The organism is Streptomyces sp. CC208A, assembly GCF_030010625.1.
In the GTDB taxonomy this organism is placed as follows: domain Bacteria; phylum Actinomycetota; class Actinomycetes; order Streptomycetales; family Streptomycetaceae; genus Streptomyces.
On record NZ_JASCXN010000023.1, the window covers coordinates 1 to 115,343 of the forward strand.

General features: G+C 72.9%; 96 protein-coding genes, 1 pseudogene and 1 riboswitch (1 of these 98 running past the window's edge). Of the genes and pseudogenes, 31 read left to right on the forward strand and 66 right to left on the reverse strand.

Going from position 1 to position 115,343, the window contains the following annotated elements; all coding sequences use genetic code 11:
- Positions 1-1,373 (forward strand): hypothetical protein (locus QK442_RS23255; protein WP_282695978.1); only part of this gene is annotated, 1,373 nt, incomplete at its 5' end.
- 1 nt (position 1,374) lies between these two features.
- Here QK442_RS23255 and QK442_RS23260 read toward each other — a convergent pair.
- A complete protein-coding gene (locus tag QK442_RS23260; RefSeq protein ID WP_282695979.1) occupies positions 1,375-3,507 on the reverse strand; it encodes a tetratricopeptide repeat protein in 2,133 nt (710 codons plus the stop codon).
- A gap of 179 nt (positions 3,508-3,686) precedes the next feature.
- Positions 3,687-5,198 (reverse strand): SulP family inorganic anion transporter, encoded by a 1,512-nt coding sequence (locus QK442_RS23265; RefSeq protein WP_282695980.1) that lies wholly within the window; start codon positions 5,196-5,198, stop codon positions 3,687-3,689.
- A 423-nt stretch (positions 5,199-5,621) separates the two neighbouring features.
- On the opposite strand from QK442_RS23265, the gene QK442_RS23270 reads away from it, so the two are divergent.
- Both QK442_RS23270 and QK442_RS23275 read left to right on the forward strand, forming a co-directional pair.
- The gene (locus QK442_RS23270; protein WP_282695981.1) at positions 5,622-6,032 is read left to right on the forward strand and encodes a MerR family transcriptional regulator; all 411 of its coding nucleotides are present in this window, start codon (positions 5,622-5,624) and stop codon (positions 6,030-6,032) included.
- A gap of 115 nt (positions 6,033-6,147) precedes the next feature.
- A complete protein-coding gene (locus QK442_RS23275) occupies positions 6,148-6,468 on the forward strand; it encodes a DUF427 domain-containing protein (RefSeq protein WP_282695982.1) in 321 nt (106 codons plus the stop codon).
- A 267-nt stretch (positions 6,469-6,735) separates the two neighbouring features.
- Here the strand turns inward: QK442_RS23275 and QK442_RS36400 are convergent.
- A pseudogene (locus QK442_RS36400) lies at positions 6,736-7,161 on the reverse strand (hypothetical protein); the annotation flags it as partial.
- Between the two features lie 132 nt (positions 7,162-7,293).
- Here QK442_RS36400 and QK442_RS23285 point away from each other — a divergent pair.
- Positions 7,294-7,866, forward strand: a complete 573-nt coding sequence (locus QK442_RS23285; RefSeq protein WP_282695983.1) for an SRPBCC family protein — start codon at positions 7,294-7,296, stop codon at positions 7,864-7,866.
- Positions 7,867-7,886: 20 nt separating this feature from the next.
- Here the strand turns inward: QK442_RS23285 and QK442_RS23290 are convergent, their stop codons facing one another.
- Complete coding sequence (locus tag QK442_RS23290; RefSeq protein ID WP_282695984.1) at positions 7,887-9,260, reverse strand: NAD(P)/FAD-dependent oxidoreductase; 1,374 nt, start codon at positions 9,258-9,260, stop codon at positions 7,887-7,889.
- 251 nt (positions 9,261-9,511) lie between these two features.
- Here QK442_RS23290 and QK442_RS23295 point away from each other — a divergent pair, with 251 nt between their 5' ends.
- From QK442_RS23295 to QK442_RS23310, 4 genes are all read left to right on the forward strand, one after another.
- Positions 9,512-11,104, forward strand: a complete 1,593-nt coding sequence (locus tag QK442_RS23295; protein WP_282695985.1) for a radical SAM protein — start codon at positions 9,512-9,514, stop codon at positions 11,102-11,104.
- Positions 11,094-11,927 carry a methyltransferase domain-containing protein gene (locus tag QK442_RS23300; protein WP_282695986.1) on the forward strand — a complete coding sequence of 278 codons (834 nt, stop codon included), beginning with the start codon at positions 11,094-11,096 and terminating at the stop codon, positions 11,925-11,927. Before QK442_RS23295 ends, QK442_RS23300 begins: the two co-directional genes overlap by 11 nt.
- Positions 11,928-12,040: 113 nt before the next feature.
- The gene (locus QK442_RS23305; RefSeq protein WP_282695987.1) at positions 12,041-12,526 is read left to right on the forward strand and encodes a hypothetical protein; all 486 of its coding nucleotides are present in this window, start codon (positions 12,041-12,043) and stop codon (positions 12,524-12,526) included.
- A 143-nt stretch (positions 12,527-12,669) separates the two neighbouring features.
- Positions 12,670-13,380, forward strand: coding sequence for a Crp/Fnr family transcriptional regulator (locus QK442_RS23310; protein WP_282695988.1), 711 nt, complete (start codon positions 12,670-12,672; stop codon positions 13,378-13,380).
- A gap of 567 nt (positions 13,381-13,947) precedes the next feature.
- Here QK442_RS23310 and QK442_RS23315 read toward each other — a convergent pair.
- Positions 13,948-15,276, reverse strand: coding sequence for a TRAM domain-containing protein (locus QK442_RS23315; RefSeq protein ID WP_282695989.1), 1,329 nt, complete (start codon positions 15,274-15,276; stop codon positions 13,948-13,950).
- Positions 15,277-15,360: 84 nt separating this feature from the next.
- Positions 15,361-17,412, reverse strand: coding sequence for an APC family permease (locus tag QK442_RS23320; RefSeq protein ID WP_282695990.1), 2,052 nt, complete (start codon positions 17,410-17,412; stop codon positions 15,361-15,363).
- Positions 17,413-17,759: 347 nt separating this feature from the next.
- On the opposite strand from QK442_RS23320, the gene QK442_RS23325 reads away from it, so the two are divergent.
- Positions 17,760-18,428: a TrkA family potassium uptake protein gene (locus QK442_RS23325; protein ID WP_282695991.1), complete on the forward strand. Its 669-nt coding sequence runs from the start codon at positions 17,760-17,762 to the stop codon at positions 18,426-18,428.
- Complete coding sequence (locus QK442_RS23330) at positions 18,428-19,105, forward strand: TrkA family potassium uptake protein (RefSeq protein WP_282695992.1); 678 nt, start codon at positions 18,428-18,430, stop codon at positions 19,103-19,105. The genes QK442_RS23325 and QK442_RS23330 overlap by 1 nt, the downstream gene beginning before the upstream one ends.
- Positions 19,106-19,203: 98 nt before the next feature.
- Here QK442_RS23330 and QK442_RS23335 read toward each other — a convergent pair whose 3' ends face one another.
- The 8 genes from QK442_RS23335 to QK442_RS23370 all read right to left on the reverse strand — a co-directional run bounded on the left by QK442_RS23335 (position 19,204) and on the right by QK442_RS23370 (position 24,475).
- Positions 19,204-19,977 (reverse strand): DUF3159 domain-containing protein, encoded by a 774-nt coding sequence (locus QK442_RS23335; protein ID WP_282695993.1) that lies wholly within the window; start codon positions 19,975-19,977, stop codon positions 19,204-19,206.
- 3 nt (positions 19,978-19,980) lie between these two features.
- Entirely contained in the window at positions 19,981-20,379 is a 399-nt protein-coding gene (locus QK442_RS23340; RefSeq protein ID WP_282695994.1) for an OB-fold nucleic acid binding domain-containing protein, read from the reverse strand.
- A gap of 69 nt (positions 20,380-20,448) precedes the next feature.
- Entirely contained in the window at positions 20,449-21,135 is a 687-nt protein-coding gene (locus QK442_RS23345) for a response regulator (protein WP_282695995.1), read from the reverse strand.
- 84 nt (positions 21,136-21,219) lie between these two features.
- Positions 21,220-21,402, reverse strand: a complete 183-nt coding sequence (locus QK442_RS23350) for a hypothetical protein (RefSeq protein ID WP_282696079.1) — start codon at positions 21,400-21,402, stop codon at positions 21,220-21,222.
- A gap of 134 nt (positions 21,403-21,536) precedes the next feature.
- Positions 21,537-22,214 (reverse strand): ABC transporter ATP-binding protein, encoded by a 678-nt coding sequence (locus QK442_RS23355; protein WP_282696073.1) that lies wholly within the window; start codon positions 22,212-22,214, stop codon positions 21,537-21,539.
- A gap of 395 nt (positions 22,215-22,609) precedes the next feature.
- Positions 22,610-23,377, reverse strand: coding sequence for a DUF3710 domain-containing protein (locus QK442_RS23360; RefSeq protein WP_282695996.1), 768 nt, complete (start codon positions 23,375-23,377; stop codon positions 22,610-22,612).
- A 1-nt stretch (position 23,378) separates the two neighbouring features.
- Positions 23,379-23,891, reverse strand: coding sequence for a dUTP diphosphatase (gene dut / locus QK442_RS23365; RefSeq protein WP_043230240.1), 513 nt, complete (start codon positions 23,889-23,891; stop codon positions 23,379-23,381).
- The gene (locus tag QK442_RS23370) at positions 23,891-24,475 is read right to left on the reverse strand and encodes a PaaI family thioesterase (protein WP_282695997.1); all 585 of its coding nucleotides are present in this window, start codon (positions 24,473-24,475) and stop codon (positions 23,891-23,893) included. The genes dut and QK442_RS23370 overlap by 1 nt, the downstream gene beginning before the upstream one ends.
- A 58-nt stretch (positions 24,476-24,533) precedes the next feature.
- Between QK442_RS23370 and QK442_RS23375 the strand changes: the two genes are divergently transcribed.
- Complete coding sequence (locus tag QK442_RS23375) at positions 24,534-25,040, forward strand: DUF3093 domain-containing protein (protein ID WP_282695998.1); 507 nt, start codon at positions 24,534-24,536, stop codon at positions 25,038-25,040.
- A 53-nt stretch (positions 25,041-25,093) separates the two neighbouring features.
- On the opposite strand, the gene QK442_RS23380 is transcribed toward QK442_RS23375, so the two are convergent.
- The 4 genes from QK442_RS23380 to QK442_RS23395 all read right to left on the reverse strand — a co-directional run bounded on the left by QK442_RS23380 (position 25,094) and on the right by QK442_RS23395 (position 28,761).
- Positions 25,094-26,158 carry a hypothetical protein gene (locus tag QK442_RS23380; protein ID WP_282695999.1) on the reverse strand — a complete coding sequence of 355 codons (1,065 nt, stop codon included), beginning with the start codon at positions 26,156-26,158 and terminating at the stop codon, positions 25,094-25,096.
- Positions 26,159-26,171: 13 nt separating this feature from the next.
- The gene (locus QK442_RS23385; protein ID WP_003955561.1) at positions 26,172-26,468 is read right to left on the reverse strand and encodes a DUF4193 domain-containing protein; all 297 of its coding nucleotides are present in this window, start codon (positions 26,466-26,468) and stop codon (positions 26,172-26,174) included.
- A gap of 396 nt (positions 26,469-26,864) precedes the next feature.
- Positions 26,865-28,103: an ATP-binding protein gene (locus tag QK442_RS23390; protein WP_282696000.1), complete on the reverse strand. Its 1,239-nt coding sequence runs from the start codon at positions 28,101-28,103 to the stop codon at positions 26,865-26,867.
- A gap of 4 nt (positions 28,104-28,107) precedes the next feature.
- Complete coding sequence (locus tag QK442_RS23395; protein ID WP_282696001.1) at positions 28,108-28,761, reverse strand: response regulator transcription factor; 654 nt, start codon at positions 28,759-28,761, stop codon at positions 28,108-28,110.
- A gap of 357 nt (positions 28,762-29,118) precedes the next feature.
- Here QK442_RS23395 and QK442_RS23400 point away from each other — a divergent pair, with 357 nt between their 5' ends.
- On the forward strand, positions 29,119-29,301 hold the full coding sequence (locus tag QK442_RS23400; protein ID WP_043230249.1) for a hypothetical protein: 183 nt from the start codon (positions 29,119-29,121) through the stop codon (positions 29,299-29,301).
- A gap of 81 nt (positions 29,302-29,382) precedes the next feature.
- On the opposite strand, the gene QK442_RS23405 is transcribed toward QK442_RS23400, so the two are convergent.
- Together QK442_RS23405 and QK442_RS23410 are read right to left on the reverse strand one after the other, a co-directional pair.
- A complete protein-coding gene (locus QK442_RS23405) occupies positions 29,383-30,192 on the reverse strand; it encodes an inositol monophosphatase family protein (RefSeq protein WP_282696002.1) in 810 nt (269 codons plus the stop codon).
- 11 nt (positions 30,193-30,203) lie between these two features.
- A complete protein-coding gene (locus QK442_RS23410) occupies positions 30,204-31,331 on the reverse strand; it encodes a ferrochelatase (RefSeq protein ID WP_282696003.1) in 1,128 nt (375 codons plus the stop codon).
- 169 nt (positions 31,332-31,500) lie between these two features.
- Here QK442_RS23410 and QK442_RS23415 point away from each other — a divergent pair, with 169 nt between their 5' ends.
- Together QK442_RS23415 and QK442_RS23420 are read left to right on the forward strand one after the other, a co-directional pair.
- Positions 31,501-32,760 (forward strand): MFS transporter, encoded by a 1,260-nt coding sequence (locus QK442_RS23415; protein WP_282696004.1) that lies wholly within the window; start codon positions 31,501-31,503, stop codon positions 32,758-32,760.
- Positions 32,702-34,039, forward strand: coding sequence for a D-arabinono-1,4-lactone oxidase (locus QK442_RS23420; protein ID WP_282696005.1), 1,338 nt, complete (start codon positions 32,702-32,704; stop codon positions 34,037-34,039). The genes QK442_RS23415 and QK442_RS23420 overlap by 59 nt, the downstream gene beginning before the upstream one ends.
- A 19-nt stretch (positions 34,040-34,058) precedes the next feature.
- Here QK442_RS23420 and QK442_RS23425 read toward each other — a convergent pair whose 3' ends face one another.
- Positions 34,059-34,916, reverse strand: coding sequence for a hypothetical protein (locus QK442_RS23425; protein WP_282696006.1), 858 nt, complete (start codon positions 34,914-34,916; stop codon positions 34,059-34,061).
- A 544-nt stretch (positions 34,917-35,460) separates the two neighbouring features.
- Between QK442_RS23425 and sepH the strand changes: the two genes are divergently transcribed.
- Positions 35,461-36,519 (forward strand): septation protein SepH, encoded by a 1,059-nt coding sequence (gene sepH / locus QK442_RS23430; RefSeq protein WP_282696007.1) that lies wholly within the window; start codon positions 35,461-35,463, stop codon positions 36,517-36,519.
- Between the two features lie 98 nt (positions 36,520-36,617).
- On the opposite strand, the gene QK442_RS23435 is transcribed toward sepH, so the two are convergent.
- The gene (locus QK442_RS23435) at positions 36,618-37,445 is read right to left on the reverse strand and encodes a sulfurtransferase (protein WP_282696008.1); all 828 of its coding nucleotides are present in this window, start codon (positions 37,443-37,445) and stop codon (positions 36,618-36,620) included.
- 163 nt (positions 37,446-37,608) lie between these two features.
- Between QK442_RS23435 and QK442_RS23440 the strand changes: the two genes are divergently transcribed.
- Positions 37,609-38,382 carry a VOC family protein gene (locus QK442_RS23440; protein ID WP_282696074.1) on the forward strand — a complete coding sequence of 258 codons (774 nt, stop codon included), beginning with the start codon at positions 37,609-37,611 and terminating at the stop codon, positions 38,380-38,382.
- A gap of 57 nt (positions 38,383-38,439) precedes the next feature.
- On the opposite strand, the gene QK442_RS23445 is transcribed toward QK442_RS23440, so the two are convergent.
- The 6 genes from QK442_RS23445 to QK442_RS23470 all read right to left on the reverse strand — a co-directional run bounded on the left by QK442_RS23445 (position 38,440) and on the right by QK442_RS23470 (position 46,852).
- A complete protein-coding gene (locus tag QK442_RS23445) occupies positions 38,440-39,819 on the reverse strand; it encodes a polysialyltransferase family glycosyltransferase (protein ID WP_282696009.1) in 1,380 nt (459 codons plus the stop codon).
- A 2-nt stretch (positions 39,820-39,821) separates the two neighbouring features.
- Positions 39,822-40,787 carry a glycosyltransferase family 2 protein gene (locus QK442_RS23450; protein WP_282696010.1) on the reverse strand — a complete coding sequence of 322 codons (966 nt, stop codon included), beginning with the start codon at positions 40,785-40,787 and terminating at the stop codon, positions 39,822-39,824.
- A 580-nt stretch (positions 40,788-41,367) separates the two neighbouring features.
- Complete coding sequence (locus tag QK442_RS23455) at positions 41,368-42,018, reverse strand: thymidine kinase (RefSeq protein WP_282696011.1); 651 nt, start codon at positions 42,016-42,018, stop codon at positions 41,368-41,370.
- A 52-nt stretch (positions 42,019-42,070) separates the two neighbouring features.
- The gene (locus QK442_RS23460; RefSeq protein WP_282696012.1) at positions 42,071-43,276 is read right to left on the reverse strand and encodes an alkaline phosphatase family protein; all 1,206 of its coding nucleotides are present in this window, start codon (positions 43,274-43,276) and stop codon (positions 42,071-42,073) included.
- Positions 43,276-43,875, reverse strand: coding sequence for a DUF5998 family protein (locus QK442_RS23465; protein ID WP_282696013.1), 600 nt, complete (start codon positions 43,873-43,875; stop codon positions 43,276-43,278). The genes QK442_RS23460 and QK442_RS23465 overlap by 1 nt, the downstream gene beginning before the upstream one ends.
- Positions 43,876-43,930: 55 nt before the next feature.
- Complete coding sequence (locus QK442_RS23470) at positions 43,931-46,852, reverse strand: bifunctional GNAT family N-acetyltransferase/acetate--CoA ligase family protein (RefSeq protein ID WP_282696014.1); 2,922 nt, start codon at positions 46,850-46,852, stop codon at positions 43,931-43,933.
- 274 nt (positions 46,853-47,126) lie between these two features.
- On the opposite strand from QK442_RS23470, the gene QK442_RS23475 reads away from it, so the two are divergent.
- Positions 47,127-47,408, forward strand: coding sequence for an HPr family phosphocarrier protein (locus QK442_RS23475; protein ID WP_282696015.1), 282 nt, complete (start codon positions 47,127-47,129; stop codon positions 47,406-47,408).
- 200 nt (positions 47,409-47,608) lie between these two features.
- On the opposite strand, the gene QK442_RS23480 is transcribed toward QK442_RS23475, so the two are convergent.
- The 4 genes from QK442_RS23480 to QK442_RS23495 form a co-directional block, all read right to left on the reverse strand.
- Positions 47,609-48,292 carry a GntR family transcriptional regulator gene (locus tag QK442_RS23480; RefSeq protein WP_282696016.1) on the reverse strand — a complete coding sequence of 228 codons (684 nt, stop codon included), beginning with the start codon at positions 48,290-48,292 and terminating at the stop codon, positions 47,609-47,611.
- A 179-nt stretch (positions 48,293-48,471) separates the two neighbouring features.
- On the reverse strand, positions 48,472-49,242 hold the full coding sequence (locus QK442_RS23485) for a M23 family metallopeptidase (protein ID WP_282696017.1): 771 nt from the start codon (positions 49,240-49,242) through the stop codon (positions 48,472-48,474).
- Positions 49,243-49,250: 8 nt separating this feature from the next.
- Positions 49,251-49,444, reverse strand: a riboswitch (cyclic di-AMP (ydaO/yuaA leader).
- A 199-nt stretch (positions 49,445-49,643) separates the two neighbouring features.
- Positions 49,644-51,008, reverse strand: coding sequence for a pitrilysin family protein (locus tag QK442_RS23490; RefSeq protein ID WP_282696075.1), 1,365 nt, complete (start codon positions 51,006-51,008; stop codon positions 49,644-49,646).
- A gap of 26 nt (positions 51,009-51,034) precedes the next feature.
- A complete protein-coding gene (locus QK442_RS23495) occupies positions 51,035-52,381 on the reverse strand; it encodes a pitrilysin family protein (RefSeq protein ID WP_282696018.1) in 1,347 nt (448 codons plus the stop codon).
- Between the two features lie 182 nt (positions 52,382-52,563).
- Here QK442_RS23495 and QK442_RS23500 point away from each other — a divergent pair, with 182 nt between their 5' ends.
- Positions 52,564-55,023, forward strand: a complete 2,460-nt coding sequence (locus QK442_RS23500) for a DNA topoisomerase IV subunit A (RefSeq protein WP_282696019.1) — start codon at positions 52,564-52,566, stop codon at positions 55,021-55,023.
- Between the two features lie 139 nt (positions 55,024-55,162).
- Here the strand turns inward: QK442_RS23500 and QK442_RS23505 are convergent, their stop codons facing one another.
- From QK442_RS23505 to QK442_RS23520, 4 genes are all read right to left on the reverse strand, one after another.
- A complete protein-coding gene (locus QK442_RS23505; RefSeq protein WP_282696020.1) occupies positions 55,163-56,212 on the reverse strand; it encodes a GTP-binding protein in 1,050 nt (349 codons plus the stop codon).
- 124 nt (positions 56,213-56,336) lie between these two features.
- Complete coding sequence (locus QK442_RS23510; protein ID WP_282696021.1) at positions 56,337-57,929, reverse strand: cation acetate symporter; 1,593 nt, start codon at positions 57,927-57,929, stop codon at positions 56,337-56,339.
- On the reverse strand, positions 57,926-58,309 hold the full coding sequence (locus QK442_RS23515; RefSeq protein ID WP_282696076.1) for a DUF485 domain-containing protein: 384 nt from the start codon (positions 58,307-58,309) through the stop codon (positions 57,926-57,928). The genes QK442_RS23510 and QK442_RS23515 overlap by 4 nt, the downstream gene beginning before the upstream one ends.
- A 268-nt stretch (positions 58,310-58,577) precedes the next feature.
- Positions 58,578-60,695 (reverse strand): DNA topoisomerase IV subunit B, encoded by a 2,118-nt coding sequence (locus tag QK442_RS23520; protein WP_282696022.1) that lies wholly within the window; start codon positions 60,693-60,695, stop codon positions 58,578-58,580.
- Between the two features lie 435 nt (positions 60,696-61,130).
- Here QK442_RS23520 and QK442_RS23525 point away from each other — a divergent pair, with 435 nt between their 5' ends.
- A complete protein-coding gene (locus QK442_RS23525; RefSeq protein ID WP_030495106.1) occupies positions 61,131-61,361 on the forward strand; it encodes a hypothetical protein in 231 nt (76 codons plus the stop codon).
- A 151-nt stretch (positions 61,362-61,512) separates the two neighbouring features.
- On the opposite strand, the gene QK442_RS23530 is transcribed toward QK442_RS23525, so the two are convergent.
- The 7 genes from QK442_RS23530 to QK442_RS23560 form a co-directional block, all read right to left on the reverse strand.
- On the reverse strand, positions 61,513-62,334 hold the full coding sequence (locus QK442_RS23530) for a serine protease (RefSeq protein WP_282696023.1): 822 nt from the start codon (positions 62,332-62,334) through the stop codon (positions 61,513-61,515).
- Positions 62,335-62,474: 140 nt separating this feature from the next.
- Positions 62,475-64,028: an RNA polymerase sigma factor gene (locus QK442_RS23535; RefSeq protein WP_282696024.1), complete on the reverse strand. Its 1,554-nt coding sequence runs from the start codon at positions 64,026-64,028 to the stop codon at positions 62,475-62,477.
- Positions 64,029-64,419: 391 nt separating this feature from the next.
- Positions 64,420-65,310 carry a FadR/GntR family transcriptional regulator gene (locus QK442_RS23540; protein ID WP_282696025.1) on the reverse strand — a complete coding sequence of 297 codons (891 nt, stop codon included), beginning with the start codon at positions 65,308-65,310 and terminating at the stop codon, positions 64,420-64,422.
- 160 nt (positions 65,311-65,470) lie between these two features.
- Positions 65,471-67,195: an ATP-binding cassette domain-containing protein gene (locus QK442_RS23545; RefSeq protein ID WP_282696026.1), complete on the reverse strand. Its 1,725-nt coding sequence runs from the start codon at positions 67,193-67,195 to the stop codon at positions 65,471-65,473.
- A 123-nt stretch (positions 67,196-67,318) separates the two neighbouring features.
- The gene (locus QK442_RS23550) at positions 67,319-68,083 is read right to left on the reverse strand and encodes an NUDIX domain-containing protein (RefSeq protein ID WP_282696027.1); all 765 of its coding nucleotides are present in this window, start codon (positions 68,081-68,083) and stop codon (positions 67,319-67,321) included.
- Between the two features lie 108 nt (positions 68,084-68,191).
- Entirely contained in the window at positions 68,192-70,249 is a 2,058-nt protein-coding gene (locus QK442_RS23555; protein WP_282696028.1) for a glycogen debranching N-terminal domain-containing protein, read from the reverse strand.
- Between the two features lie 115 nt (positions 70,250-70,364).
- A complete protein-coding gene (locus QK442_RS23560; RefSeq protein WP_282696029.1) occupies positions 70,365-71,753 on the reverse strand; it encodes a DUF4192 domain-containing protein in 1,389 nt (462 codons plus the stop codon).
- A gap of 141 nt (positions 71,754-71,894) precedes the next feature.
- Here QK442_RS23560 and QK442_RS23565 point away from each other — a divergent pair, with 141 nt between their 5' ends.
- Both QK442_RS23565 and QK442_RS23570 read left to right on the forward strand, forming a co-directional pair.
- Entirely contained in the window at positions 71,895-74,078 is a 2,184-nt protein-coding gene (locus tag QK442_RS23565) for a RecQ family ATP-dependent DNA helicase (protein ID WP_282696030.1), read from the forward strand.
- Positions 74,079-74,306: 228 nt separating this feature from the next.
- Complete coding sequence (locus QK442_RS23570) at positions 74,307-74,933, forward strand: hypothetical protein (protein ID WP_282696031.1); 627 nt, start codon at positions 74,307-74,309, stop codon at positions 74,931-74,933.
- A gap of 52 nt (positions 74,934-74,985) precedes the next feature.
- On the opposite strand, the gene QK442_RS23575 is transcribed toward QK442_RS23570, so the two are convergent.
- The 5 genes from QK442_RS23575 to QK442_RS23595 all read right to left on the reverse strand — a co-directional run bounded on the left by QK442_RS23575 (position 74,986) and on the right by QK442_RS23595 (position 80,076).
- Positions 74,986-75,609, reverse strand: coding sequence for a hypothetical protein (locus QK442_RS23575; RefSeq protein ID WP_282696032.1), 624 nt, complete (start codon positions 75,607-75,609; stop codon positions 74,986-74,988).
- Positions 75,610-75,717: 108 nt separating this feature from the next.
- Positions 75,718-76,425, reverse strand: coding sequence for a ribonuclease HII (locus QK442_RS23580; protein ID WP_282696033.1), 708 nt, complete (start codon positions 76,423-76,425; stop codon positions 75,718-75,720).
- 414 nt (positions 76,426-76,839) lie between these two features.
- Positions 76,840-77,754 (reverse strand): ADP-ribosylglycohydrolase family protein, encoded by a 915-nt coding sequence (locus QK442_RS23585; protein ID WP_282696034.1) that lies wholly within the window; start codon positions 77,752-77,754, stop codon positions 76,840-76,842.
- A 12-nt stretch (positions 77,755-77,766) separates the two neighbouring features.
- On the reverse strand, positions 77,767-78,426 hold the full coding sequence (locus QK442_RS23590; RefSeq protein WP_282696035.1) for a histidine phosphatase family protein: 660 nt from the start codon (positions 78,424-78,426) through the stop codon (positions 77,767-77,769).
- 33 nt (positions 78,427-78,459) lie between these two features.
- Positions 78,460-80,076, reverse strand: a complete 1,617-nt coding sequence (locus QK442_RS23595; protein WP_282696036.1) for an ABC-F family ATP-binding cassette domain-containing protein — start codon at positions 80,074-80,076, stop codon at positions 78,460-78,462.
- A 91-nt stretch (positions 80,077-80,167) separates the two neighbouring features.
- On the opposite strand from QK442_RS23595, the gene QK442_RS23600 reads away from it, so the two are divergent.
- Positions 80,168-80,842 carry a TetR/AcrR family transcriptional regulator gene (locus tag QK442_RS23600; RefSeq protein ID WP_282696037.1) on the forward strand — a complete coding sequence of 225 codons (675 nt, stop codon included), beginning with the start codon at positions 80,168-80,170 and terminating at the stop codon, positions 80,840-80,842.
- A 4-nt stretch (positions 80,843-80,846) separates the two neighbouring features.
- Here QK442_RS23600 and QK442_RS23605 read toward each other — a convergent pair whose 3' ends face one another.
- On the reverse strand, positions 80,847-81,452 hold the full coding sequence (locus QK442_RS23605) for a YdbC family protein (protein WP_282696038.1): 606 nt from the start codon (positions 81,450-81,452) through the stop codon (positions 80,847-80,849).
- Between the two features lie 241 nt (positions 81,453-81,693).
- Between QK442_RS23605 and QK442_RS23610 the strand changes: the two genes are divergently transcribed.
- Entirely contained in the window at positions 81,694-82,224 is a 531-nt protein-coding gene (locus QK442_RS23610) for a TerD family protein (RefSeq protein WP_282696039.1), read from the forward strand.
- Positions 82,225-82,340: 116 nt separating this feature from the next.
- On the opposite strand, the gene QK442_RS23615 is transcribed toward QK442_RS23610, so the two are convergent.
- Together QK442_RS23615 and nrdR are read right to left on the reverse strand one after the other, a co-directional pair.
- Positions 82,341-85,247 (reverse strand): vitamin B12-dependent ribonucleotide reductase, encoded by a 2,907-nt coding sequence (locus QK442_RS23615; protein WP_282696040.1) that lies wholly within the window; start codon positions 85,245-85,247, stop codon positions 82,341-82,343.
- Between the two features lie 177 nt (positions 85,248-85,424).
- The gene (gene nrdR, locus QK442_RS23620; RefSeq protein ID WP_282696041.1) at positions 85,425-85,937 is read right to left on the reverse strand and encodes a transcriptional regulator NrdR; all 513 of its coding nucleotides are present in this window, start codon (positions 85,935-85,937) and stop codon (positions 85,425-85,427) included.
- 448 nt (positions 85,938-86,385) lie between these two features.
- Here nrdR and lexA point away from each other — a divergent pair, with 448 nt between their 5' ends.
- Entirely contained in the window at positions 86,386-87,174 is a 789-nt protein-coding gene (gene lexA, locus QK442_RS23625; protein ID WP_282696042.1) for a transcriptional repressor LexA, read from the forward strand.
- Between the two features lie 177 nt (positions 87,175-87,351).
- On the opposite strand, the gene QK442_RS23630 is transcribed toward lexA, so the two are convergent.
- The 5 genes from QK442_RS23630 to QK442_RS23650 all read right to left on the reverse strand — a co-directional run bounded on the left by QK442_RS23630 (position 87,352) and on the right by QK442_RS23650 (position 95,529).
- The gene (locus QK442_RS23630; protein ID WP_282696043.1) at positions 87,352-89,325 is read right to left on the reverse strand and encodes an ATP-dependent DNA helicase; all 1,974 of its coding nucleotides are present in this window, start codon (positions 89,323-89,325) and stop codon (positions 87,352-87,354) included.
- 50 nt (positions 89,326-89,375) lie between these two features.
- Positions 89,376-91,208 carry an IucA/IucC family siderophore biosynthesis protein gene (locus tag QK442_RS23635; protein ID WP_282696044.1) on the reverse strand — a complete coding sequence of 611 codons (1,833 nt, stop codon included), beginning with the start codon at positions 91,206-91,208 and terminating at the stop codon, positions 89,376-89,378.
- Positions 91,209-91,270: 62 nt separating this feature from the next.
- Positions 91,271-92,113, reverse strand: a complete 843-nt coding sequence (locus QK442_RS23640; protein WP_282696045.1) for a GNAT family N-acetyltransferase — start codon at positions 92,111-92,113, stop codon at positions 91,271-91,273.
- 101 nt (positions 92,114-92,214) lie between these two features.
- Complete coding sequence (locus tag QK442_RS23645) at positions 92,215-94,092, reverse strand: IucA/IucC family protein (protein ID WP_282696046.1); 1,878 nt, start codon at positions 94,090-94,092, stop codon at positions 92,215-92,217.
- Positions 94,093-94,131: 39 nt separating this feature from the next.
- Positions 94,132-95,529 (reverse strand): diaminobutyrate--2-oxoglutarate transaminase family protein, encoded by a 1,398-nt coding sequence (locus QK442_RS23650; RefSeq protein ID WP_282696047.1) that lies wholly within the window; start codon positions 95,527-95,529, stop codon positions 94,132-94,134.
- Between the two features lie 673 nt (positions 95,530-96,202).
- Between QK442_RS23650 and QK442_RS23655 the strand changes: the two genes are divergently transcribed.
- The gene (locus tag QK442_RS23655; RefSeq protein WP_282696048.1) at positions 96,203-97,393 is read left to right on the forward strand and encodes a hypothetical protein; all 1,191 of its coding nucleotides are present in this window, start codon (positions 96,203-96,205) and stop codon (positions 97,391-97,393) included.
- 151 nt (positions 97,394-97,544) lie between these two features.
- Positions 97,545-98,720 (forward strand): trypsin-like peptidase domain-containing protein, encoded by a 1,176-nt coding sequence (locus QK442_RS23660; RefSeq protein WP_282696049.1) that lies wholly within the window; start codon positions 97,545-97,547, stop codon positions 98,718-98,720.
- 126 nt (positions 98,721-98,846) lie between these two features.
- Here the strand turns inward: QK442_RS23660 and hflX are convergent, their stop codons facing one another.
- The 6 genes from hflX to miaA all read right to left on the reverse strand — a co-directional run bounded on the left by hflX (position 98,847) and on the right by miaA (position 106,950).
- A complete protein-coding gene (hflX, locus tag QK442_RS23665; RefSeq protein WP_282696050.1) occupies positions 98,847-100,340 on the reverse strand; it encodes a GTPase HflX in 1,494 nt (497 codons plus the stop codon).
- Positions 100,341-100,489: 149 nt separating this feature from the next.
- Positions 100,490-102,025, reverse strand: coding sequence for a M1 family metallopeptidase (locus QK442_RS23670; protein ID WP_282696051.1), 1,536 nt, complete (start codon positions 102,023-102,025; stop codon positions 100,490-100,492).
- Positions 102,026-102,138: 113 nt separating this feature from the next.
- Positions 102,139-104,307 (reverse strand): HD domain-containing protein, encoded by a 2,169-nt coding sequence (locus QK442_RS23675; RefSeq protein ID WP_282696052.1) that lies wholly within the window; start codon positions 104,305-104,307, stop codon positions 102,139-102,141.
- A 194-nt stretch (positions 104,308-104,501) separates the two neighbouring features.
- Positions 104,502-105,377, reverse strand: a complete 876-nt coding sequence (gene dapF / locus QK442_RS23680; protein WP_282696053.1) for a diaminopimelate epimerase — start codon at positions 105,375-105,377, stop codon at positions 104,502-104,504.
- A 74-nt stretch (positions 105,378-105,451) separates the two neighbouring features.
- Positions 105,452-105,904, reverse strand: coding sequence for a hypothetical protein (locus QK442_RS23685; RefSeq protein WP_282696077.1), 453 nt, complete (start codon positions 105,902-105,904; stop codon positions 105,452-105,454).
- Between the two features lie 107 nt (positions 105,905-106,011).
- Positions 106,012-106,950 (reverse strand): tRNA (adenosine(37)-N6)-dimethylallyltransferase MiaA, encoded by a 939-nt coding sequence (miaA, locus tag QK442_RS23690; RefSeq protein ID WP_282696054.1) that lies wholly within the window; start codon positions 106,948-106,950, stop codon positions 106,012-106,014.
- 295 nt (positions 106,951-107,245) lie between these two features.
- On the opposite strand from miaA, the gene QK442_RS23695 reads away from it, so the two are divergent.
- Together QK442_RS23695 and QK442_RS23700 are read left to right on the forward strand one after the other, a co-directional pair.
- Positions 107,246-107,455, forward strand: coding sequence for a hypothetical protein (locus QK442_RS23695; RefSeq protein WP_282696055.1), 210 nt, complete (start codon positions 107,246-107,248; stop codon positions 107,453-107,455).
- Positions 107,456-107,483: 28 nt separating this feature from the next.
- Positions 107,484-107,750, forward strand: coding sequence for an antitoxin (locus QK442_RS23700; protein WP_282696056.1), 267 nt, complete (start codon positions 107,484-107,486; stop codon positions 107,748-107,750).
- A gap of 101 nt (positions 107,751-107,851) precedes the next feature.
- Here QK442_RS23700 and QK442_RS23705 read toward each other — a convergent pair whose 3' ends face one another.
- Together QK442_RS23705 and miaB are read right to left on the reverse strand one after the other, a co-directional pair.
- On the reverse strand, positions 107,852-108,565 hold the full coding sequence (locus QK442_RS23705) for a class III extradiol dioxygenase subunit B-like domain-containing protein (RefSeq protein ID WP_282696057.1): 714 nt from the start codon (positions 108,563-108,565) through the stop codon (positions 107,852-107,854).
- Between the two features lie 43 nt (positions 108,566-108,608).
- Positions 108,609-110,138 (reverse strand): tRNA (N6-isopentenyl adenosine(37)-C2)-methylthiotransferase MiaB, encoded by a 1,530-nt coding sequence (miaB, locus tag QK442_RS23710; protein WP_282696058.1) that lies wholly within the window; start codon positions 110,136-110,138, stop codon positions 108,609-108,611.
- A 130-nt stretch (positions 110,139-110,268) separates the two neighbouring features.
- Between miaB and QK442_RS23715 the strand changes: the two genes are divergently transcribed.
- Together QK442_RS23715 and QK442_RS23720 are read left to right on the forward strand one after the other, a co-directional pair.
- Positions 110,269-111,288: a DJ-1/PfpI family protein gene (locus tag QK442_RS23715; RefSeq protein WP_282696059.1), complete on the forward strand. Its 1,020-nt coding sequence runs from the start codon at positions 110,269-110,271 to the stop codon at positions 111,286-111,288.
- Between the two features lie 92 nt (positions 111,289-111,380).
- A complete protein-coding gene (locus QK442_RS23720; protein ID WP_282696060.1) occupies positions 111,381-112,001 on the forward strand; it encodes an isochorismatase family protein in 621 nt (206 codons plus the stop codon).
- 19 nt (positions 112,002-112,020) lie between these two features.
- Here the strand turns inward: QK442_RS23720 and QK442_RS23725 are convergent, their stop codons facing one another.
- On the reverse strand, positions 112,021-113,196 hold the full coding sequence (locus QK442_RS23725; protein WP_282696061.1) for a four-carbon acid sugar kinase family protein: 1,176 nt from the start codon (positions 113,194-113,196) through the stop codon (positions 112,021-112,023).
- A gap of 570 nt (positions 113,197-113,766) precedes the next feature.
- Here QK442_RS23725 and QK442_RS23730 point away from each other — a divergent pair.
- Positions 113,767-114,765 (forward strand): TAXI family TRAP transporter solute-binding subunit, encoded by a 999-nt coding sequence (locus QK442_RS23730; RefSeq protein WP_282696062.1) that lies wholly within the window; start codon positions 113,767-113,769, stop codon positions 114,763-114,765.
- Between the two features lie 21 nt (positions 114,766-114,786).
- Here QK442_RS23730 and QK442_RS23735 read toward each other — a convergent pair whose 3' ends face one another.
- Positions 114,787-115,343, reverse strand: the final stretch of a protein-coding gene (locus QK442_RS23735) for a HAMP domain-containing sensor histidine kinase (RefSeq protein WP_282696063.1). It continues 841 nt past the right edge of the window; the window shows 557 of its 1,398 coding nt (coding positions 842-1,398); its start codon lies off the right edge, out of view; its stop codon occupies positions 114,787-114,789.

Sequence of the window (115,343 nt, forward strand, 5' to 3'; positions counted from 1 at the left end):
CCGGAAGCCGGAAGCCGGAAGCCGGAAGCCGGAAGCCGGAAGCCGGAAGCCGGAAGCCGGAAGCGCCGACGTTCGGGCTTTCACCCGAGTGGCTCCTGTCCGGCGGGCGGCCCTTCGTCGACGGGCTCGTCCTCTCCCACCCCGAGCAGCTGGAGCGTCTGGCGCGGGTCTGCGCGGAGGCGGTTCCCTCGGCCGTGCTCGCCGGGGACCCCTGCTTCGACCGCATGCTCGCGGCGCGTCCGTACCGGGACAGGTTCCGGCGTGCGTTGGGGGTCCGCCGCGGTCAGCGGCTCGTCGTCCTGAACTCGACGTGGAACCCTGAGGGGTTCTTCGGCAGCGGCGGCGGGCAGGACGTCCTGCCCGGCCTCCTCCCCCGCCTCGCCGCCGAACTTCCCACCGACGACTACCGGTTGGCCGCCGTCCTCCATCCGAACATCTGGTACGGGCACGGCCCCGGCCAGATCCGGGCCTGGCTGGACCGCGCCCAACGCGACGGTCTGACGCTGATCGACCCCGTCCACGCCTGGCGGCAGGCCCTGCTCGCCGCCGACCTCGTCCTCGGGGACTTCGGCGCGGTGTCCTACTACGCCGCCGCCCTGGGCACGCCCGTGCTGCTGGCCGCCGACGGGACGGGCGTACTCGACACGGAGGCACCGCTCGCGGAGTTCGTCCGGCACGCGCCCCGGCTCGACCCGTACGCCCCGCTGCTCCCGCAAGTGCGACGGGGAATCAGCGCCCACCGTCCGGACCCCGCCCCCGCCGCCCTCGTCACCTCGGAGCCCGGCCGCTCGGCCGAACTCCTCCGCCGGCACTTCTACGCCCTGATGGACCTTCCCGAGCCGCCCGGTCCCGCCTCCCTGGAGCCCCTCCCGCTCCCTCCGTACAGCCCGGGGAAGGTGACGGCCCCGCTGCACGTACGGACCCGGGTGGAGGGGACGGACATCGCGGTCGAGCGGTCCGCCGGGCATCCCGCCGGTGCCGCCGGCGACGCGCACCTCGCCGTGCACGAGGAGACGCGGCACCCCGACGACCTCGACGTGGCCGACGTGATCACGCGCGACGGGCGGGCGGACGATCCCCGTCTCGGCGGCCCCGGCGCGTGGACCGACGAGGTGCTGCGCCTGCACCCGCACTGCTCGACGGCGGTGTACGTGACGGGCCCGCACACCTGTGTCGTACGCGGCCGGGGGCGGCCCGGCACCTTCCTTCTGTCCTCCGACACCGGCGCCGGCGCGGACGCGGACCCGGCCGCGTACGCCTCGGCCCTGCACGCCTGGCTGGCGTACGGCGGCACGGTCCCCGCGCAGGGGGTCGTGCTCCGGATGCACACGGCTGCCGGTGCGCATCCGTTCCGCGTGGAGACGATCGGCTGAACTACCGCGCGGAGGCCGCCTCGCACCGCCGTCGCAGACCGGCGAGGTAGGCGCGGTGCGGGGCGGCGGAGGCGGGCAGCAGCGTCTCGGCCTCGGCGATCCTGGCCAGTGCCGCCGTGTCGTCGCCGCCGTCGTGCAGGGCCTCCGCCAGGTCCGTGAGGGCGCGGGCCTGGTTGTACGCCTCCGGCGGCGCTCCCGTACGCCCCGCGAAGAAGTCCACGGCGTTCTCCAGGCACCGGCGGGCCTCGTCCAGTCTGCCCATGCCGCGCAGGGCCCGTCCCTGGTGGCGCTCGATCAGCGCCAAGGCCCTCGGCAGGTCGGCCGCGCCTTCCTGGCCGGTCTCGATCCTCCGGTAGACGGACTCCGCCTCGGTGAACCTCTCGTACGCCTCCTCGTACGACCAGCGGTTCAGGCTCAGCAGGCCCAGCAGTTCCACGGCGGACGCCTCGCCCCGCGGATGGCCGGCGGCCCGCTCGTACGTGACGGCCGCCCGGGCCGCCCGGCCGGCCTGCTCCCACCGGCCCATCTCCCCCAGGCAGTGGGCCAGTTGGAAGTGGAGCGCCGCCGCCGTCCGCTCGTCCGCGCGGCTCTCCTCGGCGCACCGCGCCGCGGACCGGAGCGCCGGAAGGACCTCGTCCCAGTAGCCGGCCTTCAGCTGGAGCGGCCACAGGGCGCGGGCCAGCCACAGGGCGGTGCCGGTCCGCCGGTGCTCCTCGGCCACGACGACCGCACGGGCCACGTTGGCCACCTCGGCCGCCAGGACCGCGATGCCGTCGGTGACCTCACCGGCCCTGTCCCGGTACTCCTCCGGCAGCTCGGTCCGCCAGCTCTCCGGCAGGGCCGCGCGGGAGGCGGGCAGCACCTGCCCGAGCAGCGCTTCGAGCACCCGGTCCACGGCGGCCGCGCATGCTCCAAGGCCGTACTCGGCGGTGGCGGTCTCGGCCAGCTGCCTCCGGATCTCGGGCCGGAAGCGGTACCGCAGGTCGGGAAGGGGTTCCAGGAGTCCGACGTCCACCGCCTCGTCGAGCAGCCGGGCGGCCGTCGCCTCGTGGACGTCGGCGGCTGCGGCGGCGAGGGCGGCGCTGACGGACGGCCAGCCGCCGAGTGCGGTGAGCCGGCAGAGCCTTACCGCCTCCGGGCCGAGCCGGAGGGAGGCGAGGTGGGCGGCGGTGCGTACGGGGTGGTCCCGCCACGCCCCGGTCCCGGCCTCGGGCTCGGGCTCGTCCCTGGCCAGCAGCCGTGCCTCCGCGTGGAGCGCGAACGCGTTGCCCCGGCAGCGGTCGAGCACACCCGGCAGCCGCGCCTTGACCCGTGTGGCGTGCTCCGGTCCGGCCACCTTCCGGACGAGCTGCTTCGCGTGCCGGTCGCTCAGCGGCGGTACGGCGACGCGCTCGGCCTCCAGGAGCAGCGGCGGCCCGGAGACGACCACCACAAGGAGGACGTCGGGCGTCGACGGGACGAGGCCGCGGACCTGTGCCAGCGAGGTCGTGTGGTCGATCACCACGAGCGCCCTCCGCCCGGCGGTGAGCTTCCGGTAGAGCCGCTCGCGGCCCGCCTCGGTGGCCGGTATCCGGTCGGGGTCCACGTCCATCTCGCGCAGCAGCCGCAGCAGGACGCCCGCCGGTTCCGGCCCGGTCTCCCCGGAGGTGTCCCGCAGGTCGACGTAGTACCGCCCGTCGGGGAACCGGTCGCGCGCCTCCGCCCCCAGTCGGAGCGCCACCGAGGTGGAGCCGCTGCCCGCGGGCCCCGAAAGGAGCGCGACCCGGGGCCGGCCCTCCCAGGGCCGGTCGGCCTCCCGCAACAGCTCCTTGAGGGCCTTCGCCTGGTTCGTGAACGCCCACGGCGCCGGGGGCATCGCCCCCTGGGACGGTTCGACGGTCTCGTCCGGGACGCCCTCCAGCATCAGCGCCCATTCGCCGGCCCGCCGCGGATCACGGCCCAGCCGGGCGTGCACCCGCCCCGCCAGTTCCCGGCGCTCCTCCGCGCCGGCCGGCAGCGGCGTCTCCCGGCCGAGGGTCCGTCTCACCAGGGCGCCCGCCGACAGGGTCAGGTTCTTCCCGATCTCCCCGGCGACTCCGTTCCCCACTCCCAGCAGGAACGTGGTCAGCGCGCTGAGCGCCACGACCTCCAACACCTCGGCCCCTCCCCCTGGTCCGTCGGCCCCGTTCCCGCCGGACTGTAGCGCCGCGCCTCCGGATCCCGGAAACGTTCCCGATCGGGTAACTCCCCTGCCTGGCGCGAAATATGTGGCGCCTGGGGGAATCGGAGCCGAAAGGGGAGGCGTGCGGAGGTGCGGACGTCTGTCAGGTCACCTCAGTGCCCGGCGGCGAGCTCTCCGCTGAGCCTGCCGTGGAGGTCGGCGCTCGGGTCGTTGAGGCCGATGATCTCGACGGTCTTGCCGCGCTGCCCGTACTTGGTCTCGATGGCGTCGAGGGCGGCGACGGAGGAGGCGTCCCAGATGTGGGCGGCGGTGAGGTCGATGACGACCTTCTCCGGGTCGCCGGCGTAGTCGAACCGGCCGACGAGGTCGTTGGAGGAGGCGAAGAACAGCTCGCCGGTGACCCGGTAGACGACGGTGGTGCCGTCGGGGTCGGTGACGGCGGTGACGTCGGCGAAGTGGGCGACGCGCTTGGCGAAGACGACCATGGCGGTGACCGAGCCGACGACGACGCCGATGGCGAGGTTGTGGGTGGCCACGACGGCCACGACCGTGATGACCATGACGGCGATCTCGCCGGCCGGCATCCGCCGGAGGGTCTTCGGGGCGACGGAGTGCCAGTCGAAGGTGGCGAAGGACACCATGATCATGACGGCGACGAGGGCGGCCATGGGGATGTCGGAGACGACCGGGCCGAAGACGATGCACAGCACCATCAGGAACGCGCCGGCGAGGAAGGTGGACAGGCGGGTGCGGGCGCCGGAGACCTTCACGTTGATCATCGTCTGGCCGATCATGGCGCAGCCGCCCATGCCGCCGAAGAAGCCGGTGACGATGTTGGCGATGCCCTGGCCGACCGACTCGCGGGTCTTGTTCGAGTGGGTGTCGGTGATGTCGTCGACCAGCTTCGCGGTCATCAGCGACTCCATCAGACCGACCAGCGCCATCGCGAACGCGTACGGGGCGATCGTCGTCAGCGTGTCGAGCGTGAACGGCACGTCCGGCAGGCCCGGCACGGGCAAGGACGAGGGCAGCTCGCCCTTGTCGCCCACGGTCGGCACCGCGATGGCCGCGCCCACGGTGATCACGGTCAGGATGACGATGGAGACCAGCGGTGCCGGGATCACGGTGGTGATCTTCGGGAAGAACACCATGAGCGCAAGGCCGGCGGCGATCAGCGGATACACCGGCCAGGGCACGTCGGTCATCTCGGGGACCTGCGCCATGAAGATCAGGATGGCGAGGGAGTTGACGAAGCCGACCATCACCGAGCGAGGGATGAACCGCATCAGCTTCGCCACCCCCAGCGCGCCGAGCGCGACCTGGAAGATACCGGCGAGGATGACGGCGGCGATCAGATAGCCCAGGCCGTGCTCGCGGTTCAGCGGCGCGATGACCAGGGCGACGGCGCCGGTCGCGGCAGAGATCATCGCCCGCCGGCCGCCGACGATGGAGATGACGACGGCCATCGTGAAGGAGGCGAACAGGCCGAGCGCAGGGTCGACGCCGGCGATGATCGAGAACGAGATCGCCTCCGGGATCAGCGCCAGGGCGACGACGAGACCGGCGAGGATCTCGGTGCGCCAGACCTTCGGGTCGGAGATCCAGCCGGGCTTCAGGCGGCGCAGGCGCGCGGCCGGGGACGGGGCGGTGGCAGCGGAGGACAAGAGGGCGGAACCTGTCGTGCTCGGGCACGCCCTCGTACGGCGGGCAGGGCGTGCGGAAGGAAGCGGGGGCCGGGCCGGCACCCCGCGGGCGGCCCGGTGAGCGGGCACGGAGCCGGAGGACCGAGGAGGGACCGAGCAGCCGTGCGGCGTCCGCCGCCGGGCTCAGATCCGGAGGCGCACGGTCACGGCGGGCAGGCGGCGGCGCCGGGCGTCATGGGCTCGCGCACGCTTCTCTCCTGCGGGGCGGGGTCTGCGGGGATCGGGATTCGCCTGCGCCGGGGGCGTCGTCGGCCCCGGCACGGCAACGGCGGGGCAGCGGTACGCGGCCCTCGCCACCGGCAACTCTACCCTAACGTTAGAGTAGGGAAGGGTGGTGCCCGTCCGGGGCCCGCCCCAGGGACGAGAGGCCAGAGGACCGCGGGCGTGGACGGCAAGCACATGCAGATCGGCGAGGTCGCCACACGGACCGAGCTGTCCCTGCGGACGATCCGGCACTACGAGGAGGCCGGTCTGGTCGTCCCCTCCGCCCGCTCCCAGGGCGGCTTCCGCCTCTACACCGAGCGGGACGTCGAGCGGCTCATGGTCATCCGCCGCATGAAGCCCCTCGGCTTCACCCTGGAGCAGATGCGCGACCTGCTCGACGCCACCGACCGCCTCGACGGGGACGAGCTCTCCGCGGACGAGCGGGAGCTCCTGCTGAAGCGGGTCCGCGGGTACGAGCAGGACGCCGCCGAGCAGGTGGCGAAGCTGCGCGTGCAGCTGGCGCGGGCCGAGGAGTTCGCGCGGACGCTGCACAAGCGGGTGGAGCGCAACCGGGGCGCCGGGGTCGCGTAGGCGGCCTGCCCGGGAGCCCGGACGGTGAGCGCGCTCACTGAAGGGGCCGGACGGCCCCGCCTAGCGTGGAACGCGTCCGGGGCACACCGCCCCGCCCACGGTGAGGAGCAAGGCCATGCTGCGTGCGGTGTGGAACGGCAAGGTCATCGCGGAGGCGCCGCGCACGGTGCTCGTCGAGGGCAACCACTACTTCCCGCCCGAGTCGCTCGACCGGCGGTACGTCAGGCCGAGCAGGGCCAGGTCGCTGTGCCTCTGGAAGGGCGTGGCCCGCTACTACACGCTCGACGTCGACGGGCTGACGAACCCGAACGCCGCCTGGTACTACCCCAGGCCGAGCCCGCTGGCCCGGAAGATCAAGAACCATGTGGCGTTCTGGCGGGGCGTACGGGTGGAGGGCACGCCGGAGCCGGACGAGGGGGCCGGCGGTGGCGGGTGAGGTGCCGGAGGGCCACGACGACCTGGAGGGCGGCGGCCGGCCGCAGCAGGACGGGGCGCGGCCGTTCGGGCATGGCGCCACGGCGCAGCGCGAGGCCGGTGACGGCGACCACGGGAAACGCCCAGGCCGCGACCGCGGCCGCCCGGACGGCGCGGTCGGGCTCGTGGCGCAGGGTGAGCCACAGCCAGTAGGCGGCGTCGGCGATGGGGGCACCTCCCAGACGGAGTCTGGGGGACTGTCGGCGTACTCCCCGAACGGGGAGACCGTGCCCCGGCGGCGGGCCAGGCGTCCGTCGGCGAGGTCGAGACCGACCGCCAGCACGCCGGAGACGCGTCCGGCTCCCCCGGGCAGGGCCGGCAGGTTGGCCCGCAGCAGCGTCATGGCGTCCGCGGCGGCCAGGCGGCCGCGGCCTTCCAGCAGCCCCAGGTGCAGGACGCACATGGCCCAGCTGGTCGCCACCCAGCGCCCTCCGGGCCGTCTGCCGGCGGCCGGCACGTACAGGGCGGCGTGCAGGACGGTGAGCTCGGCCAGGGCCCGCGGACGGCGGGCGGCCTGGAACACGGACCGGCGGGCGGCCCGTCCGAGGAAACGCACGAGGGCCGCCGGGGCGAGGCGCCCGTCGCGTACCTCACCGAGCAGCGCGTTCGTCGCGGCACGGCTGTCGGTCGTCTCGGCAGTCGTCCCGGCGATCATCTCGGCCACGGACCGCACGCTCCTCCGCCCTCCACGTCCTGATGATCCTCAGGCTAAAGGCAGGACGGGAGAGAAACAGGTGGAAAGCGCTATGAAAAGGAAAGAGGCGAGCGGAATGGAAAGGTCGGGGCGATGAGATTGCGGATCGGTGCTCTGGCGACGGCCGCGGTGGCGGGCACGGGGGCCGCGGCCGGATATCTGGGCCTGGTGACCGGGGCACTGCCCCTGGACCTGGGCGTCGGCCGGCGCTCCCGGCCCCTGGGGCCGCGGACGATCGGGATCGCCGCGCCACGCGAGGTGGTGTTCGACGTCATCGCCCAGCCGTACCTGGGCAGGGCCACGCGGGCGATGCGAGAGAAGGTCCAGGTCCTCGAACGCGGCTCCGACCTGGTCCTCGCCGCCCACCGCACACCGGTCGCGGGCGGGCGGCTGACCACGACGACGGTGGAGACGGTGCGGTTCACCCGCCCGGACCGGATCGACTTCCGCCTGGTACGCGGCCCGGTGCCCGCCGTCACCGAGTCGTTCGTCCTGACCGAGCAGCCCCCGGGCACCCGCCTGGTGTACGAGGGCACCCTCGCCACGGACCTGTGGCGAGCCGGCCAGTGGTGGGGCGACCTGGTCACCCCCCGCTGGGAGGCGACCGTCGCCACGTCCCTGGCCGCGATCCGCGAGGAGGCGGAGCGGCGCGCGAAGGCGCTCTGACCGGGGCCCGGACCGCACCGTCAGGTGTTCTGGTGCAGGTCGGCGAGGGCGTCCTCGACCGCGCGGTGGAAGGTGGGGTAGGCGTGGATCATGTGGCGGAGCCGGGTGACGGGGACCTCTGCGTGAACGGCGACGGCCAGGCCGTAGAGGACTTCGCCGCCGGTCGGGCCGGCGGAGGTGGCTCCGACGAGGACGCCGCGGTCGGTGTCCTCGACGAGCTTGATCAGGCCGTGGTTGCCTGCCTTGTGGATCCAGCCGCGTGTCGAGGACGGCACCCGCGCGGTACCGGTCCGTACGCGCAGGCCCTGTTCTCGGGCGGCGTGTTCGGTCAGGCCGACGGAGCCGACTTCGGGGTCGGTGAAGGTCACGCGCGGGAGGGCCCGGTAGTCGGCGTCCGGTCCCGGCCTGCCGAGGACGTCACGTACGGCGATCTCGGCCTGGTACATGGCCATGTGGGTGAACAGGCCCCGTCCGGTGATGTCGCCGACGCCCCACACGCCCTGCGCGGCCCGTAGCCGCCCGTCCACCTCCAGGGCGCGGGCGGCGGGGTCGAGGCCGACGGTCTCGAGTCCGAGTCCGTCCAGCCGGGGGCGGCGACCCGTGGCCACGAGCAGGCGCCGCCCGGTGACCTCCTCCCCGCCGTCGAGGGTCAGCCGGAAGGTGTCGTCCGCGTGGCGGACGCCGGTGACCCGCGCTCCCGTGCGTACGGTGAGGCCCTCCTCCAGCAGCACCTCCCCCAGCAGCTCGCCGGCTTCGGGCTCGTCCGCGGGCAGCAGCCGCTCCCTCGCCTCCACCACGGTCACGGCGGTACCGAACCGGGCGAACGCCTGCGCCAGTTCGGCGCCGATGGCGCCGCCGCCGAGCACGAGCAGGGACTCCGGCGGCTCCTTGGCGGAGACGGCCTGCCGGTTGGTCCAGTACGGCACGTCCGCCAGGCCCGGCACCGGCGGGACCTGCGGGCGGCTGCCGGTGGCCAGCACCACTCCACGCCGGACGGTGAACACCTGGCCCTCGGCCTCCACGCGTCCGGGGCCGTCCAGCCGGGCCCGGCCGCGCACGAAGTGCCCGCCCTTGCGGACGAAACGGTCGACGGCCACCCGGTCGTCCCAGTCGTCGGTGGCCTCGTCCCTGATCCGGGCGGCGACCGGCGCGAAATCCGCGTGGACCCGGGTCTCGCCGGCCATGCCGGGCACCCGCCGGGCCTCCGCCAGGAGGTTCCCGGCGCGGATCATCATCTTGCTGGGGATACACGCCCAGTACGGGCACTCCCCGCCGACCAGCTCCGCCTCCACGCCGACGACGTCGAGCCCTTCCTCTGCCAGCCGCTCGGCGGCGTGCTCACCGCCCACCCCCATGCCGATCACCACGACGTCGACTTCGCGTTCCCGCGCCATGAGGGCCTCCCTGATCAGACGTGCCCGGAGATCGTGAGTCATGCGTATCCGAGGCGGCGGGGGCGCCGGCGCCGCCACGTCGCCGGCGTCATCCGGCGTCACCCGGCGAGCGGACATCTCTCGCTCTCTCCGATGGTGTCGGTGACGGAGAAGAAGAGTCGGTGAGCGCGCTTACAGTTCCCGGCCCGCCCCGCGGCCTACGTTCAAGTCATCGCGCCTGCGAAGAGAGACGCCTCACGAAGGAGCTCCGCGTGACCCAGGAAGCCCCGTCCCAGGAAGCCCCGCCCCAAAAAGCCCCGTCCCAGGCCAAGACCGATCGCGACGAGGTGTTCGTGGAGTTCACCAAGTCCATCTGCCCGCTGTGCAAGACGCCGGTCGACGCACAGGTCAACATCCGCGAGGACAAGGTCTATCTGCGGAAACGCTGCCGCGAGCACGGCGAGTTCGAGGCCCTGGTGTACGGGGACGCCGAGGAGTACCTGTCCTCGGCGCGGTTCAACAAGCCCGGCACGATCCCCCTGGCTTTCCAGACCGAGGTGAAGGACGGCTGCCCGCTCGACTGCGGGCTGTGCCCCGAGCACAAGCAGCACGCCTGCCTGGGCATCATCGAGGTCACCACCGGCTGCAACCTGGACTGCCCGATCTGCTTCGCCGACTCCGGTCATCAGCCGGACGGCTATTCCCTCACCCACCAGCAGTGCGAACGGATGCTCGACGCCTTCGTCGCCTCGGAGGGGGAGGCGGAGGTGGTGATGTTCTCCGGCGGCGAGCCGACCGTCCACAAGCACATCCTCGACTTCATCGACCTCGCCCAGGCCCGCCCGATCAGGAACGTCACCCTCAACACCAACGGCATCCGGCTCGCCACCGACAAGAACTTCGTCGCCGAACTCGGCAGACGCAACCGGGTGCCCGGCAGGTCGGTGACCGTCTACCTCCAGTTCGACGGCTTCGACGAGCGCACCCATCTGGAGATCCGCGGCCGGGACCTGCGTACGTTCAAGCAGCGGGCCCTCGACAACTGCGCCGCGCACGGGCTGACCGTCACCCTCGTCGCCGCCGTCGAACGGGGCCTGAACGAGCACGAGCTCGGGGCGATCATCGAGTACGGGATCGATCACCCCGCCGTACGGTCGGTCGCCTTCCAGCCGGTCACCCACTCCGGCCGGCACCTCGCCTTCGACCCGCTGGAACGGCTCACCAACCCCGACGTCGTCCGGCTCATCACCGAGCAGCGGCCCGACTGGTTCCGGAAGGGCGACTTCTTCCCCGTGCCGTGCTGCTTCCCGACCTGCCGCTCCGTCACCTACCTCCTCGTCGACGGCGAACCGGGCGACCGCACCGTCGTGCCCATCCCCCGGCTCCTGAACGTCGAGGACCACCTCGACTACGTCACCAACCGCGTCCTGCCCGACGCCGGGATCCGCGAGGCCCTGGAGAAGCTGTGGTCCGCCTCCGCGTTCATGGGCACGGAGACCACCGAGGAGAAGCTCCGGGCCACGGCCGAGGCCCTGGACTGTACGGACTCGTGCGGCATCGACCTTCCCTCGGCGGTGAAGGACCTGAACGACAAGGCGTTCATGATCGTCGTCCAGGACTTCCAGGACCCGTACACCCTCAACGTCAAGCAGCTGATGAAGTGCTGCGTCGAGGAGATCACCCCCGACGGCCGCCTCATCCCCTTCTGCGCGTACAACTCCGTCGGCTACCGCGAGCAGGTGCGCGCCCAGCTGTCCGGCGTCCCCGTCGCCCCGGTCGTCCCCGACGCCCTGCCGCTCGCCGGGCGGCTGACCGAGACCCCGTACGGGTCCAAGACCCCGAAGGAGGCCCGCGATGGACAGTGACCAGGTGAAGTCCTGCTGCGCCGCCGCGTACTCCTCCGACGCCGTCGCCCTGCTGCTCGGCGACGCGTACCACCCCGGCGGCACCGCCCTGACCCGGCGGCTCGCCGACGGCCTCGGCCTCGCCCCCGGGGCACGGGTTCTCGACGTCGCCTCCGGGCGCGGCACCACCGCCCTGCTCCTCGCCGACGCCTACGGCTGCGAGGTCGACGGCGTGGACTACGCTCCGGCGAACACCGCCCTCGCCCAGGGTGCCGCCCAGGCGGCGGGGCTCGCCGACCGGGCCCGTTTCACCACCGGCGACGCCGAGCGCCTCCCGTACCCGGACGGCGTCTTCGACGCGGTGGTGTGCGAGTGCGCCCTGTGTACCTTCCCCGACAAGTCCCGGGCCGCGTCGGAGTTCGCCCGCGTCCTGAGGCCCGGGGGCCGGCTCGGCCTCACCGACGTCACCGCCGACGCCGACCGTCTACCGCCCGGGCTCACCGGCCTCGGCGCCCGGATCGCCTGCGTCGCCGACGCCAGACCGCTCCGGCGGTACGCCGAGATCCTGGCCGCCGCCGGACTGCGCACCGAGCGCACCGAGCGCCACGACGGCGCCATGCTCCGCATGATCGACCAGATCGAGGCGCGCCTGAACCTGCTGCGGATGACCGCGCCGACGAGGCTCGCCGCCACCGGCCTCGACCCGGACGCCGCCCCCGCCGTCCTGCGGGCGGCCCGGACCGCCGTGACGGACGGCGTCCTCGGATACGCCCTGCTGGTCGCCGTACGGGACGCCCCGGCGACCGGCCGGACCCCGGCGCGGGATCTACCGGCCCGTAGGTAAGCACGGTCACATACCCGCGTCCCGCTCCGCCCTAGCGTCACTCGTGAAGCACGAGAACACACCCGCACGAGAACACACCCACCGAAACACACCCAGCGAACAGGATGATCACCATGACCATGGCTGCACAGGTGTCCCCCAGGATCGCGGCGATCCCCGTCCACGCCCTCTGGGGTGCCGCCGCCGGACTGGTCGGCGGTGTCGGGTTCGGCATCTGGATGTCGGTGTCCCGGCCGGTCATGGACACCGCGATGATCACGATGGTGGCCGGGCTGCTCGGCTCGACCGACGCCCTCGTGGGCTGGCTGGTCCACCTCGCGATCTCCCTGACGGCGGGCATCGGCTTCGGTGTCGTCTTCGGCCACCTCGCCGGGCGCATCGCCCCGGCCGCCGCCCTCGGCCTCTTCTACGGGGCGGTGTGGTGGACCCTCGGCGCACTGTGGATCATGCCGGCCAACATGGGCATGCCCGTCTTCGAGTGGAACGACGTCACCGCCTCCAGCCTCGGCGGTCACCTCGTCTTCGGTCTCCTGACCGGGATCGCCTTCGCCGGCATCGCCCGGGCGGCGGGCGGGCGCGCCGGACGGACCACGCCGTGACCTCCCCGCCGGCGGCGTCGGACTCTCCTCCCGGCGCCCCGGACCGCTACTGTCTGGCGGGCGGCGCGCACACGCTGGCCGGCCCGCCGTGGGGAGCCGCGCCCCCGCCCTGGGCGCCGGGACGACGCGAGGGACACCCGCACATGAACCCCACCGGTGACGACGCCGAGAAGACCTGGTGCATCTCGGAGATCGACATCTTCCGCGACCTGAGCGGGGCGGAGATGGACGCCATCGCCGCCGCGGCCCCCATGAAGACCTACGGCGCCGGTGAACTGCTCTACTCCCCCGCCCAGTCCTCCGAGGTGCTGTTCATCCTCAAGAAGGGCCGGGTCCGCGTCTTCCGGGTCTCCGCCGAGGGCCGCGCCCTGACCTGCGCGATCATCGCTCCCGGCACCATCTTCGGCGAGATGGTGCTGCTCGGGCAGCGCATGTACGACAACTACGCCGAGGCCCTCGACGACGTCACCGTCTGCGTCATGAGCCGCGCCGACGTCCACCGCTTCCTGCTGTCCGACGCCCGCATCTCCGCCCGCATCACCGAGATCCTCGGCCGCCGCCTCGCCGACCTCGAACAGCGGCTTTCCGACAGCGTGTTCAAGAACGTCGCCCAGAGGATCGCGACCACCCTGCTCACTCTCACCGCCGCCCAGCGCCCGGCCGGCCCCCTGCGCCCCGGTGCCCGCCATCCGCAGATCGCCCTGACCCACGAACAGCTCGCGGCCCTGGCCGGAACCTCCCGCGAGACCGCCACCAAGGTCCTCCACGAGTTCGCCGACCGCGGCCTCCTCCGCCAGGCCCGCGGCCGCATCACCGTCCTCGCCCCCGACCGGCTGCGCGACGAGGCCGGGTAACGTTTCTCCGCTCAGAGCCTGCCGCTCACCAAGGGGCGCGCCCTGAAGCGTCGCGCGGTCACCAGTGCCGCCTCAGCGGCCTTCCAGAGGTCTTCACCGGTCACGTACCGAAGCTCTGCGGCGGATGGAACGATCCTGAGGCTCGCAGCGCGGCCAGAGATACCGGATCCTCGAAGGCGATCGGCCCTTCGAACAACAGACCGCTTCCCTGCGTCGCTCCACTCATGTGCTCGTCGTACTGGCGAAGGCTGTCCCCCGCGCCATACCCACGACGGCCATCGTGGGCGCGGTCGCAAAGAGGAGTATTTACGGTAGCCCGGTCACCCCACCTGGTGTCACGGAACGTCACTGCCGAGAAGCGGATGGAGCGGGGCGGCCAACAGCTCGGCAGCCGGGCTCCCGCCCCTTCAGGGTGCCCACCGCCATACAGCCGGAGGCTCCGCACGGAGGTCGCCAATCATGCGTGACGATCCGTCGGAAACCGCGCCGCCCATGCGTCACGTGCGTCAGATATGCGTCAAGGTATCGCCCGTGACGCACGTAACGCACACTCGGCAAACTTGCAGGTCAGCGGCCCTTCTCGGCAGGCTCAAGGATCGCCACGCACTCGACATGGTGAGTCATCGGAAACAGGTCGAACGCCCGCAGCGTGCGGACCCGATAGCCCGATTCGGCGAAGTAGGCCAGGTCGCGGGCGAGGGCCGCCGGGTCGCAGGCCACGTAAGCGATGCGGCGGGCGCCGAGGCCGGAGAGGTGGCGGACGGTCTGCTTGCCGGCGCCGGCGCGCGGGGGGTCGAGGACGATGAGGTCGACCTCGGTGATGCCGGTGCGCGGGAGGACCGACTCGACCTTGCCCTGTTCGACGCGGACGCGCGGGAAGCCGGCCAGGTTGTGACGGGCGTCCTCCACCGCGCGCTTGCCGGACTCGATGCCGAGGACGGCGCCCTGGTCGCCGACGCGGTCCGCGAGGGCGCCGGCGAAGAGGCCGACGCCGCAGTAGAGGTCGAGGGCGGTGTCGCCCTTGCGCGGGAGGAGGCCCTGCATGACGGCCTTCATGAGGGTGTCGGCGGCCTTCGGGTGGACCTGCCAGAAGCCACCGCTGCTGACGCGGTGGGTGCGGTCGTCGGCGCGCTCGCGGACGAAGGCGCGGCCGTGGACGCGGTGGACGCCGCCGTCCTTCTCGTCGACGCGCATCACGGAGACCGGCTTGTCGAGCTCGACGAGCGGGAGGCGGGCGCCGGGGCGGGGGGTGAGGATGACCTGGCGGTCGTTCGAGCCGGAGGCGGCGATCGCCTCGACGGCGGCCATGCCCTCCCAGGTGCGGGCCTCGACGCCGAGTTCCGAGACGCCCCGCGCCGCGATCATGCAGTGGTCGATCACCTGGACCTCGTGCGAGCGGTGCTTGCGCAGGCCCGCGCGGCCCTCGGGGTCGACGGCGTACTGGACGCGGGTGCGCCACTGCGGGACCTCGCCCGCCGGGAGCTTGTCGCCCTCCGCGGGGACCACGGTGCCGTCCCAGCCGGCCTCCTCCGGGGTGAGGCCCGCGAGCCGCTTCAGCTGTTCGGCGATCACCTCGCCCTTGAGGCGGCGCTGGGCGCCCGGCTTGGCGTGCTGCCAGTCGCAGCCGCCGCACTTGCCCGGGCCCGCGAAGGGGCACGGGGCCTCGATGCGGTCCTTGGACGCCTCCAGGACCTCGACCGCGTCGGCGCGCAGGAAGCGGCTGCTCTCCTCGCCCTCCGTCACCCGGGCCCGGACGCGCTCGCCCGGCAGTGCGTGGCGGACGAAGAGGACCCGGCCCTCTTCCGTGCGCGCGATGCAGTGGCCGCCGTGGGCGACGGGCCCGACCTCGACCTCGTACTCCTCCCCGATCAGGGACTTCACAGGGGTGTTCTGCATGATCGGGGGCTCCTGGGAGAGAAAGGGAGGGAGGAAGACGAGGAGAAGAGAAGCGGGCCGCTGTTCGGACAGCAGCCCACCAGTCTAGTTGCTCTTTCCCGTCGGTTCCTTCCGGGCCTTCTCGACGGGGCCGCGGCGGACCGAGCCCGGCGCGTTCCACTCCTGCCGCTTCTTCGCCCGCTTCTTCGCGGCCTCGGAGGAGCGGAGCTGGTACGGCACCGAGGTCACCATCACGCCCGGGGTGAAGAGGAGCCGGCCCTTGAGGCGGAGCGCGGACTGGTTGTGGAGCAGGTGCTCGTACCAGTGGCCGACGACGTACTCGGGGATGTAGACCGAGACGGCGTCCCGCGGGCTCTCCTGCCGCAGGTTCTTGACGTACTCGATGACCGGGCGGGTGACCTCGCGGTACGGGGAGTCGAGGATCTTCAGCGGCACGTTGATGCCGCGCCGCTCCCACTCCTCCTTCAGCGCCTTCGTCTCGGCCGGGTCGACGTTGACGGTGAGCGCCTCCAGCTCGCCGGCGTGCATGAGCTTGGCGTAGGCGAGGGCCCGGAGGGTGGGCTTGTGGAGCTTGGAGACGAGGACGATCGAGCGGACCCGGGAGGGGCGTACGTACTCGTCGGGGCGCTGCTCGGCGGCGGCGATCTCCTCGGCGACGGAGTCGTAGTGGCGGCGGATCGCGGTCATCGTCACATAGAAGATGACCATGCCGAGGAGGGCGACCCAGGCGCCGTGGGTGAACTTGGTGGCGAGGACCACGACGAGGACGAGGCCGGTGAAGAAGGCGCCGAAGGCGTTGATCGCGCGGGAGCGGATCATGCGGCGGCGTCTGGCCGGGTTCCTCTCCGTCCTGAGGTGCCGGTTCCAGTGCCGGACCATGCCGGTCTGGCTGAGCGTGAAGGAGACGAAGACGCCGACGATGTACAGCTGGATGAGGCGGGTGGAGTCGGCGCCGTAGACCCAGACGAGGAGGGCGGCGGCGCCGGCGAGGAGCACGATGCCGTTGGAGAAGGCGAGGCGGTCGCCGCGGGTGTGCAGCTGGCGCGGCAGGTAGCGGTCCTGGGCGAGGATCGAGCCGAGGAGCGGGAAGCCGTTGTACGCCGTGTTGGCGGCCAGGAAGAGGACGAGCGCGGTGGCGGCGGCCAGCAGGACGAAGAAGAACGTTCTCTCGCCGAAGACGGCGGCCGCCACCTGCGAGATCACCGGGTCCTGGACGTAGCCCGAGCCGACCGGTACCCCGTCGCGGAGGAGGTCCTGGGCGGGCTGCTCGGCCATCCGGACGTCGGTGGCCAGGGCCAGGAAGATGATGCCGCAGAACATGGTGACGGCGAGGCCGCCCATGAGCGCGAGGGTGGCGGCGGCGTTCTTCGACTTCGGCTTGCGGAAGGCGGGGACGCCGTTGGAGATGGCCTCGACGCCGGTGAGGGCGGCGCAGCCGGAGGAGAAGGCGCGCAGCAGCAGGAAGAGCAGCGCGAAGCCGGCGAGGTCCCCGTGTTCCGGCTTGATCTCGAAGTCGGCGGTGGGGGCCTTCATGGTCTCGTCGAGGACGATGCCGCGCCAGGCACCCCAGAGGATCAGGCTGAACACGCCGAAGACGAAGACGTACGTCGGGATGGCGAAGAGGGTGCCGGACTCCTTCACGCCCCGGAGGTTCATCAGGGTGAGGAGGACGATCACGACGACGGCCGAGGTCGTCTTGTGCTCGACGACGAAGGGGACGGCGGAGCCGAGGTTCTCGATGCCGGAGGAGATCGAGACGGCGACGGTGAGGACGTAGTCGACGAGCAGGGCGCTCGCGACGGTGAGCCCGGCCTTCGGCCCGAGGTTGGTGGTCGCGACCTCGTAGTCGCCGCCGCCGCTCGGGTACGCGTGCACGTTCTGCCGGTACGAGGCGACGACCGTGAACATGAGGATGACGACGGCCAGCGCGATCCACGGGCTGAAGTGATAGGCCGACAGACCGGCGACGGAGAGGACCAGGAGGACCTCGCCCGGCGCGTACGCCACGGAGGAGAGCGGATCGGAGGCGAAGACAGGGAGGGCGACCCGCTTGGGGAGGAGCGTCTCTCCCAGCTTGTCGCTGCGCAGGGCACGCCCGATCAGGATCCGTTTGGGCACGTCGGTCAGTTTTGGCACGCGGAGGATCGTAAGCGTTGGGAAACCGTCGGGACCACCGCCCCTCCCGGATCCGCACCGGATCTTCTTGAGCATCCCCTCGGATGCGGCCCCCTCCGGCGTTGCCGCTTAAGCTCGGACCGGGCAACCCGGCAGGGTGTTGTCCGCCGCGGCCCGGGCCGATCGGGCGAGGAAAGTTGTGAGCAGGGTGTTTTCGCGGGTCAGCGAGCGAAGCGAGATGGGGGTGCCCCCGGCCGAAGGCTGGGGGAGGGGCAGCGGGCAGGTCAGCGAGCGGGCTGGCGGACAGAGCGACGAACAGGTCGGCGAGCGGGTCGGCAGGGCGATCAGGAGTGCGGGGTAACGGGGACGTGCACATCGTCATCATGGGCTGCGGTCGCGTGGGAGCCGCTCTCGCGCAGACCCTGGAGCAGCAGGGCCACACGGTCGCCGTGGTCGACCAGGACCCGACGGCCTTCCGCCGCCTGGGCTCCGGTTTCGGGGGCCGTCGTGTCACCGGGGTGGGCTTCGACCAGGACACGCTGCGCGAGGCGGGCATCGAGGAGGCCGGCGCCTTCGCCGCGGTGAGCAGCGGCGACAACTCCAACATCATCGCCGCCCGGGTGGCGCGCGAGATGTTCGGCATCGAGAACGTGGCGGCGCGGATCTACGACCCCCGGCGCGCCGAGGTCTACCAGCGCCTGGGCATCCCGACGGTGGCGACGGTCCGCTGGACCGCCGACCAGATGCTGCGCCGGCTGCTGCCCTCGGGCGCGGAGCCGCTGTGGAGCGACCCGAGCGGGGGCGTCCAGCTCGCCGAGGTGCACACCTCCCCGGCGTGGATCGGCCACCGGATCAGCCGGCTGCAGGACGAGACCGGTGTCCGGGTCGCCTTCCTCACCCGGCTGGGCGAGGCGGTCATCCCCACCTCGCAGACGGTGCTCCAGGAAGGTGACCTGGTGCACGTGATGATGCGCACGGACGAGATCACCAAGGTCGAGGCGGCGTTCGCCGAGGGTCCCGAGGAGGGCGGTCACTGATGCGGGTCGCGATTGCGGGCGCGGGCGCGGTGGGCCGTTCCATCGCGGGCGAGCTCCTGGAGAACGGTCACGAGGTCCTGCTCGTCGACAAGGCGCCGACCGCCATCTCGGTGGAGCGGGTGCCGCGGGCGGAGTGGCTGCTCGCCGACGCCTGCGAGATCACCTCGCTGGACGAGGCGGCGCTCCAGCGCTGCAACGTGGTCATCGCGGCCACCGGCGACGACAAGGTGAACCTGGTCGTCTCGCTGCTCGCGAAGACCGAGTACGGCGTGCCGCGAGTGGTCGCCCGGGTGAACAACCCGAAGAACGAGTGGCTGTTCAACGAGGCGTGGGGCGTGGACGTGGCCGTCTCCACCCCGCGTCTGATGTCGGCCCTGGTGGAGGAGGCGGTGAGCGTCGGCGACCTGGTCCGGCTGCTGCGCTTCAGCCACGGCGACGCCAACCTGGTGGAGCTGACGCTGCCGCCGGAGTCGGCGCTGGCGGGGACGCAGGTGGGCGAGGTCGCCTGGCCTCAGGACACCTCGCTGGTGACGATCATCCGCGGTTCGCGGGTGCTCACGCCGGGCCCCGAGGAGACCCTGGAGGCCGGGGACGAGCTCCTTTTCGTGGCGGCGCAGGCACGCGAGGAGCAGCTGGAGGAACTGCTCCAGGTGCGCCGGGAGTCCACGGAGTCGTAAGGCGTACGGATACGTCGAGGCGTACGGATACGGGGAAGGGCCCGGGACCGGCGACTGGTCCCGGACCCTTCCGCGTACGCGGGGGGCGCGGCTACGGGCTACGCCTCCGGATGCCCCGGAGAGCCGGCGGCCTCCGCGGCCTCGCGTGCCTCCGCGGCCCTGCGCTCCTTCTCGGCCTTCTCCTCCGCCTCCATCTCCGCGAAGACGTCGATCGGCGGCGGCGCCTTGGCGAGGAAGACCCAGGTGAGGTAGACGGCGAGCAGGAAGGGCGGGATCTTCAGGGCGACGAGGACCCAGCCGAGCTGGGTGGTGTCGGCCCACCAGTAGAGCGGGAAGAGGATCGCGCACTTGGCGAGCAGGATGAGGCCCCAGGCCCAGCTGGCCTTCGCGTACGCCTTCTTCCGTCCCGGGTTCCGGGTCCGCCAGGAGAGGTTCTCCTTGAAGACCGGGCCGAGGATGAGGCCGATCAGCGGGACGCCGGCGAGCGTGGTGATGATGTACGCGAGGCCGAGGCCCAGGGTGTACAGCATGCCGGGGAGGTAGAAGTCCTTGGCGTTCCCGGTCATCATCGCGAAGACGACACCGAAGGCGACGCCGAAGACGCCGCTGAAGGCGTGCTTGACGGTGTCGCGGCGGATGAGCCGGACGGCGACGAGGACGAGGGAGACGCCGAGCGCGGCGATGGCCGAGAGGTGCAGGTTCTTGTTGATCGTGTAGATCGTGACGAAGAGCAGTCCGGGAAGGACCGTCTCGACCATGCCCCGGACGCCGCCGAACGCCTCGAAGAGCGCGGCCTCGGTCACCGCCTTGTCGGTCCGGGCGCCCTGGTCCGGGGTCGGCGGTGCGGTGGTCGGCTTGTCGACGGACGTCACCGGCTACTCCTGTCCGAGCGGTCGGAGCTCGTATCGGGGATTGAAGAGGACCCGCCGGCCGTGGCTCATGGAGATCCGGCCGGAGGCGATCAGCTTGCGGCCCGGCTCGATGCCCACGATGGAGCGACGGCCCAGCCAGACGACGTCCAGGGGTGCCGTGCCGTCGAAGAGCTCGGCCTCCAGGGCCGGGACACCGGCCCGGGGGCGCAAGGTGACCGTGCGCAAGGTACCAGTCACCCTGACGATCTGGCGGTCGGAGCAGTCGGAGATCCGCGTGCAGCCGGAGGCCGCCGTGTCCTCCTGGAGCTCCTCCGACTCCAGGTCCTCCGTCGAGGAGGACAGCCGGTCGAGCAGCCTGCGGAACCGGCCGGCCGGCTTGTCGGGACGGGGTGCAGCACTCATACCGAAAGCGTACCGGCCGTGCCCCGCGCGGGCCGATCCCTTCCCCCGGACCCTTCCCATACCTTCGCATCAGCGTTCGAAGCGGTAGCCCATGCCCGGTTCGGTGACGAAGTGGCGGGGGTGGGAGGGGTCGGTCTCCAGCTTGCGGCGGAGCTGGGCCATGTAGACCCGGAGGTAGTTGGTCTCGGTGCCGTACGAGGGTCCCCAGACCTCCTGGAGGAGCTGCTTCTGACTGACCAGACGGCCGCCGTTGCGGACCAGGACCTCCAGGAGGTGCCACTCGGTGGGGGTGAGCCGGACGTCCCGGCCCTCGCGGTGCACCTTCTTGGCGGCGAGGTCGACGGTGAAACCCTCGGTCTCGACCACGACGACGTCGTCCTCGCCGCCGCCGAGGGGTTCGGCTCGGCGGACGGCGGCGCGCAGCCGGGCGAGGAGCTCGTCCATGCCGAAGGGCTTGGTGACGTAGTCGTCGGCGCCGGCGTCGAGCGCCTCGACCTTCTCGTCGGAGGTGTGCCGGGCGGAGAGGACGATGATCGGGACCCGGGTCCAGCCGCGCAGCCCCTTGATGACGTCGACGCCGTCGATGTCGGGCAGACCGAGGTCGAGGACGACGACGTCGGGGTGGCGCTCGGCGGCGAGCTTGAGGGCGGTGGCGCCGTCGGCGGCGGAGTCGACCTCGTACTTCCGCGCCTTGAGGTTGATCACCAGGGCGCGGACGATCTGTGGCTCGTCATCGACCACGAGAACCCGGGTCATGTCGGGGGCCTTCCTTCTGCTGGACGGGGTGGGGTACGGAATGAGCTACGGGGGTGGGATCGGGTACGGGCAGGGGGCGCGGTCTCAGCCCACCACGCGGACCGGCACGCCGACGGCCGTCTCCGGCGGGGCGGCGACGTCCGTCTCCGGGAAGACGCCGCCGTGGTACTCGATCTCGTGACGGGGCAGCGGCTCGGCGAGCAGGGCGTACGTCTTGCCAGCGCCGGGCGCCGCGCCCAGGTCGATCCGAAGCCTGCCAGGTCCCATGCCCTGACCCTACGTCCGGCCGATCGGACATTCCGTACCCCGAGGAACGCCCCGGTGCGGTATTGACGTGATCCTGATGCCCGCCGGGGCGGCGGAATGCCGGCGGGCCGGAGAGCTCAGAGGGCCCAGAGGGCTCAGGCCTCGGCGGTCTCGGCTATCTCGCCGTCGCGGAGTTCGAGGACCCGGTCGGCGAGGCCGAGGAGCTGGTGGTCGTGGGTGGCGACGAGGGCGGTGCAGCCCTCGCTGCGGACCACGGCCCGCAGCAGCTCCATCACGGCGAGGCCGGTCTCGGCGTCGAGCTGGCCCGTCGGCTCGTCGGCGATGAGCAGGGCCGGCTTGTTGGCGAGGGCGCGGGCAATGGCGACGCGCTGCTGCTGGCCGCCGGAGAGCTCGCCGGGCCGCTGGTCGGCGTGGTCGGCGAGGCCGACGAGGGCGAGGAGCAGGGCCACCCGCTCCTCGCGCTCGACGGGGTCCGCCTCGCGCAGCCGCAGGGGGACGCCGACGTTCTCGGCGGCGGAGAGGATGGGCAGCAGGCCGAAGGACTGGAAGATGAAGCCGATCCGGTCCCGCCGCAGTGCCAGGAGGCCCTCCTCGCCGAGGGTGGAGAGGTCGGTGCCGTCGATGACGATCCGGCCGCCGTCGGCGGAGTCGAGGCCGCCGACGAGGTTGAGCAGGGTGGTCTTGCCGGAGCCGGAGCGGCCCTTGAGGGCGATGAGCTCGCCGCGGGGGATCTCGAAGGAGACGCCCTTGAGGGCGTGGACGGCGGCCTCGCCCTCGCCGAACGTGCGGCGCAGGTCCTCCACCCGGATCATCGCCCCCCCGGCGGAATCCTCGGCGACGGCCGTCGCGGACCGCGTGCTGTTCTCGCTCACTCTGCGTTCCCCCCTCGTCGAACACCTGCGCTGACCAGTATGGTCGGCCGCCACCCGGCAGACCAGGGCCCGCGACCCGGACCCCACCCCGATCTCCCGGCGCCCGATCCCCGAGGGGACCGCTCAGGGGACGCTCAGGGCCGGGCCGGGGTTTTCTCCGTACAACCCTGTTCTTCGTACAGCCCAGTCTTTGTACAGCCCTGTTTTTTCTCCGTACGGGCCTGCGGCCGCCGGTCGCCGTGCGCCCCGGAAAAGGCCGGTGGGCCGCCGCCCGTACGTCGTGCGTACGGTCGGCGGCCCACCGGGCCGGGGTTTCCTGTGTGCCGGCGGATGTGTCAGCGGACCTCGGAGATCTCCGGGCCGCGCTGGAGCTGGCCCATGCCGCCGGAGAAGCGGGAACCGGCCTGCTCCTCCTGCTGGACGCCGTCCGGCACCATCTGGGCGTCGTTCGGCAGCTTGAGGACGATCGGGTCGCGCGGGGCCATCGGGCCCTCGCCGCGGACGACCACGGTGTCCCGCACGATCTGCTCCAGGAGGCCGGCCGCCTCGGGCTGCACCGCGCCCTGGCCGGAGATGACACCGCGCAGGAACCAGCGCGGGCCGTCGACGCCGACGAAGCGCACGATCTGCACGCCGCGGTTGCCGTCGGGCAGCTGGACGGGGACCTGCGCGCGCAGCTCCCAGCCGAGGGGACCCTCGACCTCGTCGATGGCGCCGCCCTGCTGGACGATGCCGGTGGCGATCTCCTCGCGGACCTCGCCCCAGATGCCTTCCTTCTTGGGCGCCGCGAACGCCTGGAGCTGCACGGCGCTGTCGCGCAGCACGATGGTCGCGGCGACGATCGCGTCGCCCGCCACCTCCACGCGGAGCTCCATGCCCTCGACGCCGGGCACATAGAGGCCGCCGAGGTCGACGCGGCCCTCTTCGGGCTTGGCGACCTCGGAGACGTCCCAGGGACCGTCGGGCCGGGGCGCCGGCGGAAGGTTCACCTTGCGCGGCTGCTCGGCCGCGTCCGCGGCGTCCTCGCCTGCCACGGCGTCGACGACCTGCTCGGCCTCGCCCGCCGTGTCGGCGGCACCGCTCTTCTTGCGACGTCCGAACACGTCACTGTCCTTCCCGGTCGGATACGACCGAAGCGTATCGATTCCCACCCGTTGTGCCGTCCACGGCGGCATGACCGCCGGTGGACCCGAAGCCCCCCTCGGCCCGCGCCGAGCCGGGAAGCTCCGCCACCTCGTGGAAGCGCACCTTCTCGACCTGCTGGACGACTAGTTGGGCAATCCGGTCGAACCGTTCGAACCGCACACTCTCGCGCGGGTCGAGATTGACCACGATCACCTTGATCTCTCCACGGTACCCGGCATCCACCGTCCCCGGGGCATTCACGAGCGCGACTCCGCAGCGGGCGGCCAGTCCGGAACGGGGATGGACGAAGGCGGCGTAGCCGTCGGGGAGGGCGATCGAGACGCCTGTGGGCAACACGGCGCGCTCGCCGGGGGCCAGGACGGCGGCCTCGGTGGTGACGAGGTCGGCGCCGGCGTCGCCGGGGTGGCCGTAGGCCGGGATCGGCACGTCCGGGTCGACCCGGCGGATCAGTACGTCGACGGGAGGGCGCATCAGGGGTTCACCTCGAAGGCGCGGGCGCGCCGGACCTGGTCGGGATCGGCCATGACGGCCTGGATCTCCTCCGGCCGGCCGTTGTCGATGAAGTGGTCGACCTTGACCTCGACGAACATGGCGTCGGCGCGGACGGCGACGGGCCCGTCGGGGCCGCCGATCCGGCCGGTGGCGGTCGAGTAGATCTTGCGGCCGTGGACGGCGGTGACCTCGGCCTGGAGGTGGAGGACGGTGCCGACCGGCACGGGCCGGCGGAAGTCGGTCTCCAGGCGGCCGGTCACGGCGATGACACGGAGCAGCCAGTTCAGGGAGCCGAGGGTCTCGTCGAGCGCGGTGGCGAGCACGCCGCCGTGGGCGAGGCCGGGGGCACCCTGGTGGTCGGCGGTCACGGTGAACTCGGCGGTGACGGTCACGCCCTCTCCCGCGCGCGCGTCCAGGTGGAGCCCGTGGGGCTGTCCGTCGCCGCACCCGAAGCAGTGGCCGTAGTGCGAGCCGAGCGCCTCGCCGGGGGCGGGCGCGTCGGGGTGGCGGGTCGGCGCCACGGCGTCGGCCGGCGGGGTGAGGGCGGCAGATGTTGCAGTCACAGGCGCAGACCTTACCCGCGCGGCCGCGCGCGGGTCGCGCCGTGCCAAGCTTGGACGCATGCAGCCTTCCGCACCGTCCCCGGTCCCCTCCTCCGACTCTCCCTCCTCCCCGGCGGCGCCGCGCTTCGACGAGCGGCTGACCGTGCCCGGTTCCTGGTGGGTGATCGTCGGTCTGCTGGCCCTGTCCGGCGGCCTGATCACGCTGCCGCTGGGGGCGGTGCCGATGCTGGGCGGTCTGATCGTGGCGGGCGTGGCGGCCGGTGTGGCGGTCTCCTCGTACGGCTCGGCCCGGATCCGTGTGGTGGCCGGTTCGCTGGTGGCGGGCGATGCCCGGGTTCCGGTGTCGGCGCTGGGGGCGGTCGAGGTGCTGGACGAGGAGGAGGCACGCGCCTGGCGCACCCGCAAGGCCGATCCGCGCGCCTTCATGCTGATGCGCAGCTATGTGCCGCGGGCGGTGCGGATCATGGTCACGGACCCGGCGGACCCGACCCCGTACCTGTACCTGTCGAGCCGTGACCCGGAGGGCCTGGCGGCGGCCGTGGAAGCGGTACGGGCCGAAGGCTGAGCCCGCGGGGGGCGCGGTGTCGCCCCGGGGCCGCTCCTGGCGGCCCCTGCGGTCTAGAAGCCCAGTTCCTTGGGGTTCTCGGGCTGCTCCAGGGGCGGCAGTCCCGTGAGCCTGTCCCAGGGGACGCGGCGGGCTCTGAGGTCCTTGCGGATGCGCTCGGCGAGCTTCTTGGTGTCGCGCCGGTTCATGACCGCGCCGACGGCCGCGCCGACCATGAACGGGGTGAGGTTCGGCAGGTTGCGGACCATGCGCTTCATGATCTGCTGGCGCAGTTCGCGTTTGAGCTGTCCGCCGAGGGCCGCGTTGATCGTGGTGGGCCTGAGGGGGTCGATGCCCCGTTCCTCGGCCCAGGAGGTCAGGTAGGCGGCCGAGCGCTGGGCGAGGCTGCCGGACGGGCGCAGGCCGTAGACCTCGTGGAGCTCGGCGATGAGCTTGAGCTCGATCGCGGCGACGCCGGTGATCTCGGCGGCCAGTTCGGCCGGCATGGCCGGCGGGACGGGGAGCATGGCGGCGGCGCCGATGCCCGCGCCGACGGTCGAGCTCGCGTTGGCCGCGCCGAAGACCAGTTTGTCGGCGAGTTCCTCGGGGCCGAGCCCTGGGAACTGTTTCCGCAGGGTGGCGAGGTCGCGGACGGGGACGCGCGGGGCCAGGTCGATGAGGCGGTCGGCCAGGTACCCGATGCCCGCCTTGGCCCCGTCGCCGCCGCGTTTCACGCCCTGCCTGACGCCTGCCACGCCGCGGCGGACGGCGTCGATGCGGGCGCCTTCGATCTTGATCCGGTCGAGCTGCGTGCGCGCCGGATCGGCCAGTCGCCTGAGGGCGCCCGGCCTTCCGTGACGGCTGTCGTCACGGGCCTCGGACACCTCGGGGTCCGAGGGGCCCTCGGGGTCCCGCTCCGCGGGGAGCGGCGCCCGGCCCTGCGCCGGGACGGCGGCAGCTTCGAGCGAGGCCGTGGGGCCTCGCCCGTCGTCCACCACGCCGAAGGAGGGCAGGGGGGCGGCCTGCACGGCGTCGAGGGCCTCCTGGGCGCCCTCCGTCGGGCCGGTGCCGCCCTTGTACGTCCGGGGCTTCCCGGGAAGCCTCAGACGCCGTTTCCGAGACGGTGTGTCGCCTGCCACGGCCGCGCCTGACTCAGTCGCAGTCGCGGCAGATCGGCTGACCGTTCTTCTCGCGCGCCAGCTGGCTGCGGTGGTGCACCAGGAAGCAGCTCATGCAGGTGAACTCGTCGGCCTGCTTCGGCAGGACCCGGACGGCCAGTTCCTCGTTCGAGAGATCGGCGCCCGGGAGCTCCAGGCCCTCGGCGGCCTCGAACTCGTCGACGTCGACGGTCGAGGTCGACTTGTCGTTCCGGCGAGCCTTGAGCTCTTCGAGGCTGTCCGAGTCGACGTCGTCGTCGGTCTTGCGTGGGGTGTCGTAATCCGTTGCCATGTCGCTCTCCCCCTCTGGGTGGTTGCGGTGTCTCAGCGCACGTAACGCGTGAGAGGTCGGACTTGTGCCCGACCTGAGGCGCAGATTTTGCCTCACATCAAGGTCTGTTACTCAATCGACACCCGTCCCGTGCTCTCACGAGTGATCGGGTACGAGTGGCGATGCGGACCGTACACGGTCCCGGGGGTGTCGTCGTGGGGCGCCGCCCTGTGTACTTTCCGCCGCTCGACGCCCGGGAAACCCGGACTTTTCCGGGGTTTCCCCCGGAATTCGCGGTCACGCAGCGCTGCCTTCCGGACACATTCGTTTGTGATCGATCACACATGACCGTCTCAGAACACAGGTCTCGGAATTCCGCTCAAAGCGAACAGAACGGGCTCCGTTCCCGCCAGTCTGTCAGATCGGGAGAGTGACACGCATCACCAGTCCGCCGCCCTCGCGGGGCTCCGCGCTGATGCGTCCGCCGTGCGCTCTGGCCACCGAGCGCACGATCGACAGGCCGAGGCCGACCCCCTTGTCGCTGCCGGTCCGCTCCTGGCGGAGGCGGCGGAACGGCTCGAAGAGGTTGTCGATCTCGTACGCGGGGACCACGGGGCCCGTGTTGGTGACCACGAGCACCGCCTGGCCGTGCTGGGCCTCGGTGGTGACCTCGACCCAGCCGCCCTCCGGGACGTTGTACCGCACGGCGTTCTGGAGCAGGTTCAGGGCGATCCGCTCCAGCAGGACGCCGTTGCCCTGGACGACGGCGGAGGCCCGCTCGCCGCGGATCTCCACGCCCCTGGTCTCGGCCTCGCCGTGCACCTGGTCGACCGCCCGCTCGGCGACCTCGGCCAGGTCGACGGGTTTGCGCTCCACGATCTGGTTGTCGCTGCGGGCGAGCAGCAGCAGGCCCTCGACCAGCTGTTCGCTGCGCTCGTTGGTGGCCAGCAGGGTCTTGCCGAGCTGCTGGAGCTCGACCGGGGCCCCGGGGTCGGAGAGGTGGACCTCCAGGAGCGTGCGGTTGATCGCCAGCGGGGTGCGCAGCTCGTGCGAGGCGTTGGCGACGAAGCGCTGCTGGGCGGTGAAGGCCCGCTCCAGGCGCTCCAGCATCTCGTCGAAGGTGTCGGCGAGCTCCTTCAGCTCGTCGTCCGGGCCGTCCAGCTCGATCCGCCGGGCCAGGTCGGAGCCGGCCACCTGGCGGGCGGTCCGGGTGATCCGGCCGAGCGGCGAGAGCACCCGGCCGGCCATGGCGTAGCCGAAGGCGAAGGCGATGATGCTCAGGCCGAGCAGGGCGAAGAGCGAGCGGCGCAGCAGGTCCTCCAGGGCCTTGTCCTGCTGCTGCTTGAGGCAGCGGGAGACGGCCTCGTTGAGCTGCTCGCCGGTGCCCTGGACGGGCAGATCGCACCACGAGGTGGTGGGCTGCACGTCGCCCCGGATGACCCGGAAAGGCAGCTGGCTGACGCTCTCGGTGAGGGCCTGGGCCGTGAAGAGGTAGATGATCGACAGCAGCACGATGCCGGCGATCAGGAACATGCCGCCGTACAGCAGCGTGAGCCGTATCCGGATGGTCGGCCGCAGCAGCGGCCTGACCGGGTCCCGCGGGTCCCAGGTGGGCTTCGGTGGCGCCTGCGGGTGCGGCGTCGGGGTCGCGGCCACGGGCTCAGATCCGGTAGCCGGAGCCGGGGACGGTGACGATGACGGGCGGTTCGCCCAGCTTGCGGCGCAGGGTCATGACGGTGACCCGGACGACGTTGGTGAACGGGTCGGTGTTCTCGTCCCAGGCCTTCTCCAGGAGCTGCTCCGCGGAGACGACGGCGCCCTCGGAGCGCATCAGGACCTCCAGGACGGCGAACTCCTTGGGGGCGAGCTGGACCTCCCGGCCGTCCCGGAAGACCTCGCGGCGGTTGGGGTCCAGCTTGATGCCGGCGCGCTCCAGGACGGGCGGCAGAGGCACGGAGGTGCGCCGGCCGAGGGCGCGCACGCGCGCGGTGAGCTCGGTGAAGGCGAAGGGCTTGGGCAGGTAGTCGTCCGCGCCCAGCTCCAGGCCCTCGACCCGGTCGCTGACGTCGCCGGCGGCGGTGAGCATCAGGATGCGGGTGGGCATGCCCAGCTCGACGATCTTGCGGCAGACGTCGTCGCCGTGGACCACGGGCAGGTCGCGGTCGAGGACGACCACGTCGTAGTCGTTGACCCCGACGCGCTCCAGAGCGGCGGCGCCGTCGTACACGACGTCGACGGCCATGGCCTCCCGGCGCAGTCCGGTGGCCACCGCATCGGCGAGCAGCTGCTCGTCCTCGACGACGAGTACGCGCACGTCGTTCTTCCTTCCTTCGACGCTCCGCCCGGGCGTACCGGTGGGCGATTCCGAACACTGACTGTGCGTGTCCATCCTGCCCCGGACGCGCGTAAACCGGCTGTAAGACGGCGGTGCGCGACCGGCCGGGGGCCGGGCGCGCGCGGGGGGCGTGCGGGGCGGCACGAAGAATTCACCTGATGCGCGGGCCAGTTGAGGTTTCCGTGTCCGGAGAGGTGGGGAGGAGCTCTCCACACCCCGCGATCACGCCCTGTCTGTGGCACGCCCACGGCTCTTCCGTCCCCCGGGAGCGACGCAGAACGTGATCCACCCACCCTCGGCACACCCCCGTGCCGCCGGACCCATGAGGAGGGGCGCATGGACGCTTTCACCGCAGGGCTGCTGCACCGCATCAGGACCACGCAGTCGGACCTCACGCGGGCCCGCGAGACCGGCGACGAGTACCTCGCGGAGGTCGAGCAGGCCGAGCTGGAGGACCTGCACCGACTGGCCGCGGAGCACGGCGTGGAGGTCGCGACGGTCTGCGCGCAGAGCGCCTGAGCGAGGGCACTCCTCCGGAGTGCGCGCGGCGGTGCCCCGGAGCCGGTGGGCTCCGGGGCACCGCCGTGTCCGGGGCCGGTCTCAGTCGTGCCAGGCGCCCAGGCGGTCGAGCAGCTCCTGGAGGGGCTCGAAAAGGCCCTCGGGGGCCGCTACGGCCAGTTCGCCGGACTCCGGCTGTCCCGGACGCCCGCCGGTGCGCGCGCCCGCCTCGCGGGCGATCAGGGCCCCCGCCGCGTAGTCCCAGGGGTTGAGGCCGCGCTCGTAGTACGCGTCGAGCCGGCCCGCCGCCACGTCGCAGAGGTCGATGGCGGCCGCGCCGCCGCGCCGGATGTCCCGGACCAGCGGCAGGACCTCCCGTACGACCTCGGCCTGGTGGGCGCGGCGGGCCTGCACGTAGCCGAAGCCGGTGGCGAGGAGGGCCTGCTCGAAGGGGGGCGCGGTGCGGACGGCGAGGCGCCGGTCGCCGAGGTACGCGCCGCCGCCCAGGACGGCCCGGTAGGTCTCGCCGCGCATCGGGGCCTCGACCACGCCGACGACGGTCTCGCCGTCGCGCTCGGCGGCGATGGAGACCGCCCAGGACGGGAGGCCGTAGAGATAGTTCACGGTGCCGTCGAGGGGGTCGATGACCCAGCGGACACCGCTGGTGCCGGGGGTGGAGGCGCCCTCCTCGCCGAGGAGGCCGTCCTGGGGGCGGTGCTCGGCGAGGAAGCCGGTGATCAGCTTCTCGGCGGCGATGTCCATCTCGGTGACGACGTCGATGGCGCTGGACTTGGTGGCGGCGACGGCCAGGTCGTCGGGCCGGCCGTCGCGCAGCAGGGCGCCGGCGCGCCGGGCGGCCTCCAGGGCCAGGTCGAGCAGCTCGGCGTGGAGGGGATCGGGCTCAGCGGTCATGGCGGGGCTCCTCAGGCGTACGGGCTGTCGGCACCGGCGGCCGCGGGGCGCTCGGCGCGGGCCGGGCAGCAGCCGATCGGGCAGAGGTCGTGGGAGGGACCGAGGGTGCCGAGGGCGCACCGCTCCACGCGCGTGCCGCGCTCGGCGGCGGCCCGCTCCAGGAGCAGTTCGCGGACGGCGGCGGCGAAGCGCGGGTCGGCGCCGACGGTGGCGGAGCGGCGGACCGGGAGGCCCAGCTCGGCGGCCTTGGCGGTGGCCTCGGTGTCGAGGTCGTAGAGGACCTCCATGTGGTCGGAGACGAAGCCGATGGGCACCATGACGGCGGCGGGCGCGCCGGCGGCGTGCAGCTCCTCCAGGTGCTCGCAGATGTCCGGTTCCAGCCACGGGATGTGCGGGGCGCCGCTGCGGGACTGGTAGACGAGCTTCCAGGGGTGGTCCACGCCGGTCTCCTCGCGGACGGCCTCGGCGACGACCCGGGCCACGTCGAGGTGCTGGCGCACGTAGGCGCCGCCGGGGCCGTGGTCGCCGAGGGGCCCCGAGGAGTCGGCGGCGGAGTCCGGGATGGAGTGGGTGGTGAAGGCGAGGTGGGCGCCGGCACGGACGGAGTCGTCGAGCTCGGCGAGGGAGGCGAGGACGCCCTCCACCATGGGCTCGACGAAGCCGGGGTGGTTGAAGTAGTGGCGCAGCTTGTCGACCCGGGGCAGCGGCAGGCCCTCGGCCTCCAGGGAGGCGAGCGCGTCCGCCAGGTTCTCGCGGTACTGCCGGCAGCCGGAGTAGGAGGCGTACGCGCTGGTGGTGAGGACGGCGATGTGGCGGCGGCCGTCGTGGACCATCTCGCGGAGGGTGTCGGTGAGGTACGGGGCCCAGTTCCGGTTCCCCCAGTAGACCGGCAGGTGCAGGCCCGCCTCGGCGAAGTCGGTCCGCAGGGCGTCGAGCAGCGCGCGGTTCTGGCCGTTGATCGGGCTGACGCCGCCGAAGAGGAAGTAGTGCTGCCCCACCTCCTTGAGCCGCTCCTTGGGGATGCCGCGGCCGCGCGTCACGTTCTCCAGGAACGGGACGACGTCGTCCGGGCCCTCGGGGCCGCCGAAGGAGAGCAGCAGCAGGGCGTCGTACGGGGCGGGATCGTGCTGATCGGACATGGCACCGATCCTCCCACCCGCCGCTGACGGTCCGGGGCGCGGCCCGTCCGGAAAACAGGGGTGACCACAGGGCTTCGAACCCTTAGGCTTTAGACGTCAATTACACGTGTTGACCCTGAGGAACCGTGGCGAGCGGACGGCGCGCCGCGTCGCAGAGCCGGAGAACCCCTTGTCCAGTCCCTATCGCGCGATCTTCTCCGCGCCCGGCACCGCCTCGTTCTCCGTGGCCGGTTTCCTCGGCCGGATGCCGCTGTCCATGATGGGCATCGGCATCGTGACGATGATCTCCCAGGTCACCGGGCGGTACGGCCTCGCCGGCGCCCTCTCGGCGACCCTGGCGATGTCCGCCGCCCTGCTCGGCCCCCAGGTCTCCCGCCTCGTCGACCGGTACGGGCAGCGCCGGGTGCTCCGCCCGGTCACCCTGATCTCGCTGGCCGCCGCCGCGGGACTGCTGCTCTGCGTGCAGCAGGGGGCGCCGGACTGGACGTTCTTCGCGTTCACGGCCGTGATCGGTGTGGTGCCGAGCGTCGGGGCCATGACCCGGGCCCGCTGGGCGGGCATCTACCGGGGGGACGCGCGCGCGTTGCACACCGCGTACTCGTGGGAGTCGATCGTCGACGAGGTGTGCTTCATCATCGGCCCGATCGTCTCCATCGGCCTGTCGACCACCTGGTTCCCGGAGGCCGGCCCGCTGCTCGCCGGCGTCTTCCTCGCGGCCGGCGTCTTCTGGCTGACCGCCCAGCGGGCCACCGAGCCGGACCCGCATCCGCAGCCCGCCGTCAAGGCCGGTTCGGCGCTCCGCTCCCCCGGCCTCCAGGTCCTCGCACTGGCCTTCGTGGCCACCGGCGCGATCTTCGGCTCGGTGGACGTGGTGACCGTGGCCTTCGCCGAGGAGCGGGGCCACAAGGCCGCCGCCAGCCTGGTCCTCGCCGTCTACGCACTGGGCTCCTGCCTGGCCGGCGCGGTCTTCGGACTGCTCCACCTCAAGGGCGAGCCGTCCCGCCGGTGGCTCCTGGGCGTCTGTGCGATGGCCGTGAGTATGATCCCCCTCCTACTGGCCGGGAACCTGCCGTTGCTGGCCGTGGCGCTCTTTGTCGCGGGCCTCTCCATCGCGCCGACGATGGTGACCACGATGGCCCTCGTCGAGAAGCACGTACCGCACACCCAGCTGACCGAGGGCATGACCTGGACCGGTACCGGCCTCGCGATCGGTGTGGCACTGGGCTCCTCGGCCGCCGGCTGGGTGGTCGACGCCTCGGGGGCGGGGTCGGCGTACGTGGTGCCCGTCGTCTCGGGCGCGCTCGCGGTCCTGGTGGGCCTCCTCGGCCACCGTCGGCTGCGCAGGCCGGCGCCGAACCGGGAGGGGCGAGATGAGCACGAGGACAGCGGGGCCGGGGAGCTCCAGGACGACGGGCGGCCCGTGGCGTAACTGGGCGGGGAACGTGACCTCCCGGCCGGTGCGGGAGGTGAGTCCCGCCTCGGCCGAGGAGCTGGCCGCCGAGGTCCGCCGGGCCGCCGGGGACGGGCTGCGGGTGAAGACGGTCGGCACCGGCCACTCCTTCACCTCGATCGCGGCCACCGACGGGGTACTGATCCGCCCGGAGCTGCTCACCGGGATCCGGGGGGTCGACCGCGAGGCGATGACCGTGACGGTGGAGGCGGGCACCCCGCTGAAGCGGCTCAACGTGGTGCTGGCCCGGGAGGGCCTGTCGCTCACCAACATGGGCGACATCATGGAGCAGACCGTCGCCGGCGCCACCTCGACCGGCACCCACGGCACCGGCCGCGACTCCGCCTCCCTCGCGGCCCAGATCCGCGCCCTGGAACTGGTCACCGCCGACGGCCGGATCATGACCTGCTCCAAGGAGGAGCACCCCGAGGTCTTCGCGGCCGCGCGGGTCGGCCTCGGGGCGCTCGGCGTGGTCACCGCGCTCACCTTCGCCGTGGAGCCGCTCTTCCTGCTCACCGCGCGTGAGGAGCCGATGCGCTTCGACCGGGTGCTCGCCGACTTCGACGAGCTGCACGCCGAGAACGAGCACTTCGAGTTCTACTGGTTCCCCCACACGGACAACTGCAACACCAAGCGCAACAACCGCAGCGCCGGCCCCGCCGCCCCGCTCCCCCGCCTCGCCGGCTGGTTCGAGGACGAGTTCCTGTCCAACGGGGTCTTCCAGGCAGCCTGCTCGCTCGGCCGCGCGGTGCCGCCGGCCATCCCGGCGATCGCCCGGGTCTCCAGCCGCGCGCTGTCCGCCCGTACGTACACCGACATCCCGTACAAGGTCTTCACCTCTCCGCGCCGGGTCCGCTTCCTGGAGATGGAGTACGCGCTGCCGCGGGAGGCCGCGACGACGGCGCTGCGCGAGCTGAAGGCGATGGTGGAGGGCTCGCCGCTGAAGGTGAGCTTCCCTGTGGAGGTGCGCACCGCGCCCGCCGACGACATCGCGCTCTCCACGGCCTCCGGCCGGGAGACGGTCTACGTCGCGGTGCACCTCTACAAGGGGACGCCCCACCGCGGTTACTTCACCGCGGTGGAGCGCATCATGACCGCCCACGGGGGCCGGCCGCACTGGGGCAAGGTCCACACCCGGGACGCCGCCCATCTGGCGGAGGCGTACCCGCGCTTCGCCGAGTTCACGGCCCTGCGCGACCGGCTCGACCCGGACCGCCTCTTCGCCAACGACTACCTGCGCCGCGTGCTGGGCGACTGAGGGGCGGACTGACGGCGGGTCACCCGGCCGGGGCCGTGGGGGTGTCCGGGAGGGCCGGGCCGGTGCCGGGGGCCTCGGTGGGCCCGGCCGGGGTCTCGGTCACGGGCGCGGTCGGGTCGGTCGTCGGGTCCGTCGTCGGCTCGTCGGGCTCCTGGCTCGGGGTCGTACCGCCGTCGGCGGAGCCGGTCGGGTCCGGTGTCGGCGCGGTCGTGGCATCGCCGCCCGGCGTCCCGCTCCCGGCGTCCGGGGTGGTGCCGGTGGACGGGGTGCCCGCGTCCGTGCCGGCGCCCCGGCCGGTGTCCTGTCCGTCGCCCCGGTCGGCGGAGCCGGTCGGGGCGGGGGCCTGCGGCTCCTCCCGCTTCCGCTCCTGATCACCGCTCTGACGCTCGGGGGCGTCCTGCTGTCCGCCGCCGCGGACCACGGAGCCGAAGGTGGTGGTGCCCTTGGTACCGCTGAAGTCCTCGCCGGAGACCAGCTCGTAGGCGGTGATGCCGCCCATGGTGACGCCGAAGACGAGCGCGGCGGCCAGCACCGGGCGCTTCCAGCCGCGCAGCCGGGTGCCGTGGGTGGTGGCCGCGCCGAACTCCCCGTCGTACGGGAAGGGCGCCTCGGCCCCGGGGAGCGCGCCGGGCGTCGGCGTGGGGCGGTCGTCCGCCGGTGGCGGGACCGGGACCTGACGCGCCTTCGGCTTGGCGGCGGCGGTCACGTCCCGCACCTGCTCGCCGGTGCGCTTGAAGAGCTGCTGGAAGAGCGGGCCGCCGCAGGTGGCGACGACGCTGATCACACCGGCGCCGAGGATCGTCCCGTAGACGCCCAGGGTGGAGGCGAGTTTGGCGGCGATGACGGCGGCGAGGGCACTGCCGGCGACCTGAGGCACGCTCAGGTCGATCTTCCGTCCCTCCCCGCTCCCCGGCTCCGGGCCGCCCCCTGCGGAATCCGGAGCGGGTTCCGAAGTCCGTATCTCCGGTTCGTCCGTGCCGGTCGGCTGCCTGTGACGCATCTCCACCCTCTGTCCGGTCCCTGGCCGATCTCTGCCTGATCATCTGTTCCCCCGTGCACCCAGAAGGGACAAATAGGCGAAGCGAATAGTTCCGGTTCAGGGGGTTCTGTGAAGAGTGCCACGCGGAAGGAATGAGGGCGGGGGCCCAACTCCCGCGCACCCCGAGAAGTTGGGCGGCGTGCCGGTCCACCCGAGTGGCCCGAATGGAGTACATTGACGAACCCTGGGCCCGGACGCCCCCCAGGGCGCCCGGAAACGGAACAGCTACTCAGTGTGACGCCCGGTTACGCGGGGTAGTGAACAGGTAACCGTGCCATAACGGCGGGCCAGGGTCCACGCCCGACACGCCGGGCAACTCGGCAAGGTAGTGGCAGGCTGCACCCGGGCAGGCCACACTCGACTAGCGGAAGCAGCGACGCACGTGACGTCGGCAGGCACCACCCGGGAGGTCCCCATGCCCGAACTGCGTGTCGTGGCCGTCTCCAACGACGGCACACGACTGGTGCTCAAGGCTGCCGACAGCACGGAGTACACACTTCCGATCGACGAGCGGCTGCGGGCCGCCGTGCGCAACGACCGCGCGCGCCTCGGGCAGATCGAGATCGAGGTCGAGAGCCACCTCCGCCCCCGTGACATCCAGGCGCGGATACGAGCCGGTGCCTCCGCGGAGGAGGTCGCCCAGCTCGCCGGCATCCCCGTCGACCGCGTCCGCCGCTTCGAGGGACCCGTGCTCGCCGAGCGCGCCTTCATGGCCGAGCGCGCCCGCAAGACCCCGGTGCGCCGCCCCGGCGAGAACAGCGGACCTCAGCTCGGCGAGGCGGTGCAGGAGCGGCTGCTGCTGCGCGGCGCCGAGAAGGACACCGTGCAGTGGGACTCCTGGCGGCGTGACGACGGCACCTGGGAGGTGCTGCTCGTCTACCGGGTCGCCGGCGAGGTGCACACCGCCAGCTGGACCTACGACCCGCCGCGCCGGCTCGTCCAGGCCGTGGACGACGAGGCGCGGGCGCTGATCGGCGAGACCGACGACACCCTCGCCGCGCCGGAGCCCAGCACCCCCTTCGTACCGAGGATCGCCCGGCTGCCCCGGGACCGGCCGCTGGACCGCGCCCTGGACCGGCAGATCGACCGGGCCCCGCTGACGGCCTCGGCGACGGAGCCGGAGGAGGAGCGGGACTCGCTCACCAGCCTTCTGGAGGCGGTGCCGAGCTTCCGCGGCGACCTGGTGGTCCCCGAGCAGCCCACCAGCGAACCGTCCGACGAGGTCGAGGCGGAGGAGCCCCCGGCCCCCGCCGCCTCCGCCGGGGCGGGCGCGGCCTACGCCGACGTCCTCATGCCCCGCTCCGTCTCCGGCCACCGCGACCGGCTGCACGGCGCCACGGACCGGCAGGCGGAGGCCGACGGCGTCCGCCCCGGCCGCCGCGCGGCCGTCCCCAGCTGGGACGAGATCGTCTTCGGGACCCGCAGGAAGAAACAGGACTGACGTCGTACGCGGGCGGCCCGGGCAGAAGCAGGACCGCCGCGTACGCGGGTGAGCCGGTCCGCACCGATCCGTTCGGTACGGGCCGGATCTGCTCGCTCCTACTGCGGCTCCGGGCCCGTGGCCACCGGGCGGGACGGGTCCGAGGACCACTCCGACCAGGAGCCGGCGTAGAGGGCCGCCGGGATGCCGGCGAGCTCCAGGGCCAGCACCTCGTGGGCGCCGGAGACACCCGAGCCGCAGTAGACGCCGACCTCGGCCGCCTCCGTCGCGCCCAGCCCTGCGAACCGGTCCCGGAGCGCGTCGGCGGCGAGGAAGAGGCCGTCCTCGGTCACGTTCTCCGTCGTCGGGGCCGAGTGGGCGCCCGGGATGTGGCCGCCGACCCGGTCGATGGGCTCCACGTCGCCCCGGTAGCGCTCGGCGGCCCGCGCGTCGAGCAGCAGCCCCGAACGGGCCAGCGCCGCCGCCTCGTCCGCGTCGAGCAGCCGCAGCCCTCCCGGCTTCGGCGTGAAATCGCCGGTCTCCGGCTCCGGCGCCTCCGTCGACAGCTCCCCCGGCCAGGCCGCGAGGCCCCCGTCGAGCACCCGTACGTCCGGGTGCCCCGTCCAGCGCAGCAGCCACCAGGCCCGGGCGGCGCCCCAGCCGAGCCCGCCGTCGTAGACCACCACGGGGCGGTCGGCGCGTACCCCCGCCCGGCGCATCGCCGCGCCGAAGGCCTCGGGGTCGGGCAGCGGGTGCCGGCCGCCCTTCCCGGGCGGCCCGGCCAGTTCGGTGTCGAGGTCCACGTAGACGGCGCCGGGCAGGTGCCCGGCCTCGTACGCGGGACGTCCGGGCGGGCCCCCGAGGGTCCAGCGCACGTCCAGGAGGACCGGCGGACGGTCCCCCGCCGACTCGCTCGCGAGTTCGCTTGCGGAGATGATGGGCTTCATGGGGCCATCCTCGCGCAGCCATGCCCGCGGCGGGGACGGACCCGGCGTCCTCCCGAAGGATCGCGCCAGGCAGGGTGCGACCGGGGCGCGCCGTGCGCGGTCCGGCGGAAACCGCCGGGGGCGCGGTACGGACACGACCAGGTCCGAGGAGAGAGTGACGACGATGACCGAGGCGGCTCCACGCAGCCCGGGGACACCCTGTTGGGTGAGTCTGATGGTGCACGGGATCGACGCGACGCTGGAGTTCTACCGGACGCTCTTCGGCTGGGAGTTCGTCCCCGGGCCGCAGCAGCTCGGCCCGTACGTACGCGCCCTGCTGGGCGGCCGGGAGGTGGCCGGCATCGGGCAGCTGCCCCCGGACCGGCACCTGAACATCGCCTGGACCACCTACCTGGCCACGCGGGACGCCGACGAGACCGCCGAGGCCATCCGCTCCTGCGGCGGGACGGTGGCGGTGGGGCCGCTGGACGCCGGCGAGGCGGGACGCCTTGTCATCTGCGCCGACCCCACCGGTGCCGTCTTCGGCGTCTGGCAGGCGGAGGCCCACCACGGCACCGCGCTCGCCGGGCCGGCCGGGACCCCGGTGTGGAACGAGCTGCTCACGTACGAGACGGCCACGGTCGGCAAGTTCTACCGGACGGTCTTCGGCTTCGAGGTCGAACCGGTGGTCTCGACCGAGTTCGACTACGCCACCCTGCACGTGGACGGGCGCCCGGTCGCCTCGCTGCACGGCGTGGGCGACGCGCTGCCCCGGGACCGGGGCCCGCACTGGATGACGTACTTCGAGGTCGACGACGCGGACGAGGCGGCCCGGCTGGTGAAGAAGCTGGGCGGCAAGGTGCTGCGGCCGCCCCGGGACGGCACGGCGGGGCGGCTCGTCCTGGTCGCGGACCCGGAGGGCGCGGTGTTCACCCTCGTGAGGTCACACGACCGTTGACGCGACGGCCCGGACACGACCCCGGGCCTCAGCGGTGCACCGGTGCGGCCTCGCACCTCAGCGGCGGCCGCGGACCAGACCCCGGCGGGGGCGCGGGGGCTCGACCGGGGCAGGGGCACTGACCGGCGCCGGGGCGGGGGCAGGGGTGCCGCACAGCAGGCCCAGCTGGGTGAGCCGGACGGTGCCGAAGTGGTGGGCGACCCCCGGATCGTCGTAGTGGGCCGCCAGGTACGCCTCGGTCTCGGCCCGCATGCCGGGGTGGGCCTTGTGCCGCATGCAGTAGCTCACCGCCCGGACGAGCGGGGAGAGGGAGTCGGGGGCCGGGCCGGGCACGGCGGGCTCCTCGCCGTCCTCCAGGTCGGGGACGAGGTGGTCGACCACGGTGAGCGGGATCCGGTTGCTGTTCTCGAAGGGGGTCAGCCGCTCCAGGAGCTCGGCGGTGCCGACCCGGGCGACGGGCACCCCGTAGTAGACGGCGGCGGTGAGCATCGCGGTGGAGAAGCAGCCGACGACGAGCCGCAGATCGCAGCGCTCGTAGAAGGTCTCGGCGAGCAGCGGCACGTCGAGGACGGTGAGCCGGACCCCGGCCTCCTCGGCCGCCTCCCGGAGGGCGGTCGAGTAGCCGGCGGGTGCGGTGGGGTGCGGCTTGAAGACGATCGAGGTGTGCCCGAGGGCGGCGGCGCCGTGGAGCATCCGCACGTGCAGTTCCTCCTCCTCCTCGGCGGTGAGGAGGCCGAGCGCGGCGAGGTACTGGCCGAGGAGGAGCGCGGTGGGTTCGGCGGCCACGGCGGCGGCGACCGCCGGGTCGTCACCGGCGTCGGCGGCGATCTCGGCGAGGACGGCGCGGAAGGCGGCGTCGGGCACGAGCTCGGACGGGGTCCCGTACTCGGTGAGGAGCATCGGGGTCAGGCCCGGCACCAGGTCGAGGTGGAGGAGGCGGCGGATGCGGCAGGCGAGGGACTGGGCGATGTCCGTACGGGTCGGCCCGTAGCTCATCAGGCCGTCGGCGTACACCTCGACGGAGCTCTCCGAGAAGCAGGCGCCGAGCGCCTTCGCCGGGTTGACCTGGATGGACTCCACGATCAGCTCGACGCGGGCGGTGCCGAGGTCCCAGGCGGTGCGCAGCACCCGCTGCCAGAGCGGGGTCTCCTCGGGGCGGGGGGCCCAGGCGGCCGGGTGGTACGGGTGGATCGTCTCGTTCCAGTCGAGGACGCCGTCGAAGCGGGCCGCGATCCGGGCGTAGCCGGTCATGGTCTCCAGGCGGAGCGCGGTCTCCGGGATCTCGGCGTTGTGCGAGAGCAGCAGGAGGCGGCGGGCCTCGTCGGGGGCCCCGTACAGGCCGGCGTCGATCGCGGCGGCCACGGTCGCGGCCCCGTACAGGGTGGACACCTGGAAGATCTGGACCGGGCGCTCGCCGGTGGGCGTGTCGGTGGTCATGGTCAGTGGGTCCTTCCGGTCTCGCGCAGCTTCCGCAGGAGGGTGGCGCGCGGGGTGTCCATGGTGGCGAGGGTCTCTTCGAGGACGTCCTGCGGCATGCGGTGCAGGGCCTCGGCGACGTCGAGGCGCAGCCGCTGGGCGACCTCGGGCTCGTACTTGCCCGCCTTGTTCACATGGAAGGCGATCATGGCGCAGTAGGTGCGGACGGCCTTGGGGAGGAAGCGGTCGGCGTCGCGGTCCCGGGCGACCTCCTCCAGGAGGAGGTCGTAGGAGGGGATGAAGTCCAGCTGGCGGTTGTCGCTGATCTGGGTCAGCGAGGTGGTGACGCCGCGCCGGTAGAAGACGCCGTGCAGGGAGAGGGCGGCGAAGGTGGTGGCCTTGAGGTGGAGGCGCCAGACCCAGAGCCGGTCCTCGGCGGTGCGCAGCTTGGTCTCGAAGCGGGACTCGCCGTTCTCGAAGAGCCGTCCGCTGTAGACGCCGAAGGGGACGAAGGGGTAGTCGACCATCGTCACCATGCTGGCGGGGGCGATGCCGTCCCTGGGGTCCATGACGGCGTCGCGGACCTTGGCGGGGGCGTACTTGACGTGCCGTTTGCGGCCCTCGGCGAGGACGTGGTCGGTGCGGGCGAAGTCGACGCCGAGGCGCTCGATGCCGTCGACGGCGGCGCGGAGGTGGCCGGGGGCGTACCAGTCGTCGCCGTCGAGGAAGGTGAGGTAGTCGCCGGTGGCGGCGTCGATGCCGGTGTTGCGGGCCTGGGCGACGCCGAGGTTGGTCTCGTGGCGGATGACCCGGGCGTTCGGGATGCGGTCCTTCCAGCGGTCGAGGACGTCCGGCGTGTCGTCGGTGGAGCAGTCGTCGATCAGCAGGAACTCGAAGTCCGGGTCCGCGTTGTGGGCGAGGCTGCGCACGGTGTCGGGGGCGTACGGCCCGACGTTGTGGAAGGGGACGACGACGGAGAGTTTGGGCACGCGGAGAATCCCCACACTGGATCGGGAGGCGGACACGGATGGATCGGGGCGGCGCACGGCGGGCCGTACGGGACGGCGTACGAGGCGCCGCGCGCAGGGGAATCGGAGGTGGACTCCGGCTGTCGGACGCCGGTACGGCGGGCAGCGTAATCGGCGTCCCGGCCGCTCGAACGAGCCCTGGATGGACGGCCGGTGAACTCTTGTCGTCCCGCGCCGGAACCGCTCGCCACCTGGTGTGGGGCGGTGGTCGCGGGGGCGGCGGGTGGCACAGGTTCTCCAGGGAGCGCGCGGCTCGTCGGTCACCCGCGGCGAACGCCTGGCGGGACGCCCTCATTACTCCTGGTTCGGGCGACCCGGAGAGGATCACCGGACGATCTTCCGGCGGCCCGGAGGTGAACACCCGGTGGCGCGACCGCCGTCCAGGTGACCCCGGGGCTCACGAGCGCCCTCCGGGGCTCCGCGTCAGGCCCAGGGGTGCTGGGCAGCACGTCCGGGCTCTGTGTCAGGCCGGGGTGACAGGCAGCACGCCCGGGGCTCCGCGTCAGGCCGGCGTGACGGGCAGCACGCCCGGGGCTCCGCGTCAGGCCGGCGTGACGGGCAGCACGTCCGGGGAGAGGGCCGCCGCGCGGGCGCTCGCGCTGGTCATCCGCCGGCGGTGGTGGCGGCGGCACAGCACCTCGTACCCGACGATCTCGGCGGCGGTGTTCACATCGCCGACGACGACCTGCTCGCCCTCGACGACCATGTGGCCGCCGACGGTACGGGCGTTGTGGGTGGCGCGTGCGCCGCACCAGCACAGAGCCTCCACCTGGAGCTGTTCGAGCCGGTCGGCGAGTTCTATGAGCCGCTGCGACCCGGGGAAGAGCTTGGTCCGGAAATCGGTCGTGATGCCGAAGGCGTAGACGTCCAGCCCGAGGTCGTCGACGATCCTCGCGAGCTGGTCGATCTGGGCCGGGGCGAGGAACTGCGCCTCGTCGACGATCACGTAGTCGGCCTTGCCGCCCTGGGAGAGCTGGTCCACGAGGTACGCGTAGAGGTCCATGCCCTCCAGCGCCTCGACGGCCTCGGTCACCAGGCCGAGCCGCGAGGACAGCTTGCCGGCGCCCGCCCGGTCGTCCCGGGTGAATATCACGCCCTGGAGTCCGCGCGCGTCGCGGTTGTGCGCGATCTGGAGCGCCAGGGTGCTCTTTCCGCAGTCCATCGTTCCGGAGAAGAACACCAGCTCGGGCATGACGGGTCGAGACCTTTCGGGTCGGGAGGCGGAAGAGGGCGGAGCAGGGTGGTCAGGAGCGGACTTCGAGAAGCGGCACGTACTGCTCGGCGGAGGTCATCGACCCGTGCATGCCGACCATGCCGGACTCCAGCGGCTCGCCGACGGAGGCGATCAGGGCCACGTCCTCGTGGGCCGCGGCGACGACGTCGCCGATCCGGCCGTACACCCGCTCGTCGACGGTGTCGCCGAACCAGCCGAGGGCGATGGCCTCGTCGCGGCCCGCCACCCAGAACTGCTCGCCGAGGACCTCGCGCCAGCAGGTGAGGACGTCGGCCTCGGCGCCGGGGACGGCGTAGACGTGCCGCGCCCGGCCCTCGCCGCCGAGGAGGGCGACGCCGGCGCGCAGCTCCCAGTCCTCGTCGACGTCGATGCGGTGCTCCTCGTCGAAGGGGACGTCGACCATGCCGTGGTCGGCGGTGACGTACAGCGCCGAACGGGCGGGCAGCTGCTCGGCGAGCCGCTGCACCAGCCGGTCGACGAGCATGAGCTGGCCGCGCCAGGCGTCGGAGTCGAGGCCGAAGCGGTGCCCGGCGCCGTCGAGTTCGCTGTAGTACGTGTAGACCAGCGACCGGTCGCCACCGGCCAGCTGCTCCGCGGCGAGGTCCATCCGTTCCTCGCCGGAGAGCCGCCCGTGAAACGTTCCGCCGCTCAGCGCGATCTGGGTGAGCGGGGTCTGCTCGAAGATCGGGGAGGACACCTGCGCGGTGTGGACCCCGGCCTCGTGGGCCTGCTGGAAGACGGTCGGGTACGGCTGCCAGACCTTCGGCGCGGTCCACGGCCGCCACTTGAGCTGGTTCATCAGCGCACCGGTCGCGGGGTCGCGGACGGTGTAGCCGCCGAGGCCGTGGGCGCCGGGCTGCCGGCCGGTGCCGACGGAGGCGAGCGAGGTCGCGGTGGTGGCGGGGAAGCCGGCGGTGATCGGCCGGCCGGTGCCGCCGCGCGAGGAGCCGAGCAGCGAGGTCAGGTACGGGGCCTCGTCCGGGTGGGCCAGGATCTGCTCCCAGCCGAGGCCGTCGACGAGGAAGACGCAGACGCGGTCGGCCGGGGCCAGCTCGGCGATCCGGGCCTCGAAGCCGGGCACGCCCTGTCCGGCGACGAGGGTGGGCAGCAGGTCGCCGAGGGAGCCGGAGCCGTACTCGGGCACCGGGGCGGCCTCCGGAGCGAGCGGGACCGGCTCGTCCGGCCAGCCGTGGGAGACGGAGGTCGGCTGCGCCATCAGCGGCCGGCCGTCGGGGCGGTGGCGGCGGTGGCCTCGGAGAGCGCCTGGGCGAAGACGAGGGTCTGCCGCACGGTGTCGGGGCCGTCACCGGCCTCGCTGACGCGCAGGCTGAGGTCGTCCGCCGTGGCGTTGCCGGTGTAGCCGTGGTCGGCGTCGCAGTTCGGGTCGCCGCAGGCGGCGGGCTCCAGGTCGATCCGGGAGACGGCGCCCCAGCCGATGGTGAGGACGACCTCGCGGGGCACGGCGCCCGGCGTGTACGACTCGGGGTTGGCGACCACGCGGCTGACCACGACCGACGAGATCCGGTCGAGCTTCACGGACTCGGTGGACGTGGTGGCGTACGGGCTCGGCGAGCTGTTGTCGGCGGCCTGCTCGTCGGTGTGGCTGACGATGAAGCGGCTCGGGGTCAGCACCAGGACGGTGACGTGGCGCCGGACCTCGTTGGCGTCGAAAGTGGTCTCCTGGTGTACCACGTACGACGCGACGTCCTCGCCGCCCACGGCGGCCTCCACCGCCTCGGCCACGAGGGCCGGGTAGTAGCCGCTGCGCTCGATCGCCGCGCGCAGCCCCTGGGTCGTCGTACCGGTCTTCGCCATGGGCTCCATCCTACGGGGCTGCGGGCGCCCTCCGACCCTTCAGTAGCTTGGCGGGTCAGTAGCTCGGCAGGCGGCGCGGGCCGAGGTCGGTGGTGGGCGGGGGCGGGGCGAGGCGGACCGCGGCGCCGAGGACGGAGACGCCGCCGGGGGCGACCACGGCCGGTTCGAGCGCGACGGAGACGATCTCGGGGTGGTCGTCGACCAGCCGGGAGACCCGGAGCAGCAGCTCCTCCAGGGCGGGGGTGTCGACGGGGGCGGAGCCGCGCCAGCCGAAGAGCAGCGGGGCGGTGCGGATGGAGCGGACCAGCTCGGCGGCGTCCCGGTCGGTGGCCGGGACCAGCCGGTGGGCGGTGTCGCCGAGCAGTTCGGAGGCGGCGCCGGCGAGCCCGAAGGAGAGGACGGCGCCGACGGCGGGGTCGATCGCGGCGCGCACCACGGTGTCCACGCCCCGGGGCACCATCGCCTGGACGACCGGCTGGAGCTCCTCGGGCTTGCCGAGGACCTCGGTCAGCTCGGCGTAGGCGGTGCGCAGCTGCTCCTCGGTCGCCAGGTCGAGCCGGACGCCGCCGAGGTCGGGGCGGTGGCGCAGGTGCGGTGCGGTGGTCTTGAGCGCCACCGGGTAGCCGAGCCGGGCGGCGGCCGCGACGGCCTCGTCGGGGCTGGGCGCGGGCAGGGCGGGATGGACGGCGATGCCGTAGCGGCCGAGCAGTTCGCCGGTCTCGTCGGCGGTGAGGGTGACCCCGCGGGACTCCTGCCCGGCGCCCCGCTCGCCAAGCACCCGGTCGATGAGGGCGGCGGCGCCGGTCTCGTCGATGGAGTCGTACTCGGGCACCCGTCCCGGCTCGGCGGCCTGCCGCCGCCACTGCCCGTACCGGACGGCCTCGGCGAGCGCCCGCACGGCGCGCTCGGCGGCGGGGTAGGCGGGGATGTTCCGCGCGGGGGCGGTCTCGGTGGAGTCGGACGCCGGGGTCGCGGGAGCGGCCGGGGCCTCGGGATCCTGCGGTACGGGGGTGGGCGCGGGGGCGGCCGGGCGGCGGGTGCGGGTGCTCGGGGGGCGGGTGCTCGTGGCGGCGGACAGGGCCTCGGCGAGGCCGCCCATCTCGACGTGCACGACCACGACCGGCTTGGCGGCGCCCGCTGCCCCGCTGCCGGCGACGGCCTCGCGGAGCGAGGCGGCCAGCACCTCGGTGGTGCCCTCGACGCCCACCCAGGGGATGGCGGTGACGACCACCGCGTCGCAGGAGTCGTCGGCGAGCGCCGCGGCGAGCGCGTCCCGGAAGTCGGCGGGGGTGGCGGCGGTCGTCAGGTCGAGGGGCCGCTGCGGGCGCAGCCCCTCGGTGAGGCAGGCGTCGTACGTGAGGAGGCCGAGGGACTCGGAGTTGCCGAGGATCGCGACGCGCGGTCCGGCGGGCAGCGGCTGGCCCGCGAGCAGCACGCCGACGTCCACGAGTTCGGTGACGGTGTCGACCCGGATGACGCCGGCCTGGCGCAGCAGCGCGGAGACGGTGGCGTGCGGGATGCGGGTGACGGGGACCCGGTGGCCGGGCGGGGCGCTGCCGCTGTGGCGGGCGCCCTTGACGACGACGACCGGTTTGACGGCGGCGGTGCGGCGGGCGAGCCGGGTGAACTTGCGCGGGTTGCCGATCGACTCCAGGTAGAGGAGGACGACGTCGGTCGACGGGTCGTCGTACCAGTACTGGAGGAAGTCGTTGCCGGAGACGTCCGCGCGGTTGCCGGCCGAGATGAAGGAGGAGAGGCCGGTGCCGCGCCGGTGCAGCCCGGCGAGGAGGGCGATGCCGATGGCGCCGGACTGGGTGAAGAGGCCGATGCGGCCGGCGGCGGGCATCTCGGGGGCGAGGGAGGCGTTGAGCCGGACGTCGGCGGCGGTGTCGATGATGCCGAAGGCGTTGGGGCCGATGATCCGCATCCCGTACGAACGGGCCTGCCGGACCAGCGCCCGCTGCCGCTCGCGGCCCTCGGGCCCGCTCTCGGCGTACCCGGCGGAAAGGACGACGAGGCCGCGCACGCCGTGCTCGCCGCAGTCGGCGACGACCTCGGGGACCCGCTCGGCGGGGACGGCGACGATCGCGAGGTCGACGGGGGCGCCGATGGAGGCGACGGAGGGGAAGGCGGGCACCCCGTCGGGATCGGGCGCCGTGGCGCCGAGCGCGGGGTTGACCGCGTACACCTGTCCGGTGAAGCCGGCCCCCAGGAGGTTTCGCAGCACCGTCCGGCCGACGCCGCCGGGGGTGCGCCCGGCACCGACGACGGCGACCGAGCGGGGGGCGAGGAGGCGCTGCACGGAGCGGGCCTCGGCGCGCTGCTCGCGGGCCCGCTGGACGGCGAGGGAGCGGTCGGTCGGCTCCAGGTCGAGGTGGAGCCGGACGGAGCCGTCCTCGAAGCTGCGCTTCTGGGTGTAGCCGGCGTCCGTGAACACCTTGATCATCTTGGTGTTGGCGGGGAGCACCTCGGCGGCGAAGCGGCGGATGCCGCGCTCGCGGGCGACGGCCGCGATGTGTTCGAGGAGAGCGGAGGCGACGCCGCGCCCCTGGTGGGCGTCCTGGACGAGGAAGGCGACCTCGGCCTCGTCCGCGGGGGACGAGGCGGGCAGGCCCCGCTCGTCGATGCGGTCGTAGCGGACGGTGGCGATGAACTCGCCGCCGACGGTGGCGGCGAGGCCGACCCGGTCGACGAAGTCGTGGTGGGTGAAGCGGTGGACGTCCTTGGCGGAGAGCCGGGGGTAGGGGGCGAAGAAGCGGTAGTACTTCGACTCGTCCGAGACCTGCTCGTAGAAGCTGACGAGCCGGTCGGCGTCGTCGGCGGTGATGGGGCGGATGCGCGCGGTGCCGCCGTCCCGGAGCACGACGTCGGCCTCCCAGTGGTCGGGGTAGGCGTGCTCCTCCGGGGCCGGGTGCTCCCCCGCTCCCGCTCCGCCCGCTCCGTCCGGTCCGTCCGTCTGCTCCGACGCGCTCCGCATGGGGCACAGCCTACGGCGGGGGTACGACAGCGGCACCGTTCGCGCACCCGTTCCTCGGCGGACACGGCTCGTGCGCCCGACGGCCCACGGCCCGCGCCCTCGGCGGCACACAGCCCGCACTCCTCGGTGACACACGGCTCGCGCGCCCTTCCCGCCCCGTGCAAGGTAAGAGGGCCGGACGTCGCACGGATGCGGGACCGAGGTCGGCACGAGCACGCCGCAACCCGTGAGAGACTGGTCTAGACAACCCGCCGCAGACCTGAAGGGCAACACCATGGCTGAGCGCCGCGTCAACGTCGGCTGGGCCGAGGGCCTGCACGCCCGCCCCGCCTCCATCTTCGTCCGTGCCGCCACGGCCTCCGGCGTGCCGGTGACCATCGCCAAGACCGACGGCACCCCGGTGAACGCCGCGTCGATGCTCGCGGTGCTCGGCCTGGGCGCGCAGGGCGGCGAGGAGATCGTGCTCGCCTCGGACGCCGAGGGCGCCGAGATCGCGCTCGACCGCCTCGCCAAGCTGGTCGCCGAGGGCCTCGAGGAGCTCCCCGAGACGGTCTGACCCGGCGGGCCGTCCCCCGGCTCCCCCTGGCGGCTGCCCCCCGCTTCCCCGACGGCCGTGTCCCCGGAATTCCCGGTGGACACGGCCGTCCGGAATTTTCGGCGAGCGTGACCGTCCGGCATTCCAGGAGGCCGAATTCCTGTTTCCGGGCAGCGCGAAACAGACCCGGAAATGGCCGTTCTTTTTATACGGCGGCCGTGTTAATTCCGAACGCTCGCCGTGTTGACGGCATGTTGCGAAACCCTCACGCGGCCCCGCTCGGGCCGTTTCAGCCGGTGCAGCGGCAGGGCGCGCTCCACGTGGAGCGCGGTCAGCGCCCGGGCCCGCTCGGCGTCCCCGCGCGCGAGGGCGTCGACGATCGCACCGTGCTCGGCCCACGCCTCCACCGGCCGCTCCGGCAGGTCCACCACGTACATCCACGCGATCTTGTGCCGCAGTTGGGTGAGCAGAGCGGTCAGGGCCGGACTGCCGGAGGCCTGCGCGAGCGTCTCGTGGAACCAGCCGCCGAGCGCCCGCAGGTCCTCTCCCTGCCCCTGCCTGGCCCGCTCCTGCCCCAGCCTGACCAGGCCGCGCAGCACCTTGAGGTGCGCCTCGGTCCGCCGCTGGGCGGCCCGCGCGGCCCCGAGCGGCTCCAGCAGCGACCGTACGTCGAGGAGGTCGGCGGCCTCCTGGTCGGTGGGCTCGGCGACCTGGGCGCCGGCATGCCGCCGGCTGACCACGAAGCCCTCCGACTCCAGGGTGCGCAGGGCCTCGCGGACGGGGACGCGGGAGACCCCGTAGCGGCGCGCCAGCTGGTCCTCGGTCAGCCGGCTGCCGCGCTCGAAGACCCCCGAGACGATGTCGTCCCGGATCGCCGTGCATACCGATTGCGCGGGAACCCGCATCTTCCGACCTCCGCTTTCGATCCGCGTGCACCGAATTCGAGCGACGCCTGTTCAGCGACTCTATTGCAGCACACCGGAAATTCCGATGCCCCCTCGGAATTCGGCCGGTGCACGACAGCGAAAAGGCCCCGGCTCGCCAGGAGCCGGGGCCTTTCGACGCAAAGGGGGCGCGCGGTGGGTCAGAGGCTGACGCCCCGGGCGCGGAGGTACGCGATGGGGTTGATGTCGGAGCCGTACTCGGCGGTGGCCCGGGCCTCGAAGTGGAGGTGCGGTCCTGTCGAGTTGCCGGTCGAGCCGGAGACGCCGATCTGCTGGCCGGGCTCGACGGTCTGGCCGACGTAGACGCCGATGGACGACAGGTGCCCGTACTGGGTGTAGGTGCCGTCGTTCATCCGGATCACGATGTTGTTGCCGTACGCGCCGCCCCAGCCGGCCTCGACGACGGTGCCGGAGCCGACGGAGACGACCGAGCTGCCGTAGGCGGCGTGGAAGTCGATGCCGGAGTGGCTGCCGGAGGACCAGAGGGAGCCGCCGACCTTGTAGCCGGTGGAGACGTACGAGCCGGCGACCGGGAGGTTGAAGGAGGCGAGCCGGCGGCGCTCGGCCTCGCGGGCGGCGCGCTCCTCGGCCTCGCGGATCTCCTTGGCGCGGGCCTCGGCCTTGCGCTTCGCCTCGGCGCGCGCCTTGGCCCGGGCCTCGGCCGCGGCGGCCTCCTGCTCCTGGACGGCGGCCTGGGCGCTGATCTGGTCGGCGAGGGACTCGTCGGCGATCACCTGGGTGAGGCCGGTGTCCTCGGGGGAACGGTCGTCCGTGTCGGCGGCGAGCGCCGGGGAGGCGAGGGTGCCGACGACGCCGGTGGTGGCGAGGGCGGCCACGCCGGCGAGGCCGGCGCTGCGGCGAGCCAGTCGGCTCGCACCACGATGCTTCCCGGTGGCACGGGTGAACGCCAAGGCTGTTCCTTTCCTTCCTTCTCGCCTACCGGGTTAGCTGACGGGTTCGGAGCAGGAAGGTCTCCTACGGGCCCCTCCGCGTGGCGAAGGCGTCCGATTCACCCCAGGGACGTGGGCCCCTCCAGCCGCGAAGGCGGCGACAGGAGGGCGGGTCCCCGGCTCCCCAGGCTCGCGCCTGACGGGGACTCGGCGATGACTGTCCGGTGCCGCGGGTGCGGCGCGTGCGTCGGCCGAACAGCCGGATCGACGCTAGGCCGGACGGATGTCGATCGCCAAACAGAGCACCCCATTTGTAAGACATGCCACAGGGCATACGATCATGTTTGGCGCCGTAACGGACAAAGCGGAGGCATCCGATGCTTCGGGGCATCAGACGCCTCCGCCCGGAGCCGACGGGGGGGTCAGCTCACCACGGTCACCTCGCCGATGCCGAGGGCCCGCACGGGCTCCTCGATCTGCGCCGCGTCGCCCACCAGGACGGTGACGAGCCGGTCCACCGGGAAGGCACTGACGACGGCGGCCGTGGCCTCGACCGTGCCGGTCTCGGCGAGCCGCGCGTACAGCCGTGCCTGGTAGTCGTCCGGGAGGTGCTGCTCGACCTGGTCGACGAGGGTCCCGGCGACCGAGGCGGCCGTCTCGTACTTGAGCGGGGCCACGCCCACCAGGTTCTGCACGGCGACGTCCCGCTCGGCGTCGGTCAGGCCGCCCTCGGCCAGGGTGCGGAGCACCTTCCACAGGTCGTCGAGGGCCGGACCGGTGTTGGGGGTGTCGACCGAGCCGCTGATGGCGAGCATCGAGGCGCCGTGCCCCTCGCCGTCGGAGCGGAGCACCTGCCCGAAGGCGCGCACGCCGTACGTGTACCCCTTCTCCTCCCGCAGGACGGCGTCCAGACGGGACGTCAGGGTGCCGCCGAGGCAGTAGACGCCGAGGACCTGCGCGGCCCAGACGGCGTCGTGCCGGTCCGGGCCGATCCGGCCGATGAGCAGCTGGGTCTGGACGGCTCCGGGGCGGTCGACGATGACGACCCGGCCGGTGTCGTCGGCGGTGATCGGCGGCATCGGGCGCGGCGCGGCGGGCTTGCCGGTCCAGCCGCCGAGGGTCTCGGCGAGGACCTTGTCCAGGTCGACGCCGGTGAGATCGCCGACGACGACCGCGGTGGCGGCCGCGGGCCGCACATGGGCGTCGTAGAAGGCGCGGACGGCGGCGGCGTCGACGGCCTCCACGGTCTCCTCGGTGCCCTGGCGCGGCCGGGACATGCGGGCGGTGGCCGGGAAGAGCTCCTTGTAGAGCTGCTTGGCCGCGCGGCGGCTCGGGTTGGCGGTCTCGTGCGGGATCTCGTCGAGCCGGTTGTCCACCAGGCGCTTGACCTCGTCGGCGTCGAAGGCCGGGGAGGCCAGGGCCTCGGCGACGAGCCCGAGCGCCTTGGGGAGCCGGGAGACCGGGACCTCCAGGGAGACCCGGACGCCGGGGTGGTCGGCGTGCGCGTCGAGGGTGGCGCCGCAGCGCTCGAGCTCGGCCGCGAACTCCTCGGCGCCGCGCTCGGTGGTCCCCTCGGAGAGGGCGCGCGCCATGATGGTGGCGACACCGTCCAGGCCCTCGGGCTCGGCGTCCAGCGGGGCGTCGACGAAGATCTCGACGGCGACGACCTGCTGGCCGGGGCGGTGGCAGCGCAGCACGGTCAGCCCGTTGTCGAGCGCGCCGCGCTCGGGGGCCGGGAAGGCCCAGGGCCTCGCCTGGCCGGGCTTCGGCTGCGGGTGGAACTCCATGCTGGTCAGAGACACGGCGGCGTCCGTCACTGGTCCGCTCCCTCTTCCTCGTCGCTCTCTTCCTGTTCCGTGGCCACCGGCTCGTAGACCAGCACCGCGCGGTTGTCGGGGCACAGCCGGGCCGCGGCCACCTCGCGCACCTCCTCGGCGGTGACGGCGAGGACGCGGTCGACGGCGGTCAGGGCGAGCTGCGGGTCGCCGAACAGCACGGCGAAGCGGCACAGTTCGTCCGCGCGACCGGCCACCGTGCCGAGCCGGTCGAGCCATTCGCGCTCCAGCTGGGCCTGGGCACGCTCCATCTCCTCGGCGGTCGGGCCCTCGGCCGCGAAGCGGGCCAACTCCTCGTCGACGGCCGCCTCGATGGCGGGGACCTCGACGCCGCCGGAGGTCTTGACGTCCAGCCAGCCGAGCGAGGGGGCGCCGGCGAGCCGGAGCAGGCCGAAGCCGGCGGCGACGGCGGTGCGGTCGCGGCGGACCAGCCGGTTGTGCAGGCGGGAGGACTCGCCGCCGCCGAGCACGGTGAGGGCGAGGTCGGCGGCGTCGCACGCGCGCGTGCCGTCCTCGGGCAGCCGGTAGGCGGCCATCAGGGCGCGGGCCGGGACGTCCTCGACGACGACCTCGCGCAGCTGCTCGCCCATGACCTCCGGCAGGGAGCCGTCGCGGGGGGCGGGCTTGCCGTCGTGGCCGGGGATGGAGCCGAAGTACTTCTCGATCCAGGCGAGGGTCTGCTCCGGGTCGATGTCGCCGACGACGGACAGGACGGCGTTGTTGGGCGCGTAGTAGGTGCGGAAGAACTGCCGGGCGTCCTCCAGGGTGGCCGCGTCCAGGTCCGCCATCGAGCCGATGGGGGTGTGGTGGTACGGGTGGCCCTCGGGGTACGCGAGCGCGGTGAGCTTCTCGAAGGCGGTGCCGTACGGCACGTTGTCGTACCGCTGGCGGCGCTCGTTCTTCACGACGTCGCGCTGGTTCTCCATCGACTCGTCGTCGAGGGCGGCGAGCAGCGAGCCCATGCGGTCGGCTTCCAGCCAGAGGGCGAGCTCCAGCTGGTGGGTGGGCATGGTCTCGAAGTAGTTGGTGCGCTCGAAGCTGGTCGTGCCGTTGAGCGAGCCGCCGGCGCCCTGCACGAGCTCGAAGTGGCCGTTGCCGTGGACCTGCTTCGAGCCCTGGAACATCAGGTGCTCGAAGAGGTGGGCGAGGCCCGTGCGGCCCTCGACCTCGTGGCGCGAGCCGACGTCGTACCAGAGGCAGACCGCGGCGACCGGGGTCAGGTGGTCCTCGGAGAGCACCACCCGCAGGCCGTTCGTCAGCCGGTGCTCGGTCGCTGTCAGGCCGCCGGAGCCGGCCTCGGCCGTGGCCGTGTGACCCATGGGCATGTACGTCCCTTCGATCGCGATCGTGAAAAGTCCTGCCACTGTATGCAAGCGCGCCGACACCTGGCGAAGTTCCCGGACCCTTGAGATGTCCCTCGTCCGGGTCGCGGTCCGCGTTGTCGGTGGCACGGTCCACAATGGACCGCGTCAGATCAAGCTTTGTCGGAGAAGGAGCCGCAGCCGCGATGGCCCGCCGCAGCACGAAGACACCGCCGCCGGACGACGCGTACGAGGAGAAGATCCTCGACATCGACGTCGTCGACGAGATGCAGGGCTCCTTCCTCGAGTACGCCTACTCGGTGATCTACTCGCGCGCGCTGCCCGACGCCCGCGACGGCATGAAGCCGGTCCAGCGGCGCATCGTCTACCAGATGAACGAGATGGGCCTGCGCCCGGACCGCGGGTTCGTCAAGTGCGCCCGCGTGGTCGGCGAGGTCATGGGCAAGCTGCACCCGCACGGCGACGCCTCGATCTACGACGCCATGGTCCGCATGGCGCAGCCGTTCTCCATGCGCGTGCCGCTGGTCGACGGCCACGGCAACTTCGGCTCGCTGGGCAATGACGACCCGCCGGCCGCCATGCGGTACACCGAGTCGCGGATGGCTCCGGCCGCCCTGCTGATGACCGAGTCCATCGACGAGGACACGGTCGATTTCGCGCCCAACTACGACGGCCAGGAGCAGGAGCCGGTCGCGCTTCCCGCCGCGTACCCGAACCTGTTGGTGAACGGCGCCTCGGGCATCGCGGTCGGCATGGCGACCAACATGCCGCCGCACAATCTGGGCGAGGTCGTGGCGGCCGCCCGTCACCTGATCCGGTATCCGAACGCGGACCTGGACGCGCTGATGCGCTTCGTCCCGGGCCCCGACCTGCCGACCGGTGGCCGGATCGTCGGCCTCTCCGGCATCCGGGACGCGTACGAGTCGGGCCGCGGCACCTTCAAGATCCGCGCCACCACGTCGGTGGAGACGGTGACGGCCCGCCGCAAGGGCATCGTCGTCACCGAGCTGCCCTTCACGGTGGGCCCCGAGAAGGTCATCTCCAAGATCAAGGACCTGGTCGGCTCGAAGAAGCTCCAGGGCATCGCCGACGTCAAGGACCTCACCGACCGGGCCCACGGGCTCCGCCTGGTCATCGAGGTCAAGAACGGCTTCGTGCCCGAGGCCGTCCTGGAGCAGCTCTACAAGCTGACGCCGATGGAGGAGTCCTTCGGCATCAACAACGTGGCGCTGGTGGACGGCCAGCCGCTCACACTCGGCCTCAAGGAGCTCCTGGAGGTCTACCTCGACCACCGCTTCGAGGTGGTCCGCCGCCGCTCCGAGTTCCGCCGCGGCAAGAAGCGCGACCGGCTCCATCTGGTCGAGGGCCTGCTCGTCGCCCTCCTCGACATCGACGAGGTCATCCGGCTCATCCGGGAGAGCGAGAACTCGGCGCAGGCCAAGGAGCGCCTGATGGAGCGCTTCTCGCTGAGTGAGGTCCAGACCCAGTACATCCTGGACACCCCGCTGCGCCGGCTCACCAAGTTCGACCGCCTGGAGCTGGAGACCGAGCGGGACCGGCTGACCGGCGAGATCGGCGAGCTGACCCGGATCCTGGAGTCCGACGCGGAGCTGCGCAAGCTGGTGTCGGCGGAGCTGGCCGCGGTGGCGAAGAAGTTCGGCACCGACCGGCGCACGGTCCTCCTGGAGTCGGCCGGCGCCCCGGTCACCGCCGTCCCGCTGGAGGTCGCGGACGATCCGTGCCGGGTGCTGCTCTCCTCGACCGGTCTGCTGGCCCGTACGGTCTCGGCGGAGCTGCCGCCGGTCGACCCGGACGCCAAGCGGGCCAAGCACGACGTGATCGTCTCGTCGGTGGCGGCCACCCAGCGCGGCGACGTGGGCGTGGTGACCTCTGCGGGCCGGCTGCTGCGGCTCGCCGTCATCGACCTGCCTCAGCTGCCCGACACGGCCGCCGTGCCGAACCTGGCGGGCGGGGCGCCGCTGAGCGAGTTCCTGTCCCTGGAGGCGGACGAGACGGTGGTCTGCCTGACCGGTCTGGACGAGTCCTCGCCCGGTCTGGCGCTGGGCACCCTCCAGGGCGTGGTCAAGCGCGTGGTTCCGGACTATCCGGCGAACAAGGACGAGCTGGAGGTCATCACCCTCAAGGAGGGCGACCGGATCGTCGGCGCGGTCGAGCTGCGGACGGGCGAGGAGGATCTGGTCTTCATCACCTCTGACGCCCAGCTGCTGCGCTATCCGGCCTCCCAGGTGCGGCCGCAGGGCCGCCCTGCGGGCGGCATGGCGGGCATCAAGCTGACGGCCGGCGCCGAGGTGCTGTCCTTCACAGCGGTGGATCCGGCGGCCGACGCGGCCGTGTTCACGGTGGCGGGCTCGGCCGGCACCCTGGGCGGCGCCGCGGCCACCTCGGCGAAGCTGACCCCGTTCGACCAGTACCCGCGCAAGGGCCGGGCGACCGGCGGCGTGCGCTGCCAGCGTTTCCTGAAGGGCGAGGACGTGCTGGTCCTGGCCTGGGCGGGCGCCCTGCCGGCCCGTGCCGCGCAGAAGAACGGCGCTCCGGCCGAGCTGCCGGAGCCGGACCCGCGCCGCGACGGCTCGGGCACCCCGCTGCCGCGGCCGGTGGACGTGGTGGCGGGCCCGGCGAGCTAGCCGGCCGCCGCCCGTCCCGTACGCCCCGTACGAGAAGCCCCCCGCTCCGGCCGGAGCGGGGGGCTTCGCCGTCGGCGGTCCCAGGCGGTGCCGGCGCCGTACCGTACGGGGACGTGGGCCGGGCGGGGTCGGCCGGGGCCTACTCGGCCGCCGGAGGTTCGTCGCCCTGGGGGACGTACCGCAGGACGCCCCACATGCTGTGCTCGTCCGGGGTGTCGTCGGGGCCGTCCACCTCGCAGGCGGTGAGCTCCTTGCGCAGGGCCGCCGCGTCGACGCCGGTCCCGATCAGGACGAGCTGCGACAGCCGCTCCTCCCCGGCCGGCCAGGGCTCCGGGTAGAAGCGCAGGAAGCGGCCGACAGCGTGCACGAGGTAGCGGTGGTCGGGATCGGCGGCGCCGAAGTCGACGAAGCCCTTGAGGCGGTACAGGCCCTCCGGCCGGGAGTCCAGGAAGGCCATGAGGCGGCGCGGATGCAGCGGCACCGGCGTGGCCAGGGAGACGGTGTCGTAGGCGGCGTGCGTGTGGGCGTGGCCGTCGTCGTCGCCGTAGAGGATGTCCTCGATCGACATCTGTCCGGCGATCTCGTCCTCCGGGACGACCCGGTCGAAGAGCAGCTCGGGATCGATCCGGCCGTGCGCCGCCTCGATCACCGCGGCCCGCTCCGCGAGCCGGGCCACGGCCGCCCGGACGGCCCGCAGCTCCTCCCCGGGCACCCGGTCGGCCTTGTTGACGACGACGAGGTCGGCAAGGGCGAGGTGCCGGTCGGTCTCGGGGTGCCGCCGCCGGGTGGCCTCGAACTCGGCCGCGTCGACGACCTCGACGAGCCCGCCGTAGACGATCCGCCGGTTCTCGCTGGCCAGCACCATCCTGACCAGTTCCTGCGGCTCGGCGAGACCGCTGGCCTCGATCACGATCACGTCGAGGCGCAGCTCGGGCCGGGTGAGGACCTCCAGGTACTCGTCCAGCTCGCTCGCGTCCACCGCGCAGCACAGGCACCCGTTGCCGAGGGAGACCGTGGATCCCACCTGCCCGGCGACGGTCATCGCGTCGATCCCGATGTCGCCGAAGTCGTTGACCATGACCCCGATCCGGGTGCCCCGGGCGCTGCGCAGCAGATGGTTGAGAAGCGTGGTCTTCCCCGCTCCGAGAAACCCGGCGAGGACGACGACGGGGATCTGCTGCGCGCTCACGGAGCTTGCCTTTCGCTGGTACGAGGACGGGTACGGGCCACGGGACCCGGCACGGCCCCTGCTGTGGACCGGCCCCCAGGATAGGCAGCCGCCCCGCGGGAACCGGCCCCACGCGCGCGTGCCGTCAGGCGGCCCCGGCGCCGGTGAGCGCCCGCACCTCGGTCTCGGCGTGCCGTGCCTCGTCCGGTGGTTCGGGCGAGGTGACCGTGCCGAGCCAGCCGGCGAGGAAGCCGAGCGGGATGGAGACCACCCCCGGGTTCTGCAGCGGGAAGAGGTGGAAGTCGATACCGGGGAAGAGCGCTTCGGAGCTGCCGGAGACGACCGGCGAGAGGAGTACGAGGACCACGGCGGGGACGAGTCCGCCGTAGACGGACCAGACGGCGCCCCGGGTGGTGAACCGGCGCCAGAAGAGCGAGTACAGCAGCACCGGCAGATTGGCGGAGGCGGCCACCGCGAAGGCGAGGCCGACGAGGAAGGCCACGTTGAGGTCGCGGGCGAGCAGACCGAGGCCGATCGCGGCGGCGCCGATGCCCGCGGCGGCCACCCGCGCCACCGTGACCTCGCTGTACTGCTTCCCGCCGGGTCTGCGCAGCGAGGCGTAGAGGTCGTGGGCGACGGAGGCGGAGGAGGCCAGGGTGATTCCGGCGACGACGGCGAGGATGGTCGCGAAGGCGACGGCCGCGACCACCGCGAAGAGCACCGTGCCGCCGGTGGAGCCCGCTCCCCCGCCGAGGTCGAGCGCGAGCAGCGGTACGGCCGTGTTCCCTGAGGCGTTGGAGGCGCGGACCTCGGCGGAGCCGATGAGGGCGGCGGCGCCGAAGCCGAGGACGATCGTCATCAGGTAGAAGCCGCCGATGAGGCCGATGGACCAGACGACGGAGCGGCGGGCGGCCCTCGCGGTGGGCACGGTGTAGAAGCGGGACAGGATGTGGGGCAGTCCCGCGGTGCCGAGGACGAGTGCGAGGCCGAGGCTGATGAAGTCGAGCCGGGCGGTCCAGTCGCCGCCGTACCGCAGCCCGGGACCGAGGAAGGCGCTGCCGTGCCCGCTGCGCTCGGCGGCGGTGCTGAGCAGGCTGTTCACGTCGCCGTGGAAGCGGATCAGGACGAGGACGGTGAGGGTGACGGTGCCCGCCATCAGCAGCACCGCCTTGACGATCTGGATCCAGGTGGTGGCCCGCATCCCGCCGAGCGACACGTAGATCACCATCAGCGCGCCGACGCCGACGACCGTCCAGGTGCGCGCGGCCTCGCCGGTGCCGCCGAGGAGGAGGGCCACCAGGCTGCCGGCGCCGACCATCTGGGCCACCAGGTAGAGCACGGAGACGGCCACGGAGGAGGTGCCGGCCGCGATCCGTACGGGCCGTTCGGCCATCCGCGCGGCGACGACGTCGGCGAGGGTGAAGCGGCCGCAGTTGCGGACGAGTTCGGCGACGAGGAGCAGTACGACCAGCCAGGCGACCAGGAAGCCGACCGAGTAGAGCATGCCGTCGTAGCCGTAGAGCGCGATGAGGCCCGAGATGCCGAGGAAGGAGGCGGCGGACATGTAGTCGCCGGCGATGGCGAATCCGTTCTCCATCGGTGAGAAGAGCCGGCCGCCGGCGTAGAACTCCTCGGCCGAGCCGCGCCGGTTGCGGCTCACCCAGGTGGTGATGCCGAGGGTCACGGCGACGAAGGTGCTGAAGAGCAGCAGGGCGAGCGTCTGGTGGTCCCCGGTCACCACTGTCCGGCCCCCCTCGTCATCTCCTGGGTGTCCCAGCGCAGTTCGAGCGCGGCCCGGTCCCGGCGCAGCCGCGCGTGCCGGGCGTAGGCCCAGGTGAGCAGGAAAGTGGTGAGGAACTGGGCGAGGCCGGCGATCATCGCCACGTTGACCGCGCCGGCCACCGGACGGGCCATCAGGCCGGGGGCCGCGGTGGCGGCGATGACGTAGGCGAGGTACCAGAGGAGGAAGGCGAGGGTGGCGGGGAAGGCGAACCGCCGGTAGCGGCGCCGTACCTCCTGGAAGGCGGGGCTGCGCTGGACCTCCAGGTAGATCCCGGCCGCGCCGGCCGTCCGGTGCGCGGCCCCGTCGTCCGCCTGGTGCGGGAGCTCCGGACGGATCGCCACCGCCCCGTCGTCCCGTGCCCCCGCACGCGCCTGTTCGTCCAGTTGTTCCACTGGTCAACTCTCCTTGTCAGCGAACCGTTTCGGCCGCGTGCCCAAGGATGGACAGAGCGGGCAGATCCCGGACTCTCCTCCCTCCGGTCTTCACCCCATCAGGTGACAGTTCGCCCCGGTGGCCTGACCGGACCGTGCCGATAGGCGTATGGACGCCGCCGGCCCGGCCCCGCGGTGCGGGTGCCGGGCCGGTACGGACCGGTGGGGCGGGTCAGGCGTCGATGCGCGAGCGGTCGAGCGTCGCCGCCGAGCTGGTGATGAACTCCTTGCGGGGCGCCACGTCGTTGCCCATCAGCAGGTCGAAGACCTGCTCGGCCGCGTCCAGGTCGCCGATGTTGATGCGGCGCAGGGTGCGGTGGCGCGGGTCCATCGTGGTCTCCGCGAGCTGGTCGGCGTCCATCTCGCCGAGGCCCTTGTAGCGCTGGATGGAGTCCTTGTAGCGGACACCCTTGCGCTCGAACTCCAGGAGCGTCTGCCGCAGCTCGCTGTCGGAGTACGTGTACACGTACTTGTCCTGGCCCTTCTTGGGCTGGATCAGCTCGATCCGGTGCAGCGGCGGCACGGCGGCGAAGACCCGGCCGGCCTCGACCATCGGGCGCATGTAGCGCTGGAAGAGGGTCAGCAGCAGCGTCCGGATGTGCGAGCCGTCGACGTCGGCGTCGGTCATCATGATGACCTTGCCGTAGCGGGCCGCGTCGATGTCGAAGGTGCGGCCCGAGCCCGCTCCTATGACCTGGATGATCGCGCCGCACTCGGCGTTCTTCAGCATGTCCGAGACGGACGACTTCTGGACGTTGAGGATCTTGCCGCGGATCGGCAGCAGCGCCTGGAACTCGCTGTTCCGGGCGAGCTTGGCGGTGCCGAGCGCGGAGTCTCCCTCGACGATGAAGAGCTCGCTGCGCTCGACGTCGTCGCTGCGGCAGTCGGCCAGCTTGGCCGGGAGCGAGGAGGTCTCCAGGGCCGTCTTCCGGCGCTGCGCCTCCTTGTGCTGGCGGGCGGCGATCCGGGTGCGGGCGGCGGCCACGGTCTTCTCCAGGACGGCCCGGGCCTGGGCCTTGGCGTCCCGCTTGGTGGAGGTCAGGAAGGCCTTGAGCTCCCGCGCGACCACGTTCGCCACGATCCGGCGGGCGGCCGAGGTGCCGAGGACCTCCTTGGTCTGGCCCTCGAACTGCGGCTCGGCGAGGCGGACGGTGACGACGGCGGTCAGGCCCTCCAGGGCGTCGTCCTTGACGATGTCGTCCTCGGCGACGCGCAGCAGCTTGGCCGAGCGCAGCACCTCGTTCATCGTCTTGGTGACGGCCTGCTCGAAGCCGGAGACGTGGGTGCCGCCCTTGGGGGTGGCGATGATGTTGACGAAGGACCGGACCGTGGTGTCGTAGCCGGTGCCCCAGCGCAGGGCGACGTCCACGCCGAGCTCACGGGTGACCTCGGTGGGGGTCATGTGGCCGCGGTCGTCCAGGACCGGGACGGTCTCCTTGAAGGTGCCCTGGCCGGTGAGGCGCAGCACGTCGCAGACGGCCTTGTCCTGCGCGAGGTACTCGCAGAACTCGCTGATGCCGCCGTCGAAGCGGAAGACCTCCTCGCTCTTGCCGATCCCCTCCAGGTCCCGCTCGTCGCGGACGACGATGGTGAGGCCGGGCACGAGGAAGGCGGTCTGGCGGGCCCGCTGGTGCAGCGTCTCCAGGGAGAGCTTGGCGTCCTTCAGGAAGATCTGGCGGTCGGCCCAGTAGCGGACCCGGGTGCCGGTGCGGGTCTTGGGGACGCGCTTGCCCTTGGTCAGGCCGTTGCCCGGGTCGAAGGGGCTGTCGGGGCCCTGCTCGGTGAAGATGCCGGGGACACCGCGCCGGAAGCTGATCGAGTGGGTGGCGCTGTTCCGGTCGACCTCGACGTCGAGACGGGCCGAGAGCGCGTTGACCACGGAGGCGCCGACGCCGTGGAGACCGCCGGAGGCCGCGTACGAGCCGCCGCCGAACTTTCCGCCGGCGTGCAGCTTGGTCATGACGACCTCGACGCCGGACAGGCCGGTCTTGGGCTCGACGTCGACCGGGATGCCGCGGCCGTTGTCCCGGACCTCGACGGAGCCGTCGTCGTGCAGGATGACCTCGATGTGGTCGCAGTAGCCGCCGAGGGCCTCGTCGACCGAGTTGTCGATGATCTCCCAGAGGCAGTGCATCAGGCCACGGCTGTCGGTGGACCCGATGTACATCCCGGGGCGCTTGCGGACCGCTTCGAGCCCTTCGAGGACGAGCAGGTGCCGCGCGGTGTAGTTGGAACCGTCACGGTCTGCGGTCAGCAGCGCACTGGACGGCACGGACGTTTCGGCGGTCACGCGGTTCGCTCCTCGCTGAATTTGAGATCTTGCCCGATGGGGTGAGTACCGGCGTCGCTCACCGCTCAGAGGGTACCGATGCCTGGTAGAGCCGTTGGAACGCCACCCTCTCGGTTTCCTCATGCTAGTCCAGGTTCGCATGGATGTTCGATCCCTCGAAGGGGTGACGCGAACATCACGTTCCCTTCCCGGCATGAACCATCTAGGCTCCGGGCACGTCCTCATCAACAACCGGCAACCCCGCCGGGAGGACGAAGACACACCACAGCAACGCGAAACCCGTAGAGCGACGCAATACGGCTCATTCGCCGCCAACCGGCAGCAGACAGCCACCTTGGGAAAAAGTTTCAAGGAAAAGCCACGAGCGGGAACGTTTTCGGCCTGGTTGGATGTTGACCCTGGTACGACAGCTCGTCGAGCTAGAGAAGAGGCGACGTGACTACTGTTCTGACCCCCGCGAGCCCCCTGACGGCCGCTGACCGCTGCGACCGCTGCGGCGCCCAGGCCTACCTGCGTGTTGTCCTGGCCAGCGGAGGTGACTTGCTCTTCTGCGCCCACCACGGACGCAAGTTCGAGCCGGAACTCAAGAAGATCGCCGTCGAGATACAGGATGAGACGGACCGGCTCACCGACGTGCCGGCCCGCACGGTGGGCGACGAGCACTGACGCCGCGCAACCACGACGAGCTCAGGACCGGTCGCTGACCGGCCGACGGGCGGTCGGCCCCTGACCCAGGGGCTGACCGCCCGTCCTCGTACTCCCGGGCTTCCCTGACCGGGCCCTGCTCAGGAGCCCCGGAGCAGGGTCGTACGGCTCCTCAGAAGCGCTCGGGCAGCATCGCGGACACCCGGGTGTAGACCCCCGGGTTCTCGGCCTGCCCGCAGCCGCTGCCCCACGACACCAGCCCCACCAGCAGCCCCCGCGCCACCAGCGGCCCGCCACTGTCGCCCTGGCAGGCGTCCCGGCCGCCCCGCGGATCGCCGGCGCAGAGCATCGTCTCCTTGCGGTACGAGACGCCGCCGAATCCGCCCGGGTACGCCCGCTCGCAGGCCGCGTCCGGGAGGACCTGGACGCGCGCCGAACGGAGCGAGGAGGCGTAGCTCCCGCGCCCGGTCGTGTCGCCCCAGCCGTACACCTCGGCCGCCGTCCCGGGCCCCTCCACCTCGTCCCCGGGCCGGGCCACCTTGATGACGTAGGACTGCGGCAGGGGCTCGGCGAGGGTGAGCACGGCGAGGTCGCCCGAATTGGTCGTCGGGTCGTAGGCGGGGTTCACCCAGGTGTCGGTGATCCGCACCTCCTGCCCGCCCTGCCCGCGCAGCGCTGCCCGGCCCGCGATCACCGAGAAGTCCCGCAGCTGCCAGGGCTCGCCCCCGAGCGCCTCGCGGCTCAGGCAGTGGGCGGCGGTGAGCACCTTGGCGGGCGCCACGACGACACCCCCGCAGAACTGGCCCGCCCGCATACCCCCGAACCGGTCACGGCTGGACAGCGCCACCACCCAGGGCGCGTCGGCGATCGCGGTCGGGCTGCCGCCCACCACGACGCCGTCCGCGGCGGCCGGGGCGGCGCCGGCCACCTGCCCCGCCACCGCCGTGACCAGACCCAGGGCACCCGTCAACAGCCGGGTGAAGGGACCACGCATGGAGCCTCCTGACTCTCCGCTGATATCCGTTCACCCAGCGTCCGGCACGGACCGGCCTCCTGCACCCGCGAACGGCCGAAGGGCCCGGCCCCCGAACGGGGAACCGGACCCTTCGTCCACTGCCTGATACGTCGGACGGATCAGTCCAGGTAGTCACGCAGGACCTGCGAACGCGACGGGTGGCGCAGCTTCGACATCGTCTTCGACTCGATCTGACGGATCCGCTCACGGGTCACGCCGTAGACCTTGCCGATCTCGTCGAGCGTCTTCGGCTGGCCGTCGGTGAGGCCGAAGCGCATGGAGACGACGCCGGCCTCGCGCTCGGAGAGCGTGTCGAGGACGGAGTGCAGCTGCTCCTGGAGGAGCGTGAAGCTGACCGCGTCGGCCGGGACGACCGCCTCGGAGTCCTCGATGAGGTCACCGAACTCGCTGTCGCCGTCCTCACCCAGGGGGGTGTGGAGGGAGATCGGCTCGCGGCCGTACTTCTGGACCTCGATGACCTTCTCGGGGGTCATGTCGAGCTCCTTGGCCAGCTCCTCCGGGGTGGGCTCGCGGCCCAGGTCCTGGAGCATCTGGCGCTGGACGCGCGCGAGCTTGTTGATGACCTCGACCATGTGCACCGGGATGCGGATGGTGCGGGCCTGGTCGGCCATGGCGCGGGTGATCGCCTGACGGATCCACCAGGTGGCGTACGTGGAGAACTTGTAGCCCTTGGTGTAGTCGAACTTCTCGACCGCGCGGATCAGGCCCAGGTTGCCCTCCTGGATCAGGTCCAGGAAGAGCATGCCGCGGCCGGTGTAGCGCTTCGCCAGGGAGACCACCAGACGGAGGTTGGCCTCCAGGAGGTGGTTCTTGGCACGGCGGCCGTCCTCTGCGATGATCTCCAGCTCGCGCTTGAGCTTGGGCGCGATCTTGTCCGAGTTGGCGAGCTTGTCCTCGGCGAAGAGACCGGCCTCGATGCGCTTGGCGAGCTCGACCTCCTGCTCGGCGTTGAGCAGGGGGACCTTGCCGATCTGCTTCAGGTAGTCCTTGACCGGGTCGGCGGTGGCACCGGCGACGGCGACCTGCTGGGCGGGAGCGTCGTCCTCGTCCTCGTCGGACAGCACGAAGCCCTTGGCCTCGCCCTCGGTCTCCTCGTCGTCCTTGCCCGGCGCGACGTCCTCGAGCAGGTCCTCGCCCTCGAGCAGTTCGTCGTCGGACTTCTTCGACGCGGTCTTCTTGGCCGCCGTCTTCTTGGCGACGGTCTTCTTGGCCGCCGTCTTCTTGGCGGCGGTCTTCTTCACGGCCGTCTTCTTGGCGGGCGCCGCGGTCTCGTCGGCCGGGTCCGCGCTCTCGGCCGCGGGGGCGGCGGAGCCGGTCGCGACGCTGGTCCTCGTCACCGTCGCCGCCCTGGCGGTGACGGTGGTCTTGGCGGCGGTGCGCTTGGCCGGGCTCTTCGCTGCTGCGCTCTTGCGGGCGCGCTTCGGCGACTCCGCTGCACTGACCATCAGCGTCACACCCTCTTCCTCGAGGATCTGATTGAGGCTGCGCAGAACATTCTTCCACTGGGTTGGCGGAATCTGGTCAGCCTCGAAGGCCCGACGCACGTCATCGCCGGCGATCTGCCCATCAGCCTTTCCCCGCTCGATGAGCGCCATCACAGACTCGGACTCGGCGATCTCCGGCGGGAGCGTACGGGATGTGCTGGCCGACACGAACAACCTCTCGGAACGATGGAAACGGCTTCCGGCCCCGCCCGGGATCGGGCCGGAGCCGACGACCGTCGACGGGGAATGTGCCGACGGCGCGGGCTGGACCGGGGAACTGCACAGCGCCTGCACCGGCTGCTGTATTCCTTCCTCGGCTGTCACCTCTTAGGTCATCGCACGGCTCGGAGGAGTGTTACGCCCAATCTTCGTGTCCCGAGTCACACCGCATCCGTGACGAACCGAGTGAAAAGGGGTTCAAGCGTACGTTCGGTGCCACCTGCACCCTGGCGCGGTCCGGGGAGCCCGTCCGGAGGTCGGACGGGCTCCCCGGACCACGCTCGACTCCGGCGGCTCTCCCTGCGTACGCGCCCGTGCACGTGCGGCCACGGCCCGCGGATCAGTGTTCGCGCGGGGCGGGGACGACCCGGGGCTCCACCTCGGGGTGGACCGTGAGCAGTTGGCGCATGGCGGTCTCGGCGCCCTGGGCGTCCCCCGCGGCGAGGGCGTCGACGATCCGGGCGTGGTGCGCCAGGCAGCTCTCGCCGGGGCGGTCACAGGCGGTGGCGGGGCCACCGGAGACGTGGAGGGCGGCGGCGACGATGCCGGAGAGGTGCTCCAGCATGCGGTTGCCGGCGAGCTGGATGAGCAGGGAGTGGAACTCCGCGTCGGCGCGGGAGAAGGTGACGCCGTCGGCCTGCGCGTAGGCGTGCCCCATGATCTCGACCATGTCGGCGAGGCGCTGCTGCACGTCCTCCCTGCCATGTCCGGCGGCGAGGCGGGCGGCCAGCGGCTCGATGGTCCAGCGCAGCTCGTTCAGCTCGCGCCGCTGGTCGTCACGCTGGGGCCCGAAGGCGCGCCACTCGATGATGTCGGGGTCGAGCAGGTTCCAGTCGCTGACCGGGCGGACCCGGGTGCCGACGTTGGGCCGGGCGCTGACGAGGCCCTTGGCCTCCAGGACGCGGAGGGACTCGCGCACGACGGTACGCGAGACCTCGAAGCGCTGACCGATCTCCTCGGGGACGAGGGGGCGGTCCGCGCCGAGGTCGCCGGAGACGATCATCTGACCGAGCTGTTGGACGAGCTGGCCGTGCAGGCCACGGCCGCGACTGCCGGCGGTGCGGCGGCCGACGCGGCCGAGGTCCGTGTCCACCCCCTCCCAGGAGGGCGGGCTCACGCGGTCGGCGACGGGGGCCTCCGCGTAGGGGTAGCGGTCGACATCGCCCGGAGCGCCGAGGCCGGAGTCGACGGAGCGGGCGGCGGTCATCATCGTGTGCGCAAGGGTACTCACGCATCCTTTGTCGGCGTTGCCTCCGTGACCCTTGAGGTCTTTGGTGAAAAGCACACGAAAGGGTGATCGGCACCCCCTACACAATTGACGATTATTCGGGCATAAGCAGCATCCCTCAAGGGAGTTGCGACCTAACCGGAAGGCAACGATCCGGAAGCGATCACCAACGGGCCTGCCAGCGAAGGCCTGTGAGCACATACGCGCAGAGCAGGACCGTCAACGTGAGCACGAGGGCCACCCCTGCGGGCTGCCCCACCACCTCCAGCACCCCGGCGAGCCACCGGTCCAGGGGTGCCCACCGCGGGCCGGCGAACTCGCCCAGCCGGGAGGGGAGTCCGGCGACGGACCGGACCGCAGGACCGCTCGCCACCTGACGCAGCAGCGGGACGAAGGCGACCGGCACGAAGAGGACCGCGGCCACCCCGGCCGCCGCCGCGCGGAACACGCCGGCCCCCAGGACCCCCGCCCACGCGCAGCCGACCGCGAGCCCCAGCCAACTCGCGGACATCGAACCCCAGTTGTCTGGTACGGAGATCAAGTCGGCGCCGTAGAAGAGCCGGAGGGCCGCCAGGTCGACCCCCGCCGTCAGCGCGCCGAGGAACAGCGCGAGGGCCGCGGCGACGGCGAGCTTGGCGAGCAGCAGCGCGAGTCGGCGCGGTACGGCGCCGCGCCCTGCGGCGAGCGCGGGGTAGCGGTACTCCTCGCCGAAGGAGAGCGCGCCGAGCAGCCCGGCGCCGAGCGCCGCGGGCGGCAGCGGCAGGAGGTCGGGCCAGGCGGCCATCACTGTCGGCAGCGGGGTCCCACCGCCCCGCCCGAGGAGCACCGCGAGCACGACCGACACCGCCGGCACGCCCGCCGCGACCAGCCATGTGGAGGGCACGCCGAGGACCCGGCGCAGCTCGTACCGGAGCGGGCGCAGCGGCGCGCGGACCGGACGGCGCGCCGCCGCGGGCCGGTCCGGAGCCGCGCCACCCGTCGGCGGGGCCGGCGCGGGCACCCGTACCGGAAGGGGGTCGGCGTCACCGGTCTCGTCCGCGAGCCGGTGGACCGGTACGCCGTGCCGGAACGCGATGTCCCCCACCTGGGCGCAGTCGCCGCCGTACACCAGGAGGAGGGTGCCGTCCTGCGTGACGGCCTCGACCGGCCTGCGGGCGGCTCGGGCCTCCTGCGCCACGGCGGCGGCGAGCCGGGCGGCGTGCGGGGTGCGGACGGCGACCCTCGGCCGCAGCCGGGTGCGGGCGAAGTCGCCGGCGTCCTGGGCGGCGACCAGGCGACCCTCGTCGAGCGTGATGACGTGGTCGGCGTTGCGCGCCGCGTCCTTGGGGTCCCTGGTGGTGTAGAGCACGGTGCCGCCGCCGTCCGCGTGCGCCCGCAGGAGTCCGTGCAGGCCGGCCTGCTCCACCGGGGAGAGCCCCGCCGCCGGGGCGTCCAGGAGCAGCGTGTGCGGCTCCCCCAACAGGGCGGCGGCCAGGGCGAGTCGGCGGTCGACCCCACGGGGCAGGGTGCCGAGCCGCCGCCCCTCCAGTCCGGCCAGCCCCACGGCGCGGATCACCTCGTCGGTCCGGGCGACCGGAACTCCCGCGCCGGCGGCGAGCATCCGCAACTGCCCGCGCACGGTACGGGACGGGTGCCCGGGCACGTCGCCGAGGACCACCCCGACCTCGCGCGCGGGCTGGGCGATCCGGTGCAGCGGCCGCCCACGGAAGTAGGTGAGTCCGCGCCCCGGGTCGAGTCCGAGCAGGAGGCGCAGGGCGGTCGTCTTGCCGGAACCCGGGGCTCCGACGAGGGCGGTCACGGCCCCCGGCGGGGCCTCGAAGGTCAGATCGTCCACGGCGGGCGGGCGATCGCGGCGGGGGGTGCTGGTCAGTCCGATGGCCTGGAGCATCGCTTCTCTCGCGGTAGGTGTCACCGCTCCGCGGCAGGGCGGCGCTATCGCAGCAAGATAACGCCAGATTTCGGACTTTTGCCGCAGGGTTGCCACCCGGGGGCGGCGGGGAGGACGCGCCCCTCAGACCTCGGGGCGCAGCATCGGCGGGTTGAGGAGGGTGGCGCCGCCGGCCCTGAACAGCTGGGCGGGGCGGCCTCCCTGACGGGTGGTGGTCCCGCCGGTCGGGACGAGGAAGCCGGGGGTACCGGTGACTTTGCGGTGGAAGTTACGCGGGTCGAGCGAGACGCCCCAGACGGCCTCGTAGACCCGGCGCAGCTCCCCGACGGTGAACTCGGGCGGGCAGAAGGCCGTGGCGAGCGAGGAGTACTCGATCTTGGAACGAGCCCGCTCCACCCCGTCGGAGAGGATCTGGGCGTGGTCGAAGGCGAGCGCGTCCGGCGAGTCGCTGCCCGCCGCCCGCGCCTGGTCGAGCAGTTCCTCCACCGGGGCCCAGCGCGCGCTGTTGGCGTCCCCGCCGGGCCGCGGCGCCGGCAGGTCGGGGGCGAGTGCGAGGTGGGCGACGCTCACCACCCGCATCCGCGGATCGCGCTCGGGCGCTCCGTAGGTGGCGAGCTGTTCCAGGTGCGCGCCGTTGTCCGGCACCGGCGACGGGGCCGACGGGTCGTGGGCGCGCAGTCCGGTCTCCTCGGCCAGCTCGCGCGCGGCCGCGGCGCCGAGGTCCTCGTCGGCGCGGACGAAGCCTCCGGGCAGCGCCCACCGTCCTCGGAAGGGCGCTTCTCCCCTGCGGACGACCAGAGTGCACAGGGCGTGGCTCCGCACGGTGAGGACGACCAAGTCGACGGTGACGGCGAAGGGCGGGAAGGCCGACGGGTCGTAGGGAGGCATGCCGCGATCATAGTCGTCTTCCTGACGATAAACACGCCCTGTGCGCTTCTCGTCCCTGACTTCCTCCCCCGGTCCCGAGGACTTCCTCGTCTCCGTGCCCGGCATCCGTCACACCCCCAGCTGCAGACCCTCGGCGGCCTCCTCGACCATACCGAGTCCGAGGCGGCTCACCCGCACGGCGAAGGGCTCGCCGGCGACCACGAGTCCGGAGAACCGGACCGCCCCCAGCGGTGCGGAGGCCATCGGCTGCACCGCGACGCTCCGGCCGGGGGTGTCGGGCCGGATCCCGGCCAGGGCGGTGAGCGCGTGGACCGCTCCGGCGGCCGCGACGGCGGCGGGCCGGCAGGCGGCCGGGTGCGGCACGGGGCGCGCGCCCGCGGCGCGCTGCTCGCCCGCGTACATCTCGGGCAGCCGGTGGCCGAAGAGCTCGGCGGCGTCGAGCAGGCCCCGCAGCAGCGCCGTGGCCTCCTTCTCGTATCCGGCGGCGGCAAGGCCGGCGACGGCGACGGCCGTTTCGTGGACCCGGACGGCTCCGGCCCGGTGCCCGAACGGGTTGTGGCCGGGCTCCTTGGCGCCGAGGCTGCGCAGCCCCCAGCCGGAGTCGAGCGCGGGGGTGCCGAGCAGGCGCGCGAGCTGTTCGGTCTCCGCCTGGTCGAGCAGCCCCCGGGCGTACCGGCCGCTGTCGAGGAGACCGGTGTCGAGGAGGTGGGCGGCCCACCCGCCGAGCTGGGCCCAGGAGTGTCCCTCGGGCGCCCGGGCGGCGGCGGGTCGGCCGCCGGACGGATCGTCGAGCCAGAACTCGCTCCGGAACCGTTCGCGCAGGGTGCGGGCCGCGGCCCGGAGGTCCGCCGCCCCCGGCCGCCCGCAAGCGTCGAGGAGGTCGGCCCCGAGCAGGGCGGCCCGATGGGCGTGGGCCTGGGTCTCGGCCCGCCAGGGTCCGCCGGGCGCGGGGTCCGGCAGGAGGCCGTCCGCGTCAAGGCCGCGGCGCAGCCAGGCGAGGCAGCGCTCCGCCACCGGAAGGAGCTCGTCCAGGTCGGCCTGGGGGAGGCCCCACCGGCGTGCCTCGGCGAGGACGACGGGGAAGGCGAGGGTGGCCTCGACTCCGGTGCAGCGGGGCGGGAGGTGCGGCCCGGCGTCCCGCAGCGGGCCGGGGAGACGCCCGGACTCGGTTCCGCCGGCGACCTGGGTGCGGCCGAGGCAGCGGAGGGTGGTGGCGGCGAGCCGGGTGCCGAGAGGCAGGGCCATACGGGCCGCCCAGAGCGCCTCCGCGGTGACCGGTCCGCAGCGCCACGGGACGCCGGCCGCGAGATGGACGTCCGCGGGGTGCGCGGGGTCGCGCTGGAGGAGGGCCCGCAGGTCCTCGACCGACGTACGGAGCAGCACGCCGGGGCGGCGGTCGTCGCCCTCCGCCTGGGCGTCGGAGAGCAGGTGGCCGCCGGGGCGCCCGGTGCCGCCGGGCGGGGTGGCACCGGGGCTCCGGTCGGCGTGGACACGGAGGTGGAGAGTGGTGGCTGCGCCGGGGGCGAGGTCGGTTTCCCAGCGGAGCACCCCGGCCGCCGCCAGGGCGTCCGTGGGCGCCGGATCGGCCGTGACGGCGACGGAGCGTCCATCGGGGGCGGTCCAGCGCAGTCCGGTGCCGTGGACGCTGGCTCTGAGTTCGGGACGTGGTCGGCCGGACGCGACCGCGCCCAGCTCCGCGAGATCCGTGCCCAGAGCGACCTCCACGGGGAGGCGGAGGGGCCGCGGGAAGGCGCTGCGGAGGGTGATCCGCTCGGTGCCGTCGGCGCTCCGGGAGCGCTCGACGGTGACACCCGGGTCGGGGCCGGTGTCGCCGGGGGCCCGGAGGGCGCCGGCGAACACGGCCCGGTCGGCGGCGGCGAGCCGCCCTTGAAGGGGGATGGGCTCGCGGCCGGCGACCCGCAGGACGCTGCGGGAGAGGAGGCGCCGTCCCGAGGCGTACACGCCTTCCGGTCCGCGGCCGGTGAGCTGGCCGTGCTCGGGAGAGAGGGTGAAGGCGGGCAGGGCGACGCACAGGAGGGCGTCGTGGACCGGGGGGAGTTCTCCGGGGTGGTTCCCCCGGACGGCGGGGACACCGCCGTCCGGGGGGATTTGTCTGCTGGGCCGTTCCGTCGGGTGGCCGGGGGTCGGAACAGGGCTGTGGACCATGAGGGGTGTGGCGTGCTCTCTGTGCGATCCGGACGGCCGGCAGGGCGTCGGCGGTATGGCTCGCCCGGCCCCGCCACAGAGGTGAACGGCCGGGGGGTGCGCGGGGTCACGGTCGTCACCGGCCGCTCCTCGTGCCGCGCCGGCCTCCGGGGTGCGGGGCGGGGCCTCCCGGCCGGGTCGCGGCGCGCCCGACGTGCCGTACTCCCGGTGCCCCCCGGCCTCGCCGGGCGGTGCCCGCCGCCCTCGGGAGCGCCGGCCGCGGCCGGGCGGGGCGTCCTCCTCGGCTCCGGATCCGGGTCCGGGCGCCCCGGGCGGGCGCGGCGGCCGCCTGTTCGGCCGCGGCCCGGGTCTCCCGCTCCTGGCGCAGGCAGGTGCGGAGTGTCTCGGGGTCGAGGCCCTCGTTGCACGCCTGGTGCAGCAGCCGTGCGAAGAGGTACTCGGGGTCCGCCTGGAGGGCGAGACTCAGGGCGACGCGGGCGGTCGGTTCGTCGCCGGTCGACCAGGCGGCCCAGCCGGCGAGGGTGAGCGGCGCGGCGGCGTACTCCTCGTAGGGGGCGACGCAGCGCCGGGCGAGGACACGCCAGAGCCGTCCGGCCGCGGCGCCTTCGGCTCCTTCCATCCATTCGGCGAGCCGGTCGCGGGTGAGACGGTCCTGGAGTCCCAGGATCAGGGCGGCCGCGTCGCTGTGGTCGACGAGGGCGTCGTCGTCCGCGTCGATCGCCGCCTGGCCGCGGCGGGTTCCGTCCGCGCCGACCCGGAGCTGCGGTCCGGCGAACCTGTTCAGGAGCCGGCCTGCGAGGGCCAGCGTCGTCTCGCGCAGCCGCGCCCGGCCTTCTTCGTCCGCGCCGTCGACGACGCGGGGGACGATGTCGGCGGCGGCCGCGTCGAGGGCGGCGCGCTGCTCTGTGTCGCCGGGTGCGCCGGTGGGCTTGAAGCGGGCTTCCATCTCCCGGAGTGAACCCCGGACCTGGATTCCCGCGTAGGTGGCGGCCGCCGCCATCACCGAGGTGCCGCCGAGGGCGAGCGGGGTGCCCTCGGGCGGGCAGCAATGGGGGTTGGGGCAGCAGTAGGAGAAGTGGCGTCCGCCGGAGATGCAGAGCACCTCGTAGACGGGGATGTCGAGGGCTCCGCAGGCGGTCCGCAGGCGCTGGGCGAAGGGCCGCAGCCGCTCGTGGACCTCGCGGGCGGTCTCGCCCGTGCCCGGGTCCTGGCAGAGGAAGCCGACGATGCCGTCGGGTGGTGTGCCGCGCTTGGCGCACATGTCGACGAGAACCTCGGCGAGGTGGTCCGCGGTGGAGTCCCACTCACCGGGCGAGCGGGGAATGCCGAGCCGGATCCGGCCGCCGAAGCGTCCGTTCTCACCGTGCAGGGCGACGAGCACGACCGAGTCGGTCGGGTGGAAGCCGAGCACGAACGGCAGGGCGTCGGCGAGTTCGGCTGCGCTGCGCAGGGTGACCTGTCGGCCGCGAGCGGATGCACTGGTTTCGTGGTGATTCGCGTTCATGGCGAGGACGTTCTCGTGATCTCCGCTTTCCGACAACCCCTGTGGATAACTCCGCACATACGGTGTGATGATCTGATATGCACTATCCACAGATCTCTGCCTCGTTCGCCGAATGTCCGAGGCATCGGGTTGCATGGACACATGACCCACGCAGACCGCCCGGAAGACCGCGCCGCGCTCCGCGCCACCGCCGACGCCGTACTGGCCAGACTCGTCGGGGACCCGACCGGTACGGCGAGACTGCGCGAGGACCAGTGGCGTGCCATCGAGGCGCTGGTCGCCGACCACCGCCGGGCCCTGGTCGTCCAGCGGACCGGCTGGGGCAAGTCGGCCGTGTACTTCGTGGCGACCTCCCTGCTGCGCGAGAGGGGCAGCGGGCCCACGGTCATCGTCTCGCCGCTGCTCGCCCTCATGCGCAACCAGGTGGAGGCGGCGGCGCGGGCGGGCATCCGGGCCCGCACGATCAACTCGTCGAACACGGAGGAGTGGGAGAGCGTCCACCAGGAGGTCGCCGACGGCGAGGTCGACGTCCTCCTGGTCTCCCCCGAGCGGCTGAACAACCCGGACTTCCGTGACCAGGTGCTGCCGCGGCTCGCTGCGGCCACGGGGTTGTTGGTGGTGGACGAGGCGCACTGCATCTCGGACTGGGGGCACGACTTCCGGCCCGACTACAGGCGGCTGTGCACGATGCTGGCCGAGCTGCCGGCCGGTGTGCCGGTGCTCGCCACCACCGCGACCGCGAACGCCCGGGTGACGGCGGACGTCGCCGAACAGCTCGGCACCGGCGCGGGCACCGACGCCCTCGTCCTGCGCGGCCCGCTGGACCGCGAGTCCCTCAGCCTGGGTGTGGTCACGCTGCCCGACGCGGCCCACCGTCTGGCCTGGCTCGCCGACCACCTCGACGAGCTGCCCGGTTCCGGAATCGTCTACACCCTCACCGTCGCGGCCGCCGAGGAGGTCACCGCGTATCTCCGTCAGTGCGGGCACACGGTCGCCTCCTACACCGGGCGCACCGAGAACGCGGACCGTCAGCAGGCCGAGGACGACCTGCTGGCCAACCGGGTGAAGGCGCTGGTGGCGACCTCGGCGCTCGGCATGGGCTTCGACAAGCCGGATCTCGGCTTCGTCGTGCACCTCGGCTCGCCGTCCTCGCCGATCGCCTACTACCAGCAGGTCGGCCGCGCCGGACGCGGTGTGGAGCACGCGGAGGTCCTGCTGCTGCCGGGCAAGGAGGACGAGGCGATCTGGCGGTACTTCGCCTCCGTGGCCTTCCCTCCGGAGGAGCAGGTGCGCCGGACGCTCGACGTGCTCGCCTCCGCGGGCCGGCCGATGTCCCTGCCCGCGCTCGAACCGCTGGTCGAGCTGCGTCGCACCCGACTGGAGACGATGCTCAAGGTCCTCGACGTGGACGGGGCCGTGCGGCGGGTGAAGGGCGGCTGGGAGAGCACCGGACAGCCGTGGGTGTACGACACCGAGCGGTACGCCTGGGTGGCCCGGCAACGGTCCGAGGAGCAGCAGGCGATGCGCGAGTACGCCACCACGGCCGGGTGCCGGATGGAGTTCCTGCGCCGCCGGCTGGACGACGAGGAGGCCGCGCCCTGCGGCCGGTGCGACAACTGTGCGGGACCACGCTTCGATCCGAAGGTGTCGGACGCGGCGCTGGACGCGGCCCGGGGCGAGTTGGGACGCCCGGGCGTGGAGCTGGAGCCGCGCCGGATGTGGCCGACGGGGCTGGCCGCCGCCGGTGTCGATCTGAAGGGCCGGATCCCGGCCGGTGAGCAGGCGTTCGGCGGCCGTGCTCTCGGACGTCTTTCGGACATCGGCTGGGGCAACCGGCTCCGGCCCCTCCTGGCCGACACCGCACCGGACGGGCCGGTGCCGGACGACGTGGTGCAGGCGGTGGTCCAGGTGCTCGCCGACTGGGCGAAGGGGCCCGGCGGTTGGGCCTCCGGTACCCCCGACGCGCCGCCCAGGCCGGCCGGGGTGGTCACCGTGGCCTCGCGGCGGCATCCTGCCCTGGTGGGGTCGCTCGGTGCGCGGATCGCCGAGATCGGGCGGATGCCCCTCCTCGGATCGGTGGAGTACGCGCCGGAGGCGGAGGACGTCCGTCTGTCCCGGACCAACAGCGCCCAGCGCGTGATCGGGCTGCACCGGGCCCTGGAGATCCCCTCCGAGCTCTCGGAGCGGGTGGCCTCGGCAGGGGGTCCTGTGCTGCTCGTGGACGACCTGTCCGACACGGGCTGGACGCTGGCCGTGGCGGCGCGACTGCTGCGTCGGTCCGGTGTGGAAGGGGTCTTCCCGCTGGCGCTCGCCGTCCAGGGCTGAGAAGGGCCGGGAAACCACGAGTGAATAATGGGTAACCGGGCAGGGATATCAGTGGCATAACGGCTCATTACCGTCAGCCGCCTCAATTGCTCGTTGCCGCCCCCGCTCGGGCCAAGCAAGAATTGGGGAACCGCCCCACACGGCTCGAAGCGGTCCGGAAGGACTGTGCCGTGCTGCGCCCTCACCCGACCTTGCCCGCCTCGCGCGCGCGTATCCGAAGGGAGGACCGTGACCCTCGGATTCGCTCCGTCCACCGCCTCGCTCGGCTCGAGTTCCACCTCTGCCAGCCGTCTCGCCCGGATGCTGGAGCCCACCGACTGGGCCGCAGCCGGAATTCCCTTGCTGCGCAGTCCGCGTGAGGTCGTGAGCGGGTTGCACTCCCGTCACCGGCCCCTGCCCGCGACCGCGGTCGTGGCGGTGCTCGACCACGAGGAACGGCTCACGGCGAGCGCTTCGTTCGTGCGCCGCCCCGGCCCCGCCGACGGCTGGGAGTTCCGGAACGCGCTCCTCGCCCACCTGCGGCGTGTGGTCCCGCACGACCTGCGGCGCCGCGCTCCCGTCCGGACGGCGGTGCTCGTGTACTGCCGCGACGGTGACGAGCGCTGGACGGAGGAGGACGGGGCCTGGATGTGGGGGCTCCGTGACGCCTGCACGCTCCACGGACTGCGCTGCGGTGCGTACATCACGCTGACCAAGACCGGCTGGCAGGTCTTCGGCGAGGGCCGGGGAGGCCGTCGGCCGAGTTCGGATTCGGCCCCGCTCGAGCTCGGCGCACCGTCCACCGAGCTCGGCCACCTCGCGCCGAGGACGGCGGGCGGGGCGGCCGAGCCCCTGCGCAGGGCAGCGGCGCGCTGAACCGCCCGGCCGCTCCGCCGGACCGGGAGTGGTCCGGCGGAGACGCGACCGGTCAGACTCCGGCGCCGAGAAGGGCGTTGACCCGCTGCGGGTCGCCGCAGACCACAAGCAGGGAACCCGCTCGGGAAAGGGCGGCCGGCAGGGCACGGGCGGCCACGTCGTCGTCACCGCCGTTCACCGCGACTATCACCACGGGGCGGGCGATGACCCGGTCCACCGAGGCGGCGTCCGCGAAGAACACGTCCTCGGCGGTGTCCTGCTGAGCCCAGTAGGCGGCCTCGCCGAAGGTCAGCTCGTGCGCGGCCCACGGGTGGCGGTCGCCGGTGGTGAGCACCAGGACCTCACCGGGCGGCCGACCGCTGTCCAGGAGCAGATCGAGGGCTTCCTCGGCGGCGTCGAGGGCACCCTCGACCGAAGCCGGGATGAGCTGGAGCTGCGGACTGTCGCCGGAACGATTCTCCGGACGGCTCTTGGGCGCGGGCGGGCCCGGAACGGGTCGCTGGGCCGGTGGCGCGGGCCGGGCCGGGCCGGGGCCCGGTCGGCCGGGACGCGGGGAGGCCGCGGAACGCGGGCCGGGTACGGGACGTGGGGTCGGCGCGGGGCGGCCGGCGGCCGCGGTGGCGCTAGGACCCTGAGCGCTCTCGTGAATCTGAGGCTCCTCGGGAGGGAGAGGCATGGGTGGATGTCTATCAAATGCCGTTTCGGACGGCACCGCCGGGTGGGCGCACAAGGGCGCCCCCCGGTCCGGCGGGCCCTCGTCGGCGAGGCCCCGCGACCGGAAGTTTCAGAAGTCGAAGCCGAGTTGGCCCCCACTCTCCAGAGCGGCCGCCTCCGCGGAGAGACGGACCTTCTTGAGATGGCGCCATCGGGGCATGGCGTCCAGGTAGGACCAGGAGAGCCGGTGATACGGGGTGGGCCCCAGCTCTTCGAGGGCGGCCTTGTGGACGGGCGAAGGGTAGCCCGCGTTGGCCGCGAAGCCGTAGCCGACACAGTCCGGACCGGTCTCCAGCTCCGCCATCATGGCGTCCCTCCGCACCTTCGCGATCACGGAGGCCGCGGCGACGGCGATGCAGGACTGGTCGCCCTTGATCACCGTGCGCACCCGCCAGGGGCTGCCGAGGTAGTCGTGCTTGCCGTCGAGGATCACCGCGTCAGGGCGGACCGGGAGTCCGTCGAGGGCCCGGACGGCCGCGAGGCGGAGCGCCGCGGTCATGCCGAGTTCGTCGATCTCCTGTGGGGAGGCATCGCCGAGCGCGTAGGCGGTGACCCAGCGTTCCAGATCGGCGGCGAGCACGGTGCGCCGCTTCGGGGTGATCAGCTTGGAGTCGGTCAGCCCCTCGGGGGGACGGCGCAGACCGGTGACGGCCGCGCACACGGTGACGGGCCCGGCCCATGCCCCGCGTCCGACCTCGTCGACCCCGGCGACGGTCTTGGCGCCGGTGGCGGCTCGGAGCGACCGCTCGACGGTATGGGTAGGGGGTTCGTACGGCATGGCGCTTGACAGGTTACGCCGCCGAGTGCCGCGCGCGATACCCGGATTCCCGTCAGCGCCCCTCCCTCCCGCCCCGAGCCCGGCCATACCGGTCCCGAGCGCATCGGCGGCACCGTGATCCGGTCGACGACCTCGGACACCGCGCCGCCCCCGCTCTTCGCTTCCGCACACCTCTCCGCGCGCGATCCCGCGCTCCAGCACACATCCGAAGAGCCGCTTCGAGGGCCCGACAAAGCCTGTCTCGATCGCTGCGCGGAAGTACACGGTGGTATCCCCATCGCACTCGTGAAGGACCACCCACAGGGCGGGGCCGGAGCGCGAGTTCGTCAGACCGTTTCCCCCGACACTGCCCCACTGGTCGGGCACCGGCCCTCAAGTGCACGGCGACGCCGCGAAGGCCGGTGCCCGTCGTGCTCAGCTTCGAGTCACGCCCTGCGGCAACCAGGCGGGGAGGGCCTCGGTCCGGTTCAGCCAGTCGGACGGCGGCGCGCCCGCGGGCGAGGAGGCCACCACGCCACCGGCGATGGCACAGGTCGTGTCGACGTCCCCGCCGACCTGGGCCGTCGTCCAGAACGTCGTCTCGAAGTCGCCCAGGCCGCGGGCCGCCGACCAGAGGGCGAACGGCACCGTGTCGTGGGCGCTGGTCCGTCGGCCGCTGCCGAGCACGGCCGCGACGGTCCCTGCGTCGCCGTAGTCCAGCATGTCGCGGGCCCGGCGCAGCCCCGCGCCGACGGCGCTGCGCGGAACCAGGGCGATGACCCCGTCGAGCAGCGCCTCTGGCGTGGGCGGGCCGGCCGGATCGGCGGCGAGCGCGGCCGCCGCGGCAACGGCCATGGTGCCGACGACGGCCTCGCGGTGCTGGTGGGTGGGGTAGGCGGAGATCTCGGCCTGGTGCGTCGCCTGCTCGGGGTCGTCCGCGTACCAGGCGCCGAGCGGGGCGATGCGCATCGCTGCGCCGTTGCCCCAGGAGCCCTGGCCGTTGAAGAGCGCGGCGGCCAGCTCGCGCCAGTCGCCGCCCTCCCTGATCAGCCGGAGCATCCGGTTGACGGCGGGGCCGTAGCCCCGGTCGAAGTCGTGGTGCTCAGCGAAGGACATGGCCAGGGCGTCCTGGTCGATGCGGCCGTGCAGGGCGAGGACGGCCAGGACGGAGCAGGCCATCTCCGTGTCGTCGGTCCACTGCCAGGAGCCCGGGGGCAGCTCGCGCCGCTTCAGCAGGGGGTAGTTCGCGGGGACGAAGAACTGGGAACCCAGAGCGTCCCCCACGGCCAGTCCGCGCAGACTGGCGAGGGCGCGATCGAAGCGCCGGTCGAATGAGGAGTCAGCGGTCATCGGTGCGCCACTCTATCCGGTGGGACCATACGGTTCCGGGGTACACCAGCGTTCGAACGGGCGGTCCAGCCGGTAGCGCCCGTCCTCCCCGAGCAGCAGGACCCGGGTCTCCGCATTGCCCGGATTCGACAGCGACTCGAATTCGGCCACGCTCCAGTGGAACCACCTCATGCAGAAGAGCCGCATGGTCAGCCCATGGGTGACCAGCAGGACGTTCGGCGGATGGTCGGGGGCCTCGAAGCTGCGGTAGAGGCTCTCCAGGAAGGCCCCGACGCGGTCGTAGACGTCGGCTCCGGACTCGCCCTGCGCGAAGCGGTAGAAGAAGTGGCCGTACGCGTCCCGGTAGACCTTCTGGAGGCGCACGTCCTCCCGGTCCTGCCAGTTGCCCCAGTCCTGCTCCCGCAGCCGCGGCTCCTCGCGGATCCTGACCCGTCCCGGCGGCAGCCGGAAGGCTTGCAGGGTCTCGTGGGTGCGGCGGTAGGGCGAGACGTACACGCTCACCGCCTCGTCGCCGAAGAGCTCCCTGAGCCAGACGCCCGTCCTCTCCGCCTGCCGCCGGCCGGTCTCGGTGAGCCGGAGCGCGTGGTCGGGCTCCCGCTCGTACACGGTGTCGTCGACATTGCCTTCGGACTCTCCGTGCCGTACGAGAACGATGCGCCGCGGTCGTGCCATGCTCCGACCCTAGAGGGAGGAGTTCCCTCCGTCTCAGCCACGGAGACGGCCGGAGTCCATCCGGCGTATCCGCCCGGTGAACCGGTGGCGCAGCGCGCGGTCGTGCGAGACCACCACGAGCGCGCCCGGCCACTCCTCCAGGGCCTGTTCCAGCTCCTCGACCAGGCCGAGGGCGAGGTGGTTGGCGGGCTCGTCGAGGAGGAGCAGGTCCGCGGGGCGGGCGAGCAGCCGGGCAAGCGCGAGTCTGCGCAGCTGCCCTGCCGAGAGGGAGCCCACGGGCACGAGGAGATCGGCGGACCGGAACAGTCCGTACGACAGCAGTCGTTCGGCGAGTCCGTCCTCGTCGAGCCCGAGTCCCAGTCCGCGTCCGAAGGCGGCGAGCAGGGGTTCGGCGGGCCGCCGGACGGTGACCTCCTGGGCCAGGAAGCCGACCCTGCCCCGGCGTCGCACCTCTCCCTCGTCGGGTACGAGGTCGCCGGCCATGACGCGCAGCAGGGTGGACTTGCCCGCGCCGTTGCCCCCGTGGACGAGCAGTCGCTCGCCCGCCGCCAGGGCGAGGGCGTCGACGGCGAGCCGGTCTCCGATCCGGACCCGGTCCAGGGCGAGGAGTTCGCCCCGGGCCGCCCCGGCCTCCGGGCGGGCGGCGAAGGCGAGGGGCGGGGCCGGCTCGGACACGGGCTGCTCCGTGAGCCGCCTCAGCCTCTCCCTGGCATTGCGCACACGCCCGGAGACGGACGCCTGGACGCGGCCGCCGGCCCGGCCGTAGGCCATCTTGTTGTTGTCCTTCATGACGCGGCCCGCGGCCACGGCATGGGCCACCCCCTCCGCGTACGCCTCCAGACGCTCGGTCTCGGCGCGCCATTCCTCGTACTCCTGCCGGCGTCGTCGGCGCGTGGCCTCGTGGGCCGCGCGGAAACCCGCGTACCCCTCGCCGTGGCGGACGAGGGTCCGCCGGTCGGTGTCGACCTCGACGAGGGCGGTGGTGACGCGCTCCAGGAAGACCCGGTCGTGGGAGACGGCGACGACGGTCCCCCGGTGGGCCCGGAGGGACTCCTCCAACCAGTCGAGCGCGTCCGCGTCGAGGTGGTTGGTGGGCTCGTCGAGCAGGAGCACCTCGGGTGCGGCGGCGACGGCGCAGGCGATGCCGAGTCGGGCCTGTTCGCCGCCGGAGAGGGTGCCGAGCCGGCGGTCCCGGGCGATGCGGGCGATCCCGAGGGCATGGAACGCTTTGTCGATACGGGCGTCGGCCTCGTATCCCCCGCCCATTTCATAGGCGGTGAGCACGTCCCCGTACTCCGCGAGGTCGTCGACCGCCCCGCGGTCCAGACGTGCTTCGAGTGTGCGCAGGCGCCTCTCCATGGCGCGGAACTCGGCCAGGGCGGAGTCGACGGCGTCGGCCACCGTGTCCTCCGGCGGCAGGTCGGGGGTCTGGCGGAGGAGTCGCAGGCCGCCGTCGGCCAAGGCGGTGACCCGGCCCTCGTCCGGCGCGACCGCGCCGGACAGCAGGTGGAGGAGGGTGGATTTGCCCGCCCAGTTCTCCCCCACGATCCCGACCCGTTCGCCGGGGCGGACGGAGAGCGAGACGCGGTCGAGGAGTATCCGCTCTCCACGGGAGACGGTCACGTCGTGGAGCGAGATCTGTGCGGGCATGGCACCTCCCAGGAGCTACAGCAAACACAACTCTTGTTGCGTTAATGTGAGTGTGGCACACTCGGAACCACTAACGCAACGGGAGTAGCAGTTGAACGACTCGATCGAGGACCCCGACGCCCCCGCCCCGGGCAGCCGCCGCCCCGGCGGCCGCACCGCCCGCACCAGGGCCGCCGTCCGCGACGCCGTCCTGACGGGGCTGGCCGAGCACGGCTATCCCGCCCTGACCGTGGAGTACGTGGCGGAGCACTCGGGCGTGCACAAGACGACGCTCTACCGCCGCTGGGGCAGCGTGGAGGGCATGGTGGCCGACGCCCTCGCCCTCGCCGGGGAGGACGCCTGGACCCCGCCGGACACCGGCAGCCTCGCCGGCGACCTGCGCGCCCTCGCGTGGGAGGTCGTCGAGGGGTTCGGGGATCCGGCCCGCGCCGCCGCGCCCACCGCCTTCGTCGGCGCGGCGTTCCAGTCGCCGCGCGCCGCCGACGCCCTGCACTCCTTCTACGCGGAGCGGTTCCGCCGCTGCGAGGAGGTCGTGGCCCGGGCGGTCGACCGGGGCGAGGCGCCGGTCGGCACCGATGCCGGCGCGGTGGTCCGGGCGGCCTCCGCCCCCCTCTTCCTCCGCCTCTTCGTCACGCGCGAACCCGTCGACGAGAAACTGGCCGACCAGGCGGCGGAGGCGACGCTGACGGCCGTGGCGGCGGGCGTGTTCACCCGAGGCGCGGAAGCGCCGGCCACCGGCGGTCCGGCCACCGCCCCCGGAGGCTGAACGCTCAGACGGTCCAGGCGGATTCGAGCCGCACGATGTCACCCGTGAGCGCGGCCACGTCGGCCTCGGTCTGCGCCCTCAGGCCGAGGCGCTCCACCCGCTCCTCACGGTACTTGCCGTGCTCCGCGGTGGAGTTCCAGAGCGAGAGCACCAGGAACTCATGCCCGGGCGCCTCGCCGAACAACCCCCGCAGCATGCCCGGCGATCCGGCCATCGCCGGGTTCCACACCTTCTCCTGCATCAACGCGAAGTGCTCCACGCGCTCTTCGTGGACACGGCAGTGCGCCACCCGCGCCACGTCCGCGTCGGCGAACTTCGGCTCGAAACCGGTCTTCACGTCGAAGCGGTGGTCGAAGAGCTTGACCTGCGCGTCCTTGTAGGTGCCGGACTGCGCGGCGGCCAGCCGGTCGTGCGAGCGGGCCATGAAGGAGTCGTAGAAGGCCCGGCTCTCCCAGAAGGAGAAGATGTGCGCGATCTCGGGACGGGCCCGGCTCCAACCGCCGCCCTGTCCCCGGAAACCCGGCTCACCGAGCAGCCCCGCCCACTTCCGCTGCCCCCGTTCGAAGCCTCGGCGGTCCACGACGGCGCAGCGAATCCACTTGACCAGCACCGCGCCATCGTACGGGTCGGAGGAGCGCCCCGGCAGACCGTCATCACAGATGGGCGACACGGGGTGAGGCGCCGTCAGGCACCCGGCTCTTTCAGGCCAGTCGGGCGTCGAGTTCCGGCACGTCCCCGCCCCGGAACGGCGCTGGGCGACCTTCGCAGACCCAACTGTCGTACCCGCGTGACACCATGAGGAAGGACCCGGGCGAGGGGTCCATACGGGGAACAGGGAAAGGGGAAGCACCGTGAGCGGACTCAACAAGGGCGTCGGCAAGGTCGAGGTGGCGCTCAAGTGGGATGCGGCACCTTCGGGCGCACCGGCGCACGACCTGGATCTCGTCGCCGCCGTCTTCACCTCCGAGGACCCCTACGGCGCTCCCGCACAGCTGGTCCACTTCGACAGTCGTTCCCCCGACGGGACGATCACCCTCCACCGCGACAGCCGTACCGGACAGGGCTTCGGTGACGACGAGGTGATGACCCTCGAACTGGACCGGTTGGCTCCCCGGTACGTCCGCGTGGTGGTCGGCGTGGCGATCCAGCAGGGCCGCGGCCGGCTCGTCTTCGGATCCATAGCCCAGACCGCCGTACGCGTCAGCGAGGGCTATACGGAGCTGCTCCGCGACGACTTCGCCGCGGTCGCCGACGCGACGGCGGCGACCGTCGTCGAGTTCACCCGGGAGGGTTCGGCGGGCTGGACCTTCCGGCCCCTGCTGCGGGGGTTCGACACGGACCCGCAGACCTTCGGCTCGCTCATGGGCTCCGCGCGCGCCTGACCCCTGCCGCCCCCTCACCCCTCCACGGACTCCGGACAGGACGAAGGGCGGTGGAACCGGCACCCGGTCCCACCGCCCGCCCGCCAAGATCACTCCCGGCGGGTCATCGTCTCGACTCAGCTGCAGCCGCTGGTCGAGCCGCAGCCCTCGCAGATGTAGCAGGAGCCGGCGCGCTGCATCTTCGTACCGCAGGAGAAGCAGAGCGGGGCGTCGGCGCTGATGCCGAGCTGCATCTCGACGAGCTCCGCCGAGGTGTGCGCCTGCTTCGGGGCCGGGACCTCGGCCTTGACCACGGGGGCCGGGGCGGCGACGGCCTTCAGCTCCGTGGCGACCGGGGCGGACTGGGCCAGGCCCTCGACGTCGACCTCGTCCTCAGCCGGCTCGTAGGAGCCGGTCTCCAGGTGGCGCTGACGCTCCTCGGCGGAGTGGATGCCGAGGGCGGAGCGGGTCTCGAAGGGCAGGAAGTCCAGCGCCAGGCGGCGGAAGATGTAGTCGACGATCGACTGCGCCATCCGCACGTCCGGGTCGTCCGTCATGCCGGCCGGCTCGAAGCGCATGTTGGTGAACTTCGAGACGTACGTCTCCAGCGGGACGCCGTACTGCAGACCGACGGAGACGGCGATGGAGAAGGCGTCCATCATGCCCGCGAGGGTCGAGCCCTGCTTCGACATCTTCAGGAAGACCTCACCGAGACCGTCGTCCGGGTAGGAGTTGGCGGTCATGTAGCCCTCGGCGCCACCGACGGTGAAGGAGGTGGTGATCCCGGGGCGGCCCTTGGGGAGGCGCTTGCGGACGGGGCGGTACTCGACGACCTTCTCGACGGCCTCGCGGATCGTCGCCTCGGTCTTCGCGGTGACCTCGGCCTTCGCCGCGTCCTCGGTGTCCTTCTTCTTGGCGGAGAGCGGCTGGCCGACCTTGCAGTTGTCGCGGTAGATGGCGAGCGCCTTGACGCCCATCTTCCAGGCCTCGAAGTAGACCTCCTCGACGTCCTCGACCGTGGCCGTCTCCGGCAGGTTCACGGTCTTGGAGAGGGCGCCCGAGATCCAGGGCTGGATGGCGGCCATCATGCGGACGTGGCCCATCGCGGAGATGGAGCGCTCGCCCATGGCGCAGTCGAAGACCTCGTAGTGCTCGGTCTTCAGACCGGGGGCGTCGATCACATTGCCGTGCTCGGCGATGTGGGCGACGATCGCCTCGATCTGCTCCTCCTGGTAGCCCAGGCGGCGCAGGGCCTGCGGGACGGTGCCGTTGACGATCTGCATCGAGCCGCCGCCGACCAGCTTCTTGAACTTGACCAGGGCGAGGTCGGGCTCCAGGCCGGTGGTGTCGCAGGACATCGCGAGACCGATGGTGCCGGTGGGGGCGATGACGGACGCCTGGGAGTTGCGGAAGCCGTTCTTGGCGCCGAGACGGATGACGTCCTGCCAGGCCTCCGTGGCGGCGGCCCAGATCGGGGTGTCCAGGTCGTCCATGCGGACGGCCTTGTCGTTGGCGTCGGCGTGCTGCCGCATGACGCGCTGGTGCGGCTCGGCGTTGCGGGCGTAGCCGTCGTAGGCGCCGACGACCGCGGCCAGTTCGGCGGAGCGCTTGTACGAGGTGCCGGTCATCAGGGAGGTGATGGCACCCGCGAGCGCGCGGCCGCCGTCGGAGTCGTACGCGTGGCCGGTCGCCATCAGCAGGGCGCCGAGGTTGGCGTAGCCGATGCCGAGCTGGCGGAAGGCGCGGGTGTTCTCGCCGATCTTCTGGGTGGGGAAGTCGGCGAAGCAGATGGAGATGTCCATCGCGGTGATGACCAGCTCGACGACCTTGGCGAAGCGCTCGACGTCGAAGGACTGGTGACCCTTGCCGTCGTCCTTGAGGAACTTCATGAGGTTCAGCGAGGCAAGGTTGCAGGACGTGTTGTCCAGGTGCATGTACTCGCTGCACGGGTTCGAGCCGTTGATGCGGCCGGACTCGGGGCAGGTGTGCCAGTGGTTGATCGTGTCGTCGTACTGGATGCCGGGGTCGGCGCAGGCCCACGCGGCCTCGGCCATCTTGCGGAAGAGCGCCTTGGCGTCGACCTCCTCGATGACCTCGCCGGTCATGCGGGCGCGCAGGCCGAACGTGCCACCGGACTCGACGGCCTTCATGAACTCGTCGTTCACACGGACGGAGTTGTTGGCGTTCTGGTACTGGACGGACGTGATGTCGTCGCCGCCCAGGTCCATGTCGAAGCCCGCGTCACGGAGGGCGCGGATCTTCTCCTCCTCCTTGACCTTGGTCTCGATGAAGTCCTCGATGTCCGGGTGGTCGACGTCGAGGATGACCATCTTGGCGGCGCGGCGGGTGGCACCACCGGACTTGATCGTTCCCGCGGAGGCGTCGGCGCCGCGCATGAAGGAGACCGGGCCCGAGGCGTTGCCGCCGGAGGAGAGCAGCTCCTTGGAGGAGCGGATGCGGGAGAGGTTCAGGCCGGCGCCGGAGCCGCCCTTGAAGATCATGCCCTCTTCCTTGTACCAGTCGAGGATCGACTCCATGGAGTCGTCGACGGACAGGATGAAGCAGGCGGAGACCTGCTGGGGCTGCGGCGTGCCGACGTTGAACCAGACCGGCGAGTTGAAGCTGAAGATCTGGTGGAGGAGGGCGTAGGCGAGCTCGTGCTCGAAGATCTCCGCGTCGGCGGGCGAGGCGAAGTAGCCGTAGTCCTCGCCGGCCTTCGTGTAGGTCTTCACGATGCGGTCGATGAGCTGCTTGAGACCGGTCTCGCGCTGCGGGGTGCCGACGGCCCCGCGGAAGTACTTGCTGGTGACGATGTTGACCGCGTTCACCGACCAGAAGTCGGGGAACTCGACGCCACGCTGCTCGAAGTTGATCGAGCCGTCGCGCCAGTTGGTCATGACGACGTCACGGCGCTCCCAGTTCACCTCGTCGTACGGATGCACGCCGGGGGTGGTGTGGATGCGCTCGATCCGCAGGCCCTTGCTCGCCGCCTTGGCTCCCTTGGTGCGGGAACCACGTGCCGGGCCGCTCGCCGTCTCTGTCATGCCGCCTCCCATATACGGGCAAAACACCCTTTGGCGCCCAGATAATCCCAGAGCACCGTCTTCTGTACTGCGTTCTGTACTGCTTGGCCCGCGGGTACCGCACAGGTCACCCGGGGCAGGTCTGTCCACGGCCGCGCGGCGGCCGGCCCGCCGGGCCTCCAGGGGCCCGGACCGCCGTCAGTCGGCGGCGCCGGCGGGAACGGGCACCTCGGGGGTGCCGGTCCCGCCGTTCTCGTTCTCAGCGGGAGGCCGCACGCGGAGTTCCGCGATGGCGGCCTCGAAGTCCTCGAGCCCCTCGAAAGCCTTGTACACGGACGCGAAGCGCAGGTACGCGACGAGGTCGAGCTCCTGCAGCGGTCCGAGGATGGCCAGGCCGACGTCGTGCGTGGTCAGCTCGGCACTGCCGGTGGCGCGCACCGCCTCCTCGACCCGCTGGCCGAGCTTGGCCAGGGCGTCCTCGGTGACCGGCCGCCCCTGGCACGCCTTGCGGACGCCGGAGATGACCTTGGTGCGACTGAAGGGCTCGGTGACACCGGAGCGCTTGACCACCATGAGCGAACAGGTCTCGACCGTGGTGAAACGGCGGGCGCAGTCGGTGCACTGGCGGCGACGTCGGATCGACGTGCCGTCGTCGGTGGTGCGACTGTCGACGACCCGGCTGTCGGGGTGCCTGCAGAAGGGGCAGTGCATCGGTTACGACCCTCTCCTCACGGCACGACTGAACAGCCTCGCCGGGCCCGTCAAGGCCCTCGAAGCGACCACCAGCATAGGCGATCGAACGCGCCCCGGCAGACCGGGGACCACTATCCCTGGGCGGCCGGTGACATCCAACCACTAGATCTAGGGTTGAGGGGGTTGCGACACCCCCGCGTGTCGCGGAGGCGCCGAGGGCGCGTCCGTGCTCCGCGAGTGCGAGACTGGGAGGGCGCACCGAGACCTGGAGACGTCGAGGCCGGGAGACCCAGCAGCGAAGGCTATCCCAGGGGCATCGACCCGCCGGGACCACCCCCTATACACCTCCACACACATACAGGTAAGGCAATCTGCGGATTTTCACTCGAACGTGTGTTTGGCGCAACCTTTCGAAAGCCACTACCGTTGTGCCAGCCAGGGAGACCATTCGAGAGGGGCCGACGACGTGACCACCACCGCAGACAGCGCCACCATCACCGCCCAGGACCGCTCCCAGGGCCGACTCGAGCCGGTGCACGCCATGAACGACACCGCCATGCACGGCGAGGAGCCCGGGCGACCCGCCCGCGCCCTCCCCGGAAGGCCTCCAGGCATCAGGGCCGACAGCTCCGGCCTCACCGACCGCCAGCGCCGGGTCATCGAAGTCATCCGCGACTCCGTCCAGCGGCGCGGCTACCCGCCGTCGATGCGCGAGATCGGCCAGGCGGTGGGCCTCTCCAGCACGTCGTCGGTGGCGCACCAGCTGATGGCCCTGGAGCGCAAGGGCTTCCTCCGGCGCGACCCGCACCGCCCCCGGGCCTACGAGGTCCGCGGTTCCGACCAGCCCAGCACCCAGCCGACCGACACCACCGGCAAGCCCGCCGCGTCGTACGTGCCCCTGGTCGGCCGGATCGCGGCCGGCGGCCCCATCCTGGCCGAGGAATCCGTCGAGGACGTCTTCCCCCTCCCCCGGCAACTGGTCGGCGACGGCGAGCTCTTCGTCCTCAAGGTCGTCGGCGACTCCATGGTCGAGGCCGCCATCTGTGACGGCGACTGGGTCACGGTCCGCCGCCAGCCCGTCGCGGAGAACGGCGACATCGTCGCCGCCATGCTCGACGGCGAGGCCACGGTGAAGCGCTTCAAGCGCGAGGACGGCCACGTCTGGCTGCTGCCGCACAACGCCGCGTACCAGCCCATCCCTGGCGACGAGGCCACGATCCTCGGCAAGGTGGTCGCCGTGCTGCGGCGGGTGTGACCCCACCTCGCCGGCTCCGACCGGGCCCCGGGACCCACTGCGCCGGTCCCGGGGCCCGCTGTACGTCCCCGGCTCGTACGCCCCGCTCCCCCGGCTCGTACGTCTCCGTTCTCCTGGCTCTCGTCGGCCCCGGCAGACCGCCGGGGCCGACGTGCGTCCGCCGTCGGACCGTCGGGCTCAGGCGCCGTCCGCCTTCGCGGCCGCGTCGATCGCCGCGAGCGACTTCCGCACCTGGTTGCGATCGGTCGTGTACCAGAAATCGGGCATCGAGGCCTTCAGATAGCTGCCGTACCGCGCCGTGGCGAGCCGCTGGTCCAGGACGGCCACCACGCCCCGGTCGCCCGTCGCCCGGACCAGCCGGCCGGCGCCCTGGGCCATCAGCAGCGCCGCGTGGGTCGCCGCCACCGCCATGAAGCCGTTCCCCCCGGCCTCCTCGACCGCCTTCTGACGCGCGCTCATCAGCGGGTCGTCGGGGCGCGGGAAGGGAATCTTGTCCATGACGACCAGCTGGCAGCTGGCGCCCGGGACGTCCACGCCCTGCCAGAGCGACAGGGTGCCGAACAGACAGGTCCGCGGATCCGCCGAGAAGTTCTTGATCAGCTCGCCCAGGGTGTCCTCGCCCTGGAGCAGGATCGGGAACTCGGGGATACGGCTCCGCAGCTCCTCCGCCGCCAGCTGTGCCGCCCGCATCGAGGAGAAGAGCCCGAGGGTCCGGCCGCCGGCCGCCTGGATCAGCTCGGTCAGCTCGTCCAGCATGTCGCCCCGCTCGCCGTCCCTGGCCGGCTTGGCCAGGTGCTTGGCGACGTACAGGATGCCCTGCTTCGGGTAGTCGAACGGGGAGCCGACGTCGATGCCCTTCCACACGGGCAGGTCGTCGCCCTCCATGCCCTCGGGGGCGAGGCCCAGCGAGGCGCCCACCCCGTTGAAGTCGCCGCCGAGCTTGAGCGTGGCCGAGGCGAGGACGACGGAGCGCTCGGTGAAGAGCTTCTCCCGCAGCAGCCCGGAGACCGAGAGCGGCGCGACCCGCAGCGAGGCTCCGAAGCGGTCGTGCCGCTCGTACCAGACGACGTCGTACTCGGAGCCCTGGGTGATCCGCTCCGCGACGCCGTGCACGGTCTCGACCGAGGCCATCGCCTGCTTGCGGACCGCGTCCTCGTCCTGCACCGAGCGGTCCCGAGTGTTCCCGAGCGCGGTGATCACGGCGCGGGCCGCGTCGCGCAGCGCCATCAGTGCGTACGCCAGGTCCTCCGGGAGCTCCTCCAGGCGGCCCGGGAGGGCCAGCTCCATGACCCGCTCGAAGCCTTCCGCGGCGGTCTGGAGCTGGTCGGCGACCTTCTCGTCCACCAGCTTGGCGGCCCGGCGCACCGCCCGGTTCACCTGGCCCGGGGTGAGCTCGCCGGTCGCGACACCGGTGACCCGGGAGACCAGCTCGTGGGCCTCGTCGACGATCAGGACCTCGTGCTGCGGCAGCACGGGGGCGCCCTCGATCGCGTCGATGGCGAGGAGGGCGTGGTTGGTGACGACGACGTCGGCGAGCTTGGCGCGCTCGCGGGCGGCCTCGGCGAAGCACTCCGCCCCGTACGCGCACTTGCTCGCGCCGAGGCACTCCCGGGAGGAGACCGAGACCTGGCCCCAGGCCCGGTCGGAGACGCCGGGCGTCAGGTCGTCCCGGTCGCCGGTCTCCGTCTCGTCCGCCCAGTCGCGCAGCCGGAGCAGGTCCTGGCCGAGCTTGCTGGTGGGCGCGGCCGCTTCGAAGGGGTCGAAGAGGCCCTCCTCCTCGTCCTGCGGGACGCCCTCGTGGAGACGGTGCAGGCACAGGTAGTTCGACCGGCCCTTGAGCATGGCGAACTGGGGGCGGCGGCGCAGCTGGGGGTGGAGCGCGTCGACCGTCCGCGGCAGGTCGCGCTCGACGAGCTGGCGCTGGAGCGCCAGGGTGGCCGTGGCCACCACCACCCTCTCCCCGTGGGCGAGCGCCGGCACCAGGTAGCCGAGCGACTTTCCGGTGCCGGTGCCCGCCTGGACGAGCAGGTGGGAGTTGTCGTCGATGGCCTCGGCCACGGCCTCGGCCATGGTGACCTGGCCGGGGCGCTCCGTGCCGCCGACGGCGGCGACGGCGGCGTGGAGGAGGTCGGGGAGGGATGGCTTCGTCATAGCGTTCCCACCCTACGGGGCAGCACCGACAGCCGGGGCACCCCTCGGGGTCACGCGAGGGGGTTGGGGACGGTGCCGTGGACGGCCGCGTGCGGGCGGTCGGAGCGGTCCCGGTAGCCGTCCATGTGCAGACGGTTGCGGTTGAGGCAGAGCCGTTCGATCCGGGGAGTGAGCAGGTCGAAGAGGTCGAACCGGTCCTTCAGCTCGGGGAAGCGCTCCTGGTGGCGGAGGATCACGGCGCGGACGAGGGCCCAGAAGTCCGCTTCGGGTACCTGGAGTTGTTCCTCGCAGAGCGGGGCGAGGTAGCGGAAGACACCGACGAAGAGCCCCGAATGGATGAACTGGACGAGGAAACCGGGTTCCTCGGTGAGGAGGACGGCGCGGACGTCGTCGGGCATCGTGTCGTGCTCGGGGAGCGGGTGGGCGCTGATGTTGACGTCGTCGACGAAGTCCTTGATCGCAAGCCGGACGGGGACGTCCTGGTCGTCGTAGACGACGATCGCGTTCTCGCCGTGCGGGGAGAAGACGGTGCCGTAGCGGTAGAGGAAGTGGAGCAGCGGAGGCAGCAGCGCGGCGAAGAGGCGCCGGAGCCAGACGGTGGGGGCCAGGCCGGAGCGTTCGACGAGTTCGGCGACGAAGGCGCGGCCCCCGGGGTCGGTGTGGAGCAGGGAGGCGAGGGTACGGGCCCGCTCGCCGGGCGGCAGCCGGAGCGGTTCGCGCCAGATCGCGCCGAGCAGTTCCTTGTACTGGTACGGGACTTCGGGCAGCCGGTCGTAGAGGGGGTGTTCGACGGTGACGGAGGCGACTTCGCCGAGGAGGATCACGCCGCATTCGTCGCGGAGGAAGGGGTCGGCGTCGCGCAGGCCGTGGACCCAGGCGGTGACGGCGGGGGCGGCGAGGGTGCGCTCGGTGGGGAGGCCGCGCCAGACGAGGGTGTTGAGCACGGAGAGCGGCAGTTTGACGGTGTGCCGGTCGGGCCGGCTGGTGTTGAGGAAGGTACGGATGGACTGCTGCGGCAGGCGGAGGTCGCCGTCGGCGGGGAGGGGGACGACGGCTCCGGCGGCGATGGCGGGGGCGTAGAGCGGGAGCAGGACCTCGTCCCACTGCCAGGGGTGGACGGGCAGCAGCAGATAGCCGTCGGGGTCGAGTCCGCGGGCGGTGAGGTGGGTGCGGAAGGCGTCCCGGACGGCCGGGTCGAGCTCGCGGGCGTAGAGGCGGTCGGGGGTGTCGAGACCGGCGACACCGCGGTAGGCGGCGATGCGGTTGCTGACCGCGATCCACGGGAGCCGGATGGCGCGACGGGCCTCGGGGGCCCAGCGGGCGGTATCGGAGGCGGAGAAGCCGATGCGGCCCTTGTTGAGGACGAGCCAGGGGTGCCCGGTCTGGTGGCCTTCGAGTTCGGCGTAGGAGAGGTCGGCGAGGCGGTCGGCGGTGAGGGCGGTGTGGTCGAGGCGGGCCTCGGCGGCGAGGGTGGTGGAGAGTTCGCGGATGAGGTGGCCGAGGGTGGCACCGTCGAGGTCGAGGAGGCGGCGGGCGCGGACGAGGAAGTCGAGGGGGTCGGTCAGCGGCCGGCCGCCGTGGGTGATCGTGTCGGGGGCGACGCGCCAGCTGCCGTAGGCGCCGCGGCGGGCGGTGAAGGCGAGGGTGGTGCCGTCGTCGAGGGTGAGGGCGTATTGGCGGGAGGCGTCGTCGCCTTCGCCGTCCTCCGGGACGGGGACGGGGTCGAGGATCTCCTCGTAGGCGAACTCGCCGAGGGCCTTGGCGAGGGTGCGGGCCGAGGCGCGGGCCCAGGCGGTGGGGTTGAGCTCGGGGGGCGCGAGCAGTTCGGGGGCGGCGGTCGCCGCGGGGCGTGCGGAGTCACGGGGTGCTGGGGACGTCGTCACAAAGGACTCCTCGAAGTGGGAACCGCTGTGGGTCGAGCGGAGTTGTCAAGGACAGAGGGCGTTCACAGAACGTGACGGAGAGCCCGGTCACGGATCATGAGCGCGGCTCTTTTGTCGGGAAGGTCGACTTCCGCCGCGTAGCGGAAGCCGGCGCTGAGGAAGGCCGAGACGGAGGGGGTGTTGCGGATGTCGGGTTCGGCGACGACTCGTGTGCAGCGGGGACGGTGGTCGAGGACGAGATCGGCGACGGCGCGCAGGAGTGCGGTGCCGACCCCCCGGCCGCGGTCGGCGACGCCTCCGAGGAGGAGATGGACGCCCGTGTCGTGCGGGTGTGCCGGGTAGGCGCGGGCGAGCGGGTCGAGGTCGGCGCGGTAGATCTCGAAGTAGCTCATCGGGGTGGAGTCGAGCAGGCCGAGGCAGGGGACGCTGCGGCCGTCGCCTTCGAGTTGGGCGCGGACGTGGTCCGCGGTGACGGTGTCGGGGCCGGCGAGTTCCCAGAAGGCGGCCACGGCGGGGTCGTTCATCCACCGGGTGAGCAGGGACAGGTCGCGTTCCAGGCGGACGGGGACGAGCCGGAAGCTGCCGAAGCGGGTGTCCGCCGGTGCCCAGGAGGCGACGGAGTCGAGCAGATCGCCGTCGAGGCGTCCGTCCGTGGGGAGGTCATGGCCCTCGGCGACGGGGGGTGACGGCTGTCCGGCGGCGAGGAGGGCGACGAGGTCGTCGACACGCAGGTCGAGGGTGTCGTCGCCCGTCGGGTCACTCGTCGGGGCACCTACCGGGTCACTCGTCGGGGCGCCCGCCGAATCGTCTGCCGAGGCGGGCGTGGTGCCGATGCCGGTGCGGGTGCCGAGGGGTGTGTCGGGGTCCGTTCCGGGATTGTGTCCGTGGTCCGGGTGTATGGACATGGGTGGTCTTCCGTGGTCGTGGGCGTCCCGGCGGGGGTGGGCGCGGGACGCGTCGGCGGGTGCGGGGCCGAGGGCGGCGGCGGGTGGCCGGCGTCCGGCGGTCAGGCGCGGAGGGGGTTGGTGATGGTGACGTAGACGGACTGGGTGTCGACGGGGCCGACCAGTTCGTCGAGGCCGTGGAGGCGGGTGAGGAGGTTGGCCTTGCTGCGGAGGGTGGCGGCTTCGAGGAGGCGGTGCGGGAGGGGTGAGCCGAGGCCGGTGGCGGAGGTGAGGAAGGAGCGGAAGGCGGCGAGCAGGATCCGCTCGTCGGCGAGGTGCTGGGCGCCGAACGCGCCGATCAGACCGAGGACGTTGTTGATGCCGAGGTAGTAGGCGAAGCGCTCGTCGGTGACCTGGTCGGAGACGAAGGTGTCGCTGTGGGCTCCGATGCCGGGGAGTCGGCTCTCCAGCTCGGCGCGGTGGGACTCGCGGAAGTAGTAGCCCTGGTTGTCGCGGTAGCGGCCGCCGGTGGGCCAGCCGTCGGCGTCGAGGAGGACCAGGGTGTTCTGCTGGTGGGCTTCCAGGGCGATGCCGGCGTGGCCGTCGAGCCAGAGGACGGGGCGGACGACCTGGTCGAGGTAGCGCAGGAACCACTCGGCGGAGACGGCGGCGACGGGGCGGCCGGTGCGGGCGGCGAGCCGGGTGACGAGGTCGGTGAGCCGGGAGCTCATGCCGGTGGTCCCCGGCCAGGGGCGGGGGGCGGTGAGGGCCGCGAGGCAGACGGCGTCGTCGCCGGGGCCGAAGGGGTTGTGCCGGATCATCAGGTCGAGTCCCGGCACGGGGGTGCCGTCGGGGGTGTCGACGGCGAGCCAGGCGGGGTCCCGGACGATGTCGAAGCCGGGGTGGGCGGCCTGCCACTCGTCGACGAGACCGGTGCGCAGGAGCCGGTGGACCTCGACGCCGCGGTGGAGCTCCTTGCGGAGGTTCTCCCGGCGGGAGTTGGTGATCCGCAGGCCGAGGGAGAGCTTCAGCATGGCGCGGGCGCCGGGGCGGTGGACGGTGCGGACGGAGGAGGTGGGGTGCCAGTGGCTCCCGTGGGGGCCCAGGTCGTGGAGGAGGCCCTGGTCGAGGAGGGCGCGGATGTCGGGGCGGTGGAGGAGTTCGCGGGCCTGCCAGGGGTGCAGGGGCAGGGGGGCGGTGCCGGTGGGGTGGGCGAGCCCTTCGGCGAGGCCGGTGGCGAGCTGTTCGGCGGCGACGGGGCGGCCCTGCTCGGTCCAGGCGGAGTCGGAGACGAGGAGGGAGTGGTCGACGGCGAACCAGTGGAGGGGGAAGGAGCCGTGGAGTTCGGGCGAGTAGAGGCGGGACTCGGCGTCGGAGAGTCCTTCGCGGCTCTTGGGGGTGGGGTGGAGCGGGTGGCCGAGGAGGAGGGACTGTTCGGCGGCGAGGAAGAGGTCGGCGTCGGGGTGGGGCCGGGGGTCGCGGCGGCGTTCGGCGAGGAAGTCGGCGGTGCGGCGGACGGAGTCGGCGACGCGGCCGACGAGTTCGGTGGCTTCGGGGCGGCCGGTCTCGCGGCTGAGGAGGGCGGCGAGGGTGACGGCGTCGACGGCCGGGGCGCTGGAGGGAAGGCCTTCCAGAGCGGGGGGGCCGAAGCGGTGCCAGCCGGTGGGCGACCAGTAGCGGACGGGGACGAGGAGGGCGGTGCCGCTGGCGTCGAGGGGGACGCGGAGGGTGGTGGTGTCGGAGGCGGGGAGGTTCTTCTCCCGGACCCAGCAGCGCAGGAGGTTCTCGATGGTGGCGGCGTCGGCGGCCCGCTGGGGGTCGGGGTCGTCGAGGGGGTCGGCGGCGGAGGTGCCGGACCGGTGGGGGGCCGCGTCCGGGCCGGCTCCGGGGCGGGGGGTCCGGAGGGGGGCGGGGCCGGTGTGCTGGCGCGGGACCGTGGGCTCCTCGGCAGCGGGGTGGGTCTCGGTCTCGGGCAGCTGGGAGGTGGGGGTGGCGTTCACGCGGGTTTCCTTGGTGAGGGGGCCGGGGGGCGGTCCGGGTCAGTGGGACGGTCCGGGAGCGGGCCGGTGGGGGGCGGGCGGCCGGGGGACGTGGGCCCGTTCGGCGGCGGCGAGGGCGTCGGCGAAGCGGTCGAGGACGGCGGTGGCCTGCTCGTCGGTGAGGGTGAGCGGGGGAAGGAGCCGTACGACGGCGGAGTGGCGGCCGCCGAGTTCCACGATGAGTCCGCGGGCGAGGCATTCCTGCCGGACGGCGCGGGCGAGGGCCGGGGCGGCGGGCGGGACGGGGTGTTCGGGGCCGGTGGCCTCGGGGTCGACGAGTTCGACGCCGATCATGAGGCCGCGGCCTCGGACGTCGCCGACGCAGGGGTGGGCGGCCCGGAGGCCCTGGAGGCGGCCGAGCATCCGGGCGCCGAGAGCGGCGGCCCGTTCGGCGAGCCGGTTCTCGCGGACGTACGCGAGGGTGGCGGTGCCGGCGGCCATGGCGAGCTGGTTGCCGCGGAAGGTGCCGGCGTGGGCGCCGGGTTCCCAGGCGTCGAGCCCGGAGCGGTACACGATGACGGCGAGCGGGAGAGAGCCGCCGATGGCCTTGGAGAGGACCATCACGTCGGGCACGACGCCGCTGTGCTCGACGGCCCAGAAGGCGCCGGTGCGGCCGACGCCGGTCTGGACCTCGTCCACGACGAGGGGGACGGAGTGGCGGGCGGTGATGCTCCGCATGCGGCGCATCCAGGTGTCGGGGGCGGGCAGGACGCCGCCCTCGCCCTGGACGGCTTCCACGATCATCCCGGCGGGGGTGGCGACGCCGCTCTTGGGGTCGTCGAGGAGGCTCTCGGTCCAGCGGGCTGAGAGTTCGGCACCGTACTCGCCGCCGACGCCGAAGGGGCAGCGGTACGACTGGGGGTACGGGAGCCGGGTGACGCGGACGTCGTCGGCGCCGCCGGACACGGCGAGGGCTCCGGCGGTCATGCCGTGGTAGGCGCCCGTGAAGGCGAGGACGCCGCGTCGGCCGGTGGCGGTGCGGACCAGTTTCAGGGCGGCCTCGACGGCGTCGGTTCCGGCGGGCCCGCAGAACTGGACGCGGGCGTCGGCGGCGAGTTCCAGAGGGAGGGTGGCGAAGAGCTCGGAGGTGAAGGCGTCCTTGACGGGGGTGGCGAGGTCGAGGACGTGGAGGGGCGCGCCGGAGTCGAGGACCTTGTGGATGGCTTCGAGGACGACGGGGTGGTTGTGACCGAGGGCGAGGGTGCCGGCGCCGGAGAGGCAGTCGAGGTAGCGGCGTCCGTCGGCGCCCTCGATGGTCAGGCCGCGGGCGCGGACCGGCACGATCGGCAGCGAGCGGGCGTAGGTGCGGGCGGCGGACTCGCGCTGGGCCTGCCGGCGCAGGATGGCCTCGTAGCCGCTTCCCGCCGCCGTCCCGTAACCGCGCCGGGTCGACGCCATGGGGCCGCCCGCCGCGGCCCGGCCCGGGGCACGCCCCTTCGCCCCCGAGCTCCCTGCCGCCGCGCCCGCGCCCGCCACCGGTTCCGGGACGGCGCCTGCTCCCGTACGCCCGGCCGTGTCCGGGACGGCATCCGCGTCCAGCAAAGCATCCGCATCCGCATCCGCATCCGCATCCGGGAGAGCGTCCATATCCGGTCCCTCTACCGGATCCGAGGCGGCTGCGATGGCCGGGCCCGCCGCCTGCCCCGGGGCGGTACCGGCGTCCGGGTCCGGGTCCGGCGCCGGGGTGGGGATGGTGGGGGCGGTGGCTGGAGCTGATTCGGTCACGGCCACGGCTCGGTGTCCTCCCGCGATAACAGTTGCGTTGCACATCGGCGGACCGCCGGAGCATCCCCAAGGGCCGCTCCGGGCGCCACCGTTGTGTCCCCCGTCCGTACCAACGACGGGAACTGCCGGGGAACACGGGCCGAGGGCAAGATCCTTGGCGTGTCCCGGATCACGGCATGGCAACGGCCGGACCGGCTCCGGAACCGGAGGCGGGGCGCGTACCGTCCCCTCCGGCACCGGCATAGTGGGGGCCGTCGTTCCCGTGTCCGTTCGGACGCGGGTGCGACCGATGCTCAGACATGCACCAGATATGCACCAGTTGACGTAGTCCCAGGGGGATCACGAGATGCGATCGATTCGTCCGCTGCTGATGGCGGCGTCCGCCGTCGCGGCGCTGACGCTCACCGCGACGGCCTGCGGGCCGAGCGAGGAGAACGCGGGAGACAAGCAGCCCAGTGCGCCGGTGAGCGAGAACCCGGGCGAGAACCCGCTCGACAAGATCAAGGTTCCGGAGGACCTGAAGCAGCGGCTGAAGGACCACGGGATCGACGTCGACAAGTGGCGCGACGGCGAGTGGAAGAACTGGGACAAGGACAAGTGGCTTCGCGAGGCGAAGGACTTCATCAACCCGATCATCGAGGACCTCTGGGACCCGGACCGGATGCGGGACGCCGAGCGTCCGGAGCGGCCGGTCGAGGAGGAGGACATCTCGGGTGACGAGGGTGTCACCGACCCGACGCCGGATCCGGTGAAGGCGGCGGCGGTGCCGGCGAAGTACCACGCCAACTCCCCGGCGTCCGGCAAGGTGTTCTTCGACGGGCCCGACGGTTCGATGGTCTGCTCGGCCACCGTGGTGAAGGACCCGGCCCACCCGGGCAAGTCCAATCTGGTGTGGACCGCCGGCCACTGCGTCCACAAGGGCAAGGAGGGCGGCTGGTACCGCAACATCGCCTTCGTCCCGTCGTACAACGACGCCGCGATGGAGACCTCCGCCCTGGAGAAGGCGACGCGCGAGCAGATCGCCCCGTACGGCGTGTGGTGGGCGGACTGGGTGAAGACCTCCGACCAGTGGATCGCGCAGGGCGCCTCCACCGGTGGCGCGGGCGCCCCGTACGACTTCGCCGTCATCCAGGTGACGCCGGAGAAGGGTTCCACCGGCAAGTCGCTGGAGGAGACGGTCGGTACGGCCCTGCCGGTCGAGTTCAACGCCCCGGCGGTGCCGAAGATCGCGAGCATGACGGCGACCGGTTACCCGGCGGCGCCGCCGTTCGACGGCCAGAAGATGTTCCGGTGCGCCGACAAGCCGGGCCGGCTGTCGCTGAAGGCGGACCAGCCGACGATGTACCGGATCGGCTGCACGATGACGGCCGGTTCGTCCGGTGGCGGCTGGGTCGCCCAGGGCAAGGACGGGCAGCCGGCGCTGGTGTCGAACACCTCGATCGGCCCGTCGACGGCGGGCTGGCTGGCCGGTCCGCGCTTCGGCCCGGAGGCCAAGGCCGTCTTCGACGAGGTCAGCAAGAAGTACGCGGGGCAGTAGGCCCGTTCAAACGCGGGGCCGGGGGGGGAGCGCCTCCGGCCCCGGCGGCCCGGCATACTGTGCACCAGCGAATGGCGCGCTCATGACAATGAGTGACCGTGAGCGAGGAACACCCGCACGCAAGAGACACCTTCACGGGGGAACTCACCACATGCGTTCTGTACGGCTCATACCCGCCGCCCTCGGCGTGGCGACGGCGCTCGCGCTGACCGCCACGGCCTGCGGCCCCACCGAGACGCCGGCCGCGGACAAGCCGGCCGGGGCGAGCAGCTCCGCGCCCGCCACCGAGGGCGACGGCGGCGATGGCGCGGCGGACCTCGCCGGAGACCTCGCCGACAAGCTCAAGAAGCACGGCGTCGACATCGACAAGTGGAAGAACGGCGAATGGAAGAACTGGGACACCAGCACCTGGCTCCGTGAGGCCGAGGACTTCGTCAACCCGGTCATCGAGAACCTCTGGGACCCGGCGCGCATGCAGTCGGCGCAGAGCCCGGACCCGACGATCGACGTCCAGGCCGGCGTCTCGGGCTCGGACCCGGTGCCGCGGCCGGTGACGGCGCAGCGCGAGAAGACGCCGTACCACCGCAACGCGGCCCCCGTCGGCAAGATCTTCTTCGACTCCCCCAAGGGGTCGATGGTCTGCTCGGGCACGATCGTGAAGGACCCCCGCCGTCCCGGTAAGTCCAACCTGGTCTGGACGGCCGGCCACTGCGTCCACGCCGGTCAGCGCGGTGGCTGGTACCGCAACATCACCTTCGTCCCTGCCTTCAACGACCTGGGCAAGTCCCCCGCCGCCCTGCGCAACGCCCGCCCGCACGAGGTCTACCCCTACGGCCAGTACTGGGCGGACTGGGCGGTCACCTCGGGCGAGTGGATCCAGCGCGGCGGGACGCAGCAGGCGTGGCCGTACGACTACGCGATCCTGCACGTGAAGCCGGAGCGCGGCCGCAAGTCCCTGGAGGAGACCGTCGGCGCGGCGCTGCCGGTGGACTTCTCCGCCCCTGCGCCGGCCCGGGCCGGGACGGTGGGGGCCTGGGGCTACCCGCAGGCCGCCCCGTACAACGGCGTGATCATGCACAAGTGCCTGAGCCGGCCCTCGCGGGTCACCACGGCCCCGGCGACGCCCGTGATGTTCCGGATCGGCTGCACGATGACCGCCGGTTCCTCCGGTGGCGGCTGGTTCCGGAAGCTGCCGAACGGCACGACGGCGCTGGTGTCGAACACCTCGATCGGCCCGGCCCGCGGCAACGGCTGGCTGGCCGGTCCGCAGCTCGGCCGGGGCGCGAAGAACGCGTACGACATGGTCAGCAAGAAGTTCGCCCGCTGACCCCGTCCTTCTGAGAGCCGTCTCCCTCCGGCCGGAGCTCCGCCCGGCCGCCTGAGAGGACGGGAGAAGGCGCCGGCCCCCCTCCCCGCGGGGAGGGGGGCCGGCGCCTTCGTGCTGTGTCCGGGCTCAGTGCGCGGCGGGGACGTACGACGCGAGCGCCGCCGCCAGCTCCTCGTGCACCCGGGCCTTGAGCAGGGTGCCCTCCGGGGTGTGCTCCTCGGAGAGCATCTCGCCCTCGGTGTGCACCCGGGAGACGAGACCGCCCGCCGTGTAGGGCAGGAGGACCTCGACCTCCACCTCGGGGCGCGGGAGCTCGCGGTCGATCAGGGCGAGCAGCTCCTCGATGCCCTCGCCCGAGCGGGCGGAGACGGCCATGGAGTGCTTCTCGACGCGGAGCAGCCGCTGGAGGACCAGCGGGTCGGCCGCGTCGGCCTTGTTGACGATCACGATCTCCGGCACGTCCACCGCGCCGACGTCGCGGAAGACCTCGCGGACGGCGGCCAGCTGCTCCTCCGGGGCGGGGTGCGAGCCGTCCACCACGTGCAGGATGAGGTCGGCGTCGGCGACCTCCTCCATGGTGGAGCGGAACGCCTCGACCAGGTGGTGTGGCAGGTGCCGGACGAAGCCGACGGTGTCGGCCAGGGTGTAGACCCGGCCGGACGGCGTCTCGGCCCGGCGGACGGTCGGGTCCAGGGTGGCGAACAGCGCGTTCTCCACCAGGACGCCGGCGCCCGTGAGGCGGTTGAGCAGGGAGGACTTGCCGGCGTTGGTGTAGCCGGCGATGGCGACCGACGGCACCTTGTTGCGGCGCCGCTCCTGCCGCTTGATGTCACGGCCGGTCTTCATCTCCGCGATCTCCCGGCGCATCTTCGCCATCTTCTCGCGGATGCGGCGCCGGTCGGTCTCGATCTTGGTCTCACCGGGACCGCGGGTGGCCATGCCGCCACCGCCGCCGCCACCCATCTGCCGGGAGAGCGACTGACCCCAGCCGCGCAGTCGCGGCAGCATGTACTGCATCTGCGCGAGGGCGACCTGCGCCTTGCCCTCTCGGGACTTGGCGTGCTGGGCGAAGATGTCGAGGATCAGGGCGGTCCGGTCGACCACCTTGACCTTGACGACGTCTTCGAGGGCGATGAGCTGGCCGGGGCTGAGCTCGCCGTCGCAGACGACGGTGTCGGCACCGGTCTCGACGACGATGTCCCGCAGCTCCTGGGCCTTGCCGGAACCGATGAAGGTGGCCGGGTCGGGCTTGTCGCGGCGCTGGATCACGCCGTCGAGGACGAGGGCGCCCGCCGTCTCGGCGAGGGCCGCGAGCTCCGCGAGGGAGTTCTCGGCGTCCTGCACGGTCCCCGAGGTCCAGACGCCGACGAGCACGACGCGCTCCAGGCGCAGCTGCCGGTACTCGACCTCGGTGACGTCCTCGAGCTCGGTGGAGAGGCCTACGACGCGGCGCAGGGCCGCGCGCTCGGAGCGGTCGAACTGATCGCCGTCCCGGTCTCCGTCGATCTCGTGGCTCCAGGCGACGTCCTCTTCCATCAGGGCATCGGCCCGAAGGCTCTCGGTGCGGCGCGTCTGCGCGAAGCTCTGCTCGTCCTGGGAAGGGGAAGAAGAGGAGGTCATTGGATCCTTACGTCGATGGGAACGATGGTGTCGGTACAACGTGCGGCGGCTCCGGAACATTCCCTCGCGGGATCCGGCCGGCCGCGTCGCCGACCCGAAAATGGTGACACGGGCGGTCGGCGCCCGTCACGCGGGTTTCCTCGGCGCACTCAGCGGTCCGTCTCCGGGGCCGGGAGGCTGCGCCAGTCCGGGTGCCCGGGCATCGGCGGGGTCTTCTCCCCGTACAGCCAGTCCGCGAAGAAGGTGTCGAGCTCCCGCCCGGAGACCTGTTCCGCCAGCGCCGTGAAGTCGGCGGTCGTGGCGGTGCCGTCCCGGTGGTCGACGACCCACCGCCGCTGCAGCCGGTCGAAGGCGTCGGTGCCGATCTCCTGCCGGAGGGCGTAGAGGACGAGCGCGCTGCCGTCGTACACGACGGGACGGAAGAGGCTGATCTTCCGACCGGGCGCGGGCGGGCGGGGCGCCGCCGGCGGGCCGCCGTCCGCGCGCCAGCCGTCGGAGGCGGCGTACGCGGCCTCCATGCGCCGCTCCAGGGACTTGCCGGCCGTCTCGTCGGCGTACAGCGCCTCGTACCAGCTGGCGTGCCCCTCGTTGAGCCACAGGTCGGACCAGGTGCGCGGGGAGACGCTGTCGCCGAACCACTGGTGGGCCAGCTCGTGGACCATGACCGCGTCGACGTACCACTCGGGGAAGCGGGGGTCGGTGAAGAGCCGCCGTTCGAAGAGGGAGAGGGTCTGGGTCTCCAGCTCGAAGCCGGTGGTGGCGTCGGCGACCAGCACGCCGTACGTCTCGAAGGGGTACGGGCCGACCTTGCCCTCCATCCACTCCAGGTGGCCGGGGGTCCTGCGCAGCCAGGGCTCCATCGTCTCCCGGTCCTGGGTGCGGACCACGTCCCGCACCGGCAGGCCGTGCGGGCCGGTGCGGTGCAGGACGGTGGAGCGGCCGATGGAGACCTGGGCGAGCTCGGTGGCCATGGGGTGGTGGCTGCGGTACGTCCAGGTGGTGGTGGCGCCGTGGTCGGTGCGGCCGGCGGGCAGGCCGCCCGCGACGACGGTCAGGTCGCTCGGGGCGGTGATCCGGAAGGTGAAGGCGGCCTTGTCGGAGGGGTGGTCGTTGGAGGGGAAGACCCGGTGGGCGGCGTCGGCCTGGTTGGCCATGGCGAGGCCGTCGGAGGTGCGGACCCAGCCGCCGCTGTCGGCGGGACCGCGCGGATCACTGGTGTGGCGGACGGTGACGGTGACGGGTTCGCCCGCGTCGATCGGGGCGACGGGGGTGATGACCAGGTCCTCGCCGCTGGTCTCGTAGGCGGCGGGCACGCCGTCGACGGTGACGGCGGAGACCGTGCCGTGGGTGAAGTCGAGGTGGAGCCGGTCGAGGTCGGCGGTGGCGAGGGCGTCGACGCGGGTGACGGCGGTGAGCGGCTCGGTGTTCACGCCGGAGTAGGTGAGGCCGATGTCGTAGGCGAGGACGTCGTAGCCGGGGTTGCCGAGGTGCGGGAAGAGCGGGTCGCCGATGCCGAGCGGCTCCGGGGCGGGCAGCGCGGCGGCGACCAGGCCGGCCGCGGCGGCGACGAGGCCGGCGGACCGGAGCCAGGGCCGCCGACCCGGCCGTACGCGGCTGCCGCCGGGCGGCGGGACGGCGACAGGGGGGGCAGAGGCCGGTGGGGCGGGCGGGGAAGTGTGCGCCATGGGCCAGGGCTACCAGGGTCCCGCCCCGCTCCCCCGTCCGACGCGCGCGGCCGCCACCCGAAGGAGGTCACTCCGAGTGGGCTCCTGACGGGCGGGTTCGAGGTTGTCCGGCCTCAGCGGCGGTGGGTGCGGCCGACGTCGTAGACGCCGGGGACCTCGCGCATGGCCCGCATGAGGTGGGGGAGTTCGGCGGCGTCGACGAGCTGGAGGGTGTACGTGTGGCGGACGCGTTGCTCGTTCGGCGGCTCGACGGTGGCGGAGACGACCTCGGCGCCGGCGGTGGCGATGGCCTCGGTGAGATCGGCGAGCAGACCGGGGCGGCCGAACGATTCGGCAACGAGGGTGACCCGGCAGTGGACGGCGTCGCCCCAGCGGACGGGGACGGCGGTCCGGCCGAGCCGGTGCATGGCGTCGACGGACGGACAGCCGGTGCGGTGGACCGTGACGGCGCCGCCCCGCACCAGGAAGCCGGTGATCTCGTCGGGGGGCACGGGGGTGCAGCAGCCGGCCGGGCGGACGGCGGCCGGCGGTCCGCCGTCGAGGTCGGCGTGGAGCTCCGCGCCGGAGCTGCGGTCGGCGGCGACGCTGAGCGGCGGGCGGGGGGCCGCGGCGGGCTGGGCGACGGTCTCCGGGTGGGCCTGTAGCCAGCCGGTGATGGCGATCCTGGCGGCGGGGGTCCTGGCGTGGTCCAGCCAGTCCGGGGAGGGTCCTGAGCCGGTGTCCTGGGCGAGGAGCAGCTGCACGGTGTCGCCGTCGGCGAGGACGGTGCTCAGGGGGGTGAGCCGGCCGTTGACGCGGGCGCCGAGGCAGCCGTGGGCGGCCTCGCCGTGCTGCGCGTAGGCGGCGTCGACACAGGTGGCCCCGGCGGGGAGCCCCAGGGTGCCGCCGTCGGCGCGGAAGACGGTGATCTCGTGGTCCTCGGCGAGATCGGCGCGGAGCGAGCTCCAGAAGGTGTCGGGGTCGGGGGCGGACTCCTGCCAGTCGAGGAGGCGGGCGAGCCAGCCGGGCCGGGTGGGGTCGGCGCGCTCGCCGTCCTCGGCGGCCTCGGCCCCCTCGGGCAGGTCGGTGGTGTCCGAGGTGGTGTCCGATGTGGTGTCCGGGGTGGTGGCGTAAGGGCTGCCGAGGGCGACGACGCCGGCCTCGGCGACCTTGTGCATGCGGTGGGTGCGGATGAGGACCTCGGCGACGGCCCCGTCGGGAGCGGCGATCGCGGTGTGCAGCGACTGGTACAGGTTGAACTTGGGGGCGGCGATGAAGTCCTTGAACTCCGAGATCAGCGGGGTGAAGCAGGTGTGCAGCTCGCCGAGGACCGCGTAGCAGTCGGCGTCCTCCGCGACGAGGACGAGGAGCCGTCCGAAGTCGCAGCCGCGCAGCTCGCCGCGCTTGAGGCGGACGCGGTGGACGGAGACGAAGTGGCGGGGGCGGACGAGGACTTCGGCGGCGATGTCCGCCTCGCGCAGGACGGCGCCGACCTGTTCGGCGACGGCGGCGAGCGCGTCCGGGGAGCCGGAGCCGGTGGCGTCGGCGATGAGCGCGCGGGTGGCCTCGTACTCCTCGGGGTGGAGGATCGCGAAGACCAGGTCCTCCAGTTCGGTCTTGAGGGCCTGGACGCCGAGCCGTTCGGCGAGGGGGATGAGGACGTCCCGGGTGACCTTGGCGATGCGGGCCTGTTTCTCGGGCCGCATCACACCGAGGGTGCGCATGTTGTGGAGCCGGTCGGCGAGTTTGATCGACATGACCCGGACGTCGTTGCCGGTGGCGACGAGCATCTTGCGGAAGGTCTCGGGTTCGGCGGCGGCGCCGTAGTCGATCTTCTCCACCTTGGTGACGCCGTCGACGAGGTAGGCGACCTCGTCGCCGAACTCCCGGCGGACCTGATCGAGCGTCACCTCGGTGTCCTCGACGGTGTCGTGGAGGAGGGAGGCGGTCAGGGTGGTGGTCTCGGCGCCGAGTTCGGCGAGGATGAGGGTGACGGCGAGCGGGTGGGTGATGTACGGCTCGCCGCTCTTGCGGAACTGGCCCCGGTGCGAGGACTCGGCGAGCACGTACGCCCGGCGCAGCACCGACAGGTCGGCCTCGGGATGGTGGGCCCGGTGCGCCTCGGCAACGTGGCTGATGGCGTCGGGCAGCCGGTCGCGCGGGGCGGGGCCCGCGGTGGCGCCGAGCAGGGCGGCCCGGCCGAGCCTCCGCAGGTCGAGCCGGGCGCGTCCGCGCCTGCGGACGCCCGTGTCGGTGGCTGCGGCCTCGGCCGCGCTCACGGGGTTCGTGGCCTCTGCGCTCATGGGGCACCTCCGGCGACGTCGACCGGCGGTGGACGGGCGGGGGGAGCCCGGAGGGCCGGTGCTTGATGCTACCGACCCCACCACGCGGTGCGGTCACGCTCTCGCCCAGCCCGAATCGGATCACCCATTCGAGCGATGGCGCAGTCGTTGACTGTTTCGATTACGCCGCCCGGCCGGGTGCCCCGACAGCCGGTTCAGTCCTGGGCGAGCCAGGAGGGCTCCAGGGTGCCCTCGGCGACGATGACGGCCGGTCCGGTCATCTCGACCTCGCCGTCGGGGTGCTCGGTGATGACGAGGGTCCCGCCGAGGACGTCCACGGTGTACGTGACGGGGGCGCCGGTCTCGGCCGGGTCGGCTCCGTCTCGGCGGGCGGCGGCGACGGCCACGGCGCAGGCGCCGGTGCCGCAGGAGCGGGTCTCGGCGGCGCCGCGCTCGTGGACGCGCATGGCGACGTGGCGGGGCCCCCGGTCGGCCACGAACTCGATGTTGACCCCGTCCGGGTAGACGGAGGCGGGCTCGTACGGCGGCTCGTCGTAGAGGTTCCCGGCGTGGGCGAGGTCCTCGACGAAGGCGACCGCGTGCGGATTGCCCATGTTCACGTTGCGCGCGGGCCAGCTGCGGCCGTCGACGGCGACGGTGACGCCCTCGGCGGGGAGGACGGCGCGGCCCATGGAGACGGTGACGGAGCCGTCCTTGTCGAGGTGGACGCGCTTGACGCCGCCGCGGGTGGCGACGGCGACCTCGCCGGCGGTGACGTGGCCCGCGTGTTCCAGGTAGCGGGCGAAGACCCGGACCCCGTTGCCGCACATCTCGGCGACCGAGCCGTCGGCGTTGCGGTAGTCCATGAACCACTCGGCCTCGTCGGCCATGGCCCGGGCGTCGGGGTGGGCGGCGCTGCGCACGACGTGCAGCACGCCGTCGCCGCCGAGGCCGGCGCGACGGTCGCAGAGCCGGGCGACGAGGGCGGGGGGCAGGTCGATCTCGTTCTCCGCGTCGGGGACGATCACGAAGTCGTTCTCGGTGCCGTGGCCCTTGAGGTAGCGGAGCGGGGTGGTCTGCGTGCTGGTCACGAGATCAACTGTACGGTGCCGCTCGGACAGCCGTTCCGGTTGTCCACAGGACGGGCCCCGAAGGCCGGAGGGGCTCAGCGGAGGCGGGCGACGCGCCAGACCGCGAGGGCGACGAGGGCGGCGGTGGTCGTCACGTACAGGGCGAGGACCCGCCAGTCCGGCCGCTCGCCCGAGCCGCGCTTCGGCAGCCCCGGCCAGGTGGACCCGACCTTGCGGGCGGCCATCATGCCCCAGCCGGCGGCGCAGAAGCTGATCAGCAGTCCGAGCATGGCGACGACCGCGCCGCCGTCACCGGAGCCGAAGGCCAGCGGGAAGGCGAACATCAGCGAGCCGACGGCGGCGAGCCCCACGATGGGGGCGAGCTGCCAGATCCTCAGCAGGCGCCGCGGTCGCAGCTCGACCTCGACCTCGCCCGCGTCGACCTCGACGGCGGAACCCTCTGCGTCGTCGGGTCCGTCGGGGGTCAGCCCCGGGGCACCCCCGGGGACCGCCTCGTGCTGTTCTCTGTCGCGAGGGCCGGCCTCCATCGCCACGCGCCCTCCCACTCGGACTCCACTTGGTCGATCGATGCTCGATGATGGCACGCTCCCGACCGCCGAAATGACGGGCGGAGCGTCCCGATGCCATCACGTGATCAGGCTGTAACCGCTCGTTCGATCAACGACAGCGCCTCCCCCGGGAGTTCCCCTCGGTGATCGGCGGCTCCGCTGAGCCAGTGGACCCGCGGGTCGCGGCGGAACCAGGAGTCCTGGCGGCGGGCGAAGCGCTTGGTGGCGCGCACGGTCTCGGCGCGCGCCTCGTCCTCGGTGCACTCCCCCGCGAGCGCCGCGAGCACCTGCTGGTAGCCGAGCGCGCGCGAGGCCGTGCGCCCCTCGCGCAGTCCGAGCGCCTCCAGGGCGCGGACCTCGTCGACGAGCCCCGCCTCCCACATGCGGTCCACGCGGGTGGCGATCCGCTCGTCGAGCTCCGGTCGGGCGACGTCGACGCCGATCTGGACGGTGTCGTAGACGGACTCGTGGCCGGGGAGGTTGGCGGTGAAGGGCCTCCCCGTGATCTCGATGACCTCCAGAGCGCGGACGATCCGGCGTCCGTTGCTGGGGAGGATGGCGCGGGCCGCCTCGGGGTCGGCGGCGGCGAGCCGGGCGTGCAGGACGCCGGAGCCGCGCTCGTCGAGCTCGGCCTCCAGGCGGGCCCGGATCCCGGGGTCGGTGCCCGGGAACTCCAGGGCGTCCACGGCCCCGCGGACGTACAGGCCGGAGCCGCCGACGAGGACGGGGGTACGGCCTTCGGCGAGCAGCCGGTCGATCTCGGCGCGGGCGAGGCGCTGGTACTCGGCGACGCTGGCGGCCTCGGTGACGTCCCAGATGTCGAGGAGGCGGTGCGGGACGCCGCCGCGCTCCTCCGGCGTCAGTTTGGCGGTGCCGATGTCCATCCCGCGGTAGAGCTGCATCGAGTCGGCGTTGACGACCTCGCCGTCGAGCTGCTGGGCCAGGAACACACCCAGATCGGACTTTCCGGCCGCCGTGGGACCGACGACGGCGATGACCCGCGGTGCGGGAGCTGCGCTTCTCACCGTCCCAGTCTCGCAAACCCCGGGAGGCGTCCCCGAACGAGCGACGTGACAGGGGGGTGGGGGGTTCGTTGCCCGTTGCGTGGTCCGGGCCGCCGTTCCCGCGTACGGCACCCCCCGACGAGTAGGCTAGGGAGTGGACATGGGCGTTTTCGCAATGTTTCGCCGGAAGAACCGGAAGAGGAAGGGTGCGGCGGACGACGTGGCCGAGGTCTCGCCACCCGAGCCCGGGACGGCAGAGACCGGAACCGGAACGACAGGGGCCGAAGCGGCGGAGGCCACGGAGACGGAAGGGACGGTGACCCGGATCCCCGTCGCGGGAGTGACCGTCCCGGAGGAGTCCGCCGTGGAGGAGTCCGTCCCGGAGGAAGCCACTCCGGAGGAAGCCGCTCCGGAAGCCGTCGCCGAGGTCGTGGAGATCCCTCGGCAGCAGTCGGTCGACACCGCGGCGGACACCTCCCTGCTCCCGGACACCGACAGCGGAACCGGCGAAGCCGCCCATCGGTAGGCAGGACACGGACACGGAGAGGTGCCCCATGGGTCTCATGGATTCGCTCAAGGCCAAGCTGGGCCCCGCCAAGGAGAAGGTCGCGGACCTCGCGCAGCAGCACGGGGAGAAGATCGACCACGGCCTGGACAAGGCCGCGAAGATGGTCGACGAGAAGACCAAGGGCAAGTACAGCGACAAGATCCAGTCCGGTACCGGCAAGGCCAAGGAGGCCCTCGACCGGATCGGGCACAAGGAGCGCGGCGAGCGCAAGGGCGACGGCGACACCGGCCCGACTCCGCCTCCGGCCGCCTGAGCTCGCGCACGGAACGGGCGGTGGTCACGGAGGATCCCCTCCGCGGCCACCGCCCGTTCCGTTTCCCCGCCTCCGAGGACGCCTCCGGGGACCCGGGACCTCTAGGACCAGACGGCGACCAGGTACTCGACGCCGTACGGCGCCTCCTCGTGGAGGAGGCGGCCGCCCAGGCCCGTTCCCTCGGCGGCGCCCGCGAGGACCTGCCAGGGGGCGCGTCCGGCCGCCTTCAGCTCGTACGCGAGGCCGGCGTCGAGCGCGAGGAGGCCGGGCACGTCGGCGGAGCCCAGGGCCCGCGCGGCCTCGGCGTCGAAGCCGGCGGCCCGCTCGTCGAGGTAGCCGGGGGCCTTCACGGTCCGGCAGGCGCTGCCGTCGCCCATGACGAGCAGGGCGACCCGCTCGGCCGAGGCGGCCAGCCGCCGTCCGGCCTCCGCGCACTCCTCCGCGGTGGCCCGCTCATCGACCCCGAACCCCGCCACGGACGCGCCGGGGGCGCCGGGCCGGTCGGTACGGGAGAGCAGCCAGGCGCCCACGGCGAGGGAGGCGGGCAGCGTACGGCCTCCGGGGCCCTGGCCGAGGCTCACGGCGAGGTCGACGCCGAAGCCGGCGAAGGAGCCGGTGGAACCGGCCGGGAAGGCGCCCCGGGCGCCCTCGGGCGCCGGCCCGACGACGTACAGCCGGTCGGGCCGGGCGGCGGCGAGCACCCCGAGGGCGTCCGCGCAGTGCGCCCGCGCGTCCTCCAGCTCGGGGGCGGCGCCGCCGGCGACCTCGGGCACGAGGAGCGGCGGGCAGGGGCACACGGCTGCGGCGACAAGCATGATCCGCAGCCTACTGCCCGGGGCCCCGCGGTCTCGTCGACCGTCAGCGACCGGTGCCGCAGGCCGGGACCTCGGCCGCGGGGAGCGGCTCGGGAACGCCGATCTTCGGCAGGCCGAGCAGGACCCCGGCCGGCTTGGCGGCGGCCGCGGCGGTGCGCTTCTCCCAGGCGTCGCCCGCGCGGGTGCGGCGGACGGCGGTGGTCGGGCCCTCGGCGAGCAGGTGGTGCGGGGCGGCGTAGGTGATCTCGACGGTCACCACGTCGCCGGGGCGGACGTCCTCGTCGGGCTTGGTGAAGTGGACGAGCCGGTTGTCGGGGGCGCGGCCGGAGAGGCGGTGCGTGGTGCCGTCCTTGCGGCCCTCGCCCTCGGCGACCATGACCTCCAGGGTGCGGCCGACCTGCTTCTTGTTCTCGTCCCAGGAGATCTCCTCCTGGAGGGCGACCAGGCGCTCGTAGCGGGCCTGCACGACCTCCTTGGGGACCTGGTTCTCCATCTCGGCGGCGGGGGTGCCGGGGCGCTTGGAGTACTGGAAGGTGAAGGCGTTGGCGAAGCGGGCCTCGCGGACGACGTGCATGGTCTGCTCGAAGTCCTCCTCGGTCTCGCCGGGGAAGCCCACGATGATGTCGGTGGAGATGGCCGCGTGCGGGATGGCGGCGCGCACCTTCTCGATGATCCCGAGGAACCGCTCCTGCCGGTAGGAGCGGCGCATGGCCTTCAGGACCGTGTCCGAGCCGGACTGGAGCGGCATGTGCAGCTGCGGCATCACGTTCGGCGTCTCGGCCATGGCGGCGATGACGTCGTCGGTGAAGTCGCGCGGGTGCGGGGAGGTGAAGCGGACCCGCTCCAGGCCCTCGATCTGGCCGCAGGCGCGCAGCAGCTTGGAGAAGGCCTCGCGGTCGCCGAGGTCGGAGCCGTACGCGTTCACGTTCTGGCCGAGGAGGGTGATCTCGGAGACGCCCTCGGCGACCAGCGCCTCGATCTCGGCGAGGATGTCGCCGGGGCGGCGGTCCTCCTCCTTGCCGCGCAGGGCGGGGACGATGCAGAAGGTGCAGGTGTTGTTGCAGCCGACCGAGATCGAGACCCAGGCCGCGTACGCCGACTCGCGGCGGGTCGGCAGGGTGGAGGGGAAGGCCTCCAGGGACTCGGCGATCTCGACCTGCGCCTCCTGCTGGACACGGGCGCGCTCCAGGAGGACCGGCAGCTTGCCGATGTTGTGCGTGCCGAAGACCACGTCGACCCACGGGGCCTTCTCGACGATGGTCTCGCGGTCCTTCTGCGCCAGGCAGCCGCCGACGGCGATCTGCATGCCGGGGCGCGCGGTCTTCATCGGGGCGAGGTGGCCGAGGTTGCCGTACAGCTTGTTGTCGGCGTTCTCGCGGACCGCGCAGGTGTTGAAGACGACGACGTCGGCACCGTCGGTGCCCTTGGGCGCGCGGACGTAGCCCGCCTCCTCCAGCAGACCGGAGAGCCGCTCGGAGTCGTGGACGTTCATCTGGCACCCGTAGGTGCGAATGTCGTAGGTCTTCGGTCCTTCGATGCCCACTGTGAGACTCCGGTCGCTGCTGCTGGTCATGCATCCAAGAGTAGGCGGTCCCCGGCGGGCCCCGGCCCCGGCGCCGGACGGGCACCGGGGCGGCCCCCGTGTCCGGATGTGACAGGGAATCGTCATTGCCGCCATGCGGCGGGCGGGGGAAGGTGGGGGCATGTCCGAGACGCACGCCGACGGGCGGCCCGAGCACCGGGTCGTCATCGCGCTCTTCCCCGATGTCGACCTCCTCGACGTCACCGGTCCCGCCGAGGTCTTCGCCCTGGCCGGCCGGGTGAGCGGCGGGCGCGCCCGCTACCGGGTGCGGCTCGCCGCGCCCGGCGGCGCCGGTGAGGTGCGGACCTCGGCGGGGGTGCGGGTGGTCGCGGACCTCGGTTTCGACGAGGTCGGCGCGGACGTGGACACCCTCCTGGTGCCGGGGGCGGTGGACCCGGGGGAGAACGGCGAGGTCGTCGCCCGGCTCGACCCGGAGGTCGTGCGGTGGGTGCGGGAGACCGCCCCGCACGCGCGGCGGGTGGCGTCGGTCTGCGTCGGCGCCCACGTGCTGGCGGCGGCCGGCCTCCTCGACGGGAGGACCGCGACGACCCACTGGTCCACGGCCGCGCAGCTGGCGGCCGCGCACCCGGAGGTCACCGTCGACCCCGATCCGATCTTCGTACGGGCGGACCGGGGCCGGCTGTGGACCGGGGCCGGGATCAGCGCCTGCCTCGACCTGTCCCTCGCCCTGGTGGCGGAGGATCTGGGCGAGGAGACGGCGCTGGCGGTCGCCCGACAGCTCGTGATGTACCTGAAGCGGCAGGGCGGCCAGAGCCAGTTCTCGGTGCCGCTGAGCCGTCCGGCGGCCGGCCGGAGGGGCATCGACGAGCTGCGGCTCTGGATCGCGGACCACCTCGACGAGGACCTGTCGGCGGAACGCCTTGCCGGCCGGATGTGCCTGAGCGAGCGGCACTTCGCCCGGGTCTTCGCACAGGAGACGGGGTCCAGCCCCGCCGCCTACGTGGAGGCGGCCCGGATCGAGGCGGCCCGGCGGCACCTGGAGACCTCGGACGCGCCGCTCGCCGAGGTGGCGGCCCGGGCGGGGCTCGGCTCCGTGGAGACGCTGCACCGGGCGTTCCGGCGCCGGCTCGCCACGACGCCGGCCGCGTACCGCCGCCGCTTCCGTACCGGGGCGGGCTGACCCCGCCTCCCCCTCTCTTCTCCCTTCCCCGTGCGGGGCGGGCGGCTCCGCCACGCCCTCACACAGTCCGTTCAGTCATGAAAGGTTCAGAAATGAGCGTCACTCCGTCCACTCCCCTGCGTTCCCTCTCCGGTCTGTCCGACGAGCCGGCCCGGCTCTCGGAGGCGGTCCTGGTCCTCATCGACGTCCAGAACACCTACCGGTCCGGCGTCATGGCCCTGGAGGGCGCCGAGGAGGCCGTCGCCGAGGCCGCGCGGCTCCTCGCCCGCGCCAGGGCGGCCGGTACGCCGGTCGTCCACGTCCAGCACGACGGCGGCGAGGGCTCCCCGTACGACATCACGGCCCCGGTCGGCGCGATCAGCGACGAGGTGGCCCCGGTCGACGGCGAGCCGGTCGTGGTGAAGAACTTCCCGGACTCCTTCCACGCCACCGACCTGGAGAAGGTCCTGACGGGCCTCGGTTTCGCGGCGGGAAGCGGGAAGGACCTGGTCCTGGCCGGGTTCATGACCCACATGTGCGTCAACTACACCGCCCAGGCCGCGTTCAACCTGGGCTACCGGCCCACGGTGGTCGCCGGGGCCACGGCCACCCGGGCGCTCACCGCGCCGGACGGGACGGTCGTACCCGCCGCCGAGCTCAAGCGGGCCGCGCTGACCGGCCTGACCGACGTGTTCGCCGTGGTGGTGCCGACGGCGGCGGACCTGCCGGCCTGAGTCGGCGGGTCCGCCACCGTCAGGCGGGGCCCCCGGTCAGGAGGGTGTGGAGGCGGAGGAGGGTCCGCTCGTCGCCGAAGCCGCCCGCCTTGATGACGACGGGGACCCGGGGGAGGTCCGCAGGGCCGGCCAGGGTGCCGCGGGCGATGCCGGGTTCGGGTTCGTCATGGAGGTCGATGCCGTGGGCGCCGAGCGCGCGCAGCACGGCCTCCGCGGTCTCCCCGCCGGTGAGCACGAGCCCGTCGAAGGGGGCCCGGGCGGCCAGAGCCGCCACGGAGGCGGCGAGGAGCCGGGTCAACTCGGCGGGATCCGCCCGGCGTTCGTGGGGCGTGTGGAGGATGCGTACGGGAGTGTCGGCGGCCCTCAGGCGGCCCTCCGTGACGGCGCTGACCGCGCCCGGTTCGGCGGCCAGCAGGGCGAGTTGGCGGCAGGTGGCGGGGTTGGCGCTGCCGACGGCGACCAAGGGGCGGGCGGCGGGCGGGAGTTCGCCCGGGGTGGCGTCGGAGGCGGGGAGGGCGTGGTGGCGGGCGAGGGCGGCGGCCAGGCCCGGGGAGCCGACCCACAGGACGGCCTGGTGGTCGGGCACGGCGGCGACGATCCGGTCCAGGTCCGCATCGGTGGCGGCGGAGCAGACGAAGAGGCCGCCGTCCGGGAGGAGTTCGGCCGGCGACTCCGGCCGGTCGGAGTCGACGAGGACGGCTTCCGGGAGGAGGCGGGCGAGGTCGGCCGTACGGACGGGGTGGGCGGGGTCGCGGGCGAACTCGCTCTCGTCGACCCGTGTCCCGCGCACGTACTGGACACCGTGGCGAGTGGTGCGGCCCTCGGCCGGGAAAGCGGGGGCGATCACGGCCGACCGCCGCCCCGAGCCCTCCCGCGCGGCGCGGATCTCGGCGGCCACGTGTCCGCGGAGGGTCGAGTCCACGGTCTTGAGCAGCAGTCCCGCTCCGGACAGGGCCCGGGCCGCCTCCCGGGTACGGGCCACGGCGCCGGCCTCGTCGAGGAGCCGGCTGCCGAGGTCGACGGCGAGGACCCCGTCCTCCTGCCCGTGACCGGCGAAGGGGCTGCCGGAGAGCAGGACCCGGGCCGGGTGACCGGCCCTGCGGAAGGGCGCCGCCCCGTCCCCCGCGCTGGTCAGGTCGTCGGCGAGGACGGCGACGCGGGGCGGCGGGACGACGGACGGGACGGGGCGGCGCATCGGCGGCTTCCTCGGGTCGTACGGGCGCGGGCGGGGCGATCGGCACCGGCGTCGGCCTCAGCCTCGGTGCCGGGCTCGGCCTCGGTGCCGGGCTCGGCCTCGGTGCCGGGCTCGGCCTCGGTGCCGGGCTCGGCGTCGGTGCCGGGCTCGGCGTCGGTGCCGGTCCACCCTCACCCGTACGACCTGATCAGTCCAGCGGTATCCGGTCCGGCGGCGGCCGGTACGCGTACGGCGACAGGGGCATGGACGGGGACAGGGGCATGCCGGAACTCCCTCGGGACGGGGCGAGTCAGCGGCTCGGCCTGGGCCAGGGGCGGGCAGGGGGAACTGCCCTCAAGATCACCGAGCGCTTTCCGACGCTAACCGGACGGGCCCGGCACCACGAGCAGGACACACGGCGCGGCGCGCCCGCCTCGGCCCGCTCACCACTTCGGCGGAGCGCGTCCGGGATCCGGCGGGAGCGCCCGGCTTCGCGTACCGCTTCCCTATCTCCCCGGGTCGGCCGACATCACACCGCCGTCACCCGCTCGCCCTGGCCAGGGACGGCGGCCACCTGGCAGGATCGCTGGCATGTTCCCCTCGCTCACCCGCGCCGCCCGCCGCCGCGTCCTCGCGCTCGCGGCCGCGCTGCTCGCGGTGGGTGGGGTGCTGGTGTGGTGGCTGGCGCCCTTCGGCCCCCCGACGCCCCGCGGCTCGGTCACGTTCAGCACCGGCGTCCCCTCCGGCGTCTACCAGCGCTACGGCGCGCTGCTCAAGCAGACCCTGGCCGAGGAGTTGCCCGAGGTCTCGGTCACGCTGGAGGACAGCGAGGGGTCCCAGCAGAACCTGGCGAGGGTGGCCTCCGGCCAGGCCGACTTCACGATCGCGACCGCCGACGCCGTGGCGCAGTACATCCGCGACCGCCGGCCCGGCTTCGAGCGGCTGCGCGGCTGCGCCCGGCTCTACGACGACTACGTGCAGCTGGTCGTGCGCAAGGGGTCGTCGATCCAGTACGTCCCCGACCTGCGCGGGCTGCGGGTCGGCGTCGGCCAGGACGGCTCGGGCGTGCGGCTGATAGCGGACCGGATCCTCGCGGCGGCCGGGATCACCCCGGACCGGGACGTGGAGGCGGTGCCGGTCGGCATCGACACCATGCCGGAGCTCCTGGAGCGGGGCTCCCTCGACGCGTTCTTCTGGTCGGGCGGTCTGCCGACGCACGCCGTGCAGTCGCTGTCGGAGCGCTTCGAGGTACGTCTCGTACCGATGGACGACTCGGTCGTGGAAGCGCTGCGGGACGTGGGCGAGTCGACCCGGCTCTACCGCTCGGCGGTGATCCCGGCCGACGCCTACGCGAAGGCGCAGGACGGGCAGCCGGTGAAGACGCTGGCGGTGGCGAACCTGATGGTGACGACGGCCGAGACCGATCCGGACCTGGTGGAGGGTTTCACCCGGTCGGTGATCGACAGCCGGGACGTCATCGGCAGCCAGGTGCACCCGGCCCAGCTGGTGGATCTGCGCACGGCCGTCTACACCGAGCCGCTCGCCCTCCACGACGGCGCCCGCCGCTACTACCGCTCGGTGAAGCCCTGACCTCTCCGCCCCGCCCCGGGGTCAGCGGTCGGAGGGCGCGTACCGCGGCACCGTGACCGTCACGCGCAGGCCGTGCGGCTCGTTCGGGCCGAAGGAGATCCCTCCGCCGGAGGCGGTCAGCAGCACGCGGGCGATGGAGAGGCCGAGCCCGGAGCCCTTGACGTTCTGGTGGCGTCCGGAGCGCCAGAAGCGGTCTCCGACCCGGACCAGCTCCTCCTCGGTGAGGCCGGGGCCGAGGTCGGCGACGACGACCTCGACGCTCTCCCGCTCCGTGAGGACCCGTACGGTGACCTCTTCGCCCTCCGGCGTGAACTTCAGCGCGTTGTCGATCACCGCGTCCAGAGCGCTGGAGAGGGCCACCGGGTCCGTCCAGCCGGTGGCCGCGCCGCACTCCCCCGACAGGTGGACGCCCTTGTCGTCGGCGACCGCCCGCCAGGAGGCGATCCGCTCGGCGGTGAGGGCGCCGACGTCGGTGAGGCGCAGGTCGGCGGCGGCGTGCTCGGCGAGGGCCAGGTCGAGGAGGTCGTCGAGGACCTGTGCGAGCCGCTTGCCCTCGGTGCGCACGGAGGCGATCTCCT

Coding starts and splice junctions, on each gene's coding strand:
- hflX (WP_282696050.1), bottom strand. CDS start 100,340: ATGACCTCCTCTTCTTCCCCTTCCCAGGACGAGCAGAGCTTCGCGCAG.
- QK442_RS23290 (WP_282695984.1), bottom strand. CDS start 9,260: ATGGCGCGGGAACGCGAAGTCGACGTCGTGGTGATCGGCATGGGGGTG.
- QK442_RS23275 (WP_282695982.1), top strand. CDS start 6,148: ATGCTGCGTGCGGTGTGGAACGGCAAGGTCATCGCGGAGGCGCCGCGC.
- QK442_RS23705 (WP_282696057.1), bottom strand. CDS start 108,565: ATGCTTGTCGCCGCAGCCGTGTGCCCCTGCCCGCCGCTCCTCGTGCCC.
- QK442_RS23470 (WP_282696014.1), bottom strand. CDS start 46,852: ATGCGGAGCGCGTCGGAGCAGACGGACGGACCGGACGGAGCGGGCGGA.
- QK442_RS23575 (WP_282696032.1), bottom strand. CDS start 75,609: ATGCCTCTCCCTCCCGAGGAGCCTCAGATTCACGAGAGCGCTCAGGGT.
- QK442_RS23375 (WP_282695998.1), top strand. CDS start 24,534: ATGCAGCCTTCCGCACCGTCCCCGGTCCCCTCCTCCGACTCTCCCTCC.
- QK442_RS23345 (WP_282695995.1), bottom strand. CDS start 21,135: ATGACCCGGGTTCTCGTGGTCGATGACGAGCCACAGATCGTCCGCGCC.
- QK442_RS23655 (WP_282696048.1), top strand. CDS start 96,203: ATGCGATCGATTCGTCCGCTGCTGATGGCGGCGTCCGCCGTCGCGGCG.
- QK442_RS23500 (WP_282696019.1), top strand. CDS start 52,564: ATGGCCCGCCGCAGCACGAAGACACCGCCGCCGGACGACGCGTACGAG.
- QK442_RS23405 (WP_282696002.1), bottom strand. CDS start 30,192: ATGACCGCTGAGCCCGATCCCCTCCACGCCGAGCTGCTCGACCTGGCC.
- QK442_RS23410 (WP_282696003.1), bottom strand. CDS start 31,331: ATGTCCGATCAGCACGATCCCGCCCCGTACGACGCCCTGCTGCTGCTC.
- QK442_RS23595 (WP_282696036.1), bottom strand. CDS start 80,076: ATGCCCGCACAGATCTCGCTCCACGACGTGACCGTCTCCCGTGGAGAG.
- QK442_RS23550 (WP_282696027.1), bottom strand. CDS start 68,083: ATGCCTCCCTACGACCCGTCGGCCTTCCCGCCCTTCGCCGTCACCGTC.
- QK442_RS23685 (WP_282696077.1), bottom strand. CDS start 105,904: ATGGAGGCCGGCCCTCGCGACAGAGAACAGCACGAGGCGGTCCCCGGG.
- QK442_RS23700 (WP_282696056.1), top strand. CDS start 107,484: ATGGGTCTCATGGATTCGCTCAAGGCCAAGCTGGGCCCCGCCAAGGAG.
- QK442_RS23650 (WP_282696047.1), bottom strand. CDS start 95,529: ATGGCGTCGACCCGGCGCGGTTACGGGACGGCGGCGGGAAGCGGCTAC.
- QK442_RS23715 (WP_282696059.1), top strand. CDS start 110,269: ATGTCCGAGACGCACGCCGACGGGCGGCCCGAGCACCGGGTCGTCATC.
- QK442_RS23725 (WP_282696061.1), bottom strand. CDS start 113,196: ATGCGCCGCCCCGTCCCGTCCGTCGTCCCGCCGCCCCGCGTCGCCGTC.
- QK442_RS23615 (WP_282696040.1), bottom strand. CDS start 85,247: ATGACAGAGACGGCGAGCGGCCCGGCACGTGGTTCCCGCACCAAGGGA.
- QK442_RS23440 (WP_282696074.1), top strand. CDS start 37,609: ATGACCGAGGCGGCTCCACGCAGCCCGGGGACACCCTGTTGGGTGAGT.
- QK442_RS23340 (WP_282695994.1), bottom strand. CDS start 20,379: ATGAGTGCTGCACCCCGTCCCGACAAGCCGGCCGGCCGGTTCCGCAGG.
- QK442_RS23495 (WP_282696018.1), bottom strand. CDS start 52,381: ATGCCCATGGGTCACACGGCCACGGCCGAGGCCGGCTCCGGCGGCCTG.
- miaB (WP_282696058.1), bottom strand. CDS start 110,138: ATGACCAGCAGCAGCGACCGGAGTCTCACAGTGGGCATCGAAGGACCG.
- QK442_RS23720 (WP_282696060.1), top strand. CDS start 111,381: ATGAGCGTCACTCCGTCCACTCCCCTGCGTTCCCTCTCCGGTCTGTCC.
- QK442_RS23385 (WP_003955561.1), bottom strand. CDS start 26,468: ATGGCAACGGATTACGACACCCCACGCAAGACCGACGACGACGTCGAC.
- QK442_RS23460 (WP_282696012.1), bottom strand. CDS start 43,276: ATGGCGCAGCCGACCTCCGTCTCCCACGGCTGGCCGGACGAGCCGGTC.
- QK442_RS23400 (WP_043230249.1), top strand. CDS start 29,119: ATGGACGCTTTCACCGCAGGGCTGCTGCACCGCATCAGGACCACGCAG.
- QK442_RS23300 (WP_282695986.1), top strand. CDS start 11,094: ATGGACAGTGACCAGGTGAAGTCCTGCTGCGCCGCCGCGTACTCCTCC.
- QK442_RS23565 (WP_282696030.1), top strand. CDS start 71,895: ATGACCCACGCAGACCGCCCGGAAGACCGCGCCGCGCTCCGCGCCACC.
- QK442_RS23560 (WP_282696029.1), bottom strand. CDS start 71,753: ATGAACGCGAATCACCACGAAACCAGTGCATCCGCTCGCGGCCGACAG.
- QK442_RS23420 (WP_282696005.1), top strand. CDS start 32,702: ATGAGCACGAGGACAGCGGGGCCGGGGAGCTCCAGGACGACGGGCGGC.
- QK442_RS23555 (WP_282696028.1), bottom strand. CDS start 70,249: ATGGTCCACAGCCCTGTTCCGACCCCCGGCCACCCGACGGAACGGCCC.
- QK442_RS23490 (WP_282696075.1), bottom strand. CDS start 51,008: ATGGAGTTCCACCCGCAGCCGAAGCCCGGCCAGGCGAGGCCCTGGGCC.
- QK442_RS23630 (WP_282696043.1), bottom strand. CDS start 89,325: ATGACGAAGCCATCCCTCCCCGACCTCCTCCACGCCGCCGTCGCCGCC.
- QK442_RS23660 (WP_282696049.1), top strand. CDS start 97,545: ATGCGTTCTGTACGGCTCATACCCGCCGCCCTCGGCGTGGCGACGGCG.
- QK442_RS23475 (WP_282696015.1), top strand. CDS start 47,127: ATGGCTGAGCGCCGCGTCAACGTCGGCTGGGCCGAGGGCCTGCACGCC.
- QK442_RS23435 (WP_282696008.1), bottom strand. CDS start 37,445: ATGAAGCCCATCATCTCCGCAAGCGAACTCGCGAGCGAGTCGGCGGGG.
- QK442_RS23305 (WP_282695987.1), top strand. CDS start 12,041: ATGACCATGGCTGCACAGGTGTCCCCCAGGATCGCGGCGATCCCCGTC.
- QK442_RS23445 (WP_282696009.1), bottom strand. CDS start 39,819: ATGACCACCGACACGCCCACCGGCGAGCGCCCGGTCCAGATCTTCCAG.
- QK442_RS23675 (WP_282696052.1), bottom strand. CDS start 104,307: ATGAGCGCAGAGGCCACGAACCCCGTGAGCGCGGCCGAGGCCGCAGCC.
- QK442_RS23480 (WP_282696016.1), bottom strand. CDS start 48,292: ATGCGGGTTCCCGCGCAATCGGTATGCACGGCGATCCGGGACGACATC.
- QK442_RS23670 (WP_282696051.1), bottom strand. CDS start 102,025: ATGGCGCACACTTCCCCGCCCGCCCCACCGGCCTCTGCCCCCCCTGTC.
- QK442_RS23530 (WP_282696023.1), bottom strand. CDS start 62,334: ATGCGTGGTCCCTTCACCCGGCTGTTGACGGGTGCCCTGGGTCTGGTC.
- QK442_RS23315 (WP_282695989.1), bottom strand. CDS start 15,276: ATGCAGAACACCCCTGTGAAGTCCCTGATCGGGGAGGAGTACGAGGTC.
- QK442_RS23355 (WP_282696073.1), bottom strand. CDS start 22,214: ATGATCCGGGTGGAGGACCTGCGCCGCACGTTCGGCGAGGGCGAGGCC.
- QK442_RS23580 (WP_282696033.1), bottom strand. CDS start 76,425: ATGCCGTACGAACCCCCTACCCATACCGTCGAGCGGTCGCTCCGAGCC.
- QK442_RS23330 (WP_282695992.1), top strand. CDS start 18,428: ATGCGGGTCGCGATTGCGGGCGCGGGCGCGGTGGGCCGTTCCATCGCG.
- QK442_RS23545 (WP_282696026.1), bottom strand. CDS start 67,195: ATGCTCCAGGCCATCGGACTGACCAGCACCCCCCGCCGCGATCGCCCG.
- QK442_RS23730 (WP_282696062.1), top strand. CDS start 113,767: ATGTTCCCCTCGCTCACCCGCGCCGCCCGCCGCCGCGTCCTCGCGCTC.
- QK442_RS23640 (WP_282696045.1), bottom strand. CDS start 92,113: ATGTCCATACACCCGGACCACGGACACAATCCCGGAACGGACCCCGAC.
- QK442_RS23350 (WP_282696079.1), bottom strand. CDS start 21,402: ATGGGACCTGGCAGGCTTCGGATCGACCTGGGCGCGGCGCCCGGCGCT.
- nrdR (WP_282696041.1), bottom strand. CDS start 85,937: ATGCACTGCCCCTTCTGCAGGCACCCCGACAGCCGGGTCGTCGACAGT.
- QK442_RS23285 (WP_282695983.1), top strand. CDS start 7,294: ATGAGATTGCGGATCGGTGCTCTGGCGACGGCCGCGGTGGCGGGCACG.
- QK442_RS23590 (WP_282696035.1), bottom strand. CDS start 78,426: ATGGCACGACCGCGGCGCATCGTTCTCGTACGGCACGGAGAGTCCGAA.
- dut (WP_043230240.1), bottom strand. CDS start 23,891: ATGCGCCCTCCCGTCGACGTACTGATCCGCCGGGTCGACCCGGACGTG.
- QK442_RS23455 (WP_282696011.1), bottom strand. CDS start 42,018: ATGCCCGAGCTGGTGTTCTTCTCCGGAACGATGGACTGCGGAAAGAGC.
- QK442_RS23585 (WP_282696034.1), bottom strand. CDS start 77,754: ATGACCGCTGACTCCTCATTCGACCGGCGCTTCGATCGCGCCCTCGCC.
- QK442_RS23465 (WP_282696013.1), bottom strand. CDS start 43,875: ATGGCGAAGACCGGTACGACGACCCAGGGGCTGCGCGCGGCGATCGAG.
- QK442_RS23310 (WP_282695988.1), top strand. CDS start 12,670: ATGAACCCCACCGGTGACGACGCCGAGAAGACCTGGTGCATCTCGGAG.